At 40.0% G+C, this 115,343-nt stretch carries 100 protein-coding genes, 16 tRNA genes, 2 rRNA genes, 4 pseudogenes and 2 riboswitches (2 of these 124 cut by a window edge); of the genes and pseudogenes, 98 read left to right on the forward strand and 24 right to left on the reverse strand.

From position 1 onward, the window contains the following. The 17 genes from JNUCC41_RS12820 to JNUCC41_RS12900 form a co-directional block, all read left to right on the forward strand. Positions 1–1,545, forward strand: a 23S ribosomal RNA gene (locus JNUCC41_RS12820); it begins 1,386 nt to the left of the window's first position. Positions 1,546–1,663: 118 nt separating this feature from the next. Further along, positions 1,664–1,779: ribosomal RNA gene (gene rrf, locus JNUCC41_RS12825) — 5S ribosomal RNA — on the forward strand. Between the two features lie 9 nt (positions 1,780–1,788). Further along, a tRNA-Asn gene (locus JNUCC41_RS12830) sits at positions 1,789–1,863 on the forward strand. Positions 1,864–1,868: 5 nt separating this feature from the next. Next, positions 1,869–1,960: transfer RNA gene (locus JNUCC41_RS12835), tRNA-Ser, on the forward strand. Positions 1,961–1,969: 9 nt separating this feature from the next. Beyond that, a tRNA-Glu gene (locus JNUCC41_RS12840) sits at positions 1,970–2,044 on the forward strand. Positions 2,045–2,059: 15 nt separating this feature from the next. After that, positions 2,060–2,135: transfer RNA gene (locus tag JNUCC41_RS12845), tRNA-Val, on the forward strand. Between the two features lie 103 nt (positions 2,136–2,238). Further along, positions 2,239–2,312, forward strand: a tRNA-Met gene (locus JNUCC41_RS12850). A 5-nt stretch (positions 2,313–2,317) separates the two neighbouring features. After that, positions 2,318–2,393 (forward strand) — tRNA-Asp (locus tag JNUCC41_RS12855). A gap of 11 nt (positions 2,394–2,404) precedes the next feature. Beyond that, positions 2,405–2,480: transfer RNA gene (locus JNUCC41_RS12860), tRNA-Phe, on the forward strand. Positions 2,481–2,487: 7 nt separating this feature from the next. Then, positions 2,488–2,563 (forward strand) — tRNA-Thr (locus JNUCC41_RS12865). Between the two features lie 16 nt (positions 2,564–2,579). Further along, positions 2,580–2,663: transfer RNA gene (locus JNUCC41_RS12870), tRNA-Tyr, on the forward strand. Between the two features lie 10 nt (positions 2,664–2,673). Then, positions 2,674–2,747, forward strand: a tRNA-Trp gene (locus JNUCC41_RS12875). Positions 2,748–2,764: 17 nt separating this feature from the next. After that, positions 2,765–2,840 (forward strand) — tRNA-His (locus JNUCC41_RS12880). 35 nt (positions 2,841–2,875) lie between these two features. After that, positions 2,876–2,950, forward strand: a tRNA-Gln gene (locus tag JNUCC41_RS12885). 3 nt (positions 2,951–2,953) lie between these two features. After that, positions 2,954–3,028: transfer RNA gene (locus JNUCC41_RS12890), tRNA-Gly, on the forward strand. An 8-nt stretch (positions 3,029–3,036) separates the two neighbouring features. After that, positions 3,037–3,110: transfer RNA gene (locus JNUCC41_RS12895), tRNA-Cys, on the forward strand. Positions 3,111–3,118: 8 nt separating this feature from the next. After that, positions 3,119–3,199, forward strand: a tRNA-Leu gene (locus JNUCC41_RS12900). A gap of 304 nt (positions 3,200–3,503) precedes the next feature. Here JNUCC41_RS12900 and JNUCC41_RS12905 read toward each other — a convergent pair. Then, positions 3,504–3,794 (reverse strand): hypothetical protein, encoded by a 291-nt coding sequence (locus JNUCC41_RS12905; protein ID WP_192207899.1) that lies wholly within the window; start codon positions 3,792–3,794, stop codon positions 3,504–3,506. Between the two features lie 382 nt (positions 3,795–4,176). After that, positions 4,177–4,383 carry a hypothetical protein gene (locus tag JNUCC41_RS12910; protein WP_192207900.1) on the reverse strand — a complete coding sequence of 69 codons (207 nt, stop codon included), beginning with the start codon at positions 4,381–4,383 and terminating at the stop codon, positions 4,177–4,179. 457 nt (positions 4,384–4,840) lie between these two features. On the opposite strand from JNUCC41_RS12910, the gene glsA reads away from it, so the two are divergent. Beyond that, entirely contained in the window at positions 4,841–5,782 is a 942-nt protein-coding gene (gene glsA / locus JNUCC41_RS12915) for a glutaminase A (protein ID WP_192208149.1), read from the forward strand. A 274-nt stretch (positions 5,783–6,056) separates the two neighbouring features. On the opposite strand, the gene JNUCC41_RS12920 is transcribed toward glsA, so the two are convergent. Beyond that, on the reverse strand, positions 6,057–6,251 hold the full coding sequence (locus JNUCC41_RS12920) for a hypothetical protein (RefSeq protein WP_192207901.1): 195 nt from the start codon (positions 6,249–6,251) through the stop codon (positions 6,057–6,059). After that, positions 6,242–6,754 carry a tyrosine-type recombinase/integrase gene (locus tag JNUCC41_RS12925; protein ID WP_192208150.1) on the reverse strand — a complete coding sequence of 171 codons (513 nt, stop codon included), beginning with the start codon at positions 6,752–6,754 and terminating at the stop codon, positions 6,242–6,244. The genes JNUCC41_RS12920 and JNUCC41_RS12925 overlap by 10 nt, the downstream gene beginning before the upstream one ends. A 373-nt stretch (positions 6,755–7,127) precedes the next feature. Here JNUCC41_RS12925 and JNUCC41_RS12930 point away from each other — a divergent pair, with 373 nt between their 5' ends. From JNUCC41_RS12930 to JNUCC41_RS12945, 4 genes are all read left to right on the forward strand, one after another. Further along, on the forward strand, positions 7,128–7,451 hold the full coding sequence (locus tag JNUCC41_RS12930; protein WP_192207902.1) for a hypothetical protein: 324 nt from the start codon (positions 7,128–7,130) through the stop codon (positions 7,449–7,451). Positions 7,452–7,877: 426 nt separating this feature from the next. Beyond that, complete coding sequence (locus JNUCC41_RS12935; RefSeq protein WP_192207903.1) at positions 7,878–8,585, forward strand: sigma-70 family RNA polymerase sigma factor; 708 nt, start codon at positions 7,878–7,880, stop codon at positions 8,583–8,585. 30 nt (positions 8,586–8,615) lie between these two features. Continuing rightward, entirely contained in the window at positions 8,616–9,200 is a 585-nt protein-coding gene (clpP, locus tag JNUCC41_RS12940; RefSeq protein ID WP_098370859.1) for an ATP-dependent Clp endopeptidase proteolytic subunit ClpP, read from the forward strand. Between the two features lie 413 nt (positions 9,201–9,613). Then, entirely contained in the window at positions 9,614–10,201 is a 588-nt protein-coding gene (locus JNUCC41_RS12945; protein WP_192207904.1) for a DUF6241 domain-containing protein, read from the forward strand. Positions 10,202–10,386: 185 nt separating this feature from the next. Here JNUCC41_RS12945 and JNUCC41_RS12950 read toward each other — a convergent pair whose 3' ends face one another. Both JNUCC41_RS12950 and JNUCC41_RS12955 read right to left on the reverse strand, forming a co-directional pair. After that, positions 10,387–11,280, reverse strand: a complete 894-nt coding sequence (locus tag JNUCC41_RS12950) for a TauD/TfdA dioxygenase family protein (RefSeq protein ID WP_192207905.1) — start codon at positions 11,278–11,280, stop codon at positions 10,387–10,389. 30 nt (positions 11,281–11,310) lie between these two features. Then, complete coding sequence (locus JNUCC41_RS12955) at positions 11,311–12,300, reverse strand: aliphatic sulfonate ABC transporter substrate-binding protein (protein WP_192207906.1); 990 nt, start codon at positions 12,298–12,300, stop codon at positions 11,311–11,313. Positions 12,301–12,689: 389 nt separating this feature from the next. On the opposite strand from JNUCC41_RS12955, the gene JNUCC41_RS12960 reads away from it, so the two are divergent. Both JNUCC41_RS12960 and JNUCC41_RS12965 read left to right on the forward strand, forming a co-directional pair. After that, entirely contained in the window at positions 12,690–13,448 is a 759-nt protein-coding gene (locus JNUCC41_RS12960) for an ABC transporter ATP-binding protein (RefSeq protein WP_192208151.1), read from the forward strand. A 22-nt stretch (positions 13,449–13,470) separates the two neighbouring features. Further along, positions 13,471–14,304 carry an ABC transporter permease gene (locus JNUCC41_RS12965; RefSeq protein ID WP_370662513.1) on the forward strand — a complete coding sequence of 278 codons (834 nt, stop codon included), beginning with the start codon at positions 13,471–13,473 and terminating at the stop codon, positions 14,302–14,304. A 61-nt stretch (positions 14,305–14,365) separates the two neighbouring features. Here JNUCC41_RS12965 and JNUCC41_RS12970 read toward each other — a convergent pair whose 3' ends face one another. Further along, the gene (locus JNUCC41_RS12970; RefSeq protein WP_192207908.1) at positions 14,366–15,592 is read right to left on the reverse strand and encodes an ATP-binding protein; all 1,227 of its coding nucleotides are present in this window, start codon (positions 15,590–15,592) and stop codon (positions 14,366–14,368) included. Positions 15,593–16,211: 619 nt separating this feature from the next. Between JNUCC41_RS12970 and JNUCC41_RS12975 the strand changes: the two genes are divergently transcribed. From JNUCC41_RS12975 to JNUCC41_RS13005, 7 genes are all read left to right on the forward strand, one after another. Continuing rightward, on the forward strand, positions 16,212–17,141 hold the full coding sequence (locus JNUCC41_RS12975) for a glycerophosphodiester phosphodiesterase (RefSeq protein ID WP_192207909.1): 930 nt from the start codon (positions 16,212–16,214) through the stop codon (positions 17,139–17,141). A 158-nt stretch (positions 17,142–17,299) separates the two neighbouring features. Beyond that, positions 17,300–18,439 (forward strand): zinc-dependent alcohol dehydrogenase, encoded by a 1,140-nt coding sequence (locus tag JNUCC41_RS12980; protein WP_192207910.1) that lies wholly within the window; start codon positions 17,300–17,302, stop codon positions 18,437–18,439. A 331-nt stretch (positions 18,440–18,770) separates the two neighbouring features. Beyond that, positions 18,771–19,223, forward strand: a complete 453-nt coding sequence (locus JNUCC41_RS12985; RefSeq protein ID WP_192207911.1) for a hypothetical protein — start codon at positions 18,771–18,773, stop codon at positions 19,221–19,223. A gap of 234 nt (positions 19,224–19,457) precedes the next feature. Then, complete coding sequence (locus JNUCC41_RS12990) at positions 19,458–19,991, forward strand: histidine phosphatase family protein (RefSeq protein ID WP_192207912.1); 534 nt, start codon at positions 19,458–19,460, stop codon at positions 19,989–19,991. A 169-nt stretch (positions 19,992–20,160) separates the two neighbouring features. Beyond that, a complete protein-coding gene (locus JNUCC41_RS12995; RefSeq protein ID WP_192207913.1) occupies positions 20,161–20,949 on the forward strand; it encodes an HAD family hydrolase in 789 nt (262 codons plus the stop codon). Between the two features lie 115 nt (positions 20,950–21,064). After that, positions 21,065–21,179, forward strand: a riboswitch (TPP riboswitch). A 135-nt stretch (positions 21,180–21,314) separates the two neighbouring features. Beyond that, on the forward strand, positions 21,315–23,096 hold the full coding sequence (gene thiC, locus JNUCC41_RS13000; protein WP_192207914.1) for a phosphomethylpyrimidine synthase ThiC: 1,782 nt from the start codon (positions 21,315–21,317) through the stop codon (positions 23,094–23,096). 22 nt (positions 23,097–23,118) lie between these two features. Beyond that, positions 23,119–23,289, forward strand: a complete 171-nt coding sequence (locus JNUCC41_RS13005) for a hypothetical protein (protein WP_192207915.1) — start codon at positions 23,119–23,121, stop codon at positions 23,287–23,289. A 92-nt stretch (positions 23,290–23,381) separates the two neighbouring features. Here JNUCC41_RS13005 and JNUCC41_RS13010 read toward each other — a convergent pair. Both JNUCC41_RS13010 and JNUCC41_RS13015 read right to left on the reverse strand, forming a co-directional pair. Beyond that, positions 23,382–23,882 (reverse strand): annotated as a pseudogene (locus JNUCC41_RS13010) (DUF3231 family protein). Between the two features lie 81 nt (positions 23,883–23,963). Next, positions 23,964–24,101, reverse strand: a complete 138-nt coding sequence (locus JNUCC41_RS13015) for a hypothetical protein (protein WP_192207916.1) — start codon at positions 24,099–24,101, stop codon at positions 23,964–23,966. Between the two features lie 178 nt (positions 24,102–24,279). On the opposite strand from JNUCC41_RS13015, the gene JNUCC41_RS13020 reads away from it, so the two are divergent. Further along, on the forward strand, positions 24,280–24,912 hold the full coding sequence (locus JNUCC41_RS13020; protein ID WP_192207917.1) for a spore coat protein: 633 nt from the start codon (positions 24,280–24,282) through the stop codon (positions 24,910–24,912). Positions 24,913–24,969: 57 nt separating this feature from the next. Here the strand turns inward: JNUCC41_RS13020 and JNUCC41_RS13025 are convergent, their stop codons facing one another. The 3 genes from JNUCC41_RS13025 to JNUCC41_RS13035 form a co-directional block, all read right to left on the reverse strand. Beyond that, on the reverse strand, positions 24,970–25,335 hold the full coding sequence (locus tag JNUCC41_RS13025; RefSeq protein ID WP_192207918.1) for a carboxymuconolactone decarboxylase family protein: 366 nt from the start codon (positions 25,333–25,335) through the stop codon (positions 24,970–24,972). Positions 25,336–25,447: 112 nt separating this feature from the next. Next, entirely contained in the window at positions 25,448–26,230 is a 783-nt protein-coding gene (locus tag JNUCC41_RS13030) for a cytochrome c oxidase assembly protein (protein WP_192207919.1), read from the reverse strand. Then, positions 26,220–26,738 (reverse strand): DUF2243 domain-containing protein, encoded by a 519-nt coding sequence (locus tag JNUCC41_RS13035; RefSeq protein WP_192207920.1) that lies wholly within the window; start codon positions 26,736–26,738, stop codon positions 26,220–26,222. Before JNUCC41_RS13035 ends, JNUCC41_RS13030 begins: the two co-directional genes overlap by 11 nt. 280 nt (positions 26,739–27,018) lie before the next feature. On the opposite strand from JNUCC41_RS13035, the gene JNUCC41_RS13040 reads away from it, so the two are divergent. From JNUCC41_RS13040 to JNUCC41_RS13065, 6 genes are all read left to right on the forward strand, one after another. After that, entirely contained in the window at positions 27,019–27,864 is an 846-nt protein-coding gene (locus JNUCC41_RS13040) for a manganese catalase (RefSeq protein WP_192207921.1), read from the forward strand. A gap of 474 nt (positions 27,865–28,338) precedes the next feature. Beyond that, a complete protein-coding gene (locus JNUCC41_RS13045) occupies positions 28,339–29,106 on the forward strand; it encodes an arylamine N-acetyltransferase family protein (protein WP_192207922.1) in 768 nt (255 codons plus the stop codon). 192 nt (positions 29,107–29,298) lie between these two features. Further along, positions 29,299–29,916, forward strand: a complete 618-nt coding sequence (locus JNUCC41_RS13050; RefSeq protein WP_192207923.1) for a hypothetical protein — start codon at positions 29,299–29,301, stop codon at positions 29,914–29,916. A 356-nt stretch (positions 29,917–30,272) separates the two neighbouring features. Continuing rightward, positions 30,273–30,446 (forward strand): anti-repressor SinI family protein, encoded by a 174-nt coding sequence (locus tag JNUCC41_RS13055; protein ID WP_192207924.1) that lies wholly within the window; start codon positions 30,273–30,275, stop codon positions 30,444–30,446. A gap of 186 nt (positions 30,447–30,632) precedes the next feature. Next, positions 30,633–31,202, forward strand: a complete 570-nt coding sequence (locus JNUCC41_RS13060; protein ID WP_192207925.1) for a YdhK family protein — start codon at positions 30,633–30,635, stop codon at positions 31,200–31,202. A gap of 225 nt (positions 31,203–31,427) precedes the next feature. Beyond that, positions 31,428–31,949, forward strand: coding sequence for a GNAT family N-acetyltransferase (locus JNUCC41_RS13065; RefSeq protein ID WP_228467616.1), 522 nt, complete (start codon positions 31,428–31,430; stop codon positions 31,947–31,949). A gap of 339 nt (positions 31,950–32,288) precedes the next feature. Here JNUCC41_RS13065 and JNUCC41_RS13070 read toward each other — a convergent pair whose 3' ends face one another. After that, complete coding sequence (locus tag JNUCC41_RS13070) at positions 32,289–33,125, reverse strand: RMD1 family protein (RefSeq protein ID WP_192207926.1); 837 nt, start codon at positions 33,123–33,125, stop codon at positions 32,289–32,291. 458 nt (positions 33,126–33,583) lie between these two features. Between JNUCC41_RS13070 and JNUCC41_RS13075 the strand changes: the two genes are divergently transcribed. The 6 genes from JNUCC41_RS13075 (at position 33,584) to JNUCC41_RS13100 (ending at position 38,800) form a co-directional block, all read left to right on the forward strand. Beyond that, positions 33,584–34,768, forward strand: a complete 1,185-nt coding sequence (locus JNUCC41_RS13075) for a glycosyltransferase family 4 protein (protein WP_192207927.1) — start codon at positions 33,584–33,586, stop codon at positions 34,766–34,768. 20 nt (positions 34,769–34,788) lie between these two features. Then, positions 34,789–35,112, forward strand: coding sequence for a hypothetical protein (locus JNUCC41_RS13080; RefSeq protein ID WP_192207928.1), 324 nt, complete (start codon positions 34,789–34,791; stop codon positions 35,110–35,112). 37 nt (positions 35,113–35,149) lie between these two features. Next, a complete protein-coding gene (locus JNUCC41_RS13085) occupies positions 35,150–36,940 on the forward strand; it encodes a glycosyltransferase family protein (protein WP_192207929.1) in 1,791 nt (596 codons plus the stop codon). Between the two features lie 276 nt (positions 36,941–37,216). Next, entirely contained in the window at positions 37,217–37,702 is a 486-nt protein-coding gene (locus JNUCC41_RS13090) for a PaaI family thioesterase (protein ID WP_192207930.1), read from the forward strand. Positions 37,703–37,928: 226 nt separating this feature from the next. Next, positions 37,929–38,384 (forward strand): LytTR family DNA-binding domain-containing protein, encoded by a 456-nt coding sequence (locus JNUCC41_RS13095; RefSeq protein ID WP_192207931.1) that lies wholly within the window; start codon positions 37,929–37,931, stop codon positions 38,382–38,384. Then, the gene (locus JNUCC41_RS13100) at positions 38,384–38,800 is read left to right on the forward strand and encodes a DUF3021 domain-containing protein (RefSeq protein WP_192207932.1); all 417 of its coding nucleotides are present in this window, start codon (positions 38,384–38,386) and stop codon (positions 38,798–38,800) included. The genes JNUCC41_RS13095 and JNUCC41_RS13100 overlap by 1 nt, the downstream gene beginning before the upstream one ends. A 352-nt stretch (positions 38,801–39,152) precedes the next feature. Here JNUCC41_RS13100 and JNUCC41_RS13105 read toward each other — a convergent pair whose 3' ends face one another. After that, positions 39,153–41,222, reverse strand: a complete 2,070-nt coding sequence (locus JNUCC41_RS13105) for a Na+/H+ antiporter (protein ID WP_192207933.1) — start codon at positions 41,220–41,222, stop codon at positions 39,153–39,155. Positions 41,223–41,609: 387 nt separating this feature from the next. Here JNUCC41_RS13105 and JNUCC41_RS13110 point away from each other — a divergent pair, with 387 nt between their 5' ends. From JNUCC41_RS13110 to JNUCC41_RS13145, 8 genes are all read left to right on the forward strand, one after another. Next, positions 41,610–43,187: a spore germination protein gene (locus tag JNUCC41_RS13110; RefSeq protein ID WP_370662514.1), complete on the forward strand. Its 1,578-nt coding sequence runs from the start codon at positions 41,610–41,612 to the stop codon at positions 43,185–43,187. Further along, positions 43,184–44,428, forward strand: coding sequence for a Ger(x)C family spore germination protein (locus JNUCC41_RS13115; RefSeq protein ID WP_192207935.1), 1,245 nt, complete (start codon positions 43,184–43,186; stop codon positions 44,426–44,428). Before JNUCC41_RS13110 ends, JNUCC41_RS13115 begins: the two co-directional genes overlap by 4 nt. 265 nt (positions 44,429–44,693) lie before the next feature. Continuing rightward, positions 44,694–45,794, forward strand: a complete 1,101-nt coding sequence (locus tag JNUCC41_RS13120; RefSeq protein WP_192207936.1) for a GerAB/ArcD/ProY family transporter — start codon at positions 44,694–44,696, stop codon at positions 45,792–45,794. A 189-nt stretch (positions 45,795–45,983) separates the two neighbouring features. After that, a complete protein-coding gene (locus tag JNUCC41_RS13125; RefSeq protein ID WP_192207937.1) occupies positions 45,984–47,090 on the forward strand; it encodes a GerAB/ArcD/ProY family transporter in 1,107 nt (368 codons plus the stop codon). Between the two features lie 463 nt (positions 47,091–47,553). Then, positions 47,554–48,291 carry an extracellular solute-binding protein gene (locus tag JNUCC41_RS13130; protein ID WP_192208153.1) on the forward strand — a complete coding sequence of 246 codons (738 nt, stop codon included), beginning with the start codon at positions 47,554–47,556 and terminating at the stop codon, positions 48,289–48,291. Between the two features lie 22 nt (positions 48,292–48,313). Further along, a complete protein-coding gene (locus tag JNUCC41_RS13135; RefSeq protein ID WP_192207938.1) occupies positions 48,314–48,784 on the forward strand; it encodes a COG4315 family predicted lipoprotein in 471 nt (156 codons plus the stop codon). 80 nt (positions 48,785–48,864) lie between these two features. Then, positions 48,865–49,419, forward strand: a complete 555-nt coding sequence (locus JNUCC41_RS13140) for an RNA polymerase sigma factor (RefSeq protein WP_192207939.1) — start codon at positions 48,865–48,867, stop codon at positions 49,417–49,419. After that, on the forward strand, positions 49,420–50,142 hold the full coding sequence (locus JNUCC41_RS13145) for an anti-sigma factor (RefSeq protein WP_192207940.1): 723 nt from the start codon (positions 49,420–49,422) through the stop codon (positions 50,140–50,142). It abuts the gene before it with no gap. A gap of 236 nt (positions 50,143–50,378) precedes the next feature. Here the strand turns inward: JNUCC41_RS13145 and JNUCC41_RS13150 are convergent, their stop codons facing one another. Next, positions 50,379–51,752, reverse strand: coding sequence for a sigma-54 interaction domain-containing protein (locus tag JNUCC41_RS13150; RefSeq protein WP_192207941.1), 1,374 nt, complete (start codon positions 51,750–51,752; stop codon positions 50,379–50,381). A 295-nt stretch (positions 51,753–52,047) separates the two neighbouring features. Between JNUCC41_RS13150 and JNUCC41_RS13155 the strand changes: the two genes are divergently transcribed. The 7 genes from JNUCC41_RS13155 to JNUCC41_RS13185 all read left to right on the forward strand — a co-directional run bounded on the left by JNUCC41_RS13155 (position 52,048) and on the right by JNUCC41_RS13185 (position 59,663). After that, positions 52,048–53,067 carry an NAD(P)/FAD-dependent oxidoreductase gene (locus JNUCC41_RS13155; protein ID WP_192207942.1) on the forward strand — a complete coding sequence of 340 codons (1,020 nt, stop codon included), beginning with the start codon at positions 52,048–52,050 and terminating at the stop codon, positions 53,065–53,067. 25 nt (positions 53,068–53,092) lie between these two features. Next, complete coding sequence (locus JNUCC41_RS13160) at positions 53,093–53,341, forward strand: ferredoxin (protein ID WP_192207943.1); 249 nt, start codon at positions 53,093–53,095, stop codon at positions 53,339–53,341. Between the two features lie 90 nt (positions 53,342–53,431). After that, positions 53,432–54,514, forward strand: a complete 1,083-nt coding sequence (locus JNUCC41_RS13165; RefSeq protein WP_192208154.1) for an aromatic ring-hydroxylating oxygenase subunit alpha — start codon at positions 53,432–53,434, stop codon at positions 54,512–54,514. Beyond that, the gene (locus tag JNUCC41_RS13170; RefSeq protein WP_192207944.1) at positions 54,507–55,958 is read left to right on the forward strand and encodes an aldehyde dehydrogenase family protein; all 1,452 of its coding nucleotides are present in this window, start codon (positions 54,507–54,509) and stop codon (positions 55,956–55,958) included. Before JNUCC41_RS13165 ends, JNUCC41_RS13170 begins: the two co-directional genes overlap by 8 nt. Positions 55,959–55,976: 18 nt before the next feature. Further along, positions 55,977–57,059 carry a tartrate dehydrogenase gene (locus tag JNUCC41_RS13175; RefSeq protein WP_192207945.1) on the forward strand — a complete coding sequence of 361 codons (1,083 nt, stop codon included), beginning with the start codon at positions 55,977–55,979 and terminating at the stop codon, positions 57,057–57,059. A gap of 194 nt (positions 57,060–57,253) precedes the next feature. Further along, entirely contained in the window at positions 57,254–58,804 is a 1,551-nt protein-coding gene (locus JNUCC41_RS13180) for a BCCT family transporter (RefSeq protein WP_192207946.1), read from the forward strand. A gap of 163 nt (positions 58,805–58,967) precedes the next feature. After that, positions 58,968–59,663, forward strand: coding sequence for a YjjG family noncanonical pyrimidine nucleotidase (locus JNUCC41_RS13185; RefSeq protein ID WP_192207947.1), 696 nt, complete (start codon positions 58,968–58,970; stop codon positions 59,661–59,663). Between the two features lie 90 nt (positions 59,664–59,753). On the opposite strand, the gene JNUCC41_RS13190 is transcribed toward JNUCC41_RS13185, so the two are convergent. Then, a complete protein-coding gene (locus tag JNUCC41_RS13190) occupies positions 59,754–61,052 on the reverse strand; it encodes an MFS transporter (protein ID WP_192207948.1) in 1,299 nt (432 codons plus the stop codon). A gap of 451 nt (positions 61,053–61,503) precedes the next feature. Between JNUCC41_RS13190 and JNUCC41_RS13195 the strand changes: the two genes are divergently transcribed. The 3 genes and pseudogenes from JNUCC41_RS13195 to JNUCC41_RS13200 form a co-directional block, all read left to right on the forward strand. Next, positions 61,504–61,683, forward strand: a complete 180-nt coding sequence (locus JNUCC41_RS13195) for an IDEAL domain-containing protein (RefSeq protein WP_098370899.1) — start codon at positions 61,504–61,506, stop codon at positions 61,681–61,683. Positions 61,684–61,972: 289 nt separating this feature from the next. Next, positions 61,973–62,101 carry a hypothetical protein gene (locus JNUCC41_RS27070; protein ID WP_260287369.1) on the forward strand — a complete coding sequence of 43 codons (129 nt, stop codon included), beginning with the start codon at positions 61,973–61,975 and terminating at the stop codon, positions 62,099–62,101. Positions 62,102–62,274: 173 nt separating this feature from the next. Then, a pseudogene (locus JNUCC41_RS13200) lies at positions 62,275–62,585 on the forward strand (antibiotic biosynthesis monooxygenase); the annotation flags it as partial. A gap of 993 nt (positions 62,586–63,578) precedes the next feature. Here JNUCC41_RS13200 and JNUCC41_RS13205 read toward each other — a convergent pair. Then, positions 63,579–64,982 (reverse strand): sigma-54 interaction domain-containing protein, encoded by a 1,404-nt coding sequence (locus JNUCC41_RS13205; protein ID WP_228467617.1) that lies wholly within the window; start codon positions 64,980–64,982, stop codon positions 63,579–63,581. 541 nt (positions 64,983–65,523) lie between these two features. Between JNUCC41_RS13205 and speB the strand changes: the two are divergent. The 17 genes and pseudogenes from speB to JNUCC41_RS13285 all read left to right on the forward strand — a co-directional run bounded on the left by speB (position 65,524) and on the right by JNUCC41_RS13285 (position 83,721). Next, a pseudogene (gene speB, locus JNUCC41_RS13210) lies at positions 65,524–66,523 on the forward strand (agmatinase). A 100-nt stretch (positions 66,524–66,623) separates the two neighbouring features. Continuing rightward, the gene (locus JNUCC41_RS13215) at positions 66,624–68,063 is read left to right on the forward strand and encodes a sodium:solute symporter family protein (RefSeq protein WP_192207949.1); all 1,440 of its coding nucleotides are present in this window, start codon (positions 66,624–66,626) and stop codon (positions 68,061–68,063) included. A 24-nt stretch (positions 68,064–68,087) separates the two neighbouring features. Beyond that, a complete protein-coding gene (locus JNUCC41_RS13220; protein ID WP_228467618.1) occupies positions 68,088–68,867 on the forward strand; it encodes a class II aldolase/adducin family protein in 780 nt (259 codons plus the stop codon). 89 nt (positions 68,868–68,956) lie between these two features. Next, positions 68,957–69,946, forward strand: a complete 990-nt coding sequence (locus tag JNUCC41_RS13225) for a D-2-hydroxyacid dehydrogenase (RefSeq protein WP_192207951.1) — start codon at positions 68,957–68,959, stop codon at positions 69,944–69,946. A 309-nt stretch (positions 69,947–70,255) separates the two neighbouring features. Next, positions 70,256–71,125: a 5-oxoprolinase subunit B family protein gene (locus tag JNUCC41_RS13230; RefSeq protein ID WP_192207952.1), complete on the forward strand. Its 870-nt coding sequence runs from the start codon at positions 70,256–70,258 to the stop codon at positions 71,123–71,125. After that, positions 71,122–72,120, forward strand: a complete 999-nt coding sequence (locus JNUCC41_RS13235; protein WP_192207953.1) for a 5-oxoprolinase subunit C family protein — start codon at positions 71,122–71,124, stop codon at positions 72,118–72,120. Before JNUCC41_RS13230 ends, JNUCC41_RS13235 begins: the two co-directional genes overlap by 4 nt. Beyond that, complete coding sequence (locus JNUCC41_RS13240) at positions 72,113–72,361, forward strand: acetyl-CoA carboxylase (RefSeq protein ID WP_192207954.1); 249 nt, start codon at positions 72,113–72,115, stop codon at positions 72,359–72,361. The genes JNUCC41_RS13235 and JNUCC41_RS13240 overlap by 8 nt, the downstream gene beginning before the upstream one ends. Positions 72,362–72,392: 31 nt before the next feature. After that, positions 72,393–73,745: an acetyl-CoA carboxylase biotin carboxylase subunit gene (locus tag JNUCC41_RS13245; RefSeq protein WP_192207955.1), complete on the forward strand. Its 1,353-nt coding sequence runs from the start codon at positions 72,393–72,395 to the stop codon at positions 73,743–73,745. A 5-nt stretch (positions 73,746–73,750) separates the two neighbouring features. Further along, the gene (locus JNUCC41_RS13250; RefSeq protein WP_192207956.1) at positions 73,751–74,515 is read left to right on the forward strand and encodes a LamB/YcsF family protein; all 765 of its coding nucleotides are present in this window, start codon (positions 73,751–73,753) and stop codon (positions 74,513–74,515) included. Positions 74,516–75,246: 731 nt separating this feature from the next. Next, a complete protein-coding gene (locus JNUCC41_RS13255; protein ID WP_228467619.1) occupies positions 75,247–76,935 on the forward strand; it encodes a sigma 54-interacting transcriptional regulator in 1,689 nt (562 codons plus the stop codon). 18 nt (positions 76,936–76,953) lie between these two features. Further along, entirely contained in the window at positions 76,954–77,829 is an 876-nt protein-coding gene (locus tag JNUCC41_RS13260; RefSeq protein ID WP_192207958.1) for a 5-oxoprolinase subunit B family protein, read from the forward strand. After that, positions 77,830–78,807 (forward strand): 5-oxoprolinase subunit C family protein, encoded by a 978-nt coding sequence (locus tag JNUCC41_RS13265; protein WP_192207959.1) that lies wholly within the window; start codon positions 77,830–77,832, stop codon positions 78,805–78,807. 333 nt (positions 78,808–79,140) lie between these two features. Further along, a complete protein-coding gene (locus JNUCC41_RS27265) occupies positions 79,141–79,233 on the forward strand; it encodes a putative holin-like toxin (protein ID WP_220126990.1) in 93 nt (30 codons plus the stop codon). Between the two features lie 402 nt (positions 79,234–79,635). Then, a complete protein-coding gene (locus JNUCC41_RS13270; RefSeq protein WP_192207960.1) occupies positions 79,636–80,208 on the forward strand; it encodes a TetR/AcrR family transcriptional regulator in 573 nt (190 codons plus the stop codon). A 59-nt stretch (positions 80,209–80,267) separates the two neighbouring features. Beyond that, positions 80,268–81,695 (forward strand): MDR family MFS transporter, encoded by a 1,428-nt coding sequence (locus JNUCC41_RS13275; RefSeq protein ID WP_192207961.1) that lies wholly within the window; start codon positions 80,268–80,270, stop codon positions 81,693–81,695. A 231-nt stretch (positions 81,696–81,926) separates the two neighbouring features. Next, positions 81,927–82,985, forward strand: coding sequence for an alkene reductase (locus JNUCC41_RS13280; RefSeq protein WP_192207962.1), 1,059 nt, complete (start codon positions 81,927–81,929; stop codon positions 82,983–82,985). 214 nt (positions 82,986–83,199) lie between these two features. Beyond that, on the forward strand, positions 83,200–83,721 hold the full coding sequence (locus JNUCC41_RS13285; protein WP_192207963.1) for a P-loop NTPase family protein: 522 nt from the start codon (positions 83,200–83,202) through the stop codon (positions 83,719–83,721). Between the two features lie 148 nt (positions 83,722–83,869). Here JNUCC41_RS13285 and JNUCC41_RS13290 read toward each other — a convergent pair whose 3' ends face one another. From JNUCC41_RS13290 to JNUCC41_RS13300, 3 genes are all read right to left on the reverse strand, one after another. Then, the gene (locus tag JNUCC41_RS13290; RefSeq protein WP_192207964.1) at positions 83,870–85,276 is read right to left on the reverse strand and encodes a M20 family metallopeptidase; all 1,407 of its coding nucleotides are present in this window, start codon (positions 85,274–85,276) and stop codon (positions 83,870–83,872) included. Positions 85,277–85,314: 38 nt separating this feature from the next. Further along, on the reverse strand, positions 85,315–86,574 hold the full coding sequence (locus JNUCC41_RS13295) for an amidohydrolase (RefSeq protein ID WP_192207965.1): 1,260 nt from the start codon (positions 86,572–86,574) through the stop codon (positions 85,315–85,317). A gap of 118 nt (positions 86,575–86,692) precedes the next feature. Beyond that, positions 86,693–88,222 (reverse strand): AbgT family transporter, encoded by a 1,530-nt coding sequence (locus JNUCC41_RS13300; protein WP_076368026.1) that lies wholly within the window; start codon positions 88,220–88,222, stop codon positions 86,693–86,695. A 488-nt stretch (positions 88,223–88,710) separates the two neighbouring features. On the opposite strand from JNUCC41_RS13300, the gene JNUCC41_RS13305 reads away from it, so the two are divergent. The 6 genes and pseudogenes from JNUCC41_RS13305 (at position 88,711) to JNUCC41_RS13330 (ending at position 96,612) form a co-directional block, all read left to right on the forward strand. Further along, positions 88,711–90,015 (forward strand): helix-turn-helix domain-containing protein, encoded by a 1,305-nt coding sequence (locus JNUCC41_RS13305; protein WP_192207966.1) that lies wholly within the window; start codon positions 88,711–88,713, stop codon positions 90,013–90,015. 386 nt (positions 90,016–90,401) lie between these two features. Beyond that, positions 90,402–91,700, forward strand: a complete 1,299-nt coding sequence (locus JNUCC41_RS13310; protein WP_192207967.1) for a helix-turn-helix domain-containing protein — start codon at positions 90,402–90,404, stop codon at positions 91,698–91,700. A 300-nt stretch (positions 91,701–92,000) separates the two neighbouring features. After that, positions 92,001–93,359: pseudogene (locus JNUCC41_RS13315) on the forward strand (IS1182 family transposase). A gap of 347 nt (positions 93,360–93,706) precedes the next feature. Next, positions 93,707–94,879, forward strand: coding sequence for a M20 family metallopeptidase (locus JNUCC41_RS13320; RefSeq protein ID WP_192208156.1), 1,173 nt, complete (start codon positions 93,707–93,709; stop codon positions 94,877–94,879). A 12-nt stretch (positions 94,880–94,891) separates the two neighbouring features. Beyond that, complete coding sequence (locus JNUCC41_RS13325; protein ID WP_192207968.1) at positions 94,892–95,092, forward strand: DUF3311 domain-containing protein; 201 nt, start codon at positions 94,892–94,894, stop codon at positions 95,090–95,092. Next, positions 95,089–96,612, forward strand: coding sequence for a sodium:solute symporter family protein (locus JNUCC41_RS13330; protein WP_192207969.1), 1,524 nt, complete (start codon positions 95,089–95,091; stop codon positions 96,610–96,612). Before JNUCC41_RS13325 ends, JNUCC41_RS13330 begins: the two co-directional genes overlap by 4 nt. Before the next feature lie 236 nt (positions 96,613–96,848). Here JNUCC41_RS13330 and JNUCC41_RS27075 read toward each other — a convergent pair whose 3' ends face one another. Then, positions 96,849–96,977: a hypothetical protein gene (locus JNUCC41_RS27075; RefSeq protein ID WP_255256698.1), complete on the reverse strand. Its 129-nt coding sequence runs from the start codon at positions 96,975–96,977 to the stop codon at positions 96,849–96,851. Positions 96,978–97,952: 975 nt separating this feature from the next. Further along, positions 97,953–99,296: an alpha/beta hydrolase family protein gene (locus JNUCC41_RS13335; protein WP_192207970.1), complete on the reverse strand. Its 1,344-nt coding sequence runs from the start codon at positions 99,294–99,296 to the stop codon at positions 97,953–97,955. 348 nt (positions 99,297–99,644) lie between these two features. Next, a riboswitch (M-box (ykoK) riboswitch) is annotated at positions 99,645–99,810 on the forward strand. A 283-nt stretch (positions 99,811–100,093) separates the two neighbouring features. Here JNUCC41_RS13335 and mgtE point away from each other — a divergent pair. The 6 genes from mgtE to JNUCC41_RS13365 all read left to right on the forward strand — a co-directional run bounded on the left by mgtE (position 100,094) and on the right by JNUCC41_RS13365 (position 106,366). Continuing rightward, positions 100,094–101,452 (forward strand): magnesium transporter, encoded by a 1,359-nt coding sequence (gene mgtE, locus JNUCC41_RS13340; RefSeq protein WP_192207971.1) that lies wholly within the window; start codon positions 100,094–100,096, stop codon positions 101,450–101,452. Between the two features lie 484 nt (positions 101,453–101,936). Further along, entirely contained in the window at positions 101,937–102,965 is a 1,029-nt protein-coding gene (locus JNUCC41_RS13345) for an NADP-dependent oxidoreductase (RefSeq protein WP_192207972.1), read from the forward strand. A gap of 32 nt (positions 102,966–102,997) precedes the next feature. Further along, positions 102,998–103,186 carry a hypothetical protein gene (locus JNUCC41_RS13350; RefSeq protein WP_192207973.1) on the forward strand — a complete coding sequence of 63 codons (189 nt, stop codon included), beginning with the start codon at positions 102,998–103,000 and terminating at the stop codon, positions 103,184–103,186. Between the two features lie 408 nt (positions 103,187–103,594). After that, complete coding sequence (locus JNUCC41_RS13355; protein ID WP_192207974.1) at positions 103,595–105,547, forward strand: FUSC family protein; 1,953 nt, start codon at positions 103,595–103,597, stop codon at positions 105,545–105,547. Positions 105,548–105,693: 146 nt separating this feature from the next. Then, entirely contained in the window at positions 105,694–106,107 is a 414-nt protein-coding gene (locus tag JNUCC41_RS13360) for a YbjN domain-containing protein (protein ID WP_192207975.1), read from the forward strand. Positions 106,108–106,292: 185 nt separating this feature from the next. Further along, positions 106,293–106,366: transfer RNA gene (locus JNUCC41_RS13365), tRNA-Gly, on the forward strand. A gap of 418 nt (positions 106,367–106,784) precedes the next feature. Here JNUCC41_RS13365 and JNUCC41_RS13370 read toward each other — a convergent pair. Beyond that, positions 106,785–107,453 carry a B3/B4 domain-containing protein gene (locus JNUCC41_RS13370; RefSeq protein WP_192207976.1) on the reverse strand — a complete coding sequence of 223 codons (669 nt, stop codon included), beginning with the start codon at positions 107,451–107,453 and terminating at the stop codon, positions 106,785–106,787. 104 nt (positions 107,454–107,557) lie between these two features. Between JNUCC41_RS13370 and queG the strand changes: the two genes are divergently transcribed. Continuing rightward, complete coding sequence (gene queG / locus JNUCC41_RS13375) at positions 107,558–108,697, forward strand: tRNA epoxyqueuosine(34) reductase QueG (RefSeq protein ID WP_192207977.1); 1,140 nt, start codon at positions 107,558–107,560, stop codon at positions 108,695–108,697. Between the two features lie 473 nt (positions 108,698–109,170). On the opposite strand, the gene JNUCC41_RS13380 is transcribed toward queG, so the two are convergent. Continuing rightward, positions 109,171–109,863: a DUF421 domain-containing protein gene (locus JNUCC41_RS13380; protein WP_228467327.1), complete on the reverse strand. Its 693-nt coding sequence runs from the start codon at positions 109,861–109,863 to the stop codon at positions 109,171–109,173. A 272-nt stretch (positions 109,864–110,135) separates the two neighbouring features. Here JNUCC41_RS13380 and JNUCC41_RS13385 point away from each other — a divergent pair, with 272 nt between their 5' ends. From JNUCC41_RS13385 to JNUCC41_RS13410, 6 genes are all read left to right on the forward strand, one after another. Continuing rightward, positions 110,136–110,993: an amidase domain-containing protein gene (locus JNUCC41_RS13385; protein WP_192203428.1), complete on the forward strand. Its 858-nt coding sequence runs from the start codon at positions 110,136–110,138 to the stop codon at positions 110,991–110,993. 67 nt (positions 110,994–111,060) lie between these two features. Beyond that, positions 111,061–111,549, forward strand: a complete 489-nt coding sequence (trmL, locus tag JNUCC41_RS13390) for a tRNA (uridine(34)/cytosine(34)/5-carboxymethylaminomethyluridine(34)-2'-O)-methyltransferase TrmL (RefSeq protein WP_192203429.1) — start codon at positions 111,061–111,063, stop codon at positions 111,547–111,549. Between the two features lie 81 nt (positions 111,550–111,630). Continuing rightward, entirely contained in the window at positions 111,631–112,380 is a 750-nt protein-coding gene (gene nfsA, locus JNUCC41_RS13395) for an oxygen-insensitive NADPH nitroreductase (protein ID WP_192203430.1), read from the forward strand. Between the two features lie 291 nt (positions 112,381–112,671). Continuing rightward, on the forward strand, positions 112,672–113,520 hold the full coding sequence (locus JNUCC41_RS13400; protein ID WP_192203431.1) for an ABC transporter ATP-binding protein: 849 nt from the start codon (positions 112,672–112,674) through the stop codon (positions 113,518–113,520). Further along, positions 113,471–114,391 carry an iron-hydroxamate ABC transporter substrate-binding protein gene (locus tag JNUCC41_RS13405; protein WP_192203432.1) on the forward strand — a complete coding sequence of 307 codons (921 nt, stop codon included), beginning with the start codon at positions 113,471–113,473 and terminating at the stop codon, positions 114,389–114,391. Before JNUCC41_RS13400 ends, JNUCC41_RS13405 begins: the two co-directional genes overlap by 50 nt. Before the next feature lie 66 nt (positions 114,392–114,457). Then, on the forward strand, positions 114,458–115,343 hold the 5' portion of the coding sequence (locus JNUCC41_RS13410; protein ID WP_141993803.1) for a FecCD family ABC transporter permease. The gene runs 125 nt beyond the window's last position; 886 of the gene's 1,011 nt are visible here — the first part of the coding sequence; the start codon lies at positions 114,458–114,460; the stop codon falls past the right edge of the window.

Genomic DNA, 115,343 nt, shown 5'->3' on the forward strand with positions numbered 1-115,343 from the left:
TCGGGACCTAAGCCGAGGCCGAAAGGCGTAGGCGATGGACAACAGGTTGATATTCCTGTACCACCTATACATCGTTTGAACGATGGGGGACGCAGAAGGATAGGGTAAGCGCGCTGTTGGATATGCGCGTCCAAGCAGTTAGGCCGGAAACGAGGCAAATCCCGTTTCCATTAAGGCGGAGCTGTGATGGCGAGGGAAATATAGTACCGAAGTTCCTGATTCCACGCTGCCAAGAAAAGCCTCTAGTGAGATGTAAGGTGCCCGTACCGCAAACCGACACAGGTAGGCGAGGAGAGAATCCTAAGGTGTGCGAGAGAACTCTCGTTAAGGAACTCGGCAAAATGACCCCGTAACTTCGGGAGAAGGGGTGCTTTTTAGGGTGAATAGCCCAGAAAAGCCGCAGTGAATAGGCCCAGGCGACTGTTTAGCAAAAACACAGGTCTCTGCGAAGCCGCAAGGCGAAGTATAGGGGCTGACACCTGCCCGGTGCTGGAAGGTTAAGGGGAGAGGTTAGCGCAAGCGAAGCTTTGAACCGAAGCCCCAGTAAACGGCGGCCGTAACTATAACGGTCCTAAGGTAGCGAAATTCCTTGTCGGGTAAGTTCCGACCCGCACGAAAGGTGTAACGATCTGGGCACTGTCTCAACGAGAGACTCGGTGAAATTATAGTACCTGTGAAGATGCAGGTTACCCGCGACAGGACGGAAAGACCCCGTGGAGCTTTACTGCAGCCTGATATTGAATTTTGGTACAGCTTGTACAGGATAGGTAGGAGCCTGAGAAGCCGGAGCGCTAGCTTCGGTGGAGGCGTTGGTGGGATACTACCCTGGCTGTATTGAAATTCTAACCCGCGCCCCTTATCGGGGTGGGAGACAGTGTCAGGTGGGCAGTTTGACTGGGGCGGTCGCCTCCTAAAGAGTAACGGAGGCGCCCAAAGGTTCCCTCAGAATGGTTGGAAATCATTCGTAGAGTGTAAAGGCACAAGGGAGCTTGACTGCGAGACCTACAAGTCGAGCAGGGACGAAAGTCGGGCTTAGTGATCCGGTGGTTCCGCATGGAAGGGCCATCGCTCAACGGATAAAAGCTACCCCGGGGATAACAGGCTTATCTCCCCAAGAGTCCACATCGACGGGGAGGTTTGGCACCTCGATGTCGGCTCATCGCATCCTGGGGCTGTAGTCGGTCCCAAGGGTTGGGCTGTTCGCCCATTAAAGCGGTACGCGAGCTGGGTTCAGAACGTCGTGAGACAGTTCGGTCCCTATCCGTCGCGGGCGCAGGAAATTTGAGAGGAGCTGTCCTTAGTACGAGAGGACCGGGATGGACGCACCGCTGGTGTACCAGTTGTCTTGCCAAAGGCATAGCTGGGTAGCTACGTGCGGACGGGATAAGTGCTGAAAGCATCTAAGCATGAAGCCCCCCTCAAGATGAGATTTCCCATGGCGTAAGCTAGTAAGATCCCTGAAAGATGATCAGGTTGATAGGTCAGAGGTGGAAGCGTGGCGACATGTGGAGCTGACTGATACTAATAGATCGAGGACTTAACCAACGCTTTAAAAAAATGAAATACCTTCTTATTATCTAGTTTTGAAGGAATGAAAATTTCTTCTTGCATTTTCTCAAAAAGACGTTATAATAATATATGTCTTGAAAAAATGTTAACATTGTTTGGTGACGATAGCGAAGAGGTCACACCCGTTCCCATTCCGAACACGGCAGTTAAGCTCTTCAGCGCCGATGGTAGTTGGGGGTTTCCCCCTGTGAGAGTAGGACGTCGCCAAGCTTATATTGTTCCGCAGTAGCTCAGTGGTAGAGCATTCGGCTGTTAACCGAACGGTCGTAGGTTCGAGTCCTACCTGCGGAGCCATTATTGGAGAGCTGTCCGAGTGGCCGAAGGAGCACGATTGGAAATCGTGTAGACGGGTAACCCTGTCTCAAGGGTTCAAATCCCTTGCTCTCCGCCATTTATACCTGGCCCGTTGGTCAAGCGGTTAAGACACCGCCCTTTCACGGCGGTAACACGGGTTCGAATCCCGTACGGGTCACCATTTAGACAACATATTGGAGGATTAGCTCAGCTGGGAGAGCATCTGCCTTACAAGCAGAGGGTCGGCGGTTCGATCCCGTCATCCTCCACCATTATTCAATAAGATCAGGTTGTTTCTCTATAAAGGATTGATCATTCATCCCCTTGAAACGCTCAACACGAAAACTTGATTCATAATAGTAACATTAATACCGTCGCGGGGTGGAGCAGTCCGGTAGCTCGTCGGGCTCATAACCCGAAGGTCGCAGGTTCAAATCCTGTCCCCGCAATCTATGGTCCCGTGGTGTAGCGGTTAACATGCCTGCCTGTCACGCAGGAGATCGCGGGTTCGATTCCCGTCGGGACCGCCATTTTATTGTTTGGCTCAGTAGCTCAGTCGGTAGAGCAAAGGACTGAAAATCCTTGTGTCGGCGGTTCGATTCCGTCCTGAGCCACCATAGTAGTGCCGGTGTAGCTCAACTGGTAGAGCAACTGACTTGTAATCAGTAGGTTGGGGGTTCAAGTCCTCTTGCCGGCACCATGTTTCATCCATATGCGGAGGGGTAGCGAAGTGGCTAAACGCGGCGGACTGTAAATCCGCTCCTTCGGGTTCGGCAGTTCGAATCTGCCCCCCTCCACCATCTTTCTTACAGGGGTATAGTTTAAAGGTAGAACAGAGGTCTCCAAAACCTCCAGTGTGGGTTCGATTCCTACTACCCCTGCCAATTTCAATCCTATAATGGCGATTGTGGCGAAGTGGTTAACGCACCTGATTGTGGTTCAGGCATTCGTGGGTTCGATTCCCATCAGTCGCCCCATTTAATAAAACATGGTATAATGATTACAACGTTAATGGGCTATAGCCAAGCGGTAAGGCAACGGATTTTGATTCCGTCATGCGAAGGTTCGATCCCTTCTAGCCCAGCCATATGCGAAAGTAGTTCAGTGGTAGAATACAACCTTGCCAAGGTTGGGGTCGCGGGTTCGAATCCCGTCTTTCGCTCCAAAAACGTTGGCGGCATAGCCAAGCGGTAAGGCAGAGGTCTGCAAAACCTTTACCACCGGTTCGATTCCGGTTGCCGCCTCCAACATACATGCCGGTGTGGCGGAATTGGCAGACGCGCACGACTCAAAATCGTGTTCCTCTGGAGTGCCGGTTCGACCCCGGCCACCGGTATCACGAATAGCGAAGAATCGCTATTACAAAAAGCTTCACACTTAATTGTGTGAAGCTTTTTTGTGTTTATGGCGCACTATAACATATGTACAAATAATGTGCGGGATTATTGTGCATTGATTTTTCATCACTCAAGAATGGAGGCGATACATGAATTTAGGTGCCACAGATATTGTGGGGAGTGATAAGAAATATTTAAAAATTATTTGATCAGCAATAGTATAGAGTACGTTTGTTCTAATGATGAAAATAAAAAACGAATGGAAAGAGCATTAACTCTCCCATTCGTTCCAAAACAATAAATTTAGATTTCAATATTGATTGCATTTAGCTCCGCTTCCGTATAGCCAGAAGAGGATAGTGCGATTTCAATTTCTTCGGCAGCCTTATAATCAAATAATTTAAATTTAGACATTAAAGCGAAAGCATTTTGATTTTCAATTGCCAGGGCAACAGCTTCCACGTCTTGCAGTAGCTTCAGGTCTTCAATGTAGAATTGAGCGGTTCTCATCGCTAAATACTCATTCATTGTAGTCGAATTGTAGAAAAGATTTGTTAAAGTGGTGATTGCGTTAGGAACGAAAATCTTATTCATACTTACCCCTCCAATATTCTTAATATTCTGTCATTAATTCATTTCTAGTATGAGTCACGATAAAAATGTTGTCAATCTTTATCTTATGAGCATTTTAACTCACCAAATGAAAGTAAATCCGTACCAAATTGATAAAACGAAAACAGGCTATTACAAAGGCAAAAGTGATTGGGAATGAATGCTGCTGAGTTTATGAAACGAACCAACTTACATGTGACATGTTGATTTAAGCTAGATTAATAGGTCTGGTTGAGCATCAAAAAGCCAATGTCACAAGTGGCACGATTAAGAAGAATGTTTTAGAATTTTTTTAGAGATTCTTTCATTGATGATTTCCTTTCTTTGTTTAAAATTATCGAAAGGCTTGTAAAACAACAGATCCTTATTGACTGTGAAGAAGGAGGGCTTCCACATTACGCAGCTCTCCGAATGAAACACTATCAGCCACAATTATTTGCAATGTTCTCGTAGCTGTCATTCGTTTGTCTGGATGCTTCATTTGTAGATGCTTTTGTATCGCTCGGAATAGTTCATTATTTTCTGGACGGTTGGCGTTATAGATTTCTTGTAAACTCTTCGATTTTCCCATGGCTTTTCCTACTTTCCATAAGTGTGAAAGACATATGAAAGCTTAATATTATTCGTATGTCTATATTTCCGTCTGAGCACGTCTAATTCCTTCTTTTTTCAATTAAATCTTCTTTAAAGAACAGGGAAGTTGCTCCTGACTTTTTTACATGGCGTTAGCTTAGCTGTCTTACTGCTTGACTGTTGCCTGTATATGTTGTTGTTTTCCTTTGTCTTTAACACGACCAAAGCAATGCAGAATCATGTTCTGCATTGTGTTGTTAGAATGTTCATATTGAGACATGTAGCACTAGTCCGTTATCAACCAGGAAATTAGCTCTTTTAACCTTACTTCTATTTATTTTCCGCTTCGTACTTTTTCTAAATAATATCAATGAAATATGGTAATAAATAAAAAACCACTATTTAAGAACACTTCAAATAACAAATTTTCTAAGGGGCGGCAAAATGTGAACAATATGGGATGTCAATGCAGGTCCAATGACGAGTTACAGCAACTGGTCGATCAGGCAAAAGAATATACAAATATGGGAAAGGTAGCGGACTATATACCGGCCCTTGAAAAGGCGAATCCTGGGGATTTATCTGTTGCTATTTACTATCCTGACGGAAAAGGATATTGTGCGGGGGATGTAAGTGGGAAAATGACACTGCAAAGCATATCGAAAGTTTTGACACTTGCTCTCGTATTAATGGAAAAAGGGGAGGAATATGTCTTTTCCTATGTAGGTAAGGAACCCACCGGCGACCCTTTCAATTCGATTGCCAAGTTAGAGACAAACAAGCCATCCAAACCGTTAAATCCGATGATCAATGCAGGAGCATTGACTGTGACCCACATGATCGCAGGTGATAGTGTGAATGAACGATTTCAGCGTATTTTAGATTTTATCCGGGAATTGACTCAAAACCCCACGATTGGTTTTAATGAAGATGTAGCCCGGTCAGAATACAATACAGCAGACTTAAATAGGTCGTTAAGCTATTTTTTAAAGCAGCATAATGTAATAAATGAGGATGTGGAGGACTTAATCGAATTGTACTCGAAGCAGTGTGCCATTGAAATGGATAGTCAGGATTTGGCAAGGATAGGCTGTGTGCTGGCCATGAATGGGAAAGATTTGTTGACGGGAAAGCAAATCATCCCCGGGGATATTGCCCGTATTTGCAAGACATTCATGGTCACTTGCGGCATGTATAACGCATCAGGTGAATTTGCCATCAATGTGGGCATACCGGCAAAAAGCGGTGTGTCAGGGGGAATCATGGGGGCCGTTCCCGGAAAATGTGGAATTGGAATTTATGGTGCAGCGCTGGATGAGAAGGGGAACAGCGTTGCGGGGATAAAAATCTTGGAAATGATGGCGAAAAAGTATTCTTTAAGTATGTTTAATTTTTAAACCTTGACCATTAGCGGTGGGGCGATGATATTAATCAAATTATTTTTCATTCGGATGCTGTCTGGCTAAGGAGAGTCAGAGAAGAGAGAGAATAAAGCTTGGAATAAGAGCTTTTTCGTTTGTTTGGTATGGTCTTACAGGAAAAGGCCTATCTGATACGATTGGTACAGTAGGATTATCAATTGAGGTTCAGTCTAAAGCCTGAAAGGAACAAATCACTCACTTTCACGGCAAAAAAAGGACCTCTGCACATTCGGCAAGGGTCTTAAGGTGATCATAACAAGTTGGATAGGAGAGATACTTTTTTATATAATGCATGTACCTCTTTATTTCGATGTTCCCCGATGTCATTTCTTAGGTGGCCTTCCATATCGGTCATTAAATCAGCTAATTTCAATGCCTTTTGCCTATCAGAAATATTGCTTCGAATGATGGATTCATATTTTGCATTGTATTCAGTCAGTGACATTTCTTCCGTCCTCCCATAATATCATTTAAGCTGTCCTCTGTTCCTTCATCAGCAATCCCAATGTACTTTAGTGTAATTTCAGGATGTGAATGATTAAGGATCGTTTGTAATTCAGCAAGGTCCTTACTTCGTTTATAGTGCCAGTACCCGAACGTTTTCCGCATGGTATGGGTACCGACGCCCTCGATGTCCACCATGTCCGCTGCTTTATTAAGCTGTCTGTAAGCCTGAATCTTGCTAATTGGCTTATCGCCCTTGCGTGAAGGGAATAGCCATTCACCATCGATGGTCGCTATATAAGCTGCCAATTCATTACATACATTATTAAGCTGTATTATTCTTGGCTTTTTTGTTTTGCCTTCCTTGATGATGACCTCCATCTTACCTTTAATGTCCTTTATCTTCAGCGATAATAAATCAGACACACGCAAGCCGGTATTAATGCCTAACAGAAACAATATGTAGTCTCTCTCGCTGCAATGTCTCTTCAGTGACCATTTCATATCATCTAATTTTTCCAATGATCTGATTGGTTGAACGTCAATTAAATGTTCTTTTGGCAAATGAGATCACCCTTATTTCATGCTAATGGAATCAGTGTTTTGAATGTATACTTTTTTTATTAATTTAAGAGTAACATTTGAAAAGGATGGAAGTCAATGTGATGGGTCTATGATATTTTTTGGACTGTCCACGGTTAGGAGAATTTTAGTTGTTTATTCGTATTAAGGCAGAATAATGGCATTAAAAACTTCTGGAACTTGATATAATGAATCTATAGGAATATTCTTCTAAACTGGCGTTTTGATGGATATTTAATAGATGAATTAATTCATTCTGAATTTATTATGCTTTAACAGGATTGGGGTAACCAACATGAAGAGAGGTTTAGTTATATTGAAAAAGTTACAGCCTTTAATGTCAAGGGTGTTTACTATGGCAATAATGGTTGCGGTTTTTTACTGTATGTTCATGTTCGCAGACTTGGAGAAGGAAAAGACAGACAACGGCGGGCGTCATAACGAGCAGTCCGTTAATTTTGAAAAGACGAGCGATCAAGAAGAGAAGCCTGCAGGTTCTTTGGTGAACTATTGTAAAGATAGTGCTAATGAGAGTCGCACCTCCAGTTGGTTTGGTATTGAAGAAGACGTTCTGGAACCCAGCGAATATACGGTTGAATGCATGGAACACTTGGAATAGCAGCAGAGTTCCTATGGATCAACCGTAAATTTGAAGTTCAGGACAATAAGGATTCTGGACATCAGGGTTTAGCGAAAAGGTAAGGACATATAGCCGAACATTTTCGTGAGCGTGGGACATCCAAAAGCTGGTGGCTTAATGGAAACGGAGTGGAATTCACGGGAATATAAGTGTTTTGGAAAATAAGGCTTCGCCGAAATGATTGGTGACGAACGGGTACACAGGGGGGAGGCCATATCTGTTGCATATAGAACATTGACAATGGCCTGTTTGGATCTTGACCAAACAGGTTTTTAGTATGAAAGGAAATCCAATGGAAAGAATGGAATAGAATATTATGAAGAATGAAGGAAAATTTTCCACCCCCATATCTTTTTCACTTTCTGAAACGTTTATAGGATAGAGGGTGTTGAAGGAGTGAGAAAAATGATAAATAAGTTAAGGGAAGATATTTCTGAAGAAAAGGATAACGGTGCGATCTTGCGTGAAGTCTATCCTGAATTGCTTCGGTTTTGCCGATTCCTAACCCAAAATAATTGGGATGGGGATGATTTGGCACAAGAAACGATATTGAAGGCAATGCAGGGCTATGGTAAGAAAACCGAGATAACAACGGCTTTATTGAAAACGATAGCCCGCCATTCCTGGATTGATACGATACGAAAAAGGAAAAAAGAATCATTAGACGAACTGTTGGATACCGAACAACAGGGATCAGTTGGGGAAAATGCCTTTGAAACGGTTGAATATATAATAAAGTCACTTACCCCGAAACAAGCTGTTGTTTTCCTGTTAAAGGAAGGATTCCTCTATCGGATAAAAGAAATATCAGAATATTTGCACACCACAGAAACGGCTGTAAAGGCAATCTTGAACCGTGTGAAAAAGCGTTTTGCCGATGAGGCTGAAGAGCGTAAGTTGTCTTGTGTGGAAGATTGGCAAGGTGATGAGGAACAGCGGCTCGTGTCCCTGATGACTAAGGCTTTAAAAGCCCAGAATCCTGATATCCTCATTAGAAGCATCCCATCTTTCAAATCCTTGAACAGTGAATCGATGATTCCTAAACTGATGAATCGTTCGATTCTTTCCAAATCAAGCTTCACTCCTTCAAACACACTCTCAATGGCTGCATAGCCAATATCATTGATAGGAGGAAGAAGAGATATGACCACAATTCCATATGTAATTGAGCAATCAGGCAAGGGTGAGCGCTCGTATGATATTTATTCCAGACTTCTAAAAGACCGTATCATCATGATTGGGGAAGAAATCACCGATCATTTAGCCAATAGTGTGGTTGCCCAATTGTTATTCTTGGCAGCAGATGCACCTGAGAAGGAAATTACCATTTTCATAAACAGTCCGGGGGGATCGACCAGTGCCGGTTTCGCCATTTATGATACGATGCAATATATTAAGCCTGATATCCGGACTGTATGTACGGGGATGGCTGCATCATTCGGTGCCATGCTTTTATTGGCGGGTACGAAAGGGAAACGGTGCGCTTTGCCAAATAGTGAAATCATGCTTCATCAACCGCTTGGTGGGGCGAGGGGGCAAGCCACGGAAATTGAAATTTCTGCCCGAAGGATTTTGAAACTAAAGGATCATATCAATCAAATCATCTCGGAAAGGACTGGGCAGCCTATCGAAAAGGTGGCGAAGGACACCGATCGTGATTACTTCTTAAGCGCAATAGAGGCGAAGGATTACGGTATAATCGATGAAATAATCGTTCAAGATAATTAATCCTGGTAAAAAAGCCATCAGTAAACTCAAAAATAAGCTGGATGAAAACGAAAAGAAACTGTAGATATCTATATCGGCAGTTTCTTTTTTACCTTCGACATTACTCCATTTATTTATTTTCAAATCCCCATACCTCGTTCCAATACTTTTTTGGATCCACTAATGTAGCTTCATCTCAATGGCCGCATAGCCAATATTATTTTAGGAGGAAGAAGAGATATGACCACCATTCCATATGTGTGAAAAAATAGAAGGGTGCCCAGGGTGATTATTGATATCTGAAACTACTGAAATTCTTTTTGAAAAGGGCTGAGAAAAGGATTTTGGATGTCTACCTTTTCTGGATAGTCCATCCATTTAATATGTTAAAATAAATATTATCTAACATTATCAATATCTTGGAGGAAGTTTCTATGAAGAAAACGCAAAAGGTTTTACTTATTAGTGGAATCTTTGTTGGGGCATTATTCGGGTTGGGGATTGCTTCCTTTAAAATCATGGAAAACTCCAATGATTACGAAAAAGCACAACTGGAGATTGAAGCCAGGGAAACCAAAGAACAAATTGAAAGAGAAAGAGAGGATGTGAAAATCAAAGCCCAAAGGGAAGCGAAAGCTAAAGCGGCGGAACTTGAAGCGAAAACAGCCATATATGATGGGATTGAATTTGAAACAGGACTTGATGGAGACTCAACCGAAACGGAAGTCATGGACGTCATGCATAAAATGACTCATCAAAAAGTTCGATCGCAAGATAAATGGGGAGCTATACCGATGTCCCCTAAGATTATAGAAGAGGTTTATAAAATAGTGGATTTAAGTGATTTTCAGCATAGAGATAGATTACTCGGCATTGCTGCCAGGTGGCGGGACTTTAATTTTAGCACGATCGTTCAGGACCATAACTTCTTTTGGGAAGACAAAGAAGGCACCGTTGGAAAAGCCCATGGCACATTAAGTGCGGCAGAAGAGATTGAATTCATTGAAGTGAATTTTAAGTGAGGCCATTTGCAGGGAAGTACTGAATATATCAAAGGGCGAGTTGATAAGATCTGTTCAATAAAGAAAACACTTAAACCTCCTGCAATAAGGCCAGTTCCTCAGGAGGTTTGAGTGTTTACAATTCAACTCAGTCATTCGCTTATGGGGAAGTCAAGCAATGGAACCTTTCATTCTATACATGAGTTTTATTTCTTAATAATTAGTTTGCTAGACTCGTTCTCCTTGTTTACGGGAACGTCTTTTCCTACTGTGACCCTGCGAACGACGCGGTGCTGGTCCCCGTAATCGGCAATAGCGTAATGCTGCGTGGCTAGGTTATCCCAAATGACCACGTCCCCTTCACTCCATTGCCAACGCACGGTATTTTCTAAGCGCGTGACGTATGAATCGAAGATGCTTAATAATCTTTCAGATTCACTTGTTGTATATCCTTCCACTCTGCCGGCAAAGCCACCTAATAATAAATGTCTTTTTCCGGTTTCTGCGTGCACGTGAACGACTGGGTGCCTTGTTTTATAAATGGTCGATTCGAATATATCACGATATTTCTTTTTAACCTCATCATCAATGTTTTCGGCTGGTTTGAATTGTGCATAATCATATTCATTTGTATGGATCGCCCATAGTTCATCAGCTAAATTCTTCAATCCCTCAGGCAGGTCCTCATATGCTTTATTCGTATTTGCCCATACTGTATCGCCTCCAACATCAGGGATGGTTACACCTCTTAAAACAGAGTATTTGGGGACCTCTGGAACAAAAGTGACATCAGTATGCCAATGGTTTGCTTTAGCGCCCCGTTCGGAATCAAGTTCGAAAATATAGTTAGTGTTGTCTTTGACCGGTACTGTAGGATGCGCATAAGGTTCACCCAATAGTTTGGCAAATGCCTCTTGGCTGGCATCGTCCAAATGACTTTGACCCTTGAAGAATACGACTTTATGATCGTTTAACGCTTGTTTGATTTCATTGAAAATAGCTAAATCCAAGTCTCCGCTTAATTGGACTCCTTGAATTTCCGCACCAATCCTTCCTGCTACGGGTACCACTATTAATTGTTGTGTTTTAGTTTCCGTCATAATCAATCTCCTCCTATAAGGTATGTTTTTTTATTTTTTAAAGGCTGCATCAATGTATTCATTGTGGATCTGGTTTTTAAAATTAAATGATTTCTTGATATAACCCACACCAGCTAAAGTATCGATTGATTCTTGTTGTGCCTTGATGGCATCATCGGTAAAGTAGATATTTGGTTCTTCAGCCGTTATTATTTTCTTGACTGTGCTCACAGGCAATTTAGTTTCTTTAGAATAAATTTCAGAGGCTTCATCTGGATTTGCAATTTGCCAATCGGCAGCTTTTTTATAAACCTTTAAATAGGCCTCGACAATTTCAGGATGTGCTTTTGCAAATTCGTTACGTGCAATGATTGCACCAGGAGCTAATATTTTTTCTTTTACTTTAAGTGCGACTGCATTCCCTTTTTTAATATTATTAAGGTAATAAGGGTTCCATATCGCCCAGGCGTCCAATTGTTTGGTTTCAAAAGCGGATTGAGCATCATCCGGTTGTAAATTGATGAGTTTAATATCATCAATCGTTAAACCATGTGCTTTCAATGCCTTGATTAAATACACATGACCTGTTGTCCCGGAGGCAACACCGACCGTTTTTCCCTTTAAGTCTTCAATCTTCTTAATGTCTCCTTCTGGCTGAGCCAGGATCCGGACAGATGACTCACCTCGACCCGTTTGTGCAATCACTTCAAATGGCAGATTCTTATCAATTCCGGCAATCAGTGCACCATCCCCTAAAAAAGATAGGTCAACCCGATTGGAAGCGAGGGATTCCAAAAGCGGGGGACCACTCGGGAATTCACTCCACTCGATTTGGGCATCCAGTTTAGAAAACTCTTCGTCGAACAATCCCTTTTCCTTTGCAATGACCAATGGCCCCATCTTTCCATTTAAGGCAATATGAACTTTAAGTGGATCACTTTTCCCGGAAGCCTTGCCGGCATCGGAATTGCAACCTGCCAATACAGCAATGCTAATGATGGCAAGCAATACGGCGGTTAACTTGTTACGGTATCCCTTCATGAATTCCCTCCTTTTTTATTACACTTACCTCATCTGGATAGTCAGATTAATGACAAAAAGAGATTCAACGAAGAGTATGCAGGGTTACTCTCCATTGAATCTCCGGTAGTCCAGTTGATTCACATGACCTATATTTAATTGGTTTTTTGTGAAGCGGATTTGTGTATGAATGCATCTTATCAGGTGTTAGAATAATCTGTCAATTCCTTTTTTAATTAATCCGATAAAATAAATTGGTATTGAGTGTTGATTATAAATAATCGATAAGTTAATATAAAATGAAATATAGAATCGACTAGTTAACTAGAGATTCAGCAAAGGGACAATATGTGCCTTATTGCTGGATCTCTATTCTTTTTATTTGAGAAAGGGTGAGGTTATTGGTAGCGATGTTAGAAATGAATCATGTAAGCAAAACATTTAAGAATGATAATGAAAGTGTCCATGTTTTGGATAATTTAAATCTGCACGTAAAAAATGGTGAGTTCGTCACCATCATTGGTCCGAGCGGCTGCGGGAAAAGTACATTATTAAAGCTGATCGCAGGACTTGATTCAGACTTTGACGGCACGATCATAGCAGGGGATCATCCGGTTAGCGCCCCTTCTAAAGAACGTGGTTTCATTTTTCAGGAGCACCGCTTATTTCCATGGCTGAATGTGGAGAAAAATATTGCAGGTAACCTTCCATTAAAAAAAACGGACATTAGAAAAAGGGTGGACGCTTTAATTTCACTTGTTAAGCTAAAAGGATTTGAAAAGGCGTATCCACGCCAATTATCCGGTGGAATGTCGCAGCGTGTTGCCATTGCCAGGGCCTTATTACGTAATCCTGAAGTTTTATTGCTGGATGAGCCATTCGGTGCATTGGATGCTTTCACGCGAACGCATCTTCAAGAGGCTTTACTAGAAATATGGGAGAGGAATATGACAACGATGGTGCTTGTCACCCATGATATTGATGAATCCATCTTTTTATCGAGCAAAGTGGTAGTCATGGAGGCAAAGCCTGGACGGATTAAAGCTATCGTTCCAATCGATTTACCATATCCAAGAACTCGAACAAGCAAAGCGTTCCAGGAATTCAGGACTGTCATTTTAACCCAACTTGATCATCATCCGGAAGAAAGGGAAGATTGGAGCATTTAATTAATTTTTGAAAAAAGGAAGGATGAAAAATATGTCTACACAGACCGTTGCTCAAAACAAGTCGCTTGTCATGAGGAAAACGAAAAAACAATCCAAACTTGCCAAATCAGCATTGCGGGGTTCGTTCCTTCCTGTTGTCGTGTTGATTGCATGGCAATCATTAGGTTCGGTTGGCATCCTGCCTGCTCAATTATTCTCATCTCCTTTATTGATCGTCACGACTTTCATTGATCTCGTTCGGTCAGGGGAAATGGGCATGCATTTACAAATCAGTTTAACGCGGGCTCTTCTTGGCTTTGCATTAGGTGGTTTTTTAGGCTTATTGCTAGGAGTCATCGTGGGCATGCAAAAAAAATCCGAAGAATATCTTAATCCGAGCATTCAAATGTTACGAACGGTTCCTTTACTTGCGATTACCCCTTTATTCATTATGTGGTTCGGGTTTGGTGAACTATCCAAAGTGCTGCTTATTGCTTTAGGTGCTTTTTTTCCTCTATATTTACAAACTTTTTTGGGCCTTCGGAATGTGGATAAAAAACTATACGATGTTGCCAGAATCTTAGAGTTTAGCCGTCTGGAACAAATAACGAAGCTCATGATTCCGGCAGCTTTGCCAAACATATTGCTTGGTATCCGTTTAGCCTTAAGTGCGGCTTGGATGTGCCTGGTCGTAGCTGAATTGTTGGGTGCGGATAGAGGAGTGGGCTTCATGATCCAGGATGCCCGTTCATTCATGCAGACGGACGTCGTATTCGTAGGCATCATCATTTTTGCCGTCGCTGGCAAAATCTCCGATTCGTTTGTCCGCTTTTTAGAAAATCATTTACTGAAATGGCAAGATAGTTTTAAAGCCTAATTGAAAAGGATGACCGCTCGGTTTTGGGAGGTCATCCTTTTTCTTGTTTGGTAATGTTTGTTTAATCTATTTCTCTATGTAAGGGCAAATAAATGGTGAAGGATGTCCCTTTGTTCAATTCGCTCTGCACCACGATTTTCCCTTTGTATTTTTGAACGATGGAATAACAAACGGTCAGTCCGATACCTGTTCCCCTGTCTTTAAGCGAATAAAAAGGGGTACCGAGTATTTCAAGCTGTTTTTTGGAGAGGCCCATTCCTGTATCCGTTATTCGTATTTTTGCCATAGTGCCTTCCTGCCCTGTTTCCACTTTGATGAATCCGGGATTGTTCATTGACTCAATTCCATTTTTTATGATATTGACCAGTATCTGTTTAAGCTCGATGGGACTCATGTTAATGTGCAGGTCGTCACGGAAATCCAAGAGAAAGCCTATGTTTCGATTATTGGCGAAACTCGTTAATAGATCGGAAATCTTTTGGATCTCGAAATTTAAAGGAATGACCTCTACATTATCCGTTTGCGGTTTTGCCAAAGACAAATAATCATTGATTATCACTTGGGTATATTCGAGTTCTGTGAGTATGGTCTGTACATAAAATTTTTCCGTTTCATTCAGTTCCTTCTCTTGGTCCAATAACTGGGCAAACCCTTTCACGACTGTAATCGGATTACGTATCTCATGTGCAATGGTGGCAGCGAGCTGTCCGATTGAGTTCAGTTGCTTGGCCTGCTGTATTTCCTTGTGAAATGCATTTGTGGATTCGACCCTATTATTGGTTCCTATGAATACGAATACCAATATGATTTGTATGGCGATAAAATTAAGCGTGTTGCCGAAACTATCCAAAGCGACATATTCATAAGTGTTTTGAAGATCCGTTTTTGAAATGATCAAGATGGAAGCGGGACCTAATATGAAATTTAAAGTGGCGACAATATAAAACCCGATTTTATCAAAGAGAAAAATGGGAATCAAGGGTGCTAAAGAAAATAAAGCCAACATGATTGCGGTATTTGGGAATATCAAGAATTTTCCATATAAATAAACAGTAATTAAGAAAATGAATAGGGTTTTATAAAAATTGACTTCAGTTTTTAAGTAAAATAACAGAGAAATTATCATCCCCGATATTAAAATGACCTGCAATATCATCTCGTAGGGATTATCTTTCCAACTTATAGGTGATACTGAAATCCCAACTAATAGTAAAAGGGATATCATTGCCATGAATGCTTTCAGTATAAATCGGTGTTTGTTTTGATAATATTGATAATTTTTTAACATAATTCCCCTTAATATTAATATTCTGTTTGTTTGTTTAATAGTAATATGATACTAGTTTTTTGTAAATCAGAAAAAGATAGGTGTTGCCATCGATATTTTTTCTATATAGTACCGGAAGGGGAGGTCAAGGAGTTAGGAACATATCTATCCATGCTCACTTAGTATGTCAACATTGGCACATCTGATCTAATATATGGGTTTTATTGGGGTTGTTTTTGGTTTAGTATGGATGTGTAAGACTTAAAGAACAAGCCCTAATGGGGATGAACGATAAAGAAATCGATAAAGACTGCGAAGAATGGAGTTAAGTAATGAGATTATGGAAATATTTGGTTGTTGGTATTTGGGTGACTGTTTTTTTCTACTATTTCAATATGTACATGCCAAGAAACTTTTTATATTTTCTTATTGGATTACCAGCATCCATGTTTAGCACGTTTTTCATTTATGATTTTTTTAGAAAGAGAGGCTTTTAGCGGGTTTATGAATGCACGTGGGTAATTGTTTGATAGGTTATTTTACTCATTTTTACTAAAATATGATTTCTTTACATTATATTAGCTGTAGATTCACATTCCCCTTTTAAAATGATGGTAATAATAGGAGGGGGAGAGGGAAAATGAAAAGGAATATAAAGAAATTCGGCTTTTGTATGATGAGTGCGGCCTTTATATTGCAAGCTACTTCAATGGGGGTCTCTGCTGCAAATGGAAATCATTCCAATTCATCTATTTATGAGAAGAAAATCGTGAATATTGCACATCGAGGAGCTTCTGGTCATGCACCTGAACATACCATTCCAGCTTATCAATTGGGAGAACAAATGAAAGGTGACTACATAGAAATCGATCTTCAGATGACCAAGGATGGAAGATTGATAGCCATGCATGATGAAAAGGTGGATCGTACAACGAATGGTACAGGACTGGTGAAGGATTTAACGCTGGCAGAAATCAAGAAACTGGATGCCGGTTCATGGTTCAATGAACAAAATCCACAATTGGCAAAGGAGGTATATGAAGGGGTAAAGGTTCCCACTCTTGAAGAAGTCTTTAAGAAGTTCGGAAAGCAGGCCAATTACTATATCGAAACAAAGTCCCCTGAAGTATATCCAGGAATGGAAGAAGAACTTCTGCAGGTTCTAGAAGAATATAAAATGGTGGATTCAAAAGGCCGTACCAAGAATATATTAATACAATCGTTCAGTAAAGAAAGCCTTATGAAGGTTCATGACATGAATCCAAAGTTACCGCTTGTGCAACTCTATTCTTATAAGAACCCAGCAACCATTTCCGATGAAGAATTGGAATCCGTTAAGGAATATGCAATTGGCGTTGGCCCGAACTTCAATAAGGTTGACGGACAATATGTGAAGATGGTTCGCAGTCATGACCTTCAATTCCATCCATATACAGTAAATGATAGAGCGGATATGAAAAAGGCTCTTGAATGGGGTGCAACGGGGCTGTTCACTAATTATCCTGATGTATTCAGCGAGGTACTAAGAGAGTACAAGCATGATAATCACGATGAAAATGGGAGTTTATAAGGTTACTATATAATTGCTTCATATGTGAGTCCCGGTTTTCCGGGGCTTTTTTTGTATTGAAGGGCATTTGATTAGTGGGGAAATTGGGTGGTCTTAGGCTTAGCGGTCTTTTTTGACGGGTATAACAAATGTATTAAAAATATTTTAGGAGGTTGATTATGAAAGCTGTCACTTTTCAAGGAGCAAAAGAGATACAGGTAAAACAAGTTGAAGATCCGAAACTGCAGCAAAAGGATGATATCATCGTCCGAGTGACTTCAACGGCTATTTGCGGATCCGATCTCCATATATATCAGGGTGCTTTGCCCACGCATAAGGATTATGTCATTGGCCATGAACCGATGGGCATCGTTGAAGAAGTGGGTTCGGGAGTAACGAAGGTGAAAAAAGGGGACAGGGTTGTCCTGCCTTTTAACATTTCTTGTGGGCACTGTTATTATTGTGAACATGATATGGAGAGCCAATGTGATAATTCCAACCCAAATGAAGCGGTGGATACAGGCGGATACTTCGGTTTTACGGAACGATATGGGAACTATCTAGGCGGACAGGCTGAATATTTAAGGGTCCCATATGGAAACTTCATGCCGTTTGTCATACCAGAGTCATGTGAGCTTGAAGATGAAGCACTATTGTTCATGTCCGATGTGCTGCCAACCGCATATTGGAGTGTAGAGAATGCTGGCGTCAAGAAAGATGATACGGTAGCGGTGCTTGGCTGTGGGCCGATAGGCTTGATGGCTCAGAAGTTCGCTTGGATGAAAGGCGCAAAAAGGGTCATTGCAATCGACAATCTTCCTTATAGGCTCAATAAGGCAAAACAGATGAATAAGGTTGAGGCGTATAACTTCGACGAGTATAACGATATGGGCAGCTACATTAAGGAAATCACTTCAGGCGGGGCCGATGTGGTCATCGATTGTGTGGGTATGGACGGCAAGAAATCAACGATCGAGGCGATTGAGCAAAAGCTGAAACTTCAGGGCGGAACGTTAAGCGCGATCGAGATTGCACTTAACGGCGTACGTAAATTCGGTACGATCCAACTGACTGGCGTATACGGATCCAAATATAACATGTTCCCATTAGGCAATTTATTTGAAAGGAACATTAACCTGAAAATGGGGCAAGCACCTGTCATTCACTACATGCCAAAGCTTTTTGATGAAATCACGGATGGAAAGTTCGACCCTACGGAAATCATATCCCATAAAGTCCCTCTCGAAAAAGCGAGTGAAGCTTATCAAATCTTTAACGATCACGAAGATGAATGCATTAAAGTGGTGTTAAAGCCTTAATCTTAAGCTTATAAAAAGTCCAATGCATGGAGTTGCATTGGACTTTTTGGATATGTTCACAAATGGTTAATGGTGTATTATGGATAAACGTATAAAAGAGGTGTGAAATATGAATGATAATTATGCCTTTGTACGGAAGAAATCAGGATTACACTGATTTTTTCCGGAAATGTGACGACTGACCCTTCAGATGATGAAGGAGCATATGATTCAAAAAGAAGAGTTGATTTAATAATAAGATGCATTGCCAAGTGAACTTGAATAAGGGGTTTGGGTAATGAGATGGAGTATTTTTATTATATAATGATAATGACAAAAGGAGGATGTATAGATGGTATATAATTCGGCAGCAGAACTTTGTGAAGGGTTTGGGTATCCGCCCGTTCACGTTAAATTGACGATAGAGATCGTCGATAAGAGATTGGGACCTGTAACGGCGGAAGCAGAGATTGCCATCAAGCCTGTTAAGTCAAAGGAATATCTAGAAGTATTGGTGGAAGAATTGGAATCGGAGCATATCTTTGCTGATGAAAATGGCAGTATCTATGGCAGCTTCGGCATCGATCAAAGTATCCAGATATATGATGAAGTCTTGGCTACAATTCCGTTCGAAGAGTTAATAGGAAAGGAAAATTGGAAAGAGACAATTGCGGAATCAATCACTGTGGATAAGCTAAAGGAACAACTGGGGAAATCCCTCAATGATTATCAATTCAGTGATTTGAGCGGGAAATATAAATTCAGGAAAAGATGTACGATAACGGAACTTCAATTCATAGAATAAACCAAAACTGGAGAAGGCGAAATGCTTTCTCTTTTTTCAATGCCATTATAATCAAATGCTGATAGTGACACAATCCGTAAGAGTTTTTAAACATACACAATGTCAAGAAGAGATCAGTAAGGTTTTTTATGGTTGCAACATACATTTTTTTATGGTTTTACATAGGGTAATATATTGATAAGGACTTTTACAAGAAAACGAAATGTATATTTTAAAAGGTAAAAAGGAGAATATATGAAAATTGGTTTGGTACGGCATTTTAAGGTGGCACATGAATTTCCCACTGGGAGACCTGTTACGGCGGATGATATGAGGCAATGGTTTGAGGATTATGATGCAGCGGATATCATTTACGGTACGACTTTATTTGGTGTGGAGGAATGGCAGGAATGTTATTGCAGTGATATGTCGAGAGCTGTCAAGACAGCCGAACATATCTATCCAGGTACGGTTCATCGGATGGAGGAGCTGCGGGAAATACCTTCCCCTCCACTTAAAGGAAAGGTTAAGCTGCCGTTCATCCTTTGGGCCATCTGGATCCGCTGCTGCTCGGTAATCAACAAGCAGACAAGGGCGGAAATTAAGATCGCTGAGCAAAGGATCAATAAAGTATTGGATGAGGTCTTAGCAAAAGGGGACAGGGATGTTCTGATCGTGAGTCATGCCGCCCTCATGGTATATATGAGGAAAGAGCTGATACGACGGGGGTTCACAGGTCCAAAGTTCAAGATTGCCAGTAATGGAAAGCTTTATGTATTTGAAAGATGATAAAGGGAATATATTAGGTTTCCCATCAGGAAGGGAAGGTCATTTTTGCTTATTTTAAGAAAGAGGAAGGCATTTGCCGAATAGTTATTCTTTTTTTATTGGTTGTGGTTTATTATTGTAATAGTGTAATTTTTGCGAATTCAATAATAGGGAAAGAGGGGTGGACATTTTGCTGAAGGCAGTTTTTTTTGATTTAGATGATACATTACTTTGGGATCAGAAAAGTGTAAAAGAGACTTTTGTGGCCACATGCGAAGTGGCTAAGGAGAAATATGACCTGAATGTAGACGAGTTTGAAGAGGCTGTGCGAAAGGAAGCACGTGAGCTTTATTCTTCTTACGATACATATGCATTCACTCAAATGATCGGAATCAACCCATTTGAGGGATTATGGGGAAACTTTCAGGATGATCATGATGAATTCCGGAAGATGGCCGGGATTGCACCGGCTTATCGGAAAGAAGCGTGGACGAGAGGTTTGAAGGCATTAGGGATCGATGATCCGGAATTTGGGCTTGAACTGGCAGAACGATTCCCGGCCGAGAGACGCAAAAAGCCATTTATCTATGAAGAGTCCTTCCGTGTTCTCGATGAATTAAAAGGGAAGTACAAATTGCTATTGCTTACGAATGGGTCTCCTGAACTGCAAAATACCAAACTTGAAATTACGCCTGAACTGGTTCCTTATTTCGACCAAATCGTGATTTCAGGCGCTTTTGGACGGGGTAAACCAGATGCCTCCATTTTTGAGCATGCTTTGGAAATCATGGAGCTTGATAAGGATGAAGTATTGATGGTCGGAGATAATTTAATGACCGATATCCTTGGAGCATCACGGGTAGGCATAAAGTCAGTTTGGATAAATCGCCATGATAAGGAACGGAATGAAGTGATTCCAACCTATGAAATCAAGCATTTGGAGGAGCTTTACCCAATTCTTGAGAGCTTGGGGAATTAATTAATGGCCCTCTCCAAATAACAGATTTTGGAGAGTTGTAATGAAAATATTAGGTCTTTCAAATTATTTACAGAATGAAAAGGGTGATATATAGTTACCCTGTAATCAATTAAATTATTCAGACTAGGGGTGTCCAATAAAAGTTGGGCTGAGAGAGAAGCGCTTAAGCTTCTTAACCCTCAGGACCTGATCTGGTTCATACCAGCGTGGGGAAGTTAGAATCTACTAAACAATGACATTTCAATTGGTCATTTCTGTAGTCATACTAACGTTAGCCGGGTCTTAAATATGAGATCTGGCTTTTTCGTGCGAAATGGATTGGATTTTGTCCTTTTTAAATGAACTTAAAAAGGAGAAATGAAATCATGATGAGTAATTCTGTAAATGACATGAACGTTTCAATTATGTCCAGTTTTGCCGGGAGTAAAAAAGTGTATGCTGAAGGATCTAGACCCGATATTAAAGTACCTATGCGTGAAATTAAGCTAAGTCCGACTACAGGGTCATTCGGCGAAGAAGAGAATCCGCCTTTACGAGTTTATGACACAAGCGGTTTTTATACGGATTCAGATTATCCCATTGATATTCGTAAAGGTCTGGCCCCGATTAGACGAAGCTGGGTTCTGGAACGGGAAGATGTTGAAGAGTATGATGGCCGTGAAATAAAGCCCGAAGATAACGGGTATAAAAAAGTTGAGTCACAATCCAATGCCGAAGTTTTTCCGGGATTGAAAAGAAAACCATTGCGTGCAGTGAAAGGGCAAAACGTAACCCAGCTCCATTATGCCCGTAAAGGTATCATCACTCCAGAAATGGAGTTCATTTCGATCAGGGAAAATGTGGCCCCTGAGTTTGTAAGAGAAGAGGTAGCTAGCGGGCGGGCTATCATTCCAGCAAATATTAACCATCCTGAAAGTGAGCCCATGATCATCGGACGTAATTTTCATGTGAAAATAAATGCGAATATTGGGAATTCGGCTGTCAGTTCATCGATCGAAGCTGAAGTGGAGAAAATGACTTGGGCTACACGATGGGGTGCAGATAATATAATGGATCTTTCCACAGGAAAGAATATTCACACGACCCGGGAATGGATTATCAGAAATTCACCTGTTCCAGTTGGGACGGTTCCGATATATCAAGCATTGGAAAAAGTGAATGGAGTCGCGGAGGATTTAAATTGGGAAGTTTTCCGGGATACATTAATCGAGCAGGCTGAGCAAGGTGTCGATTACTTCACCATACACGCTGGTGTCCTTTTGCGATACATCCCCATGACAGCCAAGCGAGTTACGGGAATCGTTTCCCGAGGGGGCTCCATCATGGCACAATGGTGCTTGGCCCACCACCAAGAAAGTTTCCTCTATACTCACTTTGAAGAGATTTGTGAAATCATGAAGGCGTATGATGTCTCTTTCTCATTAGGTGACGGCCTTCGTCCTGGATCCATTGCAGATGCAAACGATGAGGCACAATTTGCTGAATTGGAAACACTTGGGGAACTGACGAAGATTGCTTGGAAGCACGATGTTCAAGTCATGGTGGAGGGCCCTGGTCACGTTCCGATGCATTTGATTAAAGAAAATATGGATAAGCAGCTGGAAGTCTGTCAAGAAGCGCCATTCTATACTCTGGGACCATTGACAACGGATATAGCTCCTGGATACGATCATATCACTTCTGCGATTGGTGCTGCCATGATTGGATGGTTTGGAACTGCCATGCTTTGTTATGTGACACCGAAGGAGCATTTGGGACTTCCGAATAAAGAGGATGTTCGGGTAGGGGTCATAACTTATAAAATTGCGGCCCATGCAGCTGACCTTGCTAAAGGCCATCCGCATGCAAGAAAACGGGATGATGCCCTTTCGAAGGCTAGATTCGAATTTCGTTGGAGAGATCAATTCAATCTTTCCCTCGATCCTGAAAGGGCGGTCGAATATCATGATGAAACTCTACCTGCTGAAGGTGCCAAAACAGCCCATTTCTGTTCAATGTGCGGCCCGAAATTCTGCAGTATGAGAATCTCCCAGGACATCCGTGATCTGGCAAAGGAAAAGGGTCTGGGTTTTGAGTCGGTAATCGATGAAGGGCTTAAAGAAAAAGCGAATGAATTCAGGAAAACGGACGGGGAAATCTATCAATGATTCCGACGAGAGGGAGAATTCGATGAATCGGGTAATCCAGATAAAAGTTGAAATGAAACAGTTGGAAAATCAATTGGAACAGCTGAAAAGAGAGCTGGACATTTTTCGGGAGAATTGTAATCATGAATTTGTAAACGATGATTATAGTCAGCAGTGTACAAAGTGCCACTTAATCGAAAGTCTGCAATGGTAGTGATGCCTTAATTGTCCTTTCATTATCTAATCCCCTTAATCATGTTGGACATTCGATCACAAAACATGATTAAGGGAATCTTTCATTACTATTTACATACTTGTTTTATTAATATGAAGAGGAGGGGGGACAAGCCAGCCTTTTTCCTTATTCAATCTTAGGAAGTCAGCACCCAATGCAGCTTTATTCGTATGGAATTGCGCAAACATCTGTGCAATATCTTCGCGGATGCATTGACCCATCATTTGGCTGCAAGCAACTAATCCTGCATTAATATCGATTGATACTGAAGCAGAGATTTCAGGATCTTGAAGACGTGCCCCGACGGGGAATATCCTCCAAGTTAGCTTTAGGCCTTTCAGGTGGTGAGGGAGGCAGTCCTACATTATTTTCTTTTAATAATGATTCAAGTTGGTCATGTTCCTGTTTCCCTTGATTGATCACTTCAACAAGCAATTTATGCAGGTCCTTGTCGCCAGCATAGTTTGATGACAGGCAATCAACCCTTTTGTAGTTGTTAGAAATGCCCATGTCCCAAATACCTCGCCGTAATGCATAGGCTCATCTTTCGGATTTCCGCTTAAAATTCCCATAACCATCCTCATTGAAATTCATTAACGGGTTTAAGTTACCCTGAATTTATCCAAGCATGCATCGTTGCTGTTTGGGAAATGCTAGAGGGATTTTACTCCTTTCTTGATAACATTCATCACAGAGCATTTCATTTCTATCCATGTCAGTAACTTGAAACGTCCTGGCATGGATTTTTTTTCTTCCGTTTCATCAGTACAATAGAAGTATTTATGTGTCATTAGAAATCCTCCCATTGAAATAAATGTGTTTATAGTTTAAAACGTCACGTTTTTATTATACAGAAAACATGTCTGCAGCTTAATTAGTCTTCTTGGAAGAGTTTAGATTGAATAATCCAGTTGGGGTTCAACATACTAAACTTGTTCGCATCATTGATAAAACGAGGAGGGAAATACAATGCAAAACCAATATCAACAAGGTCAAGTACACCAGAACATGCAAACGGGGGCAATTCCCCCACAAATGAATCACGGTGGTCACGAAGTATTCGATGTACATGAAGTGTTGTCGGGAACGATTGGTACTTTAAACACGTATACTCTTTTGCGTCAGCATGTCAAGGATCAGGAATTACTTGACATCCTGGATCGTCAATATCAGTTCATCCAAGATGAATATAATATTTCATTGGAGTGCTTCCAAACGGGCCAGGATCCTTCTAAACGGACTCAGAGCTACAAAATGAATCAAGATAACGATTTTATATATGGATTGACACCAACGCAGCCAAAGAAACCTTTGCAATCCGTCTCGGAAATTACGGATGAATGCATTTCAGGCTTGATGCTTGGAGCTGTCAAGTCTGCAGCATCCATGAAAGCGATGGCAGCGCTTGAAATAACGAATCCGGTGGTTCGCCGCGTATTTGCAGATTCCGTTCCGAACTGCATTGAAATGGCATATGAGATTTCGATATATCAAAACAAACATCATTACTACCAAGTTCCACAGCTTGCACAGCAGGATATGCAACAAATGTTGAATTCGTATGCACCTGCACAAGGAATTAACAACAACATGAGTCATTAAAAGCATTTGTTAAGAACATAAAAAAGGGATAGGACTAACTCTCCTATCCCTTTTTTATCATTGTTTCATCTGATTTATTTCCTGGATGCTTTCCTGGACGAGGGTTACAGCCTGACTCATGGTGGCTCCTCCGCCAAATGCTGCGGTCACGCCAATGGCTTCAAGAATTTCTTGTTCGGAACAGCCTTGATCAAGACATCCTTTTGTATGATAGATAATACAGTATTCATCTTGAGAATATAAGCTTATTCCTAGTGCGATAAGCTGTTTTTCTTTCTGGGATAATTGACCTTCTTTAAAGCACTCTTCCGTAAATGAATTGAATTTCTCTGCGAGATCAGGCATTTTATGCGTAAAGACACCGATTCCAGCTTTATAATCACGAAGAGCATTTTCAGTAGAATTATTAGCTTCGAATTCCATTTTCCATTCAGCTCCATCCTAAATTTTTTTTATCAAAAATTAGTATGAGCTAAATGCTGGATGAATAAACAGAAACATGGAGTTTACCTAAGTAATCATGGAACCGTCCTTCCTACAAGGCAAGTGAACCCTTAGGCCGGGTGGCTTTGAACCATTGATAGCAAAGGATGCAGATAAGTGCAACGTCAATGGCATCACCGGCATAGTACATTAGCATTCCTCCATTTTCCGCTTGTTCCTTGGTGACTCCGGTTGGAGGGTGGGCAAAAACATATTTAGAAAGGATATCATGGCCGGCTAGTGAAATTGTAAATACGATAGCTCGAAACATGAAGCTGAACCTGTGTGGCGCAGGGTCCATATAGATCATGGACGCAGTGAATAGATAGCCGGCTATGAACACGTGAAAATGCACCAAGGCATGTAGAAGAGAATTTTGATGCATCAACCCATATAACCCAGTCGTATAAAGTATCCAGAGTCCCCCAATATTAAGCGCGGAAGCAGTGATTGGATGACTTAAAATTCGCAGCGGCCAACTTTTCAACAACTTTGAAAGGAGTCTTGCTGATTGTACATCAAGTGTTCGCAGTGCAAGAGTTATAGGTGCAGCAAGCACGAGTAGGATGGGTGCAATCATTCCAAGCAATAAATGACCAACCATGTGCGCGGTGAAGTCCAGATGCCCCCGATTGGCCATGGGGCCTATAACTGCAAAGGCTGCACAAATGGTGCCAAGAATCCAAAAGAAAGTACGGTATAAGGACCATTTTTTATAGCGGCGGTTCGAAAATACGACAGCTGCGATATAAATAATTATAACAAGTGAGAAAAGAATCAATAAAATCGGTTCAATACCAGTTCCATTTTCATGAATATGTCCATTACTGTCCATTGCGGCCGTCTTCTTTCATTTTAAGTAAGCTGCTTCTTGTTTGAATGACAAAGCTAATGCCGATCAGTATCATGATTGCGGCTGCAATGTTCCAGATCAAGTCGTATGGGAGAATATCGACATTGTAACGGATTTGATGGAGACGCATTAGCTTGTGCTGGATGGTCCCATCATATAACTGAAAAGCACCTGCCCCAAGCAAAACTCCTCCTATCCACCTTTTCAGCCATAATCCCTTTCGGCGGCGAAGGTCAGCGAACATGAACAGAGACCCGACCGTTGCGAACCAGCTTAGGGCATGAAATAAACCATCCGAGACAAGTCCGATGCTGGATGAGGACTTGTCATAGAAATGATGCCAATGTAATAGTTGATGAAAGATGGCCTCATCGATGAATGCCACCAATCCGATCCCGAATAGAAAACCGGACCATAGATTACGAGCGGAATAAGTATATCGTAATTCTGAAATGGATTGATTTTTTTGATTTCGGGGCCTGAAATCCATTTTTCATCCTCCTTTTAAGTTTCTTTATAATGTGGTTGGTTTTCCTATATATGGTTCTTCTACTGTACCCTGTATTGTAAAGTTATAGACAGGTATATGGATCTTTTTAAAGCTTATTATAGATCCAAATAATCCTTGGATTTTTAGTTCAATGTTCATTGTTGATTGCATGTAAATTTTTTCAAATTATTGTTCGTTATAGCTGGATCCATGTTTCAAGCATGGGCAGGCGGGTAATAAAAACCTAGAAAGTCAACTATTAAAAAAAGGAGGAGTTCATATGTTTCGTCATCAAAAAGAATTGCAATTTGAAGTTAAGGTAGAGCGGCCAGATCCGATGCTTGCACGACAAATTCAGGAAGTGTTAGGTGGACAGTTTGGGGAAATGACTGTCATGATGCAATATCTTTTTCAGGGCTTTAACTGCCGTGGAGAAGAAAAATACAAAGATATGCTAATGGATATTGGTACAGAGGAAATTGGACATGTAGAGATGCTTTGTTCGCTCATTAGTCAATTACTTGATGGCGCTTCTCCGGAAGATCAGTCAGAAGCTGCAAAAGATCCTGCCACAGCAGCGATCATGGGTGGAATTAATCCCCAACATTTGCTCGTAAGCGGACTTGGCGGACTGCCAACCAACTCAAATGGGGTGCCTTGGAACGGATCTTATATTGTAGCGAGCGGAAATCTATTAGCGGACATGCGATCGAATCTCCATGCTGAAAGCCAAGGACGCCTTCAAGTGGCCCGCTTATACCATATGACCAAAGATGAAGGGGTACGTGCTACCTTCCGTAAAATGTTAGCCCGTGATCGTTATCACCAATATCAATGGATGGCGGCCATTGCAGAACTTGAAGAAAAAAATGGCGTTGTCGTTCCGGCGTCATTCCCACCGGAAGCGGAAATGGAATCTCAACCGGAAGCGTACGAATTCTGGAACTTGTCAGAAGGTAATGAATCAGGAGAAGGCCTTTGGGCAACAGGAAGCGCCCCAGATGGTACGGGGGATTTTGTTTATGTTGCTGAACCAGTTGCAAAGGGGCAGATTCCTAACCCTAAGGTTCCGGCGGCACAATTGCATCATGACCTGGATAGAAGTCAATCACTTAATAAAAGGTAATGGAAACTTTTCAAAAGAGGCTCGATGGCCCCTAAAGGGACATCGGTTTTTTTATGTTTACAAAATCTGATTATTTGCCTGTGGGTATGTTTTGGAGTAGCATAGTGTTCATCTTCAAGACAACTTTATTAAAGGATGGTCACTACTTTAAATAGTAAGAAGTGGGACAAATGAAAGCAGTAGGTGCGGAAAAATTACTATTTAAAGATCTTTCCAAGCCCACCCCGGAAAAGGTCGAATATTAATTAAGGTGAAAGTTTTTGCGATAAATAGAACGGATATTATTTCACGAGAAGGGAAATCCGGTTATATGGCCAATCTAATATTGGTGAATGAAGGGTCTTGGGAAGTGGTGGTAAGGGAAAAGGTGGGGCTAATGGCAGATTGATTGGAGAATGAAATATGGACAAAGTATAATGAATATATACAGAGTCAAGATACTCTTCGTCGGTATCTGTCTAAGGGGGAATCTTAATGAATGAACTGAATGCATTATTCAGGAAAAGAATAGGGCTCCAGGAAGATGTGAAACTGACATTTGAGAAATTAGATGAAATGCTGGAAAAGACAGCGAAAACCATTCCTTTTGAAAACTTATCGATCATGGCATCCCATTTGAGTGATATTAATAAATCGAATATCATGAACAAGGTCCTCGTGAGGAATGAGGGTGGATTATGCTATGAATTGAATGCAGCCCTTTATTTTTTCCTGAAGGAAAATGACTTTGATGTATTCTTGGTACGGGGTGTCATCTATAATCAGGGGTGGATGACCATAGGAAGGACCCATGTCACCATTCTATTGAACCATGAGGGGAGAACCTATTTGATCGATACGGGTTTTGGCGGGAATCTGCCTTTAAAACCAGTTCCGTTGAACGGGGAAACGGTCGTTTCCCAAAATGGTGAATTCAGGATAAAAAAAGAAAGTACCGACCATGGAGATCATATCCTTGAATTGAAATTGAAACATAAAGATCGCGATTGGAGAATAGGGTATGCTTTTGATTCTTCAAAACCAGTAGGAAATGTAGCGGAACTTAATGAGGTCCAAACGATCATCAGGGAAAATCCCCAATCGCCATTTAATAAACATCCATTAATCACCCGTTTGACAAACAGCGGGAACATCACTTTAACTGATACATCCTTTACACGGTGGGAAGATGGGAAAGTGACGAAAGAAGAAATAGATGGAACACGATTTAAAGAGTTAATGAAACAGCACTTCGATAGATAGTGGATAAAAAGACTGTCCATTCCCGACAGTCTTTTTTATGAATACCGGCGGCCAGGCTGCGGAAAGGAAGCGAATTTCGAAAAAAACGTAGGCAAACTCGCTTTTTTCGAATTTGCCTACAGTCTAAATAATCCATTACGGAAGTTTTTAATATTTATTCAATAAATTCGAATTCAATGGGGTGAGAAGGATATGGAGAGGAAGAATCGATTGGTTTTTACTAGATCGAATACAGCTGCTAAACGAAAATTCGATGAAGCGATCACCATTTTGGAATATAGCGTAATGCTCGTTGAACTCTTTGGATTAGAAGAGTTCAACAATATAATTGCCGGACAGTTAAGGCTGATTTTATGTGAAACGAAAAATACGCGCATTAAGCGGGAAAAGGTCACGATTGACCAATCCTTAATAAAGAAAATCAATCCTAACCCGAAATTGTATCCTATTAAAGACTCCATTCAAATGAGCAATGTTCATATCACGGAAGACCTCTTCGATTATACTAAACAGAGGATTGAGCTTAAGATTTGGAGAAATCAAATTATCTATAAAACCGACATTGATGGGGAAATCCAGGAAATTAAAATCATTGATTTTATTAAGGAAACAGCTAATAAGATTGGCGGTGCGCAAGCTGAATCAAGTTTCCCTAATAAGTCCATTATTTCGGATGGACATACCAAAATCATGTTAATAGGTATAGCGAAAGGGTTATTCAAATCCATAGGCAGGGATTATAAAAAACATGCCTCCATGAACCTTTCGCATATCATGCAAAAAATCGAACAATCAACTTTGGGAAACTAGACATAAGAAGGACTTTTGACCAAGTCCTTCTTGCTTGATTACCAGGCAATATCCGGAAGGATTGATCACTTCAAATACCCTCTATCAATAATCCATCCTTTTTTACCTCTGTTAAACTACGCGAGAGCATGCTGTTCACTTTTATTATGAATTAATTAAGGCTATTAATATAGAAGAATGAGGAATTCCCTGATTACAAACAAACATGGGGGCCTTATGTGTAAATGTAAAGACTTATTAAAATTTACACTAAAATGCAGCTATGGATGATTGAGATAATTTATAATGATATTCCGAATATAGTTTTACACATTATTGGAAAAATAGACTAAAAATAAAAAGAAAGAGATGATGATATGAAGGATTTTGATGGAAACCTTCCTGACGAATGGCTGGAATTAGTCACATTGGCAATGAAATCGGATATTACAAAAGAGCAATTCAAAAAGTTATTGCAAGAAAAGTCAAATAGCAATAAAAGTAAAGATTGTGGTGGTCAAATAGAATTCTGTTCAGCAAAAAAAAGGTGATTTTTCTATCGACAGGGAATGGTTCTTCTTTTTTCAGATCTTTAATATTAACGCTATCAGGTTCAATTCAGGCAAGACTATTGTAAAAAAAGTATGAGGTACCATTACTTTTTCCACGAGTCACTCCATATTTTCTGCATATTTAATTGGTAAGATAGATGCAATCATAAAGGAGGTTTACTCAATATGAAAAAAAGAACAAAATTGCCTATCATCCTATCATTATTGGCAGCGCTGTTTTTAATCCTTGGCGCATGTTCCAACAGCGATGATAAAAACAAAGAGGATAAAGAAGAAATGGGACATAGTGAAATGGATATGAACCATTCTAGCTCGGGTGATGTTCCTGAAGGATTAAAAGCTGCAGAAAATCCAACATATGAAGTTGGAAGTCAAGCGATTATCAAATCAGGTCATATGGAAGGCATGAGGGGTGCTGAAGCAACAATAGTGGGTGCATTTGATACGACTGCTTATGCCATTTCGTATACGCCTGCAACTGGCGGGGAAAAAGTGGAAAATCATAAATGGATCATACACGAAGAAATCAAAGATGCAGGAGAGAAGACGTATGAACCCGGAGCGAAGGTCACAGTAAATGCTTCTCATATGGAAGGGATGAACGGAACAGTCGCTGAAGTTGAATCTGCTGAAAAAACAACTGTTTATATGGTCGATTATACACCGACTACGGGGGGAGAAAAGGTAAAGAACCATAAATGGGTAACGGAAAGTGAATTATCGGCATCTGAATGATTTAACATCATGATTTGCAAAAAGGAAGAAGAAAATAAGCCTTGGTTATCCTTAATGGTTCCTTTTTTACCAGGAACGTTTTTTTAAAAAGTTGTAATCAACTGCTTTTCTTCGAGTTTTTCTACAGTCTGAAGGAATGGCAAACAAGCCATTCCTTTTTTTGTGAATAAACATTTTTGGAAATTATTGTTTGTAGTGGATTGTAAAACTTTAGTATCTGTTAATATGGATTTATCAAAATGTGAAAAATGGGGTGCAAATATGTTGACTGGATTAACCATTAGGCCTTTTATCGAAAATGACTATGAGGCGCTGAGCAACTATTGTTTACCTATAGAACAAGCAATCTATACTTCTTTACCTTTGAAAGTTATCGAAGACTTCAGAAAGGATAAATATAACCTCCCCATGGTCATTTATTTAGATGAGGATTTGATCGGTTGTTTTGCCTTATATACGGATAAAGCGGGAAAAAATCAATATACAAGTAATGAGAATGCGGTTCTTCTTAAATCCTTCTCCTTGGATTTGCGCCATCAAAAAAAGGGGCTGGCTTTTAAGACTTTAAAAGTGTTGCCTGAGATGATCAAACTAAGTCATCCGGATAAAAATGAGATTATACTAACAGTGCATCATTCGAATGTTCCAGCGATAAATTTATATAAAAAAGCTGGATTCGTTGACAAAGGATACAGATTTAAGGGGGAAGAAGGGGAGGAATTTATTTTCCATTTTGCTCTGGATTAAGGGAGCTTTAGATAACTTCCGGAATATATAGAGGGCAGTGGAACGTATTGGCAACCTCGGGGAGTATGATAGAAGAAAAACGTTCTCCTATAATAGGTAAACGATAGGGCGATCAATCATTATTAGAGGTATAAAGGAGATGCGAATCCCCTAAAATACCTAGTCCCCGGTATGTATGGAATTTAATTAAACTTCCATACACAGTAACTTAAAAATGAAAGAGTGGTTAAACGCAAAATAAGCATCTTAATGATGCTTATTTTTTGGAAGTTCTCCATCCATCCAACCTGCCATGCAGGAAAATTTTCACCATTAATATGGATACGGCATGTTCAGAATTCATGGTATCCATCCTACAATTTCTAAAATGGTCAGAACAATCTCAAAGACAATGAGAATCACAATGATCCATTCAACGAAAAGTCCCCTGATCGAATGGCTGATGTTAGAAAACCCATCCATAATGTTATATAAAATTTCGGTTTTACTTTTCAAGATTTTATACCGATCATTCAATTCAAAAAAATCAAGCATTCTGTCATAAAATTCGCCAGCAATACTGCTTGTCCATGTAATATCAGGTTTATCCAGAATCATGATATACGCTAGGGTATTGTACTCGTGACGAACGATTTTTGCCGTCGTCCTCGCTAATTCCTTGTTGCCGATTCTCAGTTTGCCTTTTTCCAGCCGGTCTATCATGGCTTCGAGCTTGTCGTGGATTTTTCCGAGTTGTTCCTCTGTTTTTTCAAGTGCCACCGATTTAGCGAGAATCGTGGAAATTAATTCAGGATAGAAAAATTCATATTTAGGCACAACTACATATTCGTCTGTCAAATTGATGTTTTCAGTTTCACTGAAGTGAAGTCTGTAATCGTCTGTATATTTGTCTACATTAACGAGATCAATGTCCGGCTCGAAAGAATGGATAAAGGATGAAAACTCCTTAATCTCATCCGCGTGTGAATAATTAATGAAGACAATGCTGCCAAAGGAGAAAACCAGCACCTGTTGCGATTCGTCCACATTTTTATTAAGGATGGAACTTAGAATATCGCCTTTAAGGATTAAAGGCTCTTCCCAGGTGAATTTTTTAGGAATGCCGCAATGAATGGCAATTTTGTTCAAATCAATTTCATTAGTGATTGCACATGCTTTAAAGGTAATGGGTTCCATCTATATCACTCTCTTCAGCAAATTGGTCTTTTTTCGATTCTATTCTATTCTTACAAAAACATGCTTGAATAATTCTTGAAGGTAGAAAAAGGTTACTGATTGGTCCTTGGACCCAATAAATTCCATAAATGATATGAGCTTTTGGTTTTATGCTCTACACTCCCAAGTCTTATTAACAGACTTAAAATATAATAGTTTATATGTAAGAGGGCGATTATACGAATGCTGATCCTCCCGGTTATGTCATTACTGAAATTTAACAAAAATATATAAAAGTTCATGAAAACTTTACTTATATTTACAGAATTCTCATATTGATGTCAATATTCAGTAATACATGTTTGTTATAATCGATTGACGGTTTTAAAAGTGATTGCAAAAGGGTCTTCTAAAAATCCTTCATTTACAGATGAGTAGCAGGCTGATTGAAGATGACTGAATAGTAGGAGTGAACAAAAATGGAGGAATCTATAAATCTATATGAGCTTACATTTAGTGAAAAAGATAGATATGTAATCATTACGAATGCTTATCCACATGAAGATCAGTTATATCGGAATGGATTTATCCACAGAAGAGTCAAGGCTTATCTAGATGAGGGTTTGAAGGTCGATGTCTTTGTTTTGCATCCTGCCTATAAAAAAGCAGAAAAGTATACGTATGAAGATGTGCCTGTTTATCGAGGAACTGAACAACATCTGCGCATATTCTTAAACCATAAAGTACATAAAAAAGCGCTCATTCATTTTGTTAATCCAAAAATGATACAAGCGATAAAAGAAACGAACACAGATCTGCCGATTATCACCTGGATACATGGATTTGAAACGGAGGCATGGCATAGGAGATGGTTTAATTTTCTTGAAAGCCCTGAAAGCTTGAGGAAGATACTTGAAATGTCGGAAGACTATTATGTAGAACAGCTTTCTTTTATGAATTGGTTTTATCAAACGAATGAATTGGATACAACCTTTGTTCATATTTCTAAATGGTTCAAAGAACATATTGCGGAATGTGACGCAAGAACAGAATCGAAAAATTCAGTAATCATTCCTAATGTAATAGATGACAATCTGTTTACCTTTATGGAAAAGCCCGTTGAAAAGCGGACAAAAGTCCTTTCAATCAGGCCATATGCTTCACGAAAATACGCCAATGATTTATCGGTGAAAGCGGTGCTGGAACTATCGAAGAGACCATACTTCGATAAGTTGGAATTTGGATTTTATGGTGATGGGAAATTGTTCGATCTAACCGTTGAGCCAATCCGGGATTTTGAGAATGTAACGATTCATAAAGGTTTCCTATCTCAGGAGGAAATCGCTGCATTACATAAGGAGTATGGAATTTTCCTTTGCCCGACCCGTTTGGATTCTCAAGGTGTTTCAATGTGCGAGGCCATGTCCAGTGGGCTAGTGCCGATTTCAACAGATATCACGGCAATTCCGGAATTCGTTAAACACGACGTTTCTGGCCTTCTTACAAAACCTGAGTCTCCTATCGATATTGCGGATGCAATAGAGCGCTTATATTACAACTCGGACGTATTTTTAAGAGTGTCAAAACAAGCTTCTCAGTCGATTCGTGAAAAATGCGCGGTAGATGTTGTTATTAAAAGAGAATTGGAGATTATCCAAGGTTAAATGAGGGGAGTTTTTTCAATATGGACGAACGAAACGAATATTGGAAAACTATGTATGAGGAACTTGAATTACAAATGAAAGACATGATGTCCATGACATTGGAGCTCATAGAGGCAAGTGGCACTGAAAAGCAAAAAATAATTGAGAATATGACAAAAGAAAATAATAGGCTGCGGGAAGAATTAGAAAAAAGTAAGATGGCCCAAATAGAAAATATTAAGCTTAACAAAGAAATGCGAAGACTTAAGTTATTAGAACACAAATTCAACGTTACATATGCAGGGAAATTCACGCTAAAATATCTTGCGCTTAAATCATCTATTAAAGAGCAAATAAAAAAATAAAAATTCATATCAGATTTCAGTCATTGGAGTGAAAACTTTGAATTCACATGAACTAGTTGAAAACAGAAAAATGAAGGTGCTTCTATTTGGCTTTATTGACATGAATTCAATGGATGGGTCTGCAGTATTTTTATCTTCCTTAGCATCGACCATTGCGTTAGATTCCAACATCGAAGTTGACTTACTTTTAGCTAGCCCGGTCAAACGTGATATCTTAATTCAGCCTCTTGAGAAATTTGATAATATAACCGTTCTCAATCCTTTTGTTGATCCTTTTTTTAGGGCCACCGATGATGAGTGGGTAAAAAAAGGTGTCATTGATTTTGATATAGCTGAAATGCTCATTTCACATTATTGGAGTCAAAAGGAATATGATTGGCTATTTGTAAGAAGCATTGAGACTGTTGAAAAAATAGCAAAGCATAAGCATATCATAAAGAATACATTAGTTTATGCTACAGGCTTGACTCACATAGGTCAGGATGTTAATGAAGAAAAATTTGAGAGCATCAAAAATATATATGATCAGTGTGCGTATTTCTTATGTCAAACAGAAGAGATGTGCGATTTTGTCATTGAGATTCTTAATTTGAATAAAGAAAAAAACAAAGTTTCCCTGCTTACGCCGATGATACCGAACGTCGAATCAGCAGAAGGGCAGACCCGGTTAAAAAACAAACTTGTATATACAGGTAAATTCGACCCGGATTGGAAGACCATTCCCATCATTATTGCTTTTAAAGAATTAAAACGCGAGATTCCGAATCTGTCACTTGATGTAGCGGGGGATAAATTCAAATGGGTTAAAGATGATTCTCAGTTTAAGGAAGAAGCGGCATACCTCCTTAAAAATACAGATGGGCTTACATGGTACGGGGCATTGACAAGGGAGAATGCCCAACAATTAATCGTGAACAGTGATATTGGGATAACCTGGAGAAGTGAGGAAATGGACAGCAGTCTGGAACTGTCTACAAAGCTATTGGAGTATGGGATCTTAAGGAAGGCTGTAATAATGAATCCAACAGAAATGCATTTAAAGCTTTTTGGCGAAGATTACCCGTTATATGCCGTTACAGAGAAGGATTTCCGTGAAGCTGTCAAATTAGCGCTATGTAATAAGGATATATATGAGTTTGCGGCGCAACGAATGTATCAAGTTAGCAGGCAATTTTTATTTTCGGAAGCCATAAAAAAACTGCAAGGTCTATTATGGAGCAAACGTATTACAGATTATGTGAATGAAAGCACGGATATGTTTTATATTGATGAAGATGATTTTGATGAACTGAATAAGCTTGCATCATCAAAAAAAGTGGGGAAATTGCCTGCAGAGTTTAATGTTGAAGAAGTTTTCATCTATATTGTCAAAAACATACCTGAAGAAATAAAACGAGTTGAAAAACTGTTTAAACTGTCTGGGTATGGTCAAATCACTTCAGTAGAAAAATCTGGATGTTATACATTTCTCCACATCCATAAAAGTTATGGGAACTTTGAACAAAATTTTCAAAATAACATGCCATATTTAAAAACCATAGGGTTTGAAACCTATGGCAATCCTAAATTAAAACCAAAAGATGTGGAAGTTTCAATGAAAGAACAGGTAATTGTCGATAATAAAAACAATGAAATTAAAGTGAAAAATAAAGAATTGGTTAAAGAAGTGAAGCAATTAAAAAAACTGAACACAGTTCAGCTTAAACAAATTACTAAGCTGGAAAAACAGAACCTAACACTTGGACGTAAATATGATTCACTTTCGAAGTCGAAAATGGGTAAAATGACATTCAAATATTGGGATTTAAGAAAAAGGCTTAACTTTTAATAATGCAATGGCAGACAATTCTTAACCATATATTAGTCAAAAAAGCTCCTGAATGCTGCACGCTTACAGGGGCCTTTGGCATTTATATCGAATAAAGGAGCAAGGGATCCTTGCAAACTTTTTATGTATGTTGTCGATTTCCTCAGTATGTATAAAGCTGCGTCAGTTTACTATTTCATGAAAATTAAAACTAAAACACTACTCTTTCACCATTTACCTAAATAGACCGATTATCCTTTAGTGGTGTTATAATATTCTGAAAAAGGGGGAGAGTTGATGGAGGAGAATGTGTTAAAAGCGATTCAAGATGATTATCCAGATGAATTTGCATGGTGTTATGGATGTGGTCGGTTAAATAAAGATGGTCATCATTTTCGAACGGGTTGGCAAGGCGAACAAACAAGGACAATTTATACACCACGTCCAGAGCATATCGCAATTCCAGGATTTGTTTATGGTGGCTTGATTGCATCGTTAATTGATTGTCATGGAACAGGTTCAGCTGCACTGGCAATGCATCGTAAAAATGGGCATGAAGTTGGAGATGGAGTGGAGCCTCCCAGGTTCGTGACAGCTTCACTGAAAGTGGAGTTCGTAAAGCCAACCCCAAATGATGTGCCATTAATGGCCGTTGGAAAAATTCATGAGATTCATCCTAAGAAATGGAGAATCGAAACAGAGGTATTTGCGATCGATAAACTTTGCGCCCGAGGCGAGGTTGTCGCTGTGGTGATGCCAAGTACGTTTACAAGCAAAGAGTGATCGAACTCTTGGAAAAGTTCATTAAATAAGCTAATTAATATGAACGCAATCAAAAGGGAATTAAAATTTTTGCAAAGGGCCGTCCAATTATTTGGACGGTTATTTAGTGCATATGAGTATCCATTTCAAGCATGTTATCGCTATAAAGCGACATTTAGCTGGAAATCACAAACGATATATCAAAGATATTAATATACTTACATTATAAGCAAAGGGAGGTCGCAGAATGAAAATAAACGTAGAGATAGATAAGGAGATCAAGGCGATAGAGGTGCTTATCCGCAATCATGAATGGAATGAGGAAGTGCAGGAACTGATGGAGCGCTTGAAGGAGAGGAAAAGACCGTATTTTGTTGGTAGAAAAGAAGGGATGCAGCATGTCTTCCGGGCAGAAGAAATTATCTGTTTGTTCACAGAGCAAGATTCCATAATGGTGCGGACGAAACAGGGTACTTTCGAAATGAAAGAAAGGTTATATGAACTGGAAAAGGACCTTCCTGGTAATCAATTCGTGCGTTTGTCCAAGTCAGTGATTGCCAATTTGGATGAGTTAAACAGATTCGAGGCATCTTTCAACGGTACCTTATGTGTGTATTTCCGATCAGGGGAAAAAGAATATGTTTCTCGCCACTATGTTCAAGGGATCAAGAAAGCATTTCAATGGAAAAGGAAGGGATTATGATGAAAACACTATTATTCCGTAGCTTTGCTGGGATTTGCCTTGGGGCACTCGTGATGGTGCTGACGTGTTTTGGAGTGATCGCTTTTGGGGAGGTCACTGCATTAGACAGTGAAATATTTGTAAAAAACGCGATAGGCTGCTTATGCTGTGGCTGGTTCTTCAGCACGGCAACAATCATCTTTGAAAATGAAAAATGGAGTTTATTATCTCAAACCATTCTGCACTTCCTGACTGTCAGCATCCTTTACTTCCTATTATCCTTCTTTGTTGGGTGGATTCCATTCAGCTTAAAAGGATTAGCTATAGGAATTGGGATTTTCATACCATTCTATATGATCATTTGGATCATTTTCTATCTATATTTCCGCCATCAAGTGAAGATATTGAATGATGGACTTGATAAAAGAGAGAATTGAGCGTGGATCGATCAGTTAGAGAGGTTTAAAGCTGAACCGCAAGAAAATAAAGGAATTTTCGTATAACCCGCCGGCTTCATGATGCCTTATCAACTGCAGTATGTTCAATTGAAACAACAGTTAAATCTGTAAAACGAACTTACCATTTGACCGAACAAGAACACCAAAAAGGATAATGGGATCAGGTGCCATGAAGATATCGTACCAACTTAAACTGAAACCCTTATACCTGCTCGATCTATAGCAGGTCTTTTTATTTTCATTTTTCCTATGATATTTCTACATTTATTTGACCCCCTTTGGATTTAAATAAAGAGACACCGCTCGTTGTTGTATCGGTGTCTCTTTGTATTTATCGGCTTTCTATCATTAACATTTCATCATAGATTAAGTTCTGTCTAAGCTCAGTCGCTGTTTTCATGGATATTTGCTCATCTTCAACCATTTGCTGAATGATATCACGTTCAATTTGCATTGCATTCAACTGAAAATGACTCACCATCTCTTCAAAGCGATTAGCTTCTTTTTCACTTAATGTTCCGAATGGATTCAAATAACGATTATATCTTTGAATGACAAGCATGACTTCATGACGGTTTTCAGGTGTAGTTTGTTGTTTGATCAATGAAATAGCTTCCTTTGAAGCTTCTTTTTGTGCTTTACGGAACTCACGTATCAGGTCAGCATTTTTAACGATGGAGTCCTCCAATTTAGCTTCCCATTTCTTATCCCATTTGACATTGATCTTTTTCTTGAAAAGAATGGCCTGCAAATTGATCCAAGCCCTTTTCAGCGAAGATTTTTGCATATAATTTAAGGTTCTTGAAATATACACTTTATAAAGTTCAAAGGCTGTTTCCGATATAGTCCCTTTTTCGACTAATCCAGAAACGACCTCCAATTCCTTGTTGGCACCTAGCTCCACTAAATCGCGTATTGTCCGATTATCCGGTCTATTCGTTATTCCCCGCTCCAAATCTATCAGTTGTTCATTTAAATCTTCCATCACTTGATGGACTGCTTTCTGATTATCGATGGTTGCTTCTTTGCTCAGCTGTTCGATCGTTTTATTTAAAACAATTTCATAAGCCTCCTCAGGGGTTAGGCGCTCATCTTTGAATACAACCGGTGTCTTTACCAGTAATGGCAAAAGAACCGTAGCCAATATGACGCTTAACAATATGACGCAAGCTGCGATAAACAAGACTGTATTACGCATCGGGAATAAAGTGTCATCCGGCATGAAATATGGTATGGATAAAGCTGTGGCCAATGTGATGGTACCATGAATGCCGCAAACGGATGTCAAAAATGCAAATCGGGATCTTGAGACATAATCATCATGGGTGTTTTCGCTATCTTCTGGATGAACCCTTGACATGATGAATTGCTCTAAGGGATTCACTCTGTTTTTCGTGAAAGTATCATGTAAAATGTATACCCAAATAAAACGGATCACCAATAATAAAAGAACAATCAGAACACTTATCCCAAAAAGATTACCCCTATTTTGGTCGGACTCAATTTCCTGATAAACACTCGGCAACATGAATCCTAATAAAGCAAATACAAGTCCATTCAAAACATAACCTAATACAGACCATGTATTAGTTGACACAATTTGCAATTTAGTTGTGGAACTCTGAAGGCGGTCCCGCTCGATGCCATGGATTACACCTGCAGCAACCACTGCCAAGATTCCGGATACATGGAATTCCTCAGCTACCATATATATGGCAAAAGGCGTAATCAATTCAATAACAATGGACATGGAGATTTCTTCGAGTCCATGAACCCGTAAAAATAATCGTAATTTAACGATTAAATAGCCCAATAGGATACCTATAAAGATACCGCCTAAAGCTACAAATATAAAATTTAGCGAAGCATCTTTTATAGAAAATACCCCAGTTAGGGCAGCTGTCAAGGCAACTTTAAAAGCAACGATTCCAGCAGCATCATTGAAAAGTGATTCACCTTCAAGGATGGGCATCATATTTCCGGGCAATTTCAACCCTTTTGTAATCGATTGTACCGCTACGGCATCTGTAGGGGTAATCGTTGCTGCTAAAGCAAAAGCGACAGCCATCGGCATATCGGGTATTAACCAGTGGATGAAAAACCCTCCTGCAAAAACAGTCACGAACACTAACCCAAAGGCCAATAACAGAATAGGTTTACGCAATTCAAGCAATTCTTTACGGGACGTATTTTTTCCTTCTGTAAAGAGAAGCGGAGCAATGACACAGATCATGAATAATTCTGAGTGAAAATCCAACGATAATGGAAATGGCAATAATGAAAGTATTGCTCCCATGGATATCTGATATATCGGCAGTGGAATACGAGTCCATTTGGCATTTAATATTGTAGCGATTATTGTGGAAACTAATAATCCGAGCAATGTGATTAAGAATGACATAGAATCTCCCTTATCTTCTAATGTTTTAGTCTGTTTGCCCATGAATCTTCTATAAAATGATAAAAAAGCAGAGGTATTTTAAAGCGAATATCCATACTTTAAAAAGTATCCCCTACTTTATGGCCTTGCATATCTTTCAAAATCCATACTTAAACAGAGGCAGCATTTTTCACTGGCCTCGGTTTTTGATATACCCCTTTGTTATTAATTACAAACAGGATATCACAAAGTATTACGGTTTATTCAATATCAACTTATAACATAACTTTTCAATTTGCTAAATATAGGTTCATGCTGAGCTCATGATTTTCTGTATAAAATACCCTTAATGAAGAAACATAGAAAAATGGAGTTAGAGCGACCTGCAAAAAAATGGGGGTAACCAGCTTGATTCGTAATGTTGGCAAATTGCTAAGAAAAAAGAAAGAAAAAAAATCCCTGGTACAAAATGATTACCTGGATTCCAAACCTGCAGATTCACTTGATGCGAATTTCAGTCAAAATGTAGAATCACTTCGTTCTGTTTATGATAATTGCTCGGATGTCATGTTCCGCTCGTTCTTACTTTTCGGAAAGACGCGGGCGATGCTCATTTACATTGCGGGACTCTCAGACATCGAGGCGATAGAGCAATATGTGCTTTCCCCACTCATGCAGGGGTCATCAAAAGAACCACAACCATTAAATGAGTTTATTGAACATAAAATGCCCGTTCCTAAAGTGGTAAAAGTAAATTTGTTGGCGGATTGCATTGAATCGATTTCCTCTGGAAATCCGATCCTTCTATATGAAGGGGGAAGCGATGGATTTTCTTTAGGATTGTCCAAATGGGAAAAGCGGGCGATTGAAGAACCTGTGGCAGAGGGGGGAGTTAGGGGGTCAAGAGAGGGATTTATTGAATCTCTAGAGGTAAATACTTCCCAATTGCGACGTATTATCAAAAGTCCTGCCCTTAAAATACAATCTATGAAGATTGGAACTCTTACCAGGACGAATGTTTCAATTGCTTATATAGATGGACTTGCGGATAAAACACTGATTGAAGAGATTTCAACACGGTTGGAACGAATTAAAATAGACGGTATTTTAGAAAGCGAGTACATCGAGGAAATGATTGAGGACAATCCGTTTTCACCTTTCCCTCAGATCATGTCGACAGAACGGCCGGATGTAGCCTGTGCCAGCTTGCTGGAGGGACGAGCTGTCATTCTTGTAGAAGGAACTCCTTTTACTTTAATTGCACCAATATCTTTCTTTTCTTTGATTCAATCACAAGAGGATTATGCTCAACGTTTTATGGCAGGCACATTTATCCGTTGGTTACGATATTTTTTTATGGGATTATCTCTTTTGCTTCCTTCACTTTATGTTGCTATTTTAACGTTCCATCATGAGGCGGTCCCAACCGCACTCCTGCTAAGCATAGCAGCATCCCGGGAATCGGTCCCTTTTCCTGCAATAGTAGAGGCATTGGCTATGGAAATTACGTTTGAAGCACTAAGGGAGGCAGGGGTTCGATTGCCGAAGCAGGTAGGTTCTGCCGTCAGCATTGTTGGAGCGCTAGTGATTGGTCAAGCTTCCGTACAAGCGGGGTTAGTTTCAGCGCCAATGGTCATTGTGGTTGCGATTACGGGAATCGCTTCTTTTATGATACCTCGCTATATTGCCGGAATTGCTTTCCGGATGCTGCGATTCCCAATGATGCTGCTTGCCGGTACCTTAGGGCTGCTTGGCATAATGATGGGAATCATCGCCATAGTCATTCACTTATGCAGCTTACGTTCCTTTGGCGTACCATACTTAGCGCCACTGGCGACGTTAAAAGGTAAAGAGCTGAAAGATGTTCTGTGGAGAGCCCCTTGGTGGATGATGGATACACGTCCGCGTCTCACAGGGGATTCTAATGTATACCGTCAAGCCCAGGAACAGAAACCAAATCCAAAAAGGGGGAGTGAAACGGAGTGAATAATTGCTGGAAGCGAAAAAGGATCTCGGAGAAAGGAAAGAAGCGAGACTTCATGAAAAGCGTCCTTCTTTTCCTCGTTATTTGTGGAACGACCCCTTTTCTAAGCGGTTGTTGGGATCGAATAGAAATCACTGATTTGGCGATTGTCACAGCAGCCACCATCGATAAGAAGGGTAATAATCAAATCGAACTATCCGTCCAAGTCTTCATTCCAAGTTCAATTAGCAGTGGAGGCGGTCAAGGAGGGAGCAGTCAAGGGGGGAGTGGGGTTACGACAATGGTGAGATTTGCAAAAGGCTCCAATATTTCAGATGCATTGTCTAAGCTTCAAAGCAAGCTTCCGCGAAAAATATTTTGGGGACATTGTAAAGTATTTGTATTCGGTGAAAAGTTAGCGATGGAAGGAATTCAAGAGCAGCTGGATTTTTTGTTACGCCATCCTCAGCCAAGAGAGAAAGCAAATGTGTATGTCAGTAAAGGGATAGCAAAGCCTATCCTTGAATCTTTGCCACCCCTGGAAAACTATTCAGGGGAAGTGCTTAGAGAACTATCTGACTTACATATTGGGATGCTGGTCACACTACAGGATTTAGATGAAATGTTAACAGGTAAACCTCAAGCTGCCGTACTTCCAGTCGTTAAAATATTGCCGCCGGGGAAAGGGCAAACAAAATTACAGGGGATTCCTTACATTGTCGGAACAGCCGTTTTTAAAAAAGATAAGATGACCGGGACGATGACGGAAAAAGAAACAAGAGGGCTGTTGTGGTTAAGGGATGAAATGGAATCATACACTGTGACCTTTCAACCCGAAGGTGTGAAAGGGGAGATTTCTTTGAATCCAGTGACGGCTCAAATCAAGAAGATTCCACAATTTCGAAATAACAAATGGAAATTGTTAGTGAAGGTAAATACAGAAGGAGCTGTTATACAAAATGGAACGAATTTAAACCTTTCAAGTCCAAAAATGCTAAAAGCTGCAGAACGAGCATACCAAAAAGATATAGAAGACCGCATCTATATGGCTTTTCTGCATACTCAGGATAAGAAAGCGGACATTTTAGGGGTGGGTAAAGATTTCTATAGGAAATACCCTAAACAGTTTAATAAGGTCGAAAACCACTGGGAGGATATATTCGCTGAGATGGAAGTGGAAATCGATGTTGCGGCCCATATTCGAAGACAGGGCTATATAAACAAACCGGCAGGCTTGTCTGAAAATGAGGTGAAGGTCAAGTGAGATGGGGGGCTTTTTTGTGTACAACCGTGATCGTAGCTTTAATCATTTTGTTTGAATGGCCAAAAATGAAAAAAAATCCCAAAAAAGATAAAGTGGCATTTCTTACACTGCTCCTCACTGGCTTGGTTCTGTCCATGTTCAATCTCCCTCAGATGTCAGGACCCACTCAATGGATGGAAACTCTTTTCAGGCCATTTGGAGAGTTTATGGAAAAGTGAATCTGTTGCGGGATTAAATTCATTCCATTAAAGAAAGGAGGGAGCAGATGGAGAAAGGAAAAATTTCATCTCTGCAGATGGCATTCATGATGTATCCGACGATTGTGGCAACGGCTATGCTCGGAGTTCCAAGCATCACTGCCAAATATGCCAAAACTGATCTATGGCTTTCCCCCATTTTTGCTGCGCTAATAGGGTATCTGACGGTGTATATTGCATATAAACTGCATAAAATTTTTCCAAAACAAACGGTTTTCCAATTCACTGAAAAGATCATTGGTCTGATTCCGGGGAAAATTATCGGTTTCTTACTTTTGTTTTTTTATATCCAGAACACGGGGATAATCGTTAGAGACTACGCGGAATTTGTTGTCAGCTCTTTTCTGGTAAATACCCCCATTAGTGTGATCATGGCATCGATGGTGCTTTTGTGTGCTTTCATCGTACGCGGGGGAATAGAGGTGTTGGGGCGAGCTGCTGAGTTGTTTGTACCGGTTTTTATTTTCCCAATCTGTATCGTAATTCTCTTGCTGATTCCTGACTTCGATTTTATGAATATATTTCCGGTATTGGGTAATGGCTTAATGCCCCCAATCAAGGGTGCGATTGTACCGGGAGGATGGTTCAGCGAGTTTTTTCTGATCATTTTTCTTCTTCCTTTTTTGGCGGATATGAAAAAAGGGATGAAATCCGGGATGATGACTGTATTTGCCGTGATGATGACATTAATCGTGGTGAATCTTTTGGTTCTATTTGTACTAGGGGGAACAACACCCTCAAAGAATTACCCCTTGATGAATACATCTCGATACATTAGTATCGCCGACTTTTTTGAACATGTGGAGTCCGCGGTCATGGCGGTATGGATAGTAGGGGCGTTTTTAAAAATTTCCGTATTTTATTATGTATCTGCTTTAGGTACGGCGCAGTGGCTGAATCTTTCCGACTATCGGCCCGTTGTATGGCCGATGGGGATCCTGATTGTCATTTTCAGTTTTTGGTCGTTGCCTAGCTCAATAGATGTTAATCGTAATGATATCATGGCCTTCCCTTTACAAGGAATCTTGATGCAAACGATTATTCCTCTGATATTGTTGGTGATTGCGGTTTTAAGGAAAAGAAAACGTAAAGGAACCGAAACAAGCTGAATGGGCGTTTTTATGCTAAATATCCTATCGATAAGGTGCTATCTATGTTCATTCTCGCGCAACGGGGGCAGAACCAACTGATTGGATTGCATCTTTTTTTAGCCGTTTGATGAGTTTACAAAAAAATGAATCTATCCAGTGGGTTGTGTGATTTCAGATTTACGTACTACCACAGAAAGGAGGAAGACGATGGAGAAAGGAAGAATTTCAGCTTTACAGATGGCATTCATGATATATCCAACAATCGTGGCAACGGCTATTCTTGGTGTCCCAAGCATCACAGCCAAATATGCCAAAGCTGATTTATGGCTTTCCCCCATTTTGGCGTCTCTCATCGGGTATGCGACGGTGTATATTGCTTATAAACTGCACAAACTTTATCCGAAACAAACGGTTATCCAATTCAGTGAACAGATCATCGGTCGGATTCCGGGGAAAATTCTTGGTTTTTTATTCTTGTTTTTTTATATCCCGATCACAGGGCAAATCCTAAGGGAGTATGGAGAATTTATTGTCGACTCTTTTCTGGTCAAAACTCCGATTAGCGTGATCATGGCATCGATGCTACTCCTCTGTGCCTTTATCGTCCGTGGAGGGATAGAGGTGTTGGGGAGAGCTGCCCAATTGTTTGTTCCTGTTTTTATCGTTCCGATCCTCCTCTTAATCATCTTACTCGGCCCTGATTTTGAATTTAAGAATATATTCCCGATATTGGGGAATGGAATTATGCCTCCAATCAAAGGTTCAATTATACCGGGAGGATGGTTCAGCGAGTTTTTCCTGATCATTTTTCTCCTCCCTTTTTTAGCGGATATGAAAAAAGGAATGAAATATGGGATGATGACTGTGTTTGCTGTGATGATGACGTTAGTTGTGGTGAATCTTATCGTTCTTTTTGTACTCGGATCGACAACATCCACAAAGAATTATCCCCTGATGAATGTAACTCGGTATATCAGTTTAGCCGACTTTTTTGAACATTTGGAGTCCGCCATCATGGCCGTATGGATAGTAGGAGCGTTTGTCAAAATTTCTGTGTTTTATTATGCAGCTGCTTTGGGTACTGCGCAGTGGATGAATCTCTCCGACTATCGTTCTGTTGTATGGCCGATAGGGATTTTGATTGTAGAATTCGGCTTTTGGTCGTATCCTAGCTCTATGGCTGTCAGTCGATATGATATGGTCGCCTTCCCTTTTCATGGAGTTTTGATGCAAACAATTATTCCTCTGTTATTGTTGGGAATTGCTATGGTTAGAAAAAGAAATAGTCAGAGAAAGGGAAGCAAATCGAGCTGACCTTTCAGCTGATTTTTTGATTTTCGATTTAAGAGGCTTGAAAAAGTATGGGCATGAAAGTAGGCAAAAGGAGCTCTAATCTTAATGTTAAAACAAAGTTGATAGGAATGAAATGTACGAGACTCCTGCTTCGAAAAGCGCTTCAATGGGAGAACCCGCAGGCGCAATGGCGCCGCGGGCACTACGTTCCAATCAAAGGCCAATTTTAAAAACCTACAAAAAATTGTAGACAAACACAATTATTTTGGAGTTTGTCTACATCTGCAACCATTCCGTTTTCGAATGGTTTTTTTGTTGCGAGAAACTGGAGATCATTAGATGTATTTTGCAGCAAGTTAAAAATAAATAACAATTTTTTTCAAACCGTTTGGAAGTTTGTCCCGTTATCTATAGTACAAAGGCTTTTTAGAGGGGAGAGATAAAAGACTTGAAAAAGGTCATTTTTGTCGGTTGGATAGCATTGATGGCAGTCTTGTTAGGATTTTCACCGGAAATGGGTACGAAACGGGGGCAAGCTGTCAACGATGTCGTAAAAGTATACGGTCCAGGTGGCCCTCTTGGACCTATCAAGGAAATAGCGGAACGATTCACCAAAGAAACAGGGATAAAAGTTGAAGTTACAGCGGGACCCGAAGAAAAATGGATTGATCAAGCCAAACAGGATGCGGATATCATTTATGGAGGGTCCGAATATATGCTGACTGAATTCATGCATGATCATCCGGAGGTCCTTGATGAAAAAAAACGTACAGAATTGTATGCACGGTCAGCTGGCATTCTGGTTAGAAAAGGAAACCCAAAGAATATACAGTCATTGGAGGATTTAACGAAGAAGGGCGTAAAGATTGTAGATGTTAATGGAGCCGGGCAACTGGGGCTATGGGAAGATTTGGCCGGAAGAAAGGGGTTGATCCCTGGAATTAGCAGGAATATTGACATTTCAGTGAAGTCCAGTGCAGAAGCTATCGATCTATGGAAGGCAAATTCTAAATTGGACGCATGGATTACTTATGAATCCTGGCATTACCGTCTGGCGGATGTGACGGACCTGGTTCAACTTCCTGAAGAAGACAAGCTCTATAGAGGGACCCCGGTAAGCATAACAAGTAAGAGTGAAAACAAGAAAAAAGCAAAACGATTCATTGATTATCTTAAAACGGAAGAATCCCATCAAGTATTTCAAAAATGGGGATGGAAGTAAATTTTATGAGGAGTGAGAGTATATGAAAAAGTGGATGGTATTTTCAGTTTTTATGATGGTCCTAGTTTTGGCGGCATGTGGAAATGAAGCTGATGATTCACCAAAAAATGATCAAGTGGTTAGTGGGACTGCCGATGAAAAAGCGGTAACCCTAAAATTGTTGGAAAGTGAAACAACAGACGAATACCTGGCTGATTCCAAGGGAATGACACTTTACTTTTTCAAGAATGATAAATCAGGAAAAAGCAATTGCATGGGTGATTGTCTCAAAAAATGGCCGCCATTCATGGAAAAGGATTTTGCTGTCCCTAGAGGATTTGAGGAAAAAGACTTTGGAACCATTAAAAGGGAAGATACGGGGGAAGAGCAGGTAACCTACAAAGGTTTTCCACTCTACTATTTTGTGAATGATAAGGCAGCGGGAGATGTCAATGGCGAAGGTGTGAAAAATGTTTGGTATATTGTAAATAACAAGACGATTTTTCCAAAATAAGAAAAAAGGGACGATCATTGATGGTCGTTCCTGTTATACGTTTTTTTCAAAAATTTACTTGTGAGGAGTTGCAGGTGCGATTGAAAGAAAAACTTGATAAGGAATTGATGGCATTAGTAATGAAAAAGCATCGTCCTGCTCTGGAAGAACTTTATGACCGGCATATTAAATTAATCTATGGTTTTATTTTTAAGTTCACAAATGGAAATGCTGATAAAACGAAGGAGATTGTGCAGTTGGTCTTTTTAAAGCTCTGGACCACAAAAAGCAGTTACAATTCCGAAAAGGGGCACTTTGTAAGCTGGCTTTTGACCGTTACACGAAATGTGTGTGTGGATTATGTCCGTAAAGACAGCGTTCATATCCGGAATAACAAACAAATGGACATGAGTCATCCAATAGACATAGAAGATCCTAATAATGATATAGAAAATGGGCTATTATACAGTGAAATTGCCAATGCAAAGAGTAAGTTAAGCAAGCCGCAAAAAAGGCTGATTGATTTACTGTATTGGAAAGGGTACTCGTTAACGGAAATTGCCAAAATTGAAAATGAACCGGTTGGTACCATCAAGAGCAGACTTCATCAGTCGCTTAAATTGTTGAAAAAGTATTTGGAAGTAGGTGGTTTGTAAATGGATACAGAGTGCACTAACCTGCTTTCATTTTTATCGGGTGAACTGGGAGAAAAAGAAAAAAAAGCATTCACGGAACACTTAATGCAATGCTCTGAATGCACTAGGGAGTATGAACAAATGACGGAAGCCTGGAATTCATTGAAATGGGATTTCGAAGAAATAGAACCTTCTTCTTCCCTGAAATCAGAGGTTATGAATTTTGTCTTTGAGACTGATGATGAAGCTCCGGTGAGAAGGGAAAAGAATTGGAGCAGTTTTTTCTTTAAGCAGTTTACACCAGTCACTTCAGGTCTCGTACTGGCCGCACTGGTTTTGGCGTTTGTGCTGTTATATTCCAATATTCAACTGAAAAAAGAACTTGCGGCTGTCGATCTGCCAATGGAGGTTAAAACGTCGCTATCTTTGCAGCCAGCCGATATGACCGCTGTAAAAATGAATACGGACGGTGCTGCATACATTTTGCAGCAAGGTGAAGAAAGAAGGTTAATCGTTCAGATTCAGAATTTGCCTAGCCTTCAAGAATCAGAGGTGTATCAGGTGTGGTTACTGAAAGATGGAAAACGGACAAACGCAGGAACTTTCAAGCCTGATGAAGCCGGCACAGGATCGTTGACATACAAATTGTCCATTAATGATAAATTCAATCATATTGGCATCACAAGAGAACCAGATGCAAATAGTACAAAGCCGAGAGGTGAAAAAATAGTAGGATCTTCTTAAAAATAAGAGACTTGCCCTAAAAGGGGAAGTCTCTTATTTACTGTTCGTGCCTGATTTCAATAGCTAAGTGATTTAAACAAGAAGAAGTCGCGATTTACAATGGAAGCTCATATGAATTGGAATATAAGTGTTTACCCTTCACCATCGATCAATAGCAACGAATAACCAGCATTTTTTTTGGCTGGGGGCCAATGGACTTGTTTAAGGGTGGACAAACATCGTCATTTTCATGGTGCCTATTTATTCATTAAGTCCTCACAGTACTCCCGGATCAATGCTGAGGCTTTCGTTTGGCTGATGGAGAGGTCCTTCGCGACTTTCCTTGATGATTTATATGTTTGGTAAGATTTCCTGATCAATATCCGTTTCGTTTCATCAAGTGCTTTATCGAGAGTAGTGGGGAGATCGATCTGTGTGACCTGTTCAACGTTCTCGGTTATCATTTCTGGCAAGTCGGACATTAAAATAACGGAGTCACTTATTAAGACCAACCTTTCAATCAAGTTTTCGAGCTGGCGTACATTGCCTGGCCATGAATAATGAATTAATAGATTCAAGCATTCTTCCGAAATGACTTTATTTTCGTGATATCTTTCATTGAACTTGTTTAAAAAATTGTACGTAAGGGGAATGATATCTTCTTTACGTTCTCGCAATGGAGGCAGTTGAATATCAATCACATTCAAACGGTAAAATAAATCTTCCCGGAATCTTTTATCATTGACCATTTCTATTAAGTTCTGGTTTGTTGCTGCGACTATGCGGATATCGACTTTTTTCATTTCACTGCCGCCGACGGGAATGAATTGTTTGTCCTGGATTACTTGGAGAAGCTTTGCCTGCAGAGCGAGCGGAATTTCCCCAATTTCATCAAGAAAGACAGTGCCACCGTCTGCGGATTCAATCAATCCGCGTTTTCCAGTTTTGTTTGCACCGGTAAATGCACCTTTTGAATAGCCGAATAGTTCAGATTCGAGCAGTTCCTCCGGGATTGCTGCACAGTTGATTGTCAGAAAAGGTTTGCTTTTCCGTTTACTGATCCGGTGGATGAAATGGGCAAGCACTCCTTTTCCCGTTCCAGATTCCCCTTGGATTAAAATCGTGGAATCAGTCGGCGCGACCTTTTCACAAAAAGTGAGGATGCGGTTGATTTTACCGCTATTAGTAATGAATCTCCCCGTTTCATCTTCGTCATGAGTGATTTTTGACTCACCACTTGCTTCATTTGCTTTTAACATTTTATATGTTTGGGTTTCTGTGGAGGTAGTGACGACCAGTTCAATTTCCCCCGCATCATTTAAAATTGGAATCGCTGATGTCATCAATTCAGCCCCGATATACGTTTGTTGTTTTATGTAGCAAGGTTTTTTCCTTTTAAATACCTCAGGCACGATGGAGGGTTTCCAGTACCCTTTTTCAAATAAGTCCACATTATATTTGCCAATGACATCAGTAGGTTTCAGACCATAATGGCGCTCACATGCCTTGTTGACGTAAAGAATCCGCTTTTCGCCGTCAAGGACGAAAATCTCATCTGAGGAATGATCAAGAATTTTTAATAAAGTTTGGAGCGTCATCTCGACACTGTCAGTAGAATCCGTACTTTTCATATGGTAATCCTCTTTTCAAAAGGGAATGAGTGAATTTTGATTAAGGTTTCATCAATTTCGAGTTAATTATAACTCGGTATGACAGCGTTTTCAATTTGAATTCTAAATATTTTGTTTATTCAGAGTGTTTCCGGAGGTTGGCACGCATATTGCATTATATAAAATTATCAATTGGTGAAATTGACGAAGTGCCACGTTTGCATGTCAGATTATTGCATGAATCGACATCTGAGCATAGCAGAATTCTAGTAAGCGGATTTATCTTATTCAAGGAAGACATCTAGGGGGAATGAATTTGGAAGAAAAGTATGAAGTATCTGACATCACTATTATCGGGGGAGGACCGGTTGGTTTGTTCACCGCTTTTTATGCGGGGATGCGCCAAGCTTCAGTGAAAATCATTGAAAGTCTCCCTCAATTGGGAGGGCAGCTATCTGCTTTGTACCCTGAAAAATACATTTATGATATTGCAGGTTTCCCGAAAATCCAGGCCCAGGAGCTCATCGATCGATTACTGGAACAAATGGGTCAATTCAAAGCGGATATTTGTCTTAATCAATCTGTAGAGACCATTGTTCGTACTTCGGATGGGATGTTTGCCATTACGACATCCGAAGAAACACATTACACGAAAGCGATAATCATAACTGCTGGAAACGGGGCATTCCAGCCTCGGAAACTAAAAATGGAAGGTGAAGAAAGATTTGGAAATGCCAACCTTCATTATTTCGTCCAGAATATGAGTCAATTCGCTGATAAGAAAGTGGTTGTGTTCGGTGGCGGTGATTCGGCGGTCGACTGGTCGCTAATGCTTGAACCGATAGCCGAAAAAGTGACACTCATTCACCGCAGGGATAAATTTCGTGCCCATGAACATAGTGTAGAGCGCTTGAAACAATCCAAGGTTGAGGTCTTGACTCCTTATCTCCCAGCCGAATTGATCGGAGATGAACATATAGAAAAAGTGATTGTGACGGATGCGAAGAGTGGAAAACCGCTTGAATTGGAAGTCGATGACGTTCTCGTCAATTATGGATTCGTATCATCAATAGGGCCAATTAAGGATTGGGGTCTTGAAATTCAAAACAATTCCATTGTTGTCAATTCTAAAATGGAAACGAATATCAAAGGCATATACGCAGCAGGAGATATTTGCACGTACGAAGGCAAGGTGAAGCTGATTGCTAGCGGGTTCGGTGAAGCGCCTACAGCAGTGAGTAATGCAAAAGTTCATATCGACCCGAGTGCGAAAGTTCAGCCGCTGCACAGCACGAGCACAATGGGAGGAAAAGAGAAAAGCACAACGTCCGTTTAATTATGTAAATGGGGAGGGAAACCACATGGCTAAATACACAGTAGTTGACCAGGAGACATGTATCGCTTGCGGGGCATGTGGAGCGGCTGCACCGGAGATTTTCGATTATAACGATGAAGGAATCGCCTTTTCAATCCTGGATGCCAACACAGGAATAACCGAAGTATCCGAAGATCTGGAGGAAGACTTGGAAGATGCCTTTGATGGTTGTCCGACAGATTCGATTAAGTTGGCGACGGAACCTTTCGCCAATATACCGGTGTCAGCCGGCTGAATCGGAAGTTCGGATGAATCAAGAAATATCAATTTTTAATAGCAAGTATGGCAGGGATGCTAGTAATCACTTTTTAGGGGGAAATGAATGATGGCTTATAACAAGGTGGAAAATGTAACAAATCGTACATTTGAAAGAACATTGACATATGACAAATACACGGATCCGAAAGTTCTCGAAAAGGAAATCGATCTAGTATTCTCTAAATCTTGGCAGCTTGTGGGTCATGTCAGCCAATTGGAAAAAGTGGGATCATTCTTTACGACAGAGGTAGCCAATGAGCCGATCATAGTGAACCGCGGCCAGGATGAGGTGATCCGCGCTTTTTATAACGTATGTCCGCATCGTGCAACTAAGCTTGAAAAAAGTGAATCAGGCAAGAAGAAAATTTTACAGTGCAGTTATCATGGTTGGACATTCAAATTGGATGGGAAATTGAACAAAGCGCCGAATTTTAAAGGAGAAGATGAAGCCTGTGTACAAGATGCCTGTTTACGCTCCGTTCGCATGGAAATCTTGGAATCTTTAATTTTTGTAAACTTGGATGATAATGCGAAACCGCTTAGTGAATCTTACGGCGATTTCTTTGACCGTTTAAGTAAATACCCGTTTTTAAGTGAGTTAAAAAGAACAAGCCAAAAAACGAGGGTGATCAAGGCAAACTGGAAAGCGTTCATAGATAACTATTTAGAATGTGACCATTGCCATGTAGCACATCCAAGCTTTGTTGCAGCACTTGATATGGATGATTACCAAATCATTACTTGTGATAACTATTCACTGCAAGGTTCGATTGTTAAACCGGATAAAAATTACGGAACGGTTGATTTAAATAAGGCGGAAATGCAAGGAGGATCCTTTTTCTGGCTGTGGCCTAACTTGATGTTGACCATTTATCCAGGTCCTGGAAATATGGCGACCATTCAAATGGTTCCGATTGATCACGAAACGACTTTGGCTGTTTACACATATTATTTCCGCGATGAGAATTTGACTCAGGAAGAGAAAGATCTTGTTACGTTTGCCGAACAAGTCCGTCAAGAAGATGTGGAACTTGTAGAGCTGGAACAAATCGGTTTCCGCTCCCGTGCCTTTAACAAAGGTAGATATTCTTCTTCGGAAAAAGCAATTGTTCAATTTCATGAAATGGTATTGGAGGCCCTAAATGAGTAAATTAGCGAATCAATTTAAATCGATGAAACAATATTTGATGATCAATGGCGAAAAAGTCGAAACGGAAAGCTATGCCCCGCTATATTCCCCTTTTTCCGGGGAAGAAATCGCCCAAATTGCCATGGCGGATAAAGAGCTGACCGAAAAGGCGATTGCAGCCGCCTACAATGCGCGCGAAGTCATGGCAAAAATGCCAGCATATCAAAGGGCGGATATATTGGAGAAGGCTGTCGCGTTATTAATGGAGAATGCCGAAGAAGCGGCAGAAATCATTTCCCGTGAATCAGCCAAACCGATCATGTTCGCAAAAGCGGAAGTTGGAAGGACCATCGAAACGTATAAGTTCTCGGCTGAAGAGGCTAAAAGGATTCACGGTGAAACAATTCCTTTTGATGCAGCCATAGGCGGTGTTGGCCGAATTGGTTACACGTTAAGAGAACCGATCGGGGTCATTGGTGCCATCACTCCATTTAACTTCCCGATGAATTTAGTGGCGCATAAAGTCGGACCGGCAATAGCTGCAGGGAACACCATTGTTTTGAAGCCTGCTTCGCAAACTCCGCTGTCCGCACTTTTCATCGCAGAAATTTTTGAAAAAGCGGGTCTGCCGGCTGGCGTATTAAATGTAGTGACAGGACCGGGTAGCACTGTCGGAGAAGCGATTGTAGAAAACGATCGGGTAAGCATGATCACATTCACAGGCAGCCCAAGCGTTGGAATCGGAATCCGCAACAAAGCGGGTCTGAAAAAGACCACACTTGAACTTGGCTCGAACTCGGCCTTAATCATTGATAAAGATATAGATATCGATAAAATTATCGAACGCTGCATCATGGGTGCCTTCTCCAATCAGGGGCAAGTCTGTATTTCATTGCAACGTGTATATGCACATGAAGAAGTGTATGAAGAGTTTGTCGAAAAATTCACTGCAGCGGCCAAAAAACTTAGAATTGGCGATCCATTGGATCCGGATACGTATATTTCCGCCTTAATCTCCAAAGGGGAAGCAGCCCGTGTATTGGGCTGGATTGAGGAAACTAAAGGCAGTAGGGCAACGATCGCTGCAGGGGGGGAATTGCGAGGTGACATTCTTGAACCGACAATCATTACAGATGCGGATCATACGCTAAAAGTCTCATGCCAGGAAGCATTTGCTCCGGTTGTCATTGTAAATAAAGTGGGTTCAGTGAAGGAAGCGATTGATCAAGTGAATGATTCCCGCTTTGGCTTGCAGGCCGGGATATACACAAACAATGTGAAAAACGCATTGTACGCATCACGGGAATTACATGTAGGCGGTGTGATCATCAATGATGTGCCGACCTATCGTGTCGATCAAATGCCATACGGCGGAGTCAAAGAAAGCGGGACTGGCCGTGAAGGCATTAAATATGCTGTGGAAGAAATGACCGAAATGAAATTGGTCGTTTGGAACCAAGACTGAAAATCGAGGAGATCATTTATGAAACAATTCAAAATTGCGGTCATCGCAGGAGATGGCATTGGCCCTGAAGTGATTAATGAAGGCATAAAAGTATTAAAAAAAGTGGCTGAACTGGATTCAGGTTTTCAATTGGATTTCACATACTTCCCATGGGGCTGCGAATTTTATGCCGAAAATGGTAGAATGATGGATGATGATGGGATAGAAAAGCTGAAATCGTTTGACGCGATTTATTTGGGAGCGGTCGGGTTTCCGGGCGTTCCAGACCATATTTCCCTATGGGAGCTATTATTGAAAATCCGTAAAAGTTTTGATCAGTATGTCAATATCCGGCCCGTGACATTATTAAAAGGGGCTCACTTGCCTCTCGTTGATGTGAAACGTGAAGATATTGATATGCTGTTCATCCGCGAAAACAGTGAAGGTGAATATTCAGGCGCAGGAGATTGGCTGTTTAAAGGGCAGGAACATGAAGTTGTTCTGCAAAACAGTGTGTTTTCCCGTAAAGGGACGGAAAGGATCATCCGATATGCTTTTGAAACCGCGAAAAAAGAAGGCAGATCGCTCACGAGCATTTCTAAAGCCAACGCCTTGAATTATTCGATGGTTTTCTGGGATCAAGTATTCGAAGAGGTCAGCAGGGAATATCCCGAAGTCGAAACGGCTTCATATCTTGTCGACGCAGCGGCAATGCTGATGATCAAAGACCCGAAGCGCTTTGAGGTCGTTGTCACTTCGAACCTGTTCGGTGATATTTTAACAGACTTAGGAGCAGCGCTTGCTGGAGGAATCGGACTTGCTGCCGGTGCCAACATTAATCCTGAAAGGGAATTTCCATCGATGTTCGAACCAATTCACGGCTCAGCTCCTGACATTGCCGGCAGGGGTATCGGAAATCCGCTTGCTTCCATTTGGTCAGCAAGCCAAATGCTCGACTTTTTTGGATATGAATCACATGGTAAGATTGTGCTTGAAGCGATTGAGCAACTGTTGATGGAAGCCCGGGTGCTCACGCCCGATATGAATGGCACGGCATCCACTTCCGAAGTGGGGGACCGGGTAGCGGAAATCATCGAGTCTATCATTTTATCCAGAGTCTGACGGTGAAATGATCGTTCAATTTGATTGAATGGTCATTAATATAAATGTTGAAATGAAGTTGACTACATCTTTTTTGTCATTAGCCCCGGAATGGTACCGAGGGCTAATGACAAAAATTTAACTTTTTATTCAACAAAGAAAACGTTTACATAATGCGTGTAAACTGTCTATCTTATTATTTAAGGGGTGATTGGATGAAAAGTAAGAAATATGTGTTTTACATATCATTAGCAATCAGCTTAGGCTTAATAGCCATTGGTATATTCATGCCAAGCCAATTAGAGAGTTTTTCTAATTCATCGCTTGATTTTATCTACAATAATTTGGGTTGGTTCATTTTGGGGAGTGTTTTTACTTTCTTTGTGTTTTGTATGTATATAGGACTGTCTAAATTCGGTCATATACGTTTAGGAGAAGATAGCGATCGCCCTGAATATAAAACAGCAACTTGGATTGGTATGCTATTTAGTGCTTCCATTGGAATCAGTCTAGTATTTTGGGGCGTGGCAGAACCTGTTTCCTACTATATTAATCCTCCTTTTGGTAAAGCCACTTCCGAAGAGTCAGCAAAGCTCGCTTTGCAATTAGTTTACTTGCATTGGGGAGTTTCGGCCTGGGCTTGTTATGCACTTGTAGGAGTTTCTCTAGCATTCTTCCAATTCAGAAAAAAATTACCTTCTTCATTAAGTTCTGTTTTTTATCCCTTAATAGGAGACAAAATCAGAGGCCCCATTGGAAAGGGGATCGATGTGATTGTCATTCTCTCCATCGTCATTGGCATTGCTACGTCGCTAGGTTTTGGTACGTTGCAGGTCAACAGTGGCTTGAACTTTCTGTGGAGTCTGCCGATGAATGTTAGTGTTCAAACATCTATTATTGTGGTAGTGACAATTATTTATGTAGCATCCACGGTTTCTGGGCTACAAGGGGCCATGAAACATTTATCCAATCTAAATATGCTGCTAGCTTTTGCATTATTGGCCTTCGTTCTTTTTCTCGGACCGACCCAAACCATTTTTAAAGTCTTTTTCCAAGGGATAGGTGATTACGTTCAAAACTTTGTAGGCATGTCGTTCAGGACTGAGCCTTATAGTGATGAAAAAGGGACTTGGATAGCTAGTTGGACTTTATTTTATTTTGGTTGGTGGATTGCTTGGGCGCCGCTTGTTGGAAGTTTTGTCGCTAGAATATCAAAAGGCAGAACGATTAAAGAATTTATGATGGGTGCCGTATTCATTCCGGTAATAGGATCATTCTTCTGGTTTGCTGTTATGGGGGGCTCAGCCATTCATTTAATTCAAAATATGGGTGAAACAGCACTAGCTACTGCAGTTTCGACCGACGTGACATCGGCATTGTTCAAATTTTTTGATTATTTTCCGATGACTACATTTTTAAGTATTCTAGCTATGGTACTCGTACTGGTTTTCTTTATCACATCTGCTAACTCAGCTGTTTTTGTGTTAGGGATGTTTAGCGAAAATGGAAATCCAAATCCATCCCATTCAATAAAAATAATATGGGGAGCTGTCATTGCGGCAATTTCTATCGTATTGATCATGACTGGTGGTCTGGCAGGTTTGCAATCTGCACTTGTTGCAACCGCTGTTCCTTTGGCGGTGCTAATGCTCATCATGTGTTATTCTACATATAAAGGTCTTAAAGCCGAAATAGGTCTAACAATGGGAAAACAAAATAAAGAATCTGAACAAAAAGCGCCCCTTCCTAAAAAAAAGGCTTTATAAACAGGGGATTGTGTCATCGGTCGAATAATGGACACTAATAAAACGGTGTTCATTATTCGGCTTTTTTATGCTTGGAGGAAGTTATTCTTCGTCAGGATTCTAATGATAGGAATAATAATACAGATGATGACTTTAAGGTTCAGTTTGGATACAGGAGGCAGCGATGAAATACGAGATTATCTTATTTGATGTTGATGATACATTGCTAGACTTTGGAATATCGGAAAAAAAGGCACTGCATGAAGTCTTCTTGGAGTTCGGTTTGCCCACAGGGGCGGAGGACTATGCGGGATGCTACCAAGAAATCAGTCAGGTATTATGGAGGGACCTGGAACAGGGGCTTATTGATTTAACAAATCTGGGAGTGGAGAGGTTTAAGCGATTGTTCCTCAAGCATGGGCTTGATATCGATGCGGATGCGTTCAGCCGTGCATACCTTGGACATTTGGGAAAGGAAATACATCTTCTGCCTGGGGCTTTAGAGGTTTGCGAGAAGCTTGGAGGATGCCGGCTGGCTATTATAACAAATGGCTTCACGACAGTGCAGACAGCAAGAATCGGGGGGTCACCCCTGTGCAATACCTTTGAGACTTTGATAATTTCCCAAGAGGCTGGGTTTCAGAAGCCTGATAGGGGGATTTTTGATTATGCATTTTCCAAGTTAAAGATCACGGATAAATCGAAAGTGTTGATGGTGGGTGACTCCTTGACATCAGATATACAGGGCGGTTTGAATTATGGAATGGATACATGCTGGTACAATCCCCATCAAAAGGATAATAATCTCGGAATCAAGCCCACCTATGAAATCCGGACGCTCACTAATCTTTTGGAGATTGTAGGAAGCAAGGAAGTATAACGAGGTATATGCGTTCTAAAAAAACAGAGGCCGCTCGTCCGAGTGATCGGACTTGCAGCCTCTGTATTACTCATGCCAGAGATTTTAGTATCAGTTCAAATCCAGCTCATGTGGCTTGAGTGTTTGATCCTTTTCAATCCTTTTGCTGAAATGTGGTGATAATATACAAAGCGCCACGGAAATTGCGAGACCTGCCATCATGAATCCGCCAAAAACCAAAGGGGATGGGCCATATGATTCCGCCATGGCAGTCCAGATGAGCGGACCGAAACCTGCAATGGCTGCCGCGACCTGATAACCGACAGATAATCCAGTATAACGGACCTTGGCTGGAAAGAGCTCCGAGAATAATGTCCCTTGTGTCGAAAAAATGGCTCCCCAGATGACGCCGAGTACAACTGCCTGCATAATGTAGAACCAGCCGACCCCACGCCCAATCAATGTGAAATATGGGATGGCCAAAAGGAAAAGGAGAATCAGGCCCCCAAAATAGATGATTTTTCGATTAATGAAATCTGAAATGTAACCAATGACAGGAATGGTAATTAGCATTGTAGCGCAGCCAATCGTTAAACCGGTAAGGGCTGAATCTTGGGAATAACCAAAATACAATGTAGTAAAGACGAGAACATAGGACATGATGAATACATTGAAGAACCCGTCCCCAATTTTTAGTCCGATCACTTGGAGCACACTTCTCCAATCGTGTTTCAACGTTTCAATAATGGGAACTTTCGCAAGATCACCGCTATCTTTCTGTTGCTTGAACTCCGGCGTTTCTTCAATGCCACTCCTTACCCAGATTGCCAATGCGATCAGTACACCGCTTAAAAGAAATGGAATCCGCCAACCCCAAGCTAAAAATTGGGCATCTGTTGTCAAGGAACTGATAAGGGTTAGGCTGAATGAACCGGCAACCAAACCGATGGGGACCCCTAGTTGGGGAATGGATCCATATAACCCACGGACACCCTTTGGAGCAGATTCCGTTGCCAATAGGATGGCTCCGCCCCATTCACCTCCCAAGGAAATTCCTTGAATCAACCTCAGCACCACCAAGATGGCGGGGGCGGCCAACCCAACCTGGGCATAAGTGGGCAGAACACCGATAAGCATTGAACTCCCTCCCATACCAATAAGGGTGAACATAAGTGCTGCCTTCCTTCCGATGCGATCACCCATATGGCCGAATAGGATACTTCCGATTGGACGGGCAGCGTAACCAGCCCCGAAAGTGACAAAGGCGAGAAGAAGTGAAATCGCCGGATCATGATTCGGAAAGAATAGAGTTGTAAAAACTAGGCCTGTTGCTGTCCCGTATAAATAGAAATCATACCACTCAATAACGGAACCAGCTAAACTAGCGAAAAGGACTCGACTTTTTTTCATGGAAATGCTCCTTTAATGCGTAGTATTTCATCAAAATTGTTTACAGCAATAAATAAATCTGAAATGAACAAAAATGATGCTTAAGGAATATAAGTAAAAAACTGGATTATTTAGATTATTTTAGAGGGGTTATCCATGCTGGTCAACATATTTCTGATTTTTCTGAAAAAATGAAGCGAATAACTTAGCTCTCACCACCTGTATTGGAATATAATTCATTCTAAAGTAATGGAAATAATGATTTGAACTTCCCGGATAAAATGAAAAAGTTTTAACTAAGGAGGAGAATTAAACTCAAAACATTTAGAATTTTTCATGTATAGAAGAGTGGCAAAGTGGAAATCATGTGGATAAGGAAATGAAAAAAGAGGAAAGGATAAGATTTCAAGAAATAATAATAATCTCCAAGTTATTTAGTATAATAGAAAAAAGGTTAAGGAGTTGGTTTCGTATGGAGAAGCAATTGCCAGGAACATCGCTTGAACCTGAAGAGATGGCTGAAATGGTTTTAAAAAAGGCCCTTAGTGATTACCGGAGGGCACAAATCGAAAAAGAAATCGATGACTCATTAAGAAATCGAGATAAGGAAGAGTTCCTTCGTTTAACTGAAATATTGAAGGGGATTTCATGAAATTTCATACACTGTGAAAAAGACAAGTAGTAATGATATTGAAAGTACACCTAAAAGCCAGCAGGGCTCGATCATTTAAATATGATGTAGATGAAGCTTTATATAACTGGAACATTCTAATTAAATAGCAATCTATAGTATTATAACATTTTACATTGTAAGCGCTTTCTTATATAATCAAATAAAGAAAACGATGGAGAGTAGATGTAAGTGGACTACGGCGGAATACACGGGTATTAGTGGCTGAAATGTTCATGCACCGGGATAATGACTAAAAGGGGGAAGAGATATGAAAAAGGATGGAGTGTCGTTAATCGAATTTGTTCAGGAGGATCGATTTGAACTCAGCTCCTACATTACTTCTTTATTTAACAAACTGAATGACTATGTTCCCAAAAGTCTTAAAGATAAAAGGTGAATGACAATAAAAAACGGGTCAGGAAGATCTGCATGACTTCCTGATTCTTTTTTTATTTTGTTTTTGGGATTTAGAGTTCTGAGGCCCAAAGTCAAAGGTACAATAATGGACAATGAGAATCGTTATCGACTAAAAATGTTTCATTATTATCATATCGATTAGAGTTGTTCATAATGTTCGTTCAGAGAGGAAAATGGTAGTAAAAGAAGGAAATGCAGACCAAGTAGTAAAACGGTTCAGTGGGGAAGGGATCATTGAAAGGCAGGATGGGTTCAGCGATTTAAGTGTGATCGTGAAAAAAGTGCGACGCGGCGATGAAGAGGTCATCATCAATTGGTCGGAGGCATATTTGAAGCAGTGGGAAAAGAGTGAAGCCCATATCGCAGGCCATAAAGCAAACCTTGGGAAACCAAAGCCTGAATATATCGTCAGTTCGGAAGGATCATTATATGAAGTGAAGGCTATTAAAAAGGCAGTGGACAACTTACTAGCCTTTTTTGAATTCCGTACATTAGAAAAGTTAAGTTACTGGGTGGAATATCCCATTTCTCAACTATCGCGTCGTATAGGGATGCGGAATGGTGGCCGTTCACATACAATAGCTTACCTTCACTAAAATTCAGGCTCCCTTTATGGGTGCCTCTTTTTGTCGATGGAATCATCTCAAAATAGGTTCAGGTTATTCCTATTCTGTTGATATAGTAAAATATTTTTTTAGAATGGTGACTTTGATGGAAAATTGAAGAGTGGGGGAGCAGGAAGGTCGTTTAGTATGTTGATATTTATGAACTTATAAGGGGGGGAATTCTAGGGATGGCTAGGATTCCTAAGATAAAGTCAACTAAGTTTAGAAATATTAATATTTAAAAATACCATTAAGATGTCTTTAAAGTAGTGTTTAGTTTATCAGCAGATTTCGATTACGATTCGTGCGCCAGGATAGGCGTTCACCTTTTCCTTCAGGTGGAACTAAAAGAAATGAAAACGATTTCATTTGATGACGGTTCTTATATTGGCTTGATGATCAAAAAAATATATTAAGTTGACCTTAATGAAAGGCGGAAACATTGAAAAGAAAAAATTCGTTAAGGAAGATGAGCTGATCATCCGCAAAACTTGCGGTTCCAAATTGGAAAAAAGCTTGAATGTATAAAAATGTTTGGAAAGATTGCTATGTTAGTAATAGAAGGCTCCCTTTTATGGGAGCCTTATACGTTTGAGAGAGATTCAGGTTTATTCACTCAACACCACTAGGATTCTTATCTGGTGGAAATATCAGACTAAGCCACAGGTGTGGCAGGAGCTTCACTGACATCATTCTTAAATTAATGTAAGCTTTACCCTAAATATTTGGAAACGTAAATGATGTTTGTGAATCCCATTCATCTTGAATGTGGATTTTTTTAATTGAATGTTTAGTGCTTTTTAGTTGGCTTTATTTACGGTTCACTTTTAGTGGATTCCAGTCCAGATGAAATTACAGATACTGTTTGTATTTCTTTAACTTATAGATGACTGTTGGCTGGCTGATGCCCAAATGTTCTGCCATCTCGTATGTGGTTTTACATTTTTTCCATGCTTTTGCAATCAGTTGCCTTTCAACCCTTTCCAGAGTTTTCTTTAAATCGAAATTCTCTTCACAATCCTGTTCGATTGCAAGGAAGGTGGAGTCTTCAGGCTGTTCAATTTGCCCTGTGATGGATTGCGGAAGGTGTTCCGGAAATATAATTGGTTCTTCGATGGTCAGGATTAACCGTTCAATCAAGTTTTCTAATTCCCGTATATTTCCGGGCCAATGATAATGAGTCAAAACTTCATACGTCGATGGATGGATTTTTTTGAATTTCTGGTATTTATCACTGGTTTTCTGTAAGTAATGCTGAATTAAGAGAGGGATATCTTCTTTACGTTCATGTAATGCCGGAATCTGGATGGGAATCACATTCAAACGATAGAATAAGTCCAATCTAAACTTACCTTGACTTACCATCTCCTTCAAGTCTTGATTAGTTGCTGCAACCAGGCGGAAGTTAATATGGCTTTCTTTTTTTCCACCGATGCGCTTTATCTTTTTTTCCTGTAATACTTTCAGTAATTTAGCTTGCATGGCAAGTGGGAGTTCCCCGATTTCATCCAAGAAAAGAGTTCCGCTGTCAGCCTGCTCAATCAGGCCTTGCCTCCCTTGTTTATTTGCCCCTGTAAATGATCCCGGCTCATAGCCGAATATTTCCGATTCAAACAAGCTATCAGGTATCGTACTGCAATTCACTTCGATAAAAGGTTCTTTCTTTCGGTTGCTTTGGTCATGAACTGCACGGGCAAAAGTGCTTTTCCCTCCCCCGGAAGGTCCTAATAATAGAATCGTGGCATCGGTTTTTGCAACATTATGGATCGTTTTTAAAATATGCTTCGTTTCATTACTTCTAGCAATCAAATAATGGTAATCCAGTTCCTTTTCTCTTAAATCCTCGACTTCGGTTTGATAGCCTTTTATTTTTCGTTGTAATTGTTCAAATTGATCCTGCAATTGCAGAATCTCGGTTTGATCCTGACCATAGCTGATTGCCCTGACGAGAAGTCCGTCCTTATTAAAAATGGGATAGCCAGTCGACATGACAACATGACCCGTTTTCGTTTCCTGCATTATCCGCATCGCTTTCTTTTCTTTTAAAACAATCGCATTGATGGAAGGTGTGAGAAGGCCCTCGCTTTCTAATTGATAGACGGAGGTACCGATATAAGAGTCACTTTCCATACCATAAATCTCCCAAAGCTTTGGGTTGGAATATAAAATGATTCCGTCTTGATCGGTAATGAGAATGTTATTATTCGATGTTTCAATAATCTTATTTAGTTCTTCCTCCAGCATATCATCGTACATACATTCCGCTCCTTTCGGTTTTGGGATGCTGTTTAATTAAAATATAAATTAAATAGTCCAAATAATCAAAAATTAAATCAAAAAACAAGAAAATGATTAAGTTTTTAATCATTTGATGAAACAAAATAATGAAAAGCCTTATATACCGTAGCGAAATAGTTGGCCTGAATCTTGCTTATGTAAAAGGTAAGAAGAGAATTTCCAAACAAGGTGTTATATATGTCCATTCTATTGAAAGGCTCTTTTCGTAAAGAATGTTGTTTTTAAAACGAAACGATTTAAGGTTGATTGGAGCGGAAGTGCGAGAGTCCTGCGGGAGCAGCGGGACAGGTGAGACCCCACAGGCGTTCACGCCGAGGAGGCTCACCGCCCGCCCCGCGGAAAGCGAGCATTGGAGGGGAAATCAACCACACCTCATTACTTGGTGAATAGCAACAAAGTATGCGAAAACAGCCATTTGAAAAGATGGAAGTTTGTATGACATCTGCCATTGCAGTGGAGTGAAAAATAATAGCAGATTTAGAATTTAGGAGGATGTTACATGATGAAGTATCAACCGAAAGACTCATTCAAATCACCCCGTTTTTGTGGAGTGCGTACGTTTATGCGGCTCCCATTTGTTGAACGGGTAGATGAACATATGGATTTTGTCATTACGGGAATTCCTTTTGATTCCGGGCAATCATTTAGAACGGGTGCGAGATTCGGACCAGAAGCCATTCGCGATTTTTCAATCCTTTTACGTCCTTATAATCCAGAACAAGATATTAATATTTTTGACTATATATCCGGAATTGATTATGGGGATATTCCGATCATTCCGGGGTATATTTCTGAAACATATAAAAAGATCGAGGAAGAGCTTACCCCCGTCATTGAAAAAGGGATCATTCCCATTTCATTGGGGGGGCGATCATTCCATTACGCTAGGGGAGTTACGTGCGATCGTAAAAAAACATGGTCCAGTTGCCCTGCTTCAATTCGATGCTCACTCTGATACTTGGGATAGTTATTTTGATCAAAAGTATAATCACGGAACCGTTTTTCGCCGCGCGATAGAAGAGGGTCTCATCGATGTATCACGATCTCTTCAAATTGGTATGAGGGGCGGTCTGTATGGACCGGAAGATCTTCAGGATGCCCGGGATTTAGGTTTGGGCGTTTATACGACAAACGATTATAAACGTATCGGGGTCGAAAAGATGCTAAGGGTCATTCATGAGCGTGTTGCGGATGGTCCGGTGTTTTTATCCTTTGACATTGATTTCTTAGATCCGGTCTATGCTCCAGGAACGGGTACCCCTGAAGTTTCAGGAGCCAGCATTGATGATGCTTTAGCCTTAGTGAGAGGATTGACGAATATAGATTTTGTTGGATTCGATCTTGTTGAGGTTTTACCATCATACGATCACGGACAAATCACGGCTGCCGCAGCCGCTAATATTGTCTATGAATTCATCACACTCATCGCTCTCGCAAAAAAAGGGGAACTGGAGAAAAAAGAGAGAGCCGGAGATTTGGAAACCCAGCTTAACAAGTAATTCCTCATTTTTACTGGAAAGAAGGAAGGTATCGGTGTAATCCCTTCCTTCCCTCTTTACAAAGCGATAGAACATAACAAGCCCAAAAGGAGATGTGTAAATGCATATTTTGGATATATCGATCATGATTCTATATTTTTCTGTTTTAATCATTGTGGGAGTAATCGGATCCAGACGGGCAAAAACGGCAGATGATTTCATTGTGGCAGGACGTAATCTTGGTCATTTTATGTATTTATCCTGTTTAGCTGCTGTGATATTAGGGGGTGCTTCTACTCTAGGAACAGCAAAGTTAGGTTATCAGTTTGGGATATCCGGTATTTGGCTAGTGGTGATGATCGGGCTCGGCATTATCGCTATCGGGTTGTTTTTAACAAATAAGATATTTAATTTAAAAGTATTGACGATCAGTGAAATGCTTGAGAAGCGCTACAACTCTCAGACAAGATTGATCAGTGCCCTTGTCTCTGTTATCTATACATTCATGCTGACTGTAACGCAAGTGATTGGGATGGGGACGATTTTACATGTTTTGGCTGGCTGGAATTTAACGGTTTCCATGATAGTCGGGGGTGGGATCGTTTTATTTTATACAATATTAGGAGGTATGTGGTCAGTCACCATGACTGATGTCGTGCAATTCGTCATCATGACGATCGGTATTTTCTTTATCATGCTTCCGTTGAGCATCTCTAAGGCAGGAGGGTGGGGCTCGCTTAAAGAGAGTCTCCCTGCATCACATTTCGAGCTAGGCAACATTGGCGGAGAGACAATTTTTCAGTATTTCCTACTATTTACTCTAGGGGTAGTTGTTGGCCAGGATATTTGGCAGCGTCTTTTTACTGCACGAACCAAAGCAGTTTCTCGTGGCGGAACGATTGGAGCGGGACTATATAGTGTTTTTTATGCAATTGCAATCAGTATCATTGGAATGTGCGCTTTTATTATCCTTCCCGATTTAGGAGATCCACAAAATGCATTTACCAGCATAGCGATGGTAACTTTACCTGCTGGTCTATTGGGGGTTGTCATTGCGAGCGTGGTATCTGCCCTAATGTCCACAGCTTCAGGAACTTTGCTAGCTTCGTCCACTTTAGTCGTTAATGACATCATTAAAAAATATATTGGTCCAAAAATGAGTGAACGACAATTTTTAAAAACATCCCGAATTACAACTTTAACGATCGGTGTATTGACCATAATCGTTTCGATATGGATTCAAGATATTTTAGTAGCATTGGATGTAGCTTACGCCATTTTATCCGGTGCTGTGTTCTTTCCGATCATCCTTGGTTTCTTTTGGAAAAGGGTCACGGCCACAGCGGCATTTTACTCCATTCTGGCCAGCATGATCGTTATTATTGTGGGATTGATGATAAATGGACCTTCCTCCACTCAACCAATTCTGTACGGGCTTGCTACTAGTTTTGTCGTCATCACTACGATTACCTTCCTAAGTTCCAATAATGATCAAAAGAACAAAAGTGAAGTAAAGCAAGATCTAAAGGGTAAAGCTGACATGGACACAATGGCTAATTGATGGTTCGGCAAAAAAAAGGAAAAATTGAGGAGGAAAGTAAAAATGACAAAGACAATTTCCCTGCAACCGGCAACATTCAATACATTGGAAGAAGAGCGCACTCACCGGAAGCAACGGTTGGCAGCTTCATTCCGTCTTTTTTCAAAGTTTGGTTTCGATGAAGGGATAGCTGGCCATATTACGGTCCGTGATCCTAAATATACAGACCATTTCTGGGTTAATCCTTTTGGGATGCATTTTAGTCAAATTTCCGTTTCGGATCTAATATTGGTTAATCATAAAGGTGATATTGTAGAGGGTGAACATTCCGTGAATGGTGCTGCCTTTGCCATTCATTCTGAAATTCATAAAGCGCGACCGGATGCGATTGCAGCGGCGCATGCTCATTCGGTATATGGAAAGACATGGTCTTCCTTAGGGAGACTATTAGATCCGATTACACAAGATGCCTGCCAATTTTACAATGACCATGCATTATTTGATGATTTTACTGGTGTGGTTTATGCATCCGAAGAAGGTAAGCGCATTGCTAAGGCTTTAGGTCAATACAAAGCTGTCATCCTCCGCAACCATGGATTGTTAACGGTCGGCCAATCTGTAGATTCAGCTGCTTGGTGGTTCATAACGATGGAACGGTCATGTCAAGCTCAGATAATGGCTGAATCTGTTGGTAAGCCGATTTTTATAGAAGAAGAGTATGCAAAGTTAACAGCAGAACAAACAGGAACGGAATATGAGGGTTGGCTGAGTTTTCAGCCTCTTTGGGACAGAATCAAAAAAGAGCAACCGGATTTCTTGAAGTGATCATCATGCACGGCATGATATAGTCGCAACGGATTGCCTTCCAATAATACAGGGAAAAGGGAATCGGAGGGTCTTGAGGAGGTTTTATAATGTCTGGTTCTAAGAAAATGGCACCTTCACTTTATATCAGGGTCGATATACCGGAAAAATACATCAATGAGTTTAAGGAGATTTGTTCAGAAGTTGTTGTCGAGCCATGGGAATTCGGTGAACCTGAACCACAGCCAACAGTTGATTTATCAAAGTTTGATGTCATTTATACGCAAGGGCTTCATGATAATCTTAACATTATAAAAAAAGCTCCTAGGATTAAATGGGTCCATTCAGACAGTGCTGGAGTGGAGGCCATGCTGAATGAAGATATAGAAAACAGCGATGTCATCATCACCAATGTCAAAGGCTGCACATCAGTCCCGATAGCGGAGCATACAATTGCGATGCTATCTTCGTTAGCAAGAGGCATACCGACAATGATCAGAAATCAAATAAACAAAACCTGGGTTGAAGTTCCTGTGAAAGATCTTGAAAATGCGACAGTGGGGATAATTGGGTATGGTGATATTGGCTATGAGATAGCAAAGCGATGTAAAGCACTAGGCATGACCGTTATCGGGTGCCGCCGGAATCCCTCAAAGAGGAACAAAGAATACGAACCTGCTGATTTGATAATGGGTATGGATCAAGTGGATGATGTCCTTTCCATGTCCGATTTTGTCGTCTTGGCACTGCCGTATACACAAGATACCTCATACTTTTTTAATAAAGAACGCTTAAATAAAATGAAAAAAGGCAGCTATGTAATTAATGTCGGCCGCGGCAATACGATTGTGGATGAAGATTTAATCGATTCCTTAAACAATGGGCAAATAGCAGGAGCGGCTCTAGATGTGTTTGAAGTAGAACCTTTACCTAAGGATCACCCTTTCTGGCAGCTGGAAAATGTCATGGTTTCCCCGCATAATGCTTATAACTCTTCCAAACACATAGATCGTGTGATGGAATTATTCCTGAAAAATTTAAAGCTTTTTTCTGACGGTAAGCCCCTAATGAACGTTGTGGAAAAAAAACTTGGTTATTAGTAGTAATGGACTCATTGTAAGAAAATACTTTATAGAATAGTGTTCATTATTGTTGATGAGGACATAAATTGAGAGACTGCAAAAGCCTAGAAAGCTTTGTGGTCTTTTTTATATTTTAGACATCATGAACTAGTAACCGGTTGATTTATTTCATTTATGAAAGATTATATTTCAGAATTGAAATATAAATTAAGATTTAGGCGATTTACCATTTTAATAATCTGAATAATCAACAAATATTATAGTTGTCTGTTTTGGCATGAGAATTGCAATGGTTTAGTATAAATCCAATAAATGAGGTGAAGTCCATTGACCCGTTACGAATATGGCGGTGATGAGTTTATTTTTGTTGAATTAGCTGAGGCAATGAGTCTTGAAACAAATTTTCAAGCAATGGCTATTACTAAGGTGTTACGAAAAGAGAAAGTATCAGGAATTTTGGATATTTGTCCTTCCAATGCTTCCTATATGATTCGGTTTAATCCAGATCTCATTCATCCAGATGACTTAATTTCAAAATTGAAAGAACTTGAAAAATATGTTTCCTTGGAAAACTTTGAAATAACTGCACGTGCAGTAGATGTACCCATATTATTTGAAGATCCTTGGACACATGAGGCATTAATGCGTTTTAGAGATCGGCATCAGGATCCAACATCAACAGATATTGAATATGTGGCACATACAAATGGCTTTCATACGAAAGAAGATTTAATTAAATCAATTACGGATGCCCCTTATCTGGTTTCGATGATAGGCTTTGTACCGGGCTTGCCATGGTGCTATCAAATGGTTCCAAACGAGCAGCAAATCGAAGCACCTAAATATGTTCGCCCTCGAACATATACGCCAGAGAGGGCATTCGGATTCGGCGGTTCATTTGCCGTTATATATCCGGTTCAAGGTGCAGGTGGTTATCAATTGTTTGGAACTGCTGCAGCACCGATCTTTCAAAAGGAGCAACGTTTACATGATTTTAAAGAGTCAATGACCTTCCCGAGACAGGGCGATGTTTTTAGATATCGAAGCATTTCCATGGAGGAGTACGAAGATATTCGAAAACAAGTTGAAAATGGGGAATTCCGTTATTTGACGAAGGATATAACCTTTAAACCTAAAGATGTTCTCGGAAATCCAAATGCGTTTTCAGAATCTGTGATAAGGAGGTTATATGCATGATTAAAGTTATTAACCCTGGCCTTCAAACGACTGTTCAAGATTATGGGAGAATAGGCTTTTATGAAGTGGGTATGCCACCATCGGGAGCCATGGATAAATACTCCTTCAGGGCAAGCAACTTTCTTGTTGGGAACGATGAAAATGCAGCTGTTCTCGAGATTACTTATATGGGGCCAGTCTTAGAATTCCAACAAGATGTAACCGTTGCTATTGCAGGAGGGGAAATACCACCAAAAATTAATGATCAGTATGTTCCGATGTGGGAAACATTGGAAGTTAAAGCTGGGGATGTTTTGTCCTTTGATTTTGTTAAACAAGGAGCTCGGGTGTATTTAGCGGTAGCCGGCGGAATTGAAGTGCCGCTTATTATGGAATCACGGTCCACATATACATTGTGCGGAATTGGAGGTTTCGAAGGAAGACCACTTCAAGCTGGGGACTTTTTGAAAATCGGTAATGCAAACCAATCAAAGATTGCAATCGGAACACGCATAAGTGATGAATTAATTCCGGTCTTCTCAAAAACGAATATAATACGTGTTGTTGTAGGATTGTGCAGTTATCGCCTTACTGAAGAAAGTAAAAAACGCTTTTTCTCCATCGATTGGACGGTTACAACGGAAGCAAACCGTGTTGGCTACCGTTTTAAAGGGGAGCGTTTGAATTTTGTAGAGCGTCAACAACCATTTGGAGCCGGCAGCAATCCTTCAAATGTTGTGGATTTAGGGTATCCTATCGGATCGATTCAAGTACCAGATGGTGTCGAACCGATTGCTTTGTTAAACGATGCTGTGACAGGTGGAGGCTATGCGACGATTTGTACAATTATCAGTACGGATTTAGACAAAATGGCACAAATCAAAACAAATGAGAAGGTACGCTTTGTGGCTATTGACATTAATGAAGCCCTCGAGGCAAGAAATGAATACAAAGAAAAAATCCATCAAATGAAAAAACAAGTATTAGGACAAATAGGGGGAATCAATCATGGCTGAACAAAAAACAGTTCTATCACCAATCCCAGGAGTATTTTATCGCAAACCCGCTCCCGATAAGGACGTGTACGTAAAAGAAGGAGATACAGTTAAGAATGGTGACGTTCTTGCTATGGTGGAAGTGATGAAAAACTTCTATGAAATTAAAGCAGAAACAGATGGAGTTCTTGCACAATTCTTTGTAGAGGACGAGGACATTCTAGACGCAGGACAGGAAATAGCGGTAATCATTGAACAGTAATCAATTTTGAATAAGGAAGGAGGAAAAGTAAATGGGCTATTTTAAAAAGGTGCTAATTGCAAACCGAGGGGAAATTGCTAGGAGAATTATTCGCACTTGTAAAAAGGAAGGTATTCAAACAGTCGCTGTCTATTCTGAAGCCGATGCAGAGGCTCCTTATGTCAGTGAAGCGACGGAAGCTGTATGCATCGGCCCTGCTCAAGCGAAAAAGAGTTATCTTGATATTGAAAAAGTGATTCAGGTAGCAAAAGAAACACATGCAGATGCTATTCATCCTGGGTATGGGTTCTTATCTGAAAATGCGGAATTTGTACGCAGATGTGAGGAAGAAAATATTGTCTTTATCGGTCCTTCTGCGGAAACGATACACATTATGGGCAGTAAGCTTGAAGCTCGTACCCAAATGCAAATGGCGGGCGTAAGGGTTGTGCCAGGTACGGATAAAAGCATTGAGTCAGTTGACGAAGCATTGCTGATTGCGAACGATCTTGGCTATCCACTCATGTTAAAAGCTAGCGCCGGTGGTGGTGGTATTGGGATGCAGCTTGTTCAAAATGATGCCGAGTTAATAAAAGTGTTTGATGCGACGAAGCAACAAGCTACTTCATTTTTTAAGGATGGAACTGTCTTTTTAGAAAAATGGATTTCAAAACCCCGCCATATTGAAGTGCAAATTGTCGCTGATACATACGGAAATGTCTTACATTTATTTGAACGGGAATGTTCAGTACAGCGCCGAAATCAAAAGGTGATAGAAGAAAGCCCTTCGCCATTTCTTAATGATACCCTTCGAAAAGAATTGTTGGAAGCAGCCATTCGAGGTGTAAAACAAATCGATTATACAAATGTAGGCACAATGGAATTCATTTTTGATGAAAATCAAAATTTCTATTTTCTTGAAATGAACACTCGTCTGCAAGTAGAGCACCCAGTAACTGAAGAAATAACAGGAATAGATTTAGTTGAACTACAGTTGAAAATAGCTGCGAAGGAAAAACTGCAGATTACACAGGAAGAGATAAACAAAACAGGACACGCGATTGAAAGCAGACTTTACGCAGAAGATCCTAGTACTTTCTTTCCTAGTCCTGGTGTAATTTCTAGGTTGAAATTACCCGAAAACGATGTAAGGTTGGATTTTGGCATCGTCGAAGGTAGTGCGGTGACCCCTTTTTATGATCCGATGATCGGTAAAATTATTGTTCACGGAATAACACGTGATCAAGCAATCTCAAAAATGCAGGGAGTGCTTGAAGAAATTGAAGTACAGGGAGTTAAAACAAACCTCTTGCTTCTCAAACAAATCATGAAAAATAACCAGTTTATTAGTGGTAATTATACGACTCAATTTTTAGCAGAAAATAAAGTTCAAGTTGAGGGGTGAAAGCAATGTATAAGGTAGATTTGAACTGTGATATGGGTGAGAGCTTCGGCCTTTATGAATTAGGCTATGATGAAGAATTAATGCAGCATATTACCTCGGCTAATATTGCATGTGGTTTTCATGCCGGAGATCCCCATGTTATGAGAAAAACAGTGGAAATAGCAAAGAAATATGATGTAGGGATTGGTGCACATCCAGGTTTTCCAGATTTATTGGGTTTCGGTCGTCGCTTCATGACCTGTACACCCTCAGAAATAAAAGACTATGTAATGTATCAAGTAGGCGCCTTAAGAGAATTCAGTGCAGCAGCAGATGTCAAAATCCAGCATTGTAAACCACACGGAGCTTTATTTATGAAAGCAATGGAAGATAAGACTATAGCACGAGCAATATTAGAAACAATTCATGAAATCGATCCAAATATGATCATATTTGCGCTTAGCCAATCGGAAGTGATGGAAGAAGCTATAAAAATGGGTGTCCCTGTTGCAAAAGAAGCTTATGCTGACAGGGAGCATACTGAAAGCGGGTCCATTTTGCTAACGAGAACAGGCGCACGAATCAATGATTATGAAGAAATGGCACAGCGAGTTGTTCGTATGGTCAAAGAAGGAAGAGTCATCACACACGATGGAAAAGATGTTTCCATTAAAGCAGAGACCATTTGTATACATGGAGATACACCAGGAGCGCCGACTCTGGCTAAAAAAGTTGTAGAAGCTTTAAAGGGGAGTGGCGTCGAGATTGTCCCTATTAATAAGATCATCTAATAAGATACTTGTCCTAAAATGTATATTGGTATAGTAGTGGGGTTCTAATGAATGAACTATGCTCTTTAAAATAGGACAGTCCTAAAATAGGATTAATAGATAGTTGACTAGTAAATGACTCCGGTATTGTTTGCCGGAGTCATTCTGTTTAGATCCCAATATAACGGATTGTATTGTAAATGCCTTCTAGACTCTCTTCAATTAATTTGTTAACTTCTCAAACTAAGCCGTAGTTACTTCACTAGTTGTTGAAACAAAGTATAGATATAATTGACCGAATAATCGAAATCATATTTATATTAAAATACTTCTAAATACTTATCCTTAACTAAAAAAAGTATAATAAAATAAAGATTCCGTAATCGGGAGGGGTGAGTAAGTTGATTATTTGGAACGATATTCTTAAACCGATTTCCGTATATGTTAATATACATTGCACCATTGGAGCTGTCATTCAAAAATTATCAAATCAAAAAGCGAATATTGTGTTTGTAAAGGATAAGGGGTCTTTAGTGGGCTATAGTACTATCGAGATTCTAATGAACCAAATTGCTCAAAATGAAGACTTATCAAAGCCAATTATCTATAAAAATGATATTTTAAAAGTCCCACAGTTTTCGCCTGTTGAATTTTTCCATAACGTTACTCTTATTATAGGGGAGGATGCCAATGGAGAAATTATCGGCTTCACTACAATTGAACAGGCCCGAAATCAAATCAGTGAGCTGAATTTGAAGGATTTAAATCTCCTTTTACATGGAGCTGGGGTAGGAATTGTCCGAACGAATATCGATTACCAAATAGAATATATTAATGAAACAGCAGAAAGTATTTTAGGTCTCCACCGCTCATTTTTACAGTTTCGAGACTATAAAATGTTATTAAGTATCGATAAAAATCTTGATAAAGTAATGACTGGGGAAACTCTTATAAATGTGAACGCTTCTATTAATTTTAAATGCACAGTTGGTAATTTTTACCCTTTTAAGATGGAAGATAAAATAAAAGGACTCATTCATATTTTTTTCTCGCGTGAAGTTTTCGAGGATTCTGTTAAAGAATTAGACTTTGTAAGAAATCTGAATTCTGATTTACAAACGGTATATGCTTCTTCCCAGGAACAAATACTCGTCATTGACGAAAGCGGAAAAATCATTCGAGTAGCGGGAATGTTTCTTCACGATTTTTGGAAAGTGGATAATCCAGAAAACATAATTGGTAAGAATATAAGTGAGTTTACAAGAAAAAACATTTTTCAGCCTAATGTTTTTGAACTATGTCAGAAACAAAAGAACAAGGTTACATCGATTCAGGATTCTATGGGAAAAAGTAGAGTCTGGTCTGTAGCTACCCCGGTGTACCATGAAGGGAAATTAGAAAAAGTAGTTGTACTTTCAAGGGATATTACACAAGAAAGTTCCTCAATTCATTATCAGTCGGACGAAGGTTCTCAAACTCTACAAGATCATGATGATTTTAACAATAAACAACTTGTTTATCGTTCGAAAACAATTGAGCGCTTAGTAGTAGAGATAAAGCGAGTAGCCCAATTTAATTCGACTATTCTACTGGAAGGTGAATCCGGTGTTGGGAAAGAAGTATTTGTCCACCAAATTCATTCAGCCAGTCCTCGGAGTAACCAGCAGCTAGTCCGGATTAACTGCGGTGCTATTCCAGAGAATCTCATTGAAAGTGAATTGTTCGGTTATGAGAAAGGGGCATTTACTGGTGCAGATAAAAATGGGAAAGCAGGGTTGTTTGAAATTGCTAATAACAGCACGCTTTTTCTCGATGAAATTGGTGAACTCCCTTTAAATATGCAAGTGAAGCTATTGCGTGTGTTGCAGGAACGAGAAGTGACTAGAATTGGCGGGACCCATCCAAGACCTGTAGATGTTCGAATTATAACGGCAACCAATAAGGACTTACAAGAGTTGGTGAACCAAGGTGAATTCAGAGAGGATTTATACTACCGACTATATGTTATTCCATTTAATATTCCGCCATTGCGTGAACGAAAAGATGATATCTTTCCCCTCGCCATTTATTTTTTGGAACAATTTAAAAAAATGTATGATATCAAGAAAAGTTTCACCCCAGAAGCCATTGAAGTTTTAGAGACATATACATGGCCGGGAAATGTAAGGGAACTTCAAAATATAGTGGAGCGCTTAACATTATTGGGAGAGGGAGAATGGATTAAACGGGAGCATGCATTGAAATTTTTGTACGGGGAAGTTCAAAAAAAGAAAAAACAACTATTAGTTTTAGAATTAATGCCGCTTAAAGAAGCGGTAGAAGAATTAGAAACTCAACTTATTCAAAGAGGGATGCAAAAATACGGCACTGCCGATAAATTATCTAAGGTACTAGGTGTTAGTCCTGCGACAATAAGCAGGCGGATGAAAAAGCTGAAATAACAAAGGGGGCGACAAGTATTGTTTAATTTGCCTGAAACTCATTTTAATTTCGGGGGAGACGAATACATTTATGCTGAAATTTCTCGTGAAATGAGAATTGAGAGTAACTTTAAAGCAATTGCGGTGACTGAGGAGCTGAGAAAAAGAGAAATTCCAGGCATTATTGATATTGTTTCATCCAATGCCTCCTATTTAGTTCGTTATAGTCCGGACATCGTCTCAGCAAGAGATTTACTGGATTATTTAAAAGAAATAGATTTAAAGAAAAGTAATCCTGAAAAATTAAATTTATCAGTACGAATAGTAGAAATTCCAGCATGGTACGACGATCCAGTGTCAAGAGAATATTCCCTGCGTTTTAAGGGCAGACACCCGGCCCCTGACTTAACAGATTTTGAATATGTGATGAAAGTAAATGGGTTTACAGACAAAGAATCATTTATTGAAACTCATTCAGAGACACCCTATTTAATTACGATGGTTGGATTTCTGCCTGGAACGGGTTGGCATTTTCCGCTTGGATTAAAGCCAAATGAGATCATTCAAGCACCAAAATATTATAGTCCCCGTACAGAAACTCCGGAAAGAAGCATTGGTATAGGTGGTGCGTTCAATGTGATTTATCCAGTCAATGGACCAGGCAGCTATCAACTAATTGGACGATCAGCTATCCCTTTAGTAGATAAAATAAACCCTTTAGAAGAGACTTCTTTTTTGGCAAGACCCGGAGATATATGGAAGTATCGTCCTGTTAAGGAATCTGAATATAATGAGATCGAAAGCAATGTAAGTGCTGGAACATATATTAATAAAGTAAAAGAAATTGATCTTTCGCCACTTGAATATGTACAAAAGGGAAAAAAATATATCGATGAGCTCATGGAGGGTTTTTAAATGATAGAAATTAAGGAGCCTGGGTTATGGACCACGGTACAGGATATGGGACGCGTCGGGAAGTATCATCTGGGTGTACCGCCATCAGGAGCAGCTGATAAATATTCATTTATTATTGGAAACCTTCTAGTAGGAAATCCAGCTGAATTTGCATCACTTGAGATGACATTATTAGGGGGAAAGTTTGAAATTCATAGAAATTTAATTATCGCCCTTACAGGTGCTCCAATGGAAGCATACTTAAATCACCAACGATTATCTTTCTGGGAAACCCATCAAGTAAAAGAAGGAGACATCTTAACGATAAAAGCTTGCCAACAGGGGGTGAAAAGCTATTTAAGTATCTCTGGTGGCATAAAGGTTCAAGATGTTTTAGGTAGTAAATCAACCTATGAACTAAGCCAGATTGGGGGCTTTTATGGCAGAAAGTTAGCTGTAGGCGATAGAATACAGATTAATGAACCACTGCCAGGAGCTTCAAAACAGGTTGGTAAATCTGTTCCACTAGAATTCGTCCCAACCTTTGATGACTTTCAAGAATTACGTGTCACGATGGGGTTATCAGGTTACTTGTTGAGCGATCAAGGGTTAAAAACTTTCCTCAATTCGGAATGGATCGTTTCGCATGAATCCAACCGGGTCGCTTACCGATATACTGGCCCAAGTGTAACATTCACTGAGCAATATCCACCATTCGGTGCAGGAACTAGTTTTTCGAATGTAGTTGATTTTGCGTATCCTATAGGATCTGTTATGTTTACAAATGAGGAAGAACTGATTGTTTTACATAATGATGCAATGACGGGTGGTGGTTTTGTCACAATAGGCACCGTCATAAGCCAAGATTTAGATTTAATTTCTCAATCTAGACCTTTATCGAAATGTCACTTTATCACAGTTACCATTGATCAGGCCATCCAAGCGAGAGTAGATAGGAGGGGAAATATGGAAAAGTTGTTCAGCCTTATTAAAAGGTAAGTAATGATTTAAACTTTGGACAAACATAATAAAACTCATATCTATAACAGGAGCAAAGTGTATGAGTGTATATGAAGAGGCTCAAAAAACACTCGATAGCAGAAGCGGAAATCAAGAGCTTATTGTCAATAAAGAGTTTAGATTATAGTCGTTCCAATAAATATGTACTTTCGATTCCAAGGAATATGATTATTACGTGAGCATATTTTAACTTGTTGGGTTGCTCTTTTTTTTATTAATGCAATATACCGTTTAAAAGCCCCCTCTTCATCTTTTTCTTGTATAGGACAATCTCTGATCAGGAAAAGCTGGATATAAGGAGGCGATGTATGAATGGGTACTTTCGAAGTTATTTCCCTAATGCTAAGCTTTGGCATGTTTGTAATTGCTATTCTTGATTTTAAAAATCATGACAAGAATCCTTGAAGATAATGATGGCCGGCCGATTATTTTGATCATTAATGGAAGCGTTTTAAAAAAATAGCGGATTAGGTATTGCCTCGATTTTTAAACTTGCAGAGAACACCATCATGAGGTGTTCTTTTTGTTTGGCCCTTTTCGTAAAGATTGTTGTTTTTAAAAACTAAACGATTTAAGGTTGATTGGAGCGCAAGTGCGAGACTCCTGCGGAAAGCGAGCATCTGGAGGGGAAATCAACCACACCGCTTTACTTGGTAAATAGCACCAAAGTATGCGGAAACAGTCTTTTGTTTTCACTGAGAAAATAGCATATTCCATTTATAGGCTTAGTCATTTTTGACAAAACAATGATATACAAGTAAAGTTTATAATAGACCGGTTGATATAATTTCAAGGAGTGATCCAGCTATGGCAGAAAAACGAAACTCGAAAGACATTCTTATTGAAGCTGCTTCCCGACTTTTTCGGATACGTGGATATTACGGTGTAGGGCTCAAGGATATCATCGAGGAAAGTGGTATCCCAAAAGGTTCGCTGTATCATTATTTTCCGAAAGGCAAAGAAGAATTGGCGATCGAGGCGATTATTCATACAAAAGAATTCGTGATAGATGAAATTGAACGGGGATTTGATGAAATTGAAGACCCAATCAAAGCCATTCAGTCTCATATTTTTCATTTATCCGAGGTATTTGGTGATAGTGAAAATCTATTAGGACTGCCAATCGGGACGATTGCAGCGGAAACATATACGACGAGTGAGCAGATAAGAACGGCCTGTCAAGAAGCGATAGAAGATTGGCAATCCATATATGTGAAGAAATTACTCGAGGCGGAATTCAGTGAGAAACGGGCAAAAGAATTGAGTATCGTAATTAATGCTTTAATCGAAGGCGGTATCCTTTTATCCTTAACGGCGAAAAACGGGGAACCTCTCCAAGCCATTGCGGAACAGATACCATTATTGCTGATAAATAAATAAGTCATGGGAAAATTATCTTAAGCTTAGGTCGAACAGTTAGTAATTGGAGGAATTATTTTATGTCTGCAGATGCAACACAGCAACAAAACCCAGTCATTAGAACGGCCCCTATATTAATAGCATTTTTAATTGCAGGGTTCATTGGGTTATTCAGCGAGACGGCATTAAACATGACGCTGGGGGATCTAATACAAGAATTCAATGTCAGTCCTTCCACTGTTCAATGGCTGACAACGGGTTACCTATTAACATTGGGGATATTGGTACCCGTTTCGGGACTCTTGATTCAGTGGTTCAATACTCGTCAATTATTCATTGCCTCAATGGTGTTCTCCATCATTGGGACGCTCATTGCAGCAATTGCCCCTGGGTTCGACATCTTGATGCTAGCACGTGTCATCCAGGCTATCGGAACGGGTCTTTTATTACCTCTCATGTTCAATACCATTTTATTGATTTTCCCTATTCATAAAAGGGGAGCGACGATGGGATTGATGGGGCTGGTGATCATGTTTGCCCCAGCCATCGGACCGACGGTTTCAGGTTTGATTATCGAAAATCTAGAATGGAATTATATTTTCTGGGTGTCTTTGCCGTTCTTTGTGATCGCTTTACTATTCGGTCTCAAGTATATGCAAAACGTTTCAACAATCACCAAACCTAAAATCGATGTACCATCCATTATATTATCGACCATTGGTTTTGGGGGAATTGTTTATGGTTTCAGTATTGTCGGAGAACAAGGATGGAGCAATGCGATAGTTCTATCATCGATCATTGTTGGACTTATAGCACTATTCCTGTTTGCTGTGAGGCAATTCAACATGGATAAACCGATGATTGATTTGCGTGTTTTTAAATATCCGATGTTCACGTTAGGGTTAATAACCGTCTTCATCACCTTCATGATCATCATGTCATCCATGATCCTCTTACCGTTATATCTGCAAACCGGTCTTGCATTAGCTGCGTTTTCTGCTGGGCTTGTACTATTACCGGGTGGAGTGCTTAATGGTATCATGTCTCCGGTTACTGGGCGCATTTTTGATAAGTTCGGGCCAAGAGGTTTAGTGATCCCGGGCTTCATTATCATGATTGTCATGTTATGGACTTTGACGAACGTAACGACTGAAACGGCGATCATTATGGTAATCGTCATGCATACCCTCCTTATGATTGGTGTTTCGATGGTCATGATGCCGGCCCAGACAAATGGTCTGAATCAACTGCCGAAAAATCTTTATCCGGATGGAACGGCTCTAATGAATACATTGCAGCAAGTATCGGGGGCCATCGGTACAACCGTTGCCATTACAATCATGTCAGCATCCCAAAAAAATTATATGGCAAATGCAGAAGATCCGTTCGATCCATCTGCCATCAGCGGTTCATTGACTGCAGGCGTTCAAGATGCCTTTATTTTCGGTCTTGTCCTTGCAATCATTGGTTTGATCGTGTCGTTTTTTATCAGGACAGCACGGGACTGAAAAGATATTACTGAAAAAAGATAAATTAGCCAGCAGGGAAAGATTTTCTCTGTCTGGCTTTTTGTTTGGAAAAAAACAATAACGTGCTTATTGGTCTTTATTCCCATATTTTATCAAAAGCTTTAAAAATAGAGTGAATTATTTGAAAACCAACCACTTATCGGATAATCTTACACAGTAATAGTTACTTAAAAATTAGCCTAGGTAAAGCGGTTAACAGGAGGAATTCAAATGAATACAATGAAGGCCAAAATGTTTGAACCTGTAACAATAGGTGCATGGAACTTAAAAACAAGAACGGCAATGGCTCCTATGACACGGTCGTTTGCCGATAACGAAACGGGTGTTGTGAACGACCTGACCGTAGAATATTACCGAAAACGGGCTCAAGATGGAATCGGACTTATCATCACTGAAGGTGTAGTGATTTCACCTAGAGCAAAGGGCAATCCTGGGGTTCCCGGAATATATACTCAAGAGCAAATTAACGGGTGGAAAAAAGTAACGGAAGCAGTGCACGCAGAAGGCGGAACGATCATTGCGCAAATCTGGCATGTGGGCCGTGCAAGCCACCATGAAATTGCAGGAGGACTTCCTCCGCAGGCTCCATCACCCATCGCTGCAGAAGGTAAGGTTTCAAGATTCGGTAAACCTTTTGACACTCCTGAAGAAATGACAGAGACGGATATTGCAGAAGTTGTGGACCAATATAAACAAGCTGCAAAGAATGCAATGGATGCTGGCTTTGATGGCGTTGAAATTCATGGTGCACACGGCTACTTAATTGACCAGTTCAATTCAGACACCTCCAATAAAAGGACCGATCGGTATGGTGGTGATTTAAAACAGCGTCTGACTTTTATGAAGGAAGTGTTAAAAGCAGTTATTGATGCTGTTGGAGTGGAGCGCACCCTTATTCGTTTTTCGGCTTTGAAAATTGACCAGCCGTCCTACATGTGGGAAGACCCTGAAAAAGCGATCCAAACATTTATTGAAGCGTTCAATGAAACAGGGGTCAAAATGATTCACCCATCCACGATGGAATTTACCAAACCGATTGCAAGAGGATTGACGATGCATGAATTGGTACGCAGCAACTGGGGTGGAATCATAATTGGTGTAGGGGGGATTGATCCTGAAATCGCAGAAGCCGCACTGGAAAAAGGCATTATTGACGTTGCGGCGATTGGGCGTCCACTTATAGCTAACCCGGATTATCTGGCACGAATTAAGCAGGATGAAAAACTTGTTGATTACGAAGCAAAGAAACATTTAGGGCAACTGATTTAATAAAGATAAAATAGAGTCAGGCTTGTTCATCGACAGGACACCGCAGTAACCATACTTCCTTTTCTATAACTAATGCGATTCTTCATTCAAGAAGGGTCGCCTTTTCTATGGAACTAAAGGGAAGTGCAAAGGAAGAAGGCTGTTAAAAAGGTTATATATATTTGGTAGACATACTGGTCATTTCAATTAATAAAGTGAGGAAGCTGGTATATAAATGGAACGTATCATGGTTATCGGAGTGTCCGCGGGTGTCGGAAAATCTACTTTTGCAAGAAGACTTGGAGATAATTTGGATATCGAAGTACATCATTTGGATACATTCTACTGGAGGCCAGGCTGGGTGGAAGCTCCTTTAGAGGATTTTATTTCTGCTCAGAAGGAAGTATTGAGTCATGACAAGTGGATAATGGAAGGCAATTATAGTAATTCTTTTAATTTGCGTTCGGAGCTTGCCGATACGATTATTTATTTAGAGCTTCCTCTCCGTGTTTGCCTTTACCGTGTTATAAAACGTAGGTTATCTTATCTAGGTAAAACAAGACCTGATATGGGCAAAGGCTGCAATGAAAAATTAGACTGGCAGTTTGTTAAATTTATCATGACCACCTACTTTCCTCGCAAGAAAGAAATGAAAAAGAGATTTGCAGATCTTCAAAAAAGTGACCCTGAAAAGCTAATAGTTATATTGAAAAGCAAGCACGAAATGGAAGGATATCTGTTGAAAATGAAGGGATAAGCTTCTTCCCATCAACTTTTATGACACTTAGTGGTTTCTGAGAGTAAATATAAAGCCAAAATGGAAAAGGGACCTTCCAACCGAAGGTCCCTGAGACTTTAGACAAAACGGACAATTAACGGTTACGGCAACCCACTAATCTAGTTTCTCATCTTTTAACTAAAGGCTTTACATCTTGCGGAATAGGGGAGATATAGCTTTTCCCTTTTAATCGATCTTTTAGCTCTGTTTTTGCCTTTTCAATTAATTCCGGATTCTGAAGCACTTCTACTGCAGTTGCCGCAATAACCTTGCCAGCATGAAGCATTCCTTTATGGGCAATGGATGTTGATCCCAGTGTAACCCACTGCCAGCTATGCAAAGGTGACCCAAGAACAAAACAAGCTGTTGTGCATTGGGCAGTAGGAACGATCCAACTAACATCTCCCACATCCGAGGAACCTGTTAATGGTGCTTGTAAGCCCTCGATGGGTTCTAACCAATTTGCCAATGCATCATCTTGATTATCTTTAAAAGGATTGATTGTACTGTTCCTTTCTTGTTCGGTTAAGGTGGCGCGGACTTCTTTGGCAAGCTGTTTTTCGTTATCATCGTGTTGTGGAATACCTAATTCTTGAAAATTCTTGTACATGACGGATTCTAGCACATTGTTTTGGATAACATTGGAACAGGCTTTATCGAAAACGATTTCTAATTCAGTTCCTGTCATAAGGGCAGCTCCTTTAGCAATATTACAAACTCTCAAGTAAATATCTTGAACTTGTGAAACTTCCGGAGCTCGTAATAAATAAAGAACTTCTGCATCTTGTTGGACAACATTTGGCGATAATCCACCTGAATTCGTTATTGCATAATGGACTCTTGCTTCTTGAATAATATGCTCTCTTAAATAGTTCACGCCAACATTCATAAGTTCTACGGCATCTAAAGCACTCCGTCCCAAATGTGGTGATGCTGCTGCATGAGAGCTTTTGCCTTTAAATTTATAATACACTTGGAAGTTGGAAAGTGAATCCATCGACATAACGCCGTTAACATCCATTGGGTGCCAACAAAATGCAAAATCAACGTCATCGAACAAACCCTCTCTGACCATGAAGGTTTTGCCTGATCCGCCTTCTTCTCCTGGACATCCATAATAACGAACTGTCCCATTTATATGATTCTCTTCCATATAATCCTTCACCGCAACAGCTGCAGCCAAAGATCCCGTACCAAGTAAATTGTGACCACATCCATGGCCATTTTCACCTTGGACTATTGGCTCTTGTTTAGCTGTAGCTTTTTTTTGACTCATACCTGACAGCGCATCAAATTCCCCCATGATTGCCACAATAGGTTTACCGGTCCCATAGCTACCGATAAATGCCGTTTCTATGTTCCCAACACCTTTTTCAACAGAAAACCCTTCGTTTTCTAACGTGCTGCACAGCAATTCAGCAGATTGATATTCTTCAAAGCGTGTTTCTGCAAAATTCCATATACAGTCACTGACTTCAATGAATTTTTCTTTTTTTTGTTCAATGATTTCCGATAATCTCTTTACATGTGTCATTTTACACTCTTTCCTTCCTATATTTATATTTTGAAGAATTATTTTAATAGGCGTCTTGCAATTAGATTCAAAAGTTCTGCACTCCTTGGTAAAACTTCTTCTTGAACATCAAATTTAGGGTGGTGATGTGGTGCAGGAATATCAGTCCCAATAATCATATATGTCCCTTTCCCGCCATTATCCTGTACTCTTCGAATCATAAAACTTGCATCTTCGCTACCAGCAGAACCGGATTCCCTGCATGCTTTGATTGTTGAAAAACCATCTACATTCCTGGCTTCTTCCATGGCCAGTTCGACAAGTTCCTGATCACAACGAATCGTAATTGCTTGACCTATGATTTCAATTTCATGTTCAAGCTCATGCATACCTGCACTATGAGCCACGATATTTCGAACACGTCGCTCCACTTCAGTATTTGTTTCTTCGGATACAGACCGTGTCTCAATGACCATTTTTGCATGCGCTGGAATAATATTAGCGGCTGTTCCTCCGTTAAGAATACCTACATTTATGCGGGTAGAACCTGAACTGAATCTTGGAATGGCATGTATATTTAATAATGCGGTGGCTGCCCCTAACAAAGCATTTTTCCCTTTTTCCGGAGAAGCACCTGCATGAGAAGATACCCCATGAAAATGGGCAGCCATTTTCGTACTTGCTAAAAAGCCGGAAGAACCACCATGAAATTCTCCTAGGGGGACATCTGTGCCAAGGTGCAGACAATATAAATAATCCACATCATCCAAAATCCCTTTTTGTACAATTGAATAGGCACCGCGAACTCCCTCTTCAGCAGGTTGAAAAATAAGCTTTACCGTTCCTGAAAAATTCCCATCCGCTAATTTTTCAGCAAGTCCTAAGCCGATTGCTGTATGGCCATCGTGTGCACAGGCATGCATATTCCCTTCATATTTGGAACGAAAACCGTTTATTTGCGGGAAGTGGTCAGTATCAGTACTTTCCGTAACAGGCAATGCATCCATATCAAAGCGGAAAGCTACGGTTGGGCCATCAGTTTTTCCTTTTAATACACCAATGACAGCAGTATATCCACCCTCCATTTCTTGGAGGATTTTTGGATTGGCGCCATCTTGTAATGCTCTATTAAATGTTTCCTCCAATACTTCTATAGGGGGTACTCCACGGCGAGACTCGCCATCTAAAGCATCTTTTCCAAATATCACGTTATATTTCAGAGAAGTTAGTGCTTCTACTACCTTTGAAGCAGTACGAAATTCCGTAAAGCCAACTTCTGGATGTCGATGAAGATCACGTCTTAAAGAAATAATATCCAATTCGTTTCACTCCTGATTTATTTGATGATTATTCAAATAATACGATTTGTTGTTTACACCAAGCGGCCAGCCCCCCAAGTCGGATAAGGGGCAGGTGAGGCGCTTGAGAATTTTTAAATTATGGTAACTTTGGATATACTCCGGGACCAATTGGGAGGCCAAGGAAATACCAAACGACTACCAATAGCGTCCAAATGATGAAGATGATAATCGGATACGGCAAAATAAGAGAATAATAAGTTCCTAGTTTTGCATCTTTTCGATACTCTTGTAAGAAACTTAAGAATAGTGGGACAAATGGAGATACAGGTGCCAATGGCAGTACAGATGAATCTGCTACCCTGAACAACATTTGGGCGAAGGCAGGATGATAACCTAATACCATGAACATCGGGACAAAAACGGGTGCCAATATAGACCATATTGCAGATCCGCTAGCAATGAACATGGAAAGAAGTCCAGATAAGAACATTAGCCCAATTAGGACAGGTGCACCTTCTATGTTTAGCTGTTCCAAGAGATCTGTGATGGATAAAGCCAAAAATTTACCCATATTACTCCAGTTAAAGCAAGCGACAAACTGGGAAAGCGGGAAAACCATAATGATGAATCCGGCCATTCCTTTTATTGGGTCCACCAATAATTCCGGAATGTCATTTTGTTTCTTGATTGCTCCCACCTTAACTCCATAAGTAATAGAAACTGTAAAAAAGAAGAGTAAGATGATTGCGACAATTCCAGACATGAATGGAGAGGGGAGAATGGCTCCAGTTTCTGGATTTCGCAATAGAGCTCCTTCTGGAACGACTAGAACGGCCATAACAGCTATAAAAATCAATGCTGAAATACCTGTAGCCAGGAGTGCTTTGTTTTGTTGCTTCGTTAATTGCTCCAGTTTTTTATGCTGACCGCCACCTTCATACTTTCCTAAGCGCGGCTCGACAAACTTATCTGTAATCAGGGATATAACTACCGTGAGTACGAGAACGGACGTCGCCATAAAGAACCAGTTATCCGTAACATTAACGGTCAAATTTGCGTTCATGCCTTTCGCTACTTCCGAACTAATTCCTGAAAGCAAGACATCTGTTGTGACGATTAATAAGTTGGCAGTGAAACCTGAACCAACCCCAGCGATGGCAGCGAGCAATCCGGCAACAGGGTGACGTCCCACAGCAAGGAAAATCAAAGCACCAAGAGGAGGCATAATAACAAGCGCAGCATCAGAAGAAACATGACTAAAAAAAGCAACAAATACAACTAAATAACTAGCGTATTTCCCTGAGACTTTTAAGGACATCTTCCGAATCAAAACTTCCAACAATCCAACTTTTTCCGCTAATCCTACTCCTAGCATAAGAGCTAAAATAGATCCCAGTGGTAAAAAGCCGGAAAAGTTTTTAATCATATTCGGCAAGATCCATTGGATGCCTTCACGGCTTAAGAGGTTTTGAACTTCCACCTTCTCTCCACTTATGGGGTCCGATGCCGAAACATGGAAGACTGATAAGAGAGCGGTTACAACAAATAAAAAGGCAATCATATAAATAAATAAGATAAAGGGGTGGGGGATTTTGTTTCCTATTCGCTCTACTCGATTGAAAAAACCACCCGTTTTATGATTTTGAAGATTGGTTGTATCTTTCATTACTTTTTGTTCCATTACATTCTCCTCCTAAACCTTCTTCCATTTGTAGTTTGTGCGTTTTGCACCATTTCCTTTATAAACTTTTTCTCTAGAAATGCCTTAAACTCAAATTACCGACTTTCATACCTTTGTGAACTTCATTAATTCCTTCCAATATACTGGTTTTTATTTAACGAACATTTAACGCTATTTTCGTTAAATGTATTATATAATTAAGAATAATCTATTTCAACAAAATTTTCAGAAAAAAGGGAAATTATTTTCTGGTAATTCTTGTGAAATGAAAAATGGATTCGAAACCTTTGAATGAATAAGCTCTGCCACTCTTGGACTCATGATAGATAAGTATCCATATTAAGTAGCACCGTTTATTAATGTCAAACGGTGCTTTACATGCTTTTATATTTGGAGCTCTTATTTTATTCCCTGTTATGGTTGGTTATTTTGATATAATAAAACTAATAGTATGATGTAGGGGTGAAATAAACTTGTATAAAATTGGTGTTGTAGGTCCACTTTCATCTATAAAGAAAATTCGGGATGTTACTAATGAATTTGAACATGAAATAGATTTTATTGATTTTCCGTATGAAGATGCACGTGAGGTAACGGACATTATAAAAAATCACCAAAATGCAGTAAATGGTTGGTTTTTCTCTGGACCGGTCCCATATAGAATAGCTAAAGAAATGTTAGATTCAGATGCCAATTTTACGTATTGTCCTCCTGTAGGATCTAGTTTATATAGATGTTTTCTACAAATGTCGGCAGATCAAAAATATTTTTTCGATAAGATATCCATCGATATGATTCGATTGGAAGACTTTTTTTTGCAAGAATCGCTACAAGAGCTGGGGATTTCCACCGAACATATTTATGTAAAAACATTTGATGAACAATATGATTTTCAAGACATTGTCCAATTTCACCTTCATTTGTGGAGGGAAGGGGCGGTACATGGTGTCCTCACCGTTTTACAGTCCGTATATGAGGCATTGAAGAAGGAGAATGTTCCAGTTTACAAAATAAATATGACAAAGATGGAAATCCGACAAGCGGTCAAGATTTTAATTGAAAAAGCAAAAAGTACTTATTTCAAAGATAGCCAGATAGGTGTGGAAATCATTGAAATTGATCAGTTCGATCAATTTGTTGACGAGGTTGATATTCGTTACCATCTGCAGCATGTAGAGCTTAAGATTAAACAAACATTACTTACATTTTGTGGAAAATTAGATGGATCCCTCATCGAAAATGGAAACGGCCGTTATCAAATATTTAGTTCACGAAAGGCAATTGAACGGGAAATTGGCAGCTTGCAAAGTACTGTTCAACAACTGGCCCTTGAAATGGATGTCCCAGTTGCAGTTGGTATTGGTTTTGGTGAGACGGCTGCATCTGCAGAAATCAATGCCCGCAAGGCAATCCGTCATTCGAAAAAGCAAGACAGTTCCGGTATTGTTGTAATCCAAGAAGATGGTGTAATGATTGAATCCGTAGGTCAAGAAGAACAATTGGCATATACCTTTCGTTCTGATGATAAAGAACTGCTAGATAAATTGAATCAGGGTAACATTAGTGTAAAAACGTATAAAAAGATAGAAGCATTGGTTGATCGTATGGGCTGGGACGGCTTCACTTCCTCAGACTTAGCTTCTCATTTATCCATGACCGTTCGAAATGCCCAGAGAATTATGAGTAGTTTGAGTGAAAGCGGTTTAGTGGAGTACAAAGGAGAAGAACTTCAATCACCTCGGGGAAGACCTCGTAAAATTTATATGTTAAAGAAGTAACACCCCGACGTTCTTGGTATACACGTAAATGAAATTCGAGGGAAGCTGTCATTGAGACAGCTTTTTTATTGTAATGGGCAGGAAAGTAGAATAATTCCTATGAGGAGATGTTCACGAATAAAAGTGTTGCATGATAAAATGATTCAAAAGAGAAAAGTTTGCGTGGGTATGAATACAACTATATATACTAGTGCTATCACTCTTTTCTTTTTGCTGCCGATACGATAAGAGTAACTAGACAACTGATAATCACGACTCAATACAAATTAAGCAATAGTTAGGCAGAAGAAGAATTAGGGTTATGATACCATGACTGAGATTAAACTAGGATATTCTACAAAGAACAATGATTCTATTACAGATTATAAAAGGAAGTCGATTACTGGATGTATAAAATCGGACTGGTCGGTCTAAAAACTTCTATAGAACAAATTTTAATCTTGGCAGAAGAATATAAACATGAGTTGGAATTCATCTCTTTGCCCTATGAAAAGACAGAAGAGGTAGAGAATATTGTAAAGGAACATGATTCTAACGTACATGCATGGCTTTTTTCTGGTCCACTTCCCTATGAAATTGCCAAAAAGACACTAGGTACAGATAAAATAATGGTCCATGTTCCGGCCACGGAATCAGGTTTTTATAAATCCTTATTAGAAATGATCTACGAACAAGGGAAAATCATCGAGCATCTAAGTATTGATACTATGTCCTCCAATAATATTAGCGAAGAAGCTTTGTCCCAGTTGAATATAAAAACCAAAAAGATTTATACGAAAGTGTATGAGACAGATGTTGATACGGATGAATTGGTACATTTTCACTTGGATTTATGGAATGTGGGAAAGACAGAAGGAGCTTTTTCTTGTTTTCCGTCCGTGTGTGAAGCTTTAAGGGAATATGGCATTCCAGCCTACCGGTTGTCGATGAGTAAGATGGAAGTGCGGCAAACGCTTCGAATTCTTTCTGAAAAAGTAAAGACATCTTACTTTAAGGATACGCAAATCGGAGTTGAAATCATTGAAGTCGAATATTTTAACAAAGTGGCAGAGGAAATGAAAACTCCATATCATTTACAGTACTTGGAGCTTCGCCTAAAAGAAATGTTGATTCAACTTGGAGAAAAAATAAATGGTTCCTTTTCAGAGAAAGGGAATGGAAGGTACATGATTTTTAGTTCTCGCGGCGCAATTGAACGAGAAATCATTACACTCGAAGATACCATTCAAAAGTTGGCCTTTGAAGCAGATACACCCGTTACCGTTGGAATTGGCTTCGGCGAGACTGCCTATTCAGCGGAAATCAATGCTTTTCGTGCTATTCAACACTCGAAAGAGATGAAAAAGCGTGAAATTGTGATTATTCAAGATGATGGAAAAATTATCGAATCACCAGGCAAAAAGAAAGAATTGCAATATGATACCCGTTCCCACAATAAACCTCTTATAGAAAGGTTGAAAAACGGAAATATCAGTGTTAAAACGTATAAGAAAATATCGGCTCTCGTTCAAAGAATGGGCTGGAGTGATTTTACTACAAAGGATTTAGCGACACATCTTGAAATGACAGAGCGCAATGTACGGCGAATTGTTGCAGATATGTGCGAAGTTGATTTGGCACAATGCATTGGGGAAGAGGCTAACGCCACTCGTGGAAGGCCGAGTAAAATTTATCGATTATTATAAATAAAAAGCACCCATAATTGGGGTGCTTCAGACTGTAGACAAACTCGATGAAAATCGAGTTTGTCTATTTTTATGGCTTGTACAATTTGGACCTTGATTTCCACTCCAGGCACTCGCTTTCCGCGGGCGGTCGGGGAGCCTCCTCGGCTTTCGCCTGCGGGGTCTCTCCTAGACGCGCATTTCCCGCAGGAGTCTCGTACCATCCGTTCCAATCAACTTTGTCTTACCTTTTAGATAGAACCTTTTGCCTGGAGTCATTTTTGTTTTAAAATAGAAGTATTAAAACTTGAGGTGATGAGGATGCTTTCTAAACATGATTCTATTCAGCGAGATCAACTTGAAATGATTACTTTAGATCAACTGGTGCCACCGAACCATTTGGTTCGTAAAATAGAGGCTGCCATTGACTTCACTTTCATTTATGACTTGGTGAAAGATATGTATTCAGAGATAGGACGCCCAAGTATTGATCCCGTTATTTTAGTTAAACTGACTTTCATTCAATATACCTTCGGTATTCGTTCCATGCGTAAAACGATTGAAGAAGTTGAAACCAATATGGCTTACCGTTGGTTCTTAGGCTATGGTTTCCATGAAAAAGCACCTCATTTCTCTACATTTGGGAAAAATTACGAACGACGCTTTAAAGATACAGACGTGTTTGAACAGATTTTCTATCGCATTTAATGACAGCTGCTAATAAAAAGTTAATAAGTGCTGAACACGTTTTCGTGGATTCCACACATGTGAAGGCCAGTGCGAATAAACGGAAATTTGAAAAGAAAATCGTTCGTAAAGAAACACGAGCGTATCAAGGACGTCTTCAAGAAGAAATCAATCAAGATCGTGAAAACCATGGAAAAAAGCCTTTTCCACCAGATAAATTTGATAAAGAAGAGACCAAAGAGATTAAAGAAAGTACAACGGATTCTGAGAGTGGCTACTATGTGAAAGATGAACGAACAAAACAGTTTGCCTATTCATTCCACGCGGCCGCAGACCGCAACGGTTTTGTATTGGGAACGATTGTAACAACTGGAAATATACATGACAGCCAGATCTTAGAGCCACTAGTTGAACAAGTGATTGGGAAAGTTGGAAAACCGGAAGCCGTTGCCGCAGATGCAGCTTATAAAACACCAGCGATTACAAGCTACCTATTTAACAAAGAAATCATACCGGCTTTACCTTATACACGTCCTCGCACTAAAGAAGGATTTTTCCGCAAACAGGACTATGTGTACAATGAACATTTTGATTGTTACCTTTGCCCTTCGGGCGAGCTATTAAAGTACTCAACAACAAATAAAGAGGGCTATCGCGAGTATAAATCCCCCAAACACATCTGTGCAACGTGCTTATTTTTATCTCGGTGTACAGAAAGCAAAGACTGTCAAAAAGAGGGTGACACGGCATATCTGGCAAACACATGTGGAAGAAGCAGATCATCTGCGTCATCATCAAGATGTAAAACCTATATATGCGAAGCGTAAAGAAACGATTGAGCGTGTATTCGCAGATGCAAAAGAAAAGCATGGTATGCGTTGGACTACTTTAAGGGGACTTAAAAAATTGTCGATGCAGGCGATGCTTACTTTCGCTGCCATTAATTTAAAGAAGATGGCCAATTGGACATGGCGAGGTCCAAAAATGGCATAACATAGTGGGCTCGAAGAGCCCAATCTCTTAACTTTAGGCGAAAATTTAAATGAAATTTCAAAAAGGGTTCAGAATTTTTTAATTCCGAACCCCTTTTGTCTACAAACTGAGGCACCCATAATTGGGGTGCTTTTTTATTTTCGCTTCATGCTGCGTTTCGATTTTTTTGTAAAACATGGAGATTAGATGAAGTTTGAAGATGGTTTGGAATTTTCGAAAAATATTGAAATAAACAATAAGGGAGATTATACTCTATTTAAGGAATTTTTTCCTTAAACTATCCTAAAAAAAATGGATGTTATGTAAATTGAATGAAAAAGGGGTTGTAGTGGGTGTCTCAAACGATAATGATTCATGATTTGATCGAGGCTGTTAAAGATGAAGTGGTGGCTTGGAGAAGATATTTACATAAGTATCCAGAGCTTTCTTTTCAGGAGGAAAAAACAGCACAATTTGTTTATGAAAAGCTGCAAGCTTTTGGTGAATTGGAAATTTCACGTCCGACAAAGACGAGTATTATGGCTCGTTTGATCGGTCAGCAGCCTGGGAAGGTTATTGCACTGCGGGCAGATATGGATGCGCTTCCAATTGAAGAAGAAAATGATTTTGACTTTGTGTCACAGAATTCAGGAGTTATGCATGCTTGCGGACATGATGGGCATACGGCGATGCTGCTTGGTACAGCAAAAGTTCTTACACAGTTAAAGGATCAAATTAAAGGGGAGGTGCGCTTTTTATTTCAACATGCTGAGGAACTGCCGCCCGGTGGAGCTCAAGAAATGGTGAAAGCCGGTGTGCTTGATGGAGTGGATATGATCATAGGCACCCATCTCTTGTCGACTCTTCCTTTAGGGAAAATTGGTTTGGGCTACGGTCCGGTGATGGCTGGAGCTGATACTTTTAACATTACCGTGGTGGGGAAAGGGGGGCACGCCTCACAGCCTGAACTTACCGTCGATCCCATATCGATTGGATCACAGATTGTATCGAATCTCCAGCATATTGTTTCGAGGTATCGGGATGCCCAGGAAGCCCTTGTGATTTCAGTGACCCAGTTCCATGCGGGAAGTGCGGTTAATGTCATTCCAAGTAGTGTAAGCATTGGTGGATCAGTTCGAAGCTTCAATCCGGAACTGAGGGAAAACGTTCCAAACTATATCGACCGCATAGTAAAAGGGATTACGGAAGCGCATGGAGCCACTTATGAATTCGATTATCAGTTTGGTTATGCCCCTACCATTAATGATGAAGAAGTTACCCGATTGATGGACGAAACGATCTGTGAAGTATTTGGTGAAGTAAGTCGAGAGATTTTAAAGCCGATTATGGGAAGTGAAGATTTCTCTGCTTTTCAAAAAGTAGTTCCGGGATCCTATATTGTAATAGGGGCCCGTAATGAAGAAAAAGGGATAATACATCCTCACCATCATCCTAAATTCACGATCGATGAACAGGCTTTACAATATGGGGTGAAGTTATATGTTCATGGGACTTTGAAAATGTTAAATCTAACATATTAGGGGGATAAGAGTTTGAAAAAAATATATTGGCTCGGAATTATCCCGTTTCTTGGCTTTATTGTGGGCGCTTTGTTTACAAATAAAGTGACTCCCTATGTTCTGGGAATGCCATTTTTTCATTTTTGGATTGTACTCTGGTCTGTGCTGACCACAGGTATAATGGGGGTTATTTACCTACTGGATCCTGCTAATCAGAAGGGAGATTCAAGATGAATATTGCCGTTTTTTTTATCCTGTTTTTTTTCGTCATTTCTGTTTTGATCGGTATCCAGGCTAAAAAAGGGAAAGAAATGAACTTGGAACAATGGTCGGTTGGAGGACGCGGGATGGGAGCCCTATTGATTTTCCTCTTGTCCGCTGGTGAAATGTATACAACCTTTACCTTTTTGGGTGCAAGTGGATCTGCTTATGGGGAAGGGGGTTCCATCTTTAGTATCGTATCATATGGCTGCCTGGCTACAGTGATCTCCTATTGGACATTTCCTGCTATCTGGAGGTATGCAAAGAAACACCAATTAGTTTCCCAATCTGATTTTTTTGTAAAAAAATATCAAAGTCCTTATCTTGGTGTGCTTGTTGCGGTTATAGGCGTTGTAGCTTGTACTTGCTACTTAGTGCTGCAATTGAAGGGGTTAGGATATATCGTTTCAGCAACATCCTATGGGGCAATCTCTTCTACAGCTGCCATTTGGGCCGGAGCAATTGGCGTTACTATTTTTGTAATGGTTTCCGGCATTCACGGCTCTGCGAGGACAGCTATTTTGAAGGATATTCTGATTCTTGGCATTGTCGTATTTTTAGGAGTTTATTTCCCACTTCATTATTACGGCGGGCTCCAACCTATGTATGAGGCAATTGAAAATGCAAAGCCGAACTATACCATACTTCCAGATCAGGGAATGAGCGTTTCATGGTATATATCCACTGTTATATTAAGCTCTATTGGATTTTATATGTGGCCGCACGGGTTTTCTCCTATATATGCTGCCTCTAGCGAAAAAGCTTTACGGAAAAACGCAATCCTAATGCCCATGTACCAATTGATATTATTGTTTGCCTTTTTTGTTGGATTTGCAGCGATTTTACAGATGCCTGGATTAAAAGGCGGCGAAGCCGATCAAATCTTGCTGCAGCTATCTAAACAGGATTTTGATCCATGGTTTGTGGGCTTAATCGGTGGAACTGGCGTGTTAGCCGCTTTAGTGCCAAGTTCCATGCTCTTGATGTCCATATCAACAATGCTTGCAAAAAATGTATATAGCGTATTCACTCCATCAGCAACGGAAAAACAGATTGCAAAACTGGTAAAATACTTGGTTCCCCTAATTTCTCTCTTAGGGATTTACTTGACCTTTAAAGGTGGAAATTCGCTCTTTAGTCTCGCTCTAATCGCCTATAATTTCATTACACAACTTGCTCCTGCCTTTTTCGCAAGTTTGATGAGAAAGAATTTTGTAACCAAACATGGAGCATTTGCCGGGATAATAACAGGAGGGGTGCTAGTTTCTATTATGGAACTGGGGAACATGAAAATCAGTCAACTATTTCCTCATCTTCCTCAAGCAATTAAAGACCTGAATGTAGGAATTATTGCCCTATTTGTCAATATCGTAGTCTTGGTGGTGGTTAGCTTGATGACAAAAAACATTAATTATACTCATCAAGGTACCGATAGTTTGGAAACGACAACGGAAGGGCACAAGTTTCCAACACCAAAAGAATCAAATAGCTAACTTAGCATGATTAATAATTTCACTTACGATATGATAATGAAAAATGAATGCGCTCTTTTCTGGGGGCAGTTTTGCAGGACGCTATTTACAGTTCGGATAACGCCGATAATGATTTGGACTTTCTGGAATCAAAGTTGTCCGTGCACATATGCTTGACCGCTTTCTGCCCAATAACAAAGAAGATGATCCACAAAAGGAACAAACCGGTCTGAATATGGCCGGTTTGTTTCAGTTAATTACTCAGTTTTGGAACTTTGATCTTTATTTCTTTTATTTCCTTTACTGTTGTCCCCACTAACAGGAGCTTGCCCGTGTAATTGCGGTGAATTTTGATTACGGCTGCCTTTATTGAATTTTTTTGTCATGTCTCACATCTCCTTTCTTTTTTCAAATACAGTTTGTCCCTTTTTGGTGATCTTATGTTTTCACTTGGTAAGAACATCAAATTCAAGTGATATTCAAACCATTGTTTCAAAGATAAAAACCGAAAATTGCCTTTCAGGATATAGGCATGTGATAAAAATATTTTTACGTACAATAAGAAAAAAACATGAACCTTGAGATGCAGGGAGGAAACGCATTTCTTTCACACTGCATCTAAGGCCAGAGTAAGATTTTGTTGAAAAAGAGTCGTTCACCAATTCCAAACTGGTGGATATCATCACGTAATGAAGGAGGGTCAATTTAAGTGGGTGATTTTTCCGGAAATTACCTCGGTAGAATTTCGTACTAATTTTGGAATGACAAAAACTGATTTTGGTATGTACCTTATGAAGGGCCTGTCGAATATTTGCTCCACAATTACTAGCACTTGTACCATTAATTCGACATGAGGGAGCTTTTCTAGGTTACTGCTTTTTTTCTTAATTAGTGCCATTTATTTTTCATGCTCTTTCAAAAAGGCTGTTTTCGCATAATTTCCCCTCCAGAGATGCTCGCTTTCCGCGGGGCGGACGGTGAGCCTCCTCGGCGTAAACGCCTGTGGGGTCTCACCTGTCCCGCTGCTCCCGCAGGAGTCTCGCACTTGCGCTACAATCAACCTTAAATCGTTTAGTTTTTAAAAACAACTATCGTTACGAAAAGAGCCTTCAAAAAAGTTTATTAGCATATAATTTAATAGTGGGACAGAGTATCTCAGAGGAAATATAAAAAACAAAAGGCAGATTGATTCTGCCTTTTGTTTTTAGTTTTAAAAATTCCCCTGTTAGTCTTTCTAAACTATATTGATTATTCCTATTCATGATTTAAAAGGAATTTGGGGAAACCAAAGAACCTGAGCCTATACACTATAACCAGCTTTCATTCAACCCGAACACCTGAACCCGGGGGAGAAGCAATTCTCAATTGTTATTTTTATGGCCGTCATTACTTGTAATGTCATTTTTGTTTAAAAATTCAATGATTCCATTCACCAATCCAGGGGATAAAGGTAGTTCAGGATTTGTATAGGTTGCTAAATTTCCCTTTCGATCTTCAGGGGCTTCTTTCAATACATGATTCATCTTTTCAAGTATAAGTAATTCAGAATCTTTTTTTTCTTTATGCAATGCTTTTGCGTTGGTTGCCGGCACTTGAATATCTCTATTACCGTTCACGATCAGAACAGGGATGTTCAGTTCCTTTACTAATTCTATCGGGTTATATTGAATCCATGATATCATGTAAGGTTGAACAGAAGGTCGGAATACACTTTGTAAATCAGCACTGACAGTCCCGACTTGTTTTCCTTGCTTTAGCTTTGCCAGTATATCTTTGGATTCCGTTAATAACGTCGGTGTCAATTGCTCTTCAAGCTGTTTAATGAGTACTTGGTCAATGGATTCGCCTGCACCCGCCAATGAAATGAATATGTCTGTTTCCGTTTTCTTTGCGGCTGCCATCCCAATTAAAGAGCCTTCACTATGGCCGATGATGCCAACTTTGGAAAAACGGCCATCCTTTTTGGCAAATTGAGCCCAAGCAGCTGCATCATCAATATATTGTTCAAATCTCAGGTCCTTTTCTTTTCCTGCCAATTGCATATTTTCGCCAATTCCGCGCTTATCATACCTAATGCTTGCGATACCTTTTTCTGCAAGACTCTCGGCTAACATTTTTAAACTATTATTTTTTCCGGGATTTGCATAGGAGTTACCATCTTTATCGGTCGGACCAGAACCCGCAATTATAATCATAACAGGAAAAGGCCCTTCATTTTTTGGTGTTTCCAAAAGGCCTTTTATGGTTCCGTTCTTTAAGTCAGCCTGCACGATTTCACCTGTTTCTTTCTTTTCAACTGTCTGATCGGATTTCTTAAGCAATTCAAAGGGGAACGCTTGCCCATTTTGAACAAATGTCCCTGAAATCCTTTCCTTATCTACTTTCCCATCAAACGTTATTTTCTGATTTTGGATATCCATATTAAAAAACAAGTCTGGATTGCTTAACTTTACGCTTGTTAAGGGGAATTCGTTCAACCCTTGTACAGGAATGCTTATCGTTCCATCTTTCTTTGTGAAATGAACAATGATTGGAAGCGGTTGATTTGGAATCTTAATATCTCCCTCCCACCTGCCTTCAATAGCTTTCAATGAGCTCACTTCCTTCGATTTCTCTTCCACCTCTACCGTGTCCTTGGTTCTGCAACCTACCATTAATACAAAAGCACTTACGATAAAACATATAATCGCCAAAGGTCTTTTCATTTGAGCAATCCCTTTCTTTAATAATTAGAGATAAACATGTAAAGTGTCTCTTTGTTTCATTCATTCATATCCGTCTTCATTATAAGTAAGTTTTAATATATAATTCCAATATTTTCCCTTAAAATGATGTTTATTTTTCCAGTTTACCCTTTTAAATATGGTGGCAATATGGGACGTTTTAAAAAAATATCGAAGAGACATTCAACCAGACTGTCTTAATCGGGAGCGCTTAAGTCGGTGTTTTTCTCATGGTACTCTTTTAAAGGTAAGATATTAGGTCAAAATTAGAATGATTTGAATCAAACATTGACATCTAAAAGAAACTCTTTTAAAGTGGATTTGTAAATTAAATATCCTCGTTAGGTGAGGCTCCTGTGTAGGAGATACGCTACTGCCCAAAAATGTCGAAAGACGCCAATGGGTCAACAGAAACCATCGACATAAGGTGGTTTTTAATGTAGCTGGCTTTGTCCTATGCCACACAGTGCTAAAGCTCTACGAATGGAGGAACTGGATTTATGCTTGTATTTGTCATTCAGTCATATACGACTGTTTGTATTTGTCATCCAGGCAATGTACGCATATAAACCGTATTAAGCACCTCCATTTGTAATGGAGGTGCTTTTATTTTTTTCTGGAGGTGAGGATAGTGGGGAACTATTCACGACGATATATTCGAAGCTTAATGAAAATTGAATGAACACAAAGAGTTTGGGAAGGGGAATAATAATATTTTTTTATCCTTGATATTTAAGGGAAATATTTTTTGGCTCCCCTAAAAAGGAGTGAGTGACGAAATGATAAAAATCCTGACGGAAGATCAAATGACTTTACAAATCATAAAAGTATTAAAAGAAGGAAAAAAGAAAGAATTTCAAGCAATATTAGAAGAACTCCAACCATATGACATTGCGCGAATTTTTGAGGGGCTTCCAGAAAAACATCATACACGTTTCTTGTTATTACTTGATTCAGAACAAATCGCTGAACTGATTCAAGAAGTTGAAAAGGTTCATCAATTGAAAATCCTTAGTAAATTAGGAATAGAGAAATCCGGCCACGTAATGGATCTAATGGATAATGATGATCTAGCTTCATTGTTAGAGGACCTATCCCCTGAAAAAATTGAAGAACTTCTTTCAGGTATGAAACAAGAAGAATCAAAAATCGTTCAAAATATCATGAATTATCCACCTGAAACGGCAGGGCGAATAATGACAAACCGTTTCGTATGGATACCCCAACATTATACGGTTCGAGAATCAGTTGAAAAGCTGAAAATCTTTGCAGAGTTTTCGGAAACGATCAATTATCTTTATGTAATAGATAATGATAAAAAATTAGTAGGTGTTGTGTCATATCGGGATTTAATAATAAATGATGAATCTGAAAAAATTCAAGATATTATGTATAGCCGGGTTATCTCCGTATCTGCTTATGAAGACCAGGAAGAGGTAGCGCGTGTTATTGAGCGATATGATTTTTTAGCAATTCCTGTAGTTGAAAAAAATAATGAGTTATTAGGAATTGTGACCGTCGATGATATTATTGATGTTGTCATTAAGGAAGCGAATGAAGATATTGAAAAATTATCGGCTTCGGGTAAAGCTATAGACTTTGACACGAAGGCACACGTGGCCGCATATCGTCGGCTACCCTGGCTTATTTTACTTTTATTTATCGGATTAGTGTCCGGAACTATAATAAGCGGTTTTGAAGAAACATTGTCCAAAGTTGTTGCACTTGCTTTCTTCATGCCGATGATCGCAGGGATGACTGGAAATACAGGTACTCAATCTTTAGCTGTTGTTGTAAGAGGCCTAATCACCAGTGATACGGATAAAGGTGTCGTAACCAGACTTATTATACGGGAAATGAAAGTTGGATTGATAATAGGAATTACCTGTGGAATATTAATTTCCATCATTGCTTATGTTTGGCAGGGAAATCCCGTTCTGGGATTAGTGGTTGGAAGTTCGTTAGTGATGACCCTAATTATCGGGACGTTAGCTGGGACCATTATTCCTTTGATATTATATAAATTCAACATAGATCCTGCAGTTGCTTCTGGTCCGCTAATTACAACATTGAATGATATACTTTCGTTACTCATTTACTTTGGAATTGCAACGATGTTTATTTCAAAATTGATGTAGACTTTCCAGTAAACCAAGTTCACATATGCTTGTAAAGTTTTTTTAAGTGTGAACTCAGTCTCAAAGATTTCAGAACAAAATGTCCATGCCGACGTTTTAAATCGGGATTATAGATAAGAAGAAAAAAAGTAGCTGCTGAGCTTGAACATTTGCCAAGCAGATTAAAAAAAGCTGCGGCCTTTTCCGGTATCCAAAAGGGGAAAGGCCGTTAAATTTTCCTGGGAAGCGAACCGTATAATATAGAAGTCTACGTACATGATTTATTCTTAAACGAACATTGAAGGTAAAAAAGTCATTTGCTGATGACCTTTATATGAAAGAGAAACATGGGACATAATAGGTCGTAGCAAGTTTAGGATTTTCAGGAAAGGCTACATAAAGAGTGTTATGGAAGCAATAGCCAATCATATTCTTTGACCTATGAACTTCATCAGTGATACGCTTCTTTTCGAAATTACGTATTTAAAACCAAGGAGGAACAATGATGACACAAACCAAACAGCAAATGATCACCCTGGCAAATCGTCCAAAAGGTATGCCTTCGAAAGGGGATTTTAACTTTGTTGAGAGTGACGTTCCCACACCAAAGGATAATGAGATTTTAGTACGTACACTATATTTATCTGTCGATCCATACATGCGTGGCAGAATGCAAGATACAAAATCATATATTGCTCCATTTGAATTGAATAAGGTTATCACCGGTGGAGTGGTTGCTGAAGTTGTTGAGTCCAAATCGAATTCCTTCAAACAAGGGGATGTCGTTGTTGGGAATATCGACTGGGCAGAATACACAGTTGTCACTGAAAAGGAAATCCGCGTGATTGATCCCAAGGTGGCTCCGGTCACAACTCATTTAGGGATTCTTGGAATGACCGGTTTAACTGCATATTTTGGCTTGCTTGATATTGGTAAACCTCAAGAAGGTGAAACTGTAGTGGTTTCAGGAGCGGCTGGAGCAGTTGGTTCAGCAGTCGGACAAATTGCTAAGATTAAAGGTGCGAAGGTTGTTGGCATCGCCGGTTCAGATGAAAAACTTGAGTACTTAACGAAAGAGCTCGGATTTGATGGAGCCGTAAATTATAAAAGAGATAGTTTTAAGACAGATTTAGCTAATGCTGTTCCCGATGGAGTCGATGTTTATTTCGATAATGTGGGCGGCGAGGTGTCCGATGCTGTTTTCACACTTTTGAATGCAAATGCCCGAATTCCATTATGCGGAGCGATTTCCTCCTATAATGCAGAAGGGAAAGATCTAGGACCGCGTCTGCAATCGGCGATGATCAAAACGAGTGCCCTTATGAAAGGTTTCACAGTTGGGAATTATGCCGCTAGATTCCAAGAGGGGGCTACGGATTTAGGTAAGTGGCTTCAAGAAGGAAAGCTGAAGTATGAAGAAACGATTATTGAAGGGTTCGAAAACACACCTGATGCCTTTTTAGGTTTATTTAAAGGAACGAACCTCGGTAAACAGCTTGTAAAAGTTGCTGAACCTGAATTCGCTCAACTATAAGATTAGGGAACAAAGTGGAGGCGGAATCTTGTTTGACCTTTGAAAATGAGGGTGTATTAAAAGAGCTGTTATTTCAAAAAAATCCCGTTAAACCAATAATAGAGGTCGAAGCACATCTTTCAGCTAAATTGATGTGCTTCGACCTTTTTTATTTGGATATAGGGGTGTCCATTCCTGATCATTTACAAAGCATGTCCTTCATGAAAGATAATCAACCTTAGGAATAAAATATGCAAAGAATTCTCTGTATTTTCATATGTTGGGATCAATGTCGTTTTCGGACAATTTGTTGTTATGAATAACATCCGAGATAAGAGAGTTATATATATATCATCAATAATTTCGATACTAGTCACTAACACATGAAAGGCCGTGTTTGTCTACATATCTGTTGAAGTCATGACAGTGATGTTCCTTTTTGAGAGTCAAGGACTTCGATACGTATGGAAATCATACGAAAAGTAGGTGAAAAACAAAGGTTTTAAAGAATTCCTTACCCTTTACCGTATCTTTTGTTCCATATGAAGGATATTAAAAAAGGGTCTCTATAAACATAGCTCTCGACATAATGATATGATAAAGTAAAGAATAGTTACCTAGGTAATCATTTGATGAAAGGGAAAATTGAAATGAGTAAAAATAAGCAAGGGACATCTTCAAAATCCCTGAAGTTGGATGTAATACATACGACATTTAAACAGGCTTTTGAATTAAAAAAGAATCCATTTCCTTGGATAAAAGCTTTAAGTGCAGGGATAGCGGCTGCCTTACCTGTTTTAATTGGCTTATTATTCGGCAATTTAGCATACGGTTTACTGGCAGGAATAGGCGGGTTCACTTATTTATACGTATTTAACCAACCGTATTACCAAAGAGCTAAAAAGACTTTCTTTGTGATGGTGGGTCTTGCTTTATCTGTTGTATTAGGGACACTTTTGGCTCCATACCAATTGGGAACAGCCATAATGATGGGGATCATCGGGGGAAGTGTTTTTTTTATTTTTGGTGCATTAAAGATTACCGGTCCTTCGGCGGTTTTCTTTGTCTTGAGTTTTGCGCTAGCGACAGGTATGCCCATTGATCAGACGCTTGCGCCGTTGCGTGGAGGTCTTGTTTTATTGGGGGGGGCACTGTCTTGGATAATCTGTATGTTAGGTTGGTTTTTCAATCCTCATGGACCAGAAAAGCTTGCGGTGGAAAAGGTGTACAGAGAATTGGGTGCATTCTTTGATTCGCTAGGCACCGGGGGATTCAATGCAGCAAGACAAAGAACGGTATTGGCGATGAAACAAGCGGAAGATACATTGTTAGCCAGGTTTTCAAACAGGCGAAGCTCAGACATGTTAAAGCGGTTGTTTCTATTGAATGACCAGGCAAATGTCATTTTCCTGGAAGCATTGGAACTATCCTTGCATAAAAAGGCTGTGCTACCGCCAGAATTAGGACAATCGGTACGTGCCTTGGCCGACTCCATTGCATCTAAAACTAAAAATGAATCAAAAATTCTTCAGCCGGACCAAATGGAACTAGAGGTGGAAAAGCTATTCGTTGAAATTTACAATGCAGATGCCATCATGAATGAACCGGTTAGTAAAATCCACCAAGAAGCTTCAATCTCAAAGCCTTCATTAAAAACGATTTTTCTTGGGGCGTTCGACAAGAACTCGATTGTCTTTCTCTCTTCCATTCGATATGGAACAATCCTTACCATTGCCGCCATCATCGCCTATTCCGCTGATTTTAACCGTTCGTATTGGATTCCCTTATCATGTGCAGCCGTTATGTCAGGTGCGACCATTGTTGCCACATTTCATCGTGCGGTACAAAGGACCTTCGGGACAATCATCGGACTCCTATTAGCAAGCTTAATTCTTGCATCCGTTCATAACGAGTTCATTATCGTTCTGATCATTTTGTGTTTGACAATCATTACAGAGCTTTTCATCGTACGGAATTATGGATTGGCGGCGATGTTTTTTACCCCTTCAGCTTTAATCATGGCGGAATATTCAACTCAAAGCTATGATTTTAGTTTTTTTGCGACCGTAAGAATAACCGATATCGTCGTTGGGAGCATGATAGGTCTTCTTGGATCGCTGTTAATCGGCAGTCAATCGGCCTCAAGCCTTCTCAATCATTTGATGGCCAAAACAATTCGAAGCCAGGGGCAATTTCTGTTGGTGGCGTTCTCTGGACATGATAATGGACTTGCAATCGATGAAAGCAGTGAAAGGAACAAAATGCAAACCAATATGGTGAATCTATTAACGGTCTACAATGCGGCTCTTGGTGAGATATTCAAAAACAAGGCTAGACTGGAATCTCTTTGGCCCGTGATATTTTCGATAGAACAGTTGGGATATTATTTAAATGCAAGCTTGAAATTCTCTGATTGGTCGGTACTTTCAGAGCGTGAACTTGCTCAATTACTGTATGTTTTTGAAACAATGGCAATCGCTGCAGATAAGGGGAGGTCACTTACTAATAAAGTGGTTCCGGAAATTGAAGGGTACTCAAAAATCCGCCACGAAATTTTGGATCTTCAAAAAGCACTTCGATTTAGCGGTGAAGCAACGAGCTAATCAATCTAGTGATTCTAAAAAGGGAGTTCTTATTGGAATCTCATTCGCCACTGTTAATAGGAAGAAATTTGCAGGATTATAGAAAAGTCTGTAAAAATGCCGGTTTTCATTATAAAATGTATTTACAAACAGAAAGGTGATGAACCATGTCAAACGTTGCTAAATTTCGTGATTTTTTAACTAGTGAGAAAATCTATATGAATGAGTTGAAAGAAGATGGCACCACCTTTTTTAGAGCCGAGCAAAAGTTAAAGGACGGGTGGAAGGTCCTTTTAGTATTTGCTTTCAATCAAGATGAAAATGTGGCGGACTTATTTTGCTTTAATGTCGCCGAGTTAAAGAATCCTGATAAGAAACAGGATGTACATACACTGTTGAATGAATATAATGCTAATTTTAGGTATTCAAAGCTGTATGAAGAAAATGGGACCATTTCCATTCGGTATTCATACTCCATTGAGGGGGACATCGTACCGGATCTGGCATTCAGGAAGTTAATCATGCTGCTTGAAACGGCACAGCAGGTTTATCCGCGGTTAATGGAAGTCATTTGGTCTTAAATCATCATATAGGATGAAAAAGTTCTCTGAATCAGGGGACTTTTAACATCTTTACTAGAGTGAATGAATATATTAACGTTACAATACATTAATTATTAAATTTTTTTAAAAGAACTATTGCATTTTTTCACATTAAACTATATAATTAATTTTGTTAGTAATTCGACAAAGTTCTACAAGGATATGCGGGTGTAGTTTAGTGGTAAAACCTCAGCCTTCCAAGCTGATGATGAGGGTTCGATTCCCTTCACCCGCTCCAATACATACTCATAACGTAGGGTTTCGTTACCTGGAGAACGAAGCTTTGCGTTTAAATATTATTACAAGAATTCTACTGTTTACAGTGGGATTTTTTTATTGTCCCAATTAACTACATTCTATGGAGGCGGTAATGCCGGATGTCATACCGTAACTATTTATTGTGATCCTTCATCTGGAAGAGTGGGGATTTCGATGCAGAACAAACTTGTTCAAAGAGATTAACTACGTAAGTAGAATCAGTTTGAATAGGTGTGTGCTTTTATTGTCCAAACTGAAAAAGTTGTGTAATTAGGTATGACCGAACGGTTGAATAAAAGGATATTCGCGCACGGGTTTTATTTATCCATATAAGTTAGGGAAAAGCATGAAAAGACCCCTTCCGATTGTGGAAAGGGCTTATTTCCGTTCAGTTTTAATTATCCTTCTACAATCGAGTAAGTTCCTACACCCCCATGGATCTCAAGGAACATGTCCATTAAGGATTTCGTTAGCTGATTTGCTTCGGTGATTGGAGTATTGGGCTGTAAATATATGATTTGGATGGCCTTTTTCGTTCCTTCGGTGACTTTCGTGCGTTCTGAATCAACGTAAGGACTTCCGAATGCGCCATCATGGTCGGCTGATGTAATCATATTTTCCATGGAATTCAAGCGGCCATTCAATCCCTCATAACCATCTGACCCTTCGCCAATCTTTATCGAGATGTCTCCTGATAATTTGTCCGCATCATAAATGCCGATCGGAACTTCATATAACAGCGAGAAGAAGTTATTCAAATCGATGGCTGAATGGATGGGTGCCAAGTAATTCTGTTTTTTTATGCGGCGGTAAAGGGCTTCCACGGAGGGGCGATACCGTGACGGGTTTGTTCCTGTAGCCTTGAAAATCTCCCGCCACGCTTTAATGCCGGAAAAGTCGGTCAATTCCTTTTCTTCAAGGTCGAAGAAAAGTGCTTCCTGAAATAGTTGAAGTCTTCCTTTCACCATTTGCGGGGAGGGACCTACTTCGATGTTTTCATATGTAATGATCCCAACTTTGAATTCAGGGATTTTACTGCTTAGATTAGCTGATATAGTAATTTCCAACCGTTTCACCTCCAAAAATGATTGCAATTAGTTTATCATAGATAGCAATGGTTTGAAATGGATTCAAGCTTCAATGGGAATACTGAATGAAGTAGGTGATTAGTATGGATATGAACTTATTCAAGCAAGAAGTTATTTTATATAGTAAGGAAATCGGCATTGATAAAATCGGCTTTACATCAGCCACGGCTTTTACCGAATTGAAAGGTAGGCTGATACGTCAACAGAAGCTGGATTATCAGTCAGGGTTTGAAGAAACCGATATAGAAAAGAGGGTAAGCCCTGAATTGATATTCGATAAACCGCAATCCATCATTTCGATTGCGCTTGCTTATCCTTCGAAATTGAAGGATGCTCCGCAAAGTACAAAAAGTGAGCGACGCGGGATCTTTTGCAGGGCTTCTTGGGGAACGGATTATCATACCGTTCTTCGAAATAGATTGCAGTTACTTGAGAATTTCATTAAAGATAAAGTGCCAGGGGCATTGACGAAATCCATGGTTGATACGGGTGAATTATCAGATAGGGCAGTGGCTGAGCGTGCGGGAATTGGCTGGAGTGGAAAAAACAGTATGATCATCACTCCGGAATTCGGGTCTTATGTATATTTGGGGGACATGATTACAAACCTGCCATTTGAACCTGATCAACCGATGGAAGATCAATGCGGGACATGCAATAAATGTGTCGATGTTTGCCCGACTGGTGCGCTTGTTCAGGGCGGGCAGCTAAATTCCAAGCGTTGCATTGCATTCTTAACCCAGACAAAAGGTTTCCTTCCGGATGAGTTCAGGACGAAAATAGGCAATCGTTTGTATGGTTGTGATACATGCCAGACAGTTTGTCCGAAAAACAAAGGAATGGATTTTCATTTCCATGAAGAGATGGAACCCGACCCCGAGCTGGCGAAACCGCTGTTGAAACCACTGCTTACGATTTCAAATCGGGACTTTAAAGAGAAATACGGCCATGTATCTGGCTCTTGGCGTGGTAAAAAGCCAATCCAACGAAATGCCATTTTAGCACTGGCCCACTTCAAAGATGAAACGGCATTACCCCAATTGATACAGGTCATGAAGGAAGATCCAAGGCCTGTAATACGAGGAACTGCGGCTTGGGCAGTTGGGAAAATTGGCCGGGAGCAGGCCGTTTCCATTCTGGAGGAAGCAAGAATGAAGGAAACGGATGAAGAGGTACTGGCGGAAATTGAGAAAGGACTGCAGTTTACCTTGGAAACAAAATGATATTTAAGATGTAGAGGCTGTCCCATAAGACGTAAATGACTTTTGGGGCAGCTTCTTTCTCTTTTTTCTAGTTATGGACATTACCACTGAAGGTAACCGGATAGCTGTCATTTTATATTCTAAGTAGTAGTCTTTTGTAGTAAATACATTATTGAACAGAAGATAAAACCAGTATCGATTATCAGCAGAACTTACATCCCCATAATAAGATTGCTGTTATACGGGTATATTTGTTACGGCATCTACCAATTCATACTTAAGGTGAACTGCAGCACCGCTTATTTCGGACACTTTCCATTCTGAATAACTAGTTGTTATGCTATTCCTATGGTGGGGATATTTGTATATATATAAATATATATACCTGTGGGTACCTAAAAAGAGAGATTATTGGGCTGTTAATAATCAGCAAATCGTTAGCTCTCGAAGCATGACTGTCCAAATTTAAATGACTTGAGTCCCCCCTATCCCTCTTAACGTGGAGGAAACTGGTCATCTTGTCTTTTATCTATATACAAAGTGCCATCACTTTGTATTTCAGCATAAAATACATCTTGTAGGCATACACCAAACTGCTGTAATTGCGTTTCCAACCAGTTTTGGTTTAAACTCAGTTTACTTAAATTATGAGGAATGATTTTTCCATCCACAATAATTTCTGTAGGTATGTATAATGGTTTCACATAAGTAATATCCTTTTTGGAAACACTCTGGCTATCCACTTTTTTTAAGACAGACAATTGACCATTTGGTTCTAAAACGGCATAGTTTACCTCTTGCATGGAGAATATGCTTTGTTCTCGCAATAGCATGCTAAGGTCATCCATGTTTAATTTTTCCCCTTTCAAAGCTTTCTCTAGGATTTTTCCATCTTTGATTACAATTGTAGGTTCGCCGTCAAGTATTATACGAGTTTTTGGAGATTTTAAATTAATAAAGCTTACAAGAATAGTGAGTACGGACCAACCGATTAAACTAACGAAGGCGTCAACCATATCAATACTTGTATCAATTGTGATGGAAGCAGCCACCGCGCCGATAGTGATACCTGTAATATAGTTGAAGTAAGTCAACTGACTTACTTGTTTTTTTCCCATAATTCGAGTAATCAATAGTAAAACCACAAAAGCAGCGACCACCCTACTTAACACTTCAATAATGCTCAAAATTTCCGTCTCCAATCTGGTCTAATCAAGTTAGAAAATTGTGTATTCATTCTTATAATTTCCCCAATATTACTTTGATTATAATTCAGCATAAAAAAGCCATACTGTAATCGACCCATACGGAAAGGCTTCACACGTGACTTTAAAATTTATGAATGTAAGGGTTGTTTGGATTGCCCTTTAAAATCAAAAGGCGAGGGAAATCGTCAGGTGCATTTTAATCCCCTTCGCACATACACATTAGCATAGATGGTAAGAAGGAGGGCATGAACTTGAGGGAACAATTGCAACGCCTTTTACAAGAAAGAGTGGAGTTTTATACTTCCGATGATTTGGAGCGGAGTGAAAGGAAGTTACATTTGAAGAGGGAAATGATGAGGAACCGTGCTGCTGAAATTGTTCGGGTGAATGCGGCAGGGAAGGTGCATTCGAGGAAAAAGGAAGATAATGATACAGTCCTGACATATCATGTGCATCTGCAATATTTATTGAAACAGGAGGATTCATTTTATATAGAAGAAGAAATGGAAGAAAGGGAGGCCCGGTTTCGAAATGGGTATATAGTGGATGAACGTGAGCTTTTTCCCACCTTTGAAACCGAAGAGGCACCGCCAAAATGTGATCCAGGCGCAGATCGTCTCGCATATAAATATGATCGGATGAAGGCCGTCCAATATGCCGAGCGTTGGTGGAATGAATTCAATCCGGCCTATCATAAATTCACTGATGATTGTACGAATTTCATTTCACAATGTTTACATGCGGGAGGAATACCGATGTGGGGGGCGCCAAACAAAAATAAGGGCTGGTGGATAAGGGGAAAAAGCTGGAGTTACACATGGACGACGGCCCATTCCTTATATCATCTGCTTAAAGCCGGGAATGTCATCAGGACAAAGCGGGTGGAGTCGGCCAAGGAATTGAATTTGGGTGATATCCTCTGCATAGATTTCGAAGGCGACGGACGGTTTGATCATAACTTGATTGTTACGGCGAAGGATCAGGACGGGATGCCGCTTGTGAATGCACATACGATGAACAGCCGTCACCGATATTGGACGTATGAAGATTCGACCAGGTATACACCGAACATCGTTTATAAATTCTTTGTGATTTTGGATGGAGGGTGATTGGTTTTTAGTCTTTTTTGTTTAATGCTATAATTAAGGTGAAGTTCAAACTAGAGGTGAAAATGAAGTGTCAATACATGTAGTTTTATATCAACCACAGATTCCAGCAAATACAGGAAATATCGCAAGAACATGTGCAGGGACGGATACGTCTTTACATCTCATCCGCCCGCTCGGTTTCTCGACGGATGACAAACAGCTTAAACGGGCCGGTCTCGATTATTGGGAAAATGTAAAGATCCATTATTATGATTCGTTAGAAGAGTTTTATGAAAGAAATGCCGGCGGTGAATTTTATTACTTAACGAAATTTGGAGAGCAGCCGCATTCCAGCTTCGATTACAGTGATCAAGACAGTGAAATATACTTCATTTTTGGCCGTGAAACGACGGGTCTTCCGAAAGAATTGATCAAAGAAAATATGGATCGGTGCCTGCGGATTCCGATGACGGATAAAGTACGTTCCCTTAATCTGTCGAACACGGCTGCCATCTTGGTTTATGAAGCACTGAGACAGCAAAATTACCGTGAATTGGATTTGAAAACAAAAGGTTGAGTTTCACCAATGTCATACTGTCATCGGGGACATTTGAGCCCCGATGATGGATATTTTACATATTCTTAAGGGGTGGGAGCATTGAATAACATTATTGAGAAGATTTTAGATCACCGTTCCATTCGTTCTTTTGAGGACAAGTTATTGTCTGAGGAACAAATCAATACGATTGTGGAATGTGCCCAAGCGGCATCGACTTCAAGCTATATCCAAGCGTATTCAATCATAGGGGTAACCGATCCCGATAAGAAAGCCAAGCTTGCTGAACTTGCCGGACCACAATCATATGTAGAGAAGAATGGACATCTATTCGTCTTTTGCGCCGATTTATATCGTCAGGATAGGGTTTCCGAAATGGAAAACACGGACCTGTCCGAATCGATTGAAAGTACGGAGAAATTCATGGTTGCCTGTATCGATGCTGCTCTTGCGGCTCAAAATGCAGCATTGGCAGCAGAATCGATGGATCTTGGCATTTGCTATATAGGCGGGATCCGCAATAATCTCCCGGAAGTGTCAGCAATTTTGAATATACCGCATCGCGTTATACCATTATTCGGTTTAGTGGTCGGATATCCGAAAAACCGTTCGGATAAAAAGCCGCGTTTGCCGCTGGCCAATATCTATCATGAAAATGGATATCAGGAGGATAAGCAAGAGTTCATCGGACAACTTGAAGAGTATAATGAAACGATTTCGAGCTATTACGAGCAACGGACTAAAGGTAAACGAAAAGACACCTGGACCGGTCAAATGGCTGTAATGCTTGGAAAGAAAAGCAGGTTGTACATGAAAGATTATGTTGAAAAACAAGGTTTTAAGAAACATTGATAGATGAAATTGCTTATTAGGAATATTCTTGCCTTCCCATAAATGACATCTTTCAAAGTCCTGAATATGGGCCAAGCGGTAAAGATCCCGGAAATGTTTCTGGGATCTTTACCGTTTTCATTTATATACGGCTCGGCTCAAGAAACCCCGGCAGAATTTCTTCTTATATGCCCATGAAATTACCATTGACAATATATATAGATAGAATTATAGTAATTAGGTAATGGATAATGATAATCATTTTCATTTGAGTTTTTACTTATCTATTTTTCAGTAAATGGAGGTTAAAAAATGGTTCGCCTATATACAGAGAATTTAAATATTGGTTATGGTGAACGTTTAATTGTAAAAGATCTCAGTGTGGAAATTCCAGATAAAAAAATCACAACGATCATCGGTTCAAATGGATGTGGAAAATCCACACTTTTGAAAGCGATCACCAGGATCATTCCAAATCAATCAGGTTCGGTTGTTTTAGATGGAGTGAATATTTCAAAAGAAAGCACTAAGATCCTTGCAAGAAAAATGGCCATACTTCCGCAGACACCCGAGAGTGCAAGCGGATTGACGGTTGGGGAGCTCGTATCATATGGGCGTTTTCCCTATCAAAAAGGTTTTGGGCGCCTGACCCAAAAAGACTATGATGTGATTGATTGGGCACTTGAAGTGACCGGAACGAAAGACTTTAAGTTCCGTCCGGTGGATGCTCTTTCAGGAGGTCAGCGCCAGCGTGTTTGGATTGCCATGGCCCTTGCCCAGGAAACGGAAATCATTTTCCTTGATGAGCCGACCACTTATTTGGATATGGCGCATCAACTGGAGGTTCTAGAATTATTACAGAAGCTGAATGTAGAACAGGGACGTACAATCGTCATGGTTCTTCATGATTTAAACCAGGCTGCTCGCTTTGCCGACTATATCATTGCCTTAAAGGACGGGGAAATAGTGAAAGCGGGTGATTGCGAAGAAGTCATCACTCATGAAGTGCTTAAGGAAGTATTCCATATTGATGCGGTAATCGGGCGAGATCAACGAACGAACAAACCAATGTGCAGCACATACAATTTATTAAAAGGAGATTTGACAACAAATGAAAAAGATAATGATCCCGTTTATACTGCTGTTAGTGTTAATTATTAGTGCTTGTGGTAACGAGTCAACCGAAAAAGAAAAAAGCACCGCTTCAAAAAAGGGAAAATCAGGTACCATCACATATCAATCTGAAAATGGTCCTGTTGAAGTTCCGGCAGATCCTCAGCGTGTTTTAGTACTATCATCTTTCGCAGGTAACGTAATGGCATTGGATGTTAACCTTGTAGGGGTTGATTCGTGGTCTAAAATGAACCCGAACTTTAAAGAGTTAAAAAATGTCGAGGAAGTAACGGACGAAAACCTGGAAAAAATCATCGAGTTGAATCCGGATTTAATCATTGGTTTATCAACGATTAAAAATGTGGATAAATTAAAGGAAATTGCTCCAACTGTAACGTATACATACGGAAAAGTGGACTATTTAACACAACATGTAGAAATTGGTAAACTTTTGAATAAAGAAAAAGAAGCTCAAGCATGGGTGGATGATTTCAAAAAACGGGCAAAAACAACCGGTGATGAAATTAAGGCTAAAATTGGAGAAGATGCTACCGTTTCCGTTTTCGAAAAGTTTGACAAACAGTTCTATGTATACGGCGATAATTGGGGCCGTGGAACGGAAATCCTTTATCAAGAAATGAAATTGGGCATGCCGGAAAAGGTAAAAGAAACGGCATTGAAAGATGGTTACTTTGCCTTATCATTAGAAGTCCTGAAAGACTATGCCGGTGATTATGTGATTTTGAGCAATAACAAAGATCAGGACAATTCATTCCAGCAAACAGATACGTTTAAAAACATACCTGCCGTTAAAAACAATCAACTATATGAAGCTGATGCAAAAAAATTCTACTTCAATGATCCAATAACATTAGAATATCAATTAGACTTCTTTTCCAAAAGTTTTCTTGGAAAATAATACAGCGAGGGAGAGGGATTCCAATTCCTCTCCTTTTATTCTATAAAAAAGAGATGAGAGAGACAGATGACTAATGAAAATCAACGTTTCATCCCATTTATATATAAACTGATCATAGGGATCGCTCTATTCATAGGCATGTTCATTATTTCAATGGCATTTGGTGCTGCGGATGTTACCGTAAAAGATGTCTGGCAAGCACTGACATCAAATGCTGCTGGTGAAAAGCTTTCAATCATTCGGGAAATCCGTTTCCCTCGAGAAGTGGGGGCAATCTTTGTGGGTGCAGCACTTGCCGTTTCCGGTGCCATCATGCAGGGAATGACTAGGAATCCACTTGCTGATCCGGGGTTGCTTGGATTGACGGCAGGAGCCAATGCAGGTCTCGCCATTACTTTGGCATTTATTCCAAATGCCAATAATTTAGGAATCATGATTGCGTGTTTCATAGGTTCTGCTGTGGGGGCAACCATGGTTTTCGGGATCGGTGCTATGAAAAAGGGAGGATTTTCTCCATTACGGATCGTATTGGCTGGTGCTGCAGTCTCTGCATTCCTTTTTGCCGTTTCGCAAGGGGTCGGCCTATATTTCAAAGTATCAAAAGATGTATCGATGTGGACTGCAGGCGGGAATATCGGAACATCATGGGACCAGCTTCGTGTAATCGTCCCGTTCATTTTAATAGGCATCCTTATCTCCCTTATCTTTTCCAGACAGCTCACCATACTGAGCTTAAGTGAAGAAGTGGCGGTAGGATTAGGTCAAAAGACCACACAAATAAAGGCGGTTCTCTTCGTAGTCATCATTCTCCTGGCAGGCGCTGCCGTTGCACTTGTTGGGAATATGGTATTCATCGGGTTAATGGTCCCCCATATGGTCCGGGCTTTCGTGGGTACGGATTATCGATTCATCCTGCCTATGTCTGCGATTTTAGGGGCCACTTTCATGCTAC

The organism is Brevibacillus sp. JNUCC-41 (genome assembly GCF_014844095.1).
GTDB classification, from domain to species: domain Bacteria; phylum Bacillota; class Bacilli; order Bacillales; family DSM-1321; genus Peribacillus; species Peribacillus aracenensis.

Coding starts and splice junctions, on each gene's coding strand:
- JNUCC41_RS12905 (WP_192207899.1), bottom strand. CDS start 3,794: ATGAATAAGATTTTCGTTCCTAACGCAATCACCACTTTAACAAATCTT.
- JNUCC41_RS12910 (WP_192207900.1), bottom strand. CDS start 4,383: ATGGGAAAATCGAAGAGTTTACAAGAAATCTATAACGCCAACCGTCCA.
- glsA (WP_192208149.1), top strand. CDS start 4,841: ATGGGATGTCAATGCAGGTCCAATGACGAGTTACAGCAACTGGTCGAT.
- JNUCC41_RS12920 (WP_192207901.1), bottom strand. CDS start 6,251: ATGTCACTGACTGAATACAATGCAAAATATGAATCCATCATTCGAAGC.
- JNUCC41_RS12925 (WP_192208150.1), bottom strand. CDS start 6,754: ATGAAATGGTCACTGAAGAGACATTGCAGCGAGAGAGACTACATATTG.
- JNUCC41_RS12930 (WP_192207902.1), top strand. CDS start 7,128: ATGAAGAGAGGTTTAGTTATATTGAAAAAGTTACAGCCTTTAATGTCA.
- JNUCC41_RS12935 (WP_192207903.1), top strand. CDS start 7,878: ATGATAAATAAGTTAAGGGAAGATATTTCTGAAGAAAAGGATAACGGT.
- clpP (WP_098370859.1), top strand. CDS start 8,616: ATGACCACAATTCCATATGTAATTGAGCAATCAGGCAAGGGTGAGCGC.
- JNUCC41_RS12945 (WP_192207904.1), top strand. CDS start 9,614: ATGAAGAAAACGCAAAAGGTTTTACTTATTAGTGGAATCTTTGTTGGG.
- JNUCC41_RS12950 (WP_192207905.1), bottom strand. CDS start 11,280: ATGACGGAAACTAAAACACAACAATTAATAGTGGTACCCGTAGCAGGA.
- JNUCC41_RS12955 (WP_192207906.1), bottom strand. CDS start 12,300: ATGAAGGGATACCGTAACAAGTTAACCGCCGTATTGCTTGCCATCATT.
- JNUCC41_RS12960 (WP_192208151.1), top strand. CDS start 12,690: ATGTTAGAAATGAATCATGTAAGCAAAACATTTAAGAATGATAATGAA.
- JNUCC41_RS12965 (WP_370662513.1), top strand. CDS start 13,471: ATGAAAAATATGTCTACACAGACCGTTGCTCAAAACAAGTCGCTTGTC.
- JNUCC41_RS12970 (WP_192207908.1), bottom strand. CDS start 15,592: ATGTTAAAAAATTATCAATATTATCAAAACAAACACCGATTTATACTG.
- JNUCC41_RS12975 (WP_192207909.1), top strand. CDS start 16,212: ATGAAAAGGAATATAAAGAAATTCGGCTTTTGTATGATGAGTGCGGCC.
- JNUCC41_RS12980 (WP_192207910.1), top strand. CDS start 17,300: ATGAAAGCTGTCACTTTTCAAGGAGCAAAAGAGATACAGGTAAAACAA.
- JNUCC41_RS12985 (WP_192207911.1), top strand. CDS start 18,771: ATGGTATATAATTCGGCAGCAGAACTTTGTGAAGGGTTTGGGTATCCG.
- JNUCC41_RS12990 (WP_192207912.1), top strand. CDS start 19,458: ATGAAAATTGGTTTGGTACGGCATTTTAAGGTGGCACATGAATTTCCC.
- thiC (WP_192207914.1), top strand. CDS start 21,315: ATGATGAGTAATTCTGTAAATGACATGAACGTTTCAATTATGTCCAGT.
- JNUCC41_RS13005 (WP_192207915.1), top strand. CDS start 23,119: ATGAATCGGGTAATCCAGATAAAAGTTGAAATGAAACAGTTGGAAAAT.
- JNUCC41_RS13015 (WP_192207916.1), bottom strand. CDS start 24,101: ATGACACATAAATACTTCTATTGTACTGATGAAACGGAAGAAAAAAAA.
- JNUCC41_RS13020 (WP_192207917.1), top strand. CDS start 24,280: ATGCAAAACCAATATCAACAAGGTCAAGTACACCAGAACATGCAAACG.
- JNUCC41_RS13025 (WP_192207918.1), bottom strand. CDS start 25,335: ATGGAATTCGAAGCTAATAATTCTACTGAAAATGCTCTTCGTGATTAT.
- JNUCC41_RS13030 (WP_192207919.1), bottom strand. CDS start 26,230: ATGGACAGTAATGGACATATTCATGAAAATGGAACTGGTATTGAACCG.
- JNUCC41_RS13035 (WP_192207920.1), bottom strand. CDS start 26,738: ATGGATTTCAGGCCCCGAAATCAAAAAAATCAATCCATTTCAGAATTA.
- JNUCC41_RS13040 (WP_192207921.1), top strand. CDS start 27,019: ATGTTTCGTCATCAAAAAGAATTGCAATTTGAAGTTAAGGTAGAGCGG.
- JNUCC41_RS13045 (WP_192207922.1), top strand. CDS start 28,339: ATGAATGAACTGAATGCATTATTCAGGAAAAGAATAGGGCTCCAGGAA.
- JNUCC41_RS13050 (WP_192207923.1), top strand. CDS start 29,299: ATGGAGAGGAAGAATCGATTGGTTTTTACTAGATCGAATACAGCTGCT.
- JNUCC41_RS13055 (WP_192207924.1), top strand. CDS start 30,273: ATGAAGGATTTTGATGGAAACCTTCCTGACGAATGGCTGGAATTAGTC.
- JNUCC41_RS13060 (WP_192207925.1), top strand. CDS start 30,633: ATGAAAAAAAGAACAAAATTGCCTATCATCCTATCATTATTGGCAGCG.
- JNUCC41_RS13065 (WP_228467616.1), top strand. CDS start 31,428: ATGGATTTATCAAAATGTGAAAAATGGGGTGCAAATATGTTGACTGGA.
- JNUCC41_RS13070 (WP_192207926.1), bottom strand. CDS start 33,125: ATGGAACCCATTACCTTTAAAGCATGTGCAATCACTAATGAAATTGAT.
- JNUCC41_RS13075 (WP_192207927.1), top strand. CDS start 33,584: ATGGAGGAATCTATAAATCTATATGAGCTTACATTTAGTGAAAAAGAT.
- JNUCC41_RS13080 (WP_192207928.1), top strand. CDS start 34,789: ATGGACGAACGAAACGAATATTGGAAAACTATGTATGAGGAACTTGAA.
- JNUCC41_RS13090 (WP_192207930.1), top strand. CDS start 37,217: ATGGAGGAGAATGTGTTAAAAGCGATTCAAGATGATTATCCAGATGAA.
- JNUCC41_RS13095 (WP_192207931.1), top strand. CDS start 37,929: ATGAAAATAAACGTAGAGATAGATAAGGAGATCAAGGCGATAGAGGTG.
- JNUCC41_RS13100 (WP_192207932.1), top strand. CDS start 38,384: ATGAAAACACTATTATTCCGTAGCTTTGCTGGGATTTGCCTTGGGGCA.
- JNUCC41_RS13105 (WP_192207933.1), bottom strand. CDS start 41,222: ATGTCATTCTTAATCACATTGCTCGGATTATTAGTTTCCACAATAATC.
- JNUCC41_RS13120 (WP_192207936.1), top strand. CDS start 44,694: ATGGAGAAAGGAAAAATTTCATCTCTGCAGATGGCATTCATGATGTAT.
- JNUCC41_RS13125 (WP_192207937.1), top strand. CDS start 45,984: ATGGAGAAAGGAAGAATTTCAGCTTTACAGATGGCATTCATGATATAT.
- JNUCC41_RS13130 (WP_192208153.1), top strand. CDS start 47,554: ATGGCAGTCTTGTTAGGATTTTCACCGGAAATGGGTACGAAACGGGGG.
- JNUCC41_RS13135 (WP_192207938.1), top strand. CDS start 48,314: ATGAAAAAGTGGATGGTATTTTCAGTTTTTATGATGGTCCTAGTTTTG.
- JNUCC41_RS13145 (WP_192207940.1), top strand. CDS start 49,420: ATGGATACAGAGTGCACTAACCTGCTTTCATTTTTATCGGGTGAACTG.
- JNUCC41_RS13150 (WP_192207941.1), bottom strand. CDS start 51,752: ATGAAAAGTACGGATTCTACTGACAGTGTCGAGATGACGCTCCAAACT.
- JNUCC41_RS13160 (WP_192207943.1), top strand. CDS start 53,093: ATGGCTAAATACACAGTAGTTGACCAGGAGACATGTATCGCTTGCGGG.
- JNUCC41_RS13165 (WP_192208154.1), top strand. CDS start 53,432: ATGGCTTATAACAAGGTGGAAAATGTAACAAATCGTACATTTGAAAGA.
- JNUCC41_RS13170 (WP_192207944.1), top strand. CDS start 54,507: ATGAGTAAATTAGCGAATCAATTTAAATCGATGAAACAATATTTGATG.
- JNUCC41_RS13175 (WP_192207945.1), top strand. CDS start 55,977: ATGAAACAATTCAAAATTGCGGTCATCGCAGGAGATGGCATTGGCCCT.
- JNUCC41_RS13180 (WP_192207946.1), top strand. CDS start 57,254: ATGAAAAGTAAGAAATATGTGTTTTACATATCATTAGCAATCAGCTTA.
- JNUCC41_RS13185 (WP_192207947.1), top strand. CDS start 58,968: ATGAAATACGAGATTATCTTATTTGATGTTGATGATACATTGCTAGAC.
- JNUCC41_RS13190 (WP_192207948.1), bottom strand. CDS start 61,052: ATGAAAAAAAGTCGAGTCCTTTTCGCTAGTTTAGCTGGTTCCGTTATT.
- JNUCC41_RS13195 (WP_098370899.1), top strand. CDS start 61,504: ATGGAGAAGCAATTGCCAGGAACATCGCTTGAACCTGAAGAGATGGCT.
- JNUCC41_RS27070 (WP_260287369.1), top strand. CDS start 61,973: ATGAAAAAGGATGGAGTGTCGTTAATCGAATTTGTTCAGGAGGATCGA.
- JNUCC41_RS13205 (WP_228467617.1), bottom strand. CDS start 64,982: ATGTACGATGATATGCTGGAGGAAGAACTAAATAAGATTATTGAAACA.
- JNUCC41_RS13215 (WP_192207949.1), top strand. CDS start 66,624: ATGCATATTTTGGATATATCGATCATGATTCTATATTTTTCTGTTTTA.
- JNUCC41_RS13225 (WP_192207951.1), top strand. CDS start 68,957: ATGTCTGGTTCTAAGAAAATGGCACCTTCACTTTATATCAGGGTCGAT.
- JNUCC41_RS13235 (WP_192207953.1), top strand. CDS start 71,122: ATGATTAAAGTTATTAACCCTGGCCTTCAAACGACTGTTCAAGATTAT.
- JNUCC41_RS13240 (WP_192207954.1), top strand. CDS start 72,113: ATGGCTGAACAAAAAACAGTTCTATCACCAATCCCAGGAGTATTTTAT.
- JNUCC41_RS13245 (WP_192207955.1), top strand. CDS start 72,393: ATGGGCTATTTTAAAAAGGTGCTAATTGCAAACCGAGGGGAAATTGCT.
- JNUCC41_RS13250 (WP_192207956.1), top strand. CDS start 73,751: ATGTATAAGGTAGATTTGAACTGTGATATGGGTGAGAGCTTCGGCCTT.
- JNUCC41_RS13265 (WP_192207959.1), top strand. CDS start 77,830: ATGATAGAAATTAAGGAGCCTGGGTTATGGACCACGGTACAGGATATG.
- JNUCC41_RS27265 (WP_220126990.1), top strand. CDS start 79,141: ATGGGTACTTTCGAAGTTATTTCCCTAATGCTAAGCTTTGGCATGTTT.
- JNUCC41_RS13270 (WP_192207960.1), top strand. CDS start 79,636: ATGGCAGAAAAACGAAACTCGAAAGACATTCTTATTGAAGCTGCTTCC.
- JNUCC41_RS13275 (WP_192207961.1), top strand. CDS start 80,268: ATGTCTGCAGATGCAACACAGCAACAAAACCCAGTCATTAGAACGGCC.
- JNUCC41_RS13280 (WP_192207962.1), top strand. CDS start 81,927: ATGAATACAATGAAGGCCAAAATGTTTGAACCTGTAACAATAGGTGCA.
- JNUCC41_RS13285 (WP_192207963.1), top strand. CDS start 83,200: ATGGAACGTATCATGGTTATCGGAGTGTCCGCGGGTGTCGGAAAATCT.
- JNUCC41_RS13290 (WP_192207964.1), bottom strand. CDS start 85,276: ATGACACATGTAAAGAGATTATCGGAAATCATTGAACAAAAAAAAGAA.
- JNUCC41_RS13300 (WP_076368026.1), bottom strand. CDS start 88,222: ATGAAAGATACAACCAATCTTCAAAATCATAAAACGGGTGGTTTTTTC.
- JNUCC41_RS13310 (WP_192207967.1), top strand. CDS start 90,402: ATGTATAAAATCGGACTGGTCGGTCTAAAAACTTCTATAGAACAAATT.
- JNUCC41_RS13320 (WP_192208156.1), top strand. CDS start 93,707: ATGATTCATGATTTGATCGAGGCTGTTAAAGATGAAGTGGTGGCTTGG.
- JNUCC41_RS13330 (WP_192207969.1), top strand. CDS start 95,089: ATGAATATTGCCGTTTTTTTTATCCTGTTTTTTTTCGTCATTTCTGTT.
- JNUCC41_RS27075 (WP_255256698.1), bottom strand. CDS start 96,977: ATGACAAAAAAATTCAATAAAGGCAGCCGTAATCAAAATTCACCGCAA.
- JNUCC41_RS13335 (WP_192207970.1), bottom strand. CDS start 99,296: ATGAAAAGACCTTTGGCGATTATATGTTTTATCGTAAGTGCTTTTGTA.
- mgtE (WP_192207971.1), top strand. CDS start 100,094: ATGATAAAAATCCTGACGGAAGATCAAATGACTTTACAAATCATAAAA.
- JNUCC41_RS13345 (WP_192207972.1), top strand. CDS start 101,937: ATGACACAAACCAAACAGCAAATGATCACCCTGGCAAATCGTCCAAAA.
- JNUCC41_RS13355 (WP_192207974.1), top strand. CDS start 103,595: ATGAGTAAAAATAAGCAAGGGACATCTTCAAAATCCCTGAAGTTGGAT.
- JNUCC41_RS13360 (WP_192207975.1), top strand. CDS start 105,694: ATGTCAAACGTTGCTAAATTTCGTGATTTTTTAACTAGTGAGAAAATC.
- queG (WP_192207977.1), top strand. CDS start 107,558: ATGGATATGAACTTATTCAAGCAAGAAGTTATTTTATATAGTAAGGAA.
- JNUCC41_RS13400 (WP_192203431.1), top strand. CDS start 112,672: ATGGTTCGCCTATATACAGAGAATTTAAATATTGGTTATGGTGAACGT.
- JNUCC41_RS13405 (WP_192203432.1), top strand. CDS start 113,471: ATGAAAAAGATAATGATCCCGTTTATACTGCTGTTAGTGTTAATTATT.